General features: G+C 46.7%; 106 protein-coding genes, 1 other RNA gene, 3 pseudogenes and 1 riboswitch. Of the genes and pseudogenes, 56 read left to right on the top strand and 54 right to left on the bottom strand.

The genetic code is table 11. The annotated features are described in order from the left end of the window. The first annotated feature begins 83 nt into the window (after positions 1 to 83). Positions 84 to 1,487, top strand: coding sequence for an ammonia-forming nitrite reductase cytochrome c552 subunit (gene nrfA, locus MJO46_RS09545; RefSeq protein ID WP_253989104.1), 1,404 nt, complete (start codon positions 84 to 86; stop codon positions 1,485 to 1,487). Between the two features lie 88 nt (positions 1,488 to 1,575). Here nrfA and MJO46_RS09540 read toward each other — a convergent pair whose 3' ends face one another. Continuing rightward, the gene (locus MJO46_RS09540) at positions 1,576 to 2,118 is read right to left on the bottom strand and encodes a hydrolase (RefSeq protein WP_253989103.1); all 543 of its coding nucleotides are present in this window, start codon (positions 2,116 to 2,118) and stop codon (positions 1,576 to 1,578) included. A 302-nt stretch (positions 2,119 to 2,420) separates the two neighbouring features. Here MJO46_RS09540 and MJO46_RS09535 point away from each other — a divergent pair, with 302 nt between their 5' ends. The 5 genes from MJO46_RS09535 (at position 2,421) to aroG (ending at position 7,207) form a co-directional block, all read left to right on the top strand. Next, positions 2,421 to 2,759 carry a P-II family nitrogen regulator gene (locus MJO46_RS09535; RefSeq protein ID WP_006080143.1) on the top strand — a complete coding sequence of 113 codons (339 nt, stop codon included), beginning with the start codon at positions 2,421 to 2,423 and terminating at the stop codon, positions 2,757 to 2,759. 10 nt (positions 2,760 to 2,769) lie between these two features. Continuing rightward, entirely contained in the window at positions 2,770 to 4,020 is a 1,251-nt protein-coding gene (locus MJO46_RS09530; protein WP_253989102.1) for an ammonium transporter, read from the top strand. Positions 4,021 to 4,114: 94 nt separating this feature from the next. After that, a complete protein-coding gene (locus MJO46_RS09525; protein WP_253989101.1) occupies positions 4,115 to 4,447 on the top strand; it encodes a hypothetical protein in 333 nt (110 codons plus the stop codon). Between the two features lie 155 nt (positions 4,448 to 4,602). Further along, positions 4,603 to 5,793 (top strand): lipopolysaccharide assembly protein LapB, encoded by a 1,191-nt coding sequence (locus tag MJO46_RS09520; protein ID WP_253989100.1) that lies wholly within the window; start codon positions 4,603 to 4,605, stop codon positions 5,791 to 5,793. A 346-nt stretch (positions 5,794 to 6,139) separates the two neighbouring features. Continuing rightward, entirely contained in the window at positions 6,140 to 7,207 is a 1,068-nt protein-coding gene (gene aroG / locus MJO46_RS09515; RefSeq protein WP_253989099.1) for a 3-deoxy-7-phosphoheptulonate synthase AroG, read from the top strand. A gap of 63 nt (positions 7,208 to 7,270) precedes the next feature. Here the strand turns inward: aroG and MJO46_RS09510 are convergent, their stop codons facing one another. Next, the gene (locus MJO46_RS09510) at positions 7,271 to 7,447 is read right to left on the bottom strand and encodes a hypothetical protein (protein WP_198781065.1); all 177 of its coding nucleotides are present in this window, start codon (positions 7,445 to 7,447) and stop codon (positions 7,271 to 7,273) included. A gap of 437 nt (positions 7,448 to 7,884) precedes the next feature. Between MJO46_RS09510 and MJO46_RS09505 the strand changes: the two genes are divergently transcribed. Continuing rightward, the gene (locus MJO46_RS09505; RefSeq protein ID WP_253989098.1) at positions 7,885 to 9,681 is read left to right on the top strand and encodes an ABC transporter ATP-binding protein/permease; all 1,797 of its coding nucleotides are present in this window, start codon (positions 7,885 to 7,887) and stop codon (positions 9,679 to 9,681) included. A gap of 68 nt (positions 9,682 to 9,749) precedes the next feature. After that, complete coding sequence (locus MJO46_RS09500) at positions 9,750 to 10,007, top strand: hypothetical protein (protein ID WP_253989097.1); 258 nt, start codon at positions 9,750 to 9,752, stop codon at positions 10,005 to 10,007. 58 nt (positions 10,008 to 10,065) lie between these two features. On the opposite strand, the gene MJO46_RS09495 is transcribed toward MJO46_RS09500, so the two are convergent. The 3 genes from MJO46_RS09495 to MJO46_RS09485 all read right to left on the bottom strand — a co-directional run bounded on the left by MJO46_RS09495 (position 10,066) and on the right by MJO46_RS09485 (position 12,523). Further along, a complete protein-coding gene (locus tag MJO46_RS09495; protein WP_233095530.1) occupies positions 10,066 to 10,275 on the bottom strand; it encodes a hypothetical protein in 210 nt (69 codons plus the stop codon). A 149-nt stretch (positions 10,276 to 10,424) separates the two neighbouring features. After that, the gene (locus MJO46_RS09490; protein ID WP_253989096.1) at positions 10,425 to 11,915 is read right to left on the bottom strand and encodes an FMN-binding glutamate synthase family protein; all 1,491 of its coding nucleotides are present in this window, start codon (positions 11,913 to 11,915) and stop codon (positions 10,425 to 10,427) included. 11 nt (positions 11,916 to 11,926) lie between these two features. Next, a complete protein-coding gene (locus MJO46_RS09485) occupies positions 11,927 to 12,523 on the bottom strand; it encodes a phosphoglycerate mutase family protein (RefSeq protein WP_253989095.1) in 597 nt (198 codons plus the stop codon). A 171-nt stretch (positions 12,524 to 12,694) separates the two neighbouring features. On the opposite strand from MJO46_RS09485, the gene MJO46_RS09480 reads away from it, so the two are divergent. The 3 genes from MJO46_RS09480 to MJO46_RS09470 all read left to right on the top strand — a co-directional run bounded on the left by MJO46_RS09480 (position 12,695) and on the right by MJO46_RS09470 (position 14,839). Next, on the top strand, positions 12,695 to 13,321 hold the full coding sequence (locus MJO46_RS09480) for a DUF5610 domain-containing protein (RefSeq protein ID WP_253989094.1): 627 nt from the start codon (positions 12,695 to 12,697) through the stop codon (positions 13,319 to 13,321). Between the two features lie 111 nt (positions 13,322 to 13,432). Beyond that, the gene (locus MJO46_RS09475) at positions 13,433 to 14,182 is read left to right on the top strand and encodes a ferredoxin--NADP reductase (protein WP_253989093.1); all 750 of its coding nucleotides are present in this window, start codon (positions 13,433 to 13,435) and stop codon (positions 14,180 to 14,182) included. A 60-nt stretch (positions 14,183 to 14,242) separates the two neighbouring features. Then, positions 14,243 to 14,839, top strand: coding sequence for a glutathione S-transferase N-terminal domain-containing protein (locus tag MJO46_RS09470; protein ID WP_198781058.1), 597 nt, complete (start codon positions 14,243 to 14,245; stop codon positions 14,837 to 14,839). 15 nt (positions 14,840 to 14,854) lie between these two features. Here the strand turns inward: MJO46_RS09470 and MJO46_RS09465 are convergent, their stop codons facing one another. Further along, a complete protein-coding gene (locus tag MJO46_RS09465; protein ID WP_253989092.1) occupies positions 14,855 to 15,277 on the bottom strand; it encodes a hypothetical protein in 423 nt (140 codons plus the stop codon). A gap of 219 nt (positions 15,278 to 15,496) precedes the next feature. Between MJO46_RS09465 and MJO46_RS09460 the strand changes: the two genes are divergently transcribed. From MJO46_RS09460 to MJO46_RS09440, 5 genes are all read left to right on the top strand, one after another. Beyond that, complete coding sequence (locus MJO46_RS09460) at positions 15,497 to 16,504, top strand: Fe(3+) ABC transporter substrate-binding protein (RefSeq protein ID WP_253989091.1); 1,008 nt, start codon at positions 15,497 to 15,499, stop codon at positions 16,502 to 16,504. A gap of 85 nt (positions 16,505 to 16,589) precedes the next feature. Next, entirely contained in the window at positions 16,590 to 18,221 is a 1,632-nt protein-coding gene (locus MJO46_RS09455; protein ID WP_253989090.1) for an iron ABC transporter permease, read from the top strand. Then, positions 18,221 to 19,270: an ABC transporter ATP-binding protein gene (locus tag MJO46_RS09450; protein ID WP_253989089.1), complete on the top strand. Its 1,050-nt coding sequence runs from the start codon at positions 18,221 to 18,223 to the stop codon at positions 19,268 to 19,270. The genes MJO46_RS09455 and MJO46_RS09450 overlap by 1 nt, the downstream gene beginning before the upstream one ends. 131 nt (positions 19,271 to 19,401) lie before the next feature. After that, positions 19,402 to 21,114: a gamma-glutamyltransferase gene (gene ggt, locus MJO46_RS09445; protein WP_253989088.1), complete on the top strand. Its 1,713-nt coding sequence runs from the start codon at positions 19,402 to 19,404 to the stop codon at positions 21,112 to 21,114. A gap of 218 nt (positions 21,115 to 21,332) precedes the next feature. Continuing rightward, positions 21,333 to 22,268: a Dyp-type peroxidase gene (locus MJO46_RS09440; RefSeq protein WP_253989087.1), complete on the top strand. Its 936-nt coding sequence runs from the start codon at positions 21,333 to 21,335 to the stop codon at positions 22,266 to 22,268. A 77-nt stretch (positions 22,269 to 22,345) separates the two neighbouring features. Here MJO46_RS09440 and MJO46_RS09435 read toward each other — a convergent pair whose 3' ends face one another. Further along, complete coding sequence (locus MJO46_RS09435) at positions 22,346 to 23,248, bottom strand: LysR family transcriptional regulator (protein ID WP_253989086.1); 903 nt, start codon at positions 23,246 to 23,248, stop codon at positions 22,346 to 22,348. Between the two features lie 105 nt (positions 23,249 to 23,353). On the opposite strand from MJO46_RS09435, the gene MJO46_RS09430 reads away from it, so the two are divergent. Then, positions 23,354 to 23,986, top strand: a complete 633-nt coding sequence (locus tag MJO46_RS09430; RefSeq protein ID WP_253989085.1) for an NAD(P)-dependent oxidoreductase — start codon at positions 23,354 to 23,356, stop codon at positions 23,984 to 23,986. A 129-nt stretch (positions 23,987 to 24,115) separates the two neighbouring features. Here the strand turns inward: MJO46_RS09430 and argR are convergent, their stop codons facing one another. Next, positions 24,116 to 24,586, bottom strand: a complete 471-nt coding sequence (gene argR, locus MJO46_RS09425; RefSeq protein ID WP_006080175.1) for a transcriptional regulator ArgR — start codon at positions 24,584 to 24,586, stop codon at positions 24,116 to 24,118. Between the two features lie 294 nt (positions 24,587 to 24,880). Between argR and mdh the strand changes: the two genes are divergently transcribed. After that, a complete protein-coding gene (mdh, locus tag MJO46_RS09420; RefSeq protein WP_253989084.1) occupies positions 24,881 to 25,816 on the top strand; it encodes a malate dehydrogenase in 936 nt (311 codons plus the stop codon). A 94-nt stretch (positions 25,817 to 25,910) separates the two neighbouring features. Here the strand turns inward: mdh and MJO46_RS09415 are convergent, their stop codons facing one another. Beyond that, on the bottom strand, positions 25,911 to 26,309 hold the full coding sequence (locus MJO46_RS09415) for a thiol-disulfide oxidoreductase DCC family protein (protein ID WP_253989083.1): 399 nt from the start codon (positions 26,307 to 26,309) through the stop codon (positions 25,911 to 25,913). Positions 26,310 to 26,579: 270 nt separating this feature from the next. Between MJO46_RS09415 and folM the strand changes: the two genes are divergently transcribed. Then, positions 26,580 to 27,299 carry a dihydromonapterin reductase gene (folM, locus tag MJO46_RS09410; protein ID WP_253989082.1) on the top strand — a complete coding sequence of 240 codons (720 nt, stop codon included), beginning with the start codon at positions 26,580 to 26,582 and terminating at the stop codon, positions 27,297 to 27,299. A 143-nt stretch (positions 27,300 to 27,442) separates the two neighbouring features. Here the strand turns inward: folM and MJO46_RS09405 are convergent, their stop codons facing one another. The 3 genes from MJO46_RS09405 to MJO46_RS09395 all read right to left on the bottom strand — a co-directional run bounded on the left by MJO46_RS09405 (position 27,443) and on the right by MJO46_RS09395 (position 28,700). After that, a complete protein-coding gene (locus MJO46_RS09405; protein WP_253989081.1) occupies positions 27,443 to 28,090 on the bottom strand; it encodes a 5-formyltetrahydrofolate cyclo-ligase in 648 nt (215 codons plus the stop codon). A 9-nt stretch (positions 28,091 to 28,099) separates the two neighbouring features. Then, positions 28,100 to 28,280, bottom strand: a non-coding RNA gene (gene ssrS / locus MJO46_RS09400) — 6S RNA. Positions 28,281 to 28,397: 117 nt separating this feature from the next. Further along, positions 28,398 to 28,700, bottom strand: a complete 303-nt coding sequence (locus MJO46_RS09395; protein ID WP_253989080.1) for a cell division protein ZapA — start codon at positions 28,698 to 28,700, stop codon at positions 28,398 to 28,400. Between the two features lie 225 nt (positions 28,701 to 28,925). Here MJO46_RS09395 and MJO46_RS09390 point away from each other — a divergent pair, with 225 nt between their 5' ends. The 6 genes from MJO46_RS09390 to gcvP all read left to right on the top strand — a co-directional run bounded on the left by MJO46_RS09390 (position 28,926) and on the right by gcvP (position 36,883). After that, complete coding sequence (locus MJO46_RS09390) at positions 28,926 to 29,501, top strand: UPF0149 family protein (RefSeq protein WP_253989079.1); 576 nt, start codon at positions 28,926 to 28,928, stop codon at positions 29,499 to 29,501. A 115-nt stretch (positions 29,502 to 29,616) separates the two neighbouring features. Beyond that, positions 29,617 to 30,840, top strand: a complete 1,224-nt coding sequence (gene ubiH, locus MJO46_RS09385) for a 2-octaprenyl-6-methoxyphenyl hydroxylase (RefSeq protein WP_253989078.1) — start codon at positions 29,617 to 29,619, stop codon at positions 30,838 to 30,840. Positions 30,841 to 30,884: 44 nt separating this feature from the next. After that, the gene (locus MJO46_RS09380) at positions 30,885 to 32,108 is read left to right on the top strand and encodes an FAD-dependent monooxygenase (RefSeq protein WP_253989077.1); all 1,224 of its coding nucleotides are present in this window, start codon (positions 30,885 to 30,887) and stop codon (positions 32,106 to 32,108) included. A 254-nt stretch (positions 32,109 to 32,362) separates the two neighbouring features. After that, on the top strand, positions 32,363 to 33,457 hold the full coding sequence (gcvT, locus tag MJO46_RS09375; protein ID WP_253989076.1) for a glycine cleavage system aminomethyltransferase GcvT: 1,095 nt from the start codon (positions 32,363 to 32,365) through the stop codon (positions 33,455 to 33,457). 25 nt (positions 33,458 to 33,482) lie between these two features. Continuing rightward, on the top strand, positions 33,483 to 33,872 hold the full coding sequence (gene gcvH, locus MJO46_RS09370; RefSeq protein WP_198781041.1) for a glycine cleavage system protein GcvH: 390 nt from the start codon (positions 33,483 to 33,485) through the stop codon (positions 33,870 to 33,872). 122 nt (positions 33,873 to 33,994) lie between these two features. Beyond that, on the top strand, positions 33,995 to 36,883 hold the full coding sequence (gene gcvP / locus MJO46_RS09365) for an aminomethyl-transferring glycine dehydrogenase (RefSeq protein WP_253989075.1): 2,889 nt from the start codon (positions 33,995 to 33,997) through the stop codon (positions 36,881 to 36,883). A 440-nt stretch (positions 36,884 to 37,323) separates the two neighbouring features. Here the strand turns inward: gcvP and MJO46_RS09360 are convergent, their stop codons facing one another. The 5 genes from MJO46_RS09360 to MJO46_RS09335 all read right to left on the bottom strand — a co-directional run bounded on the left by MJO46_RS09360 (position 37,324) and on the right by MJO46_RS09335 (position 43,003). Further along, a complete protein-coding gene (locus tag MJO46_RS09360) occupies positions 37,324 to 38,349 on the bottom strand; it encodes a hypothetical protein (RefSeq protein ID WP_253989074.1) in 1,026 nt (341 codons plus the stop codon). Then, positions 38,349 to 40,304 carry a DUF3696 domain-containing protein gene (locus MJO46_RS09355; RefSeq protein ID WP_253989073.1) on the bottom strand — a complete coding sequence of 652 codons (1,956 nt, stop codon included), beginning with the start codon at positions 40,302 to 40,304 and terminating at the stop codon, positions 38,349 to 38,351. Before MJO46_RS09355 ends, MJO46_RS09360 begins: the two co-directional genes overlap by 1 nt. A 311-nt stretch (positions 40,305 to 40,615) precedes the next feature. Then, positions 40,616 to 41,281, bottom strand: coding sequence for a DedA family protein (locus MJO46_RS09350; RefSeq protein ID WP_253989072.1), 666 nt, complete (start codon positions 41,279 to 41,281; stop codon positions 40,616 to 40,618). 557 nt (positions 41,282 to 41,838) lie between these two features. Further along, entirely contained in the window at positions 41,839 to 42,369 is a 531-nt protein-coding gene (locus MJO46_RS09340) for an SMI1/KNR4 family protein (RefSeq protein ID WP_253989071.1), read from the bottom strand. Positions 42,370 to 42,757: 388 nt separating this feature from the next. Next, positions 42,758 to 43,003, bottom strand: a complete 246-nt coding sequence (locus tag MJO46_RS09335; RefSeq protein WP_253989070.1) for a DUF3297 family protein — start codon at positions 43,001 to 43,003, stop codon at positions 42,758 to 42,760. Positions 43,004 to 43,267: 264 nt separating this feature from the next. Between MJO46_RS09335 and MJO46_RS09330 the strand changes: the two genes are divergently transcribed. Continuing rightward, complete coding sequence (locus MJO46_RS09330) at positions 43,268 to 43,669, top strand: ribosome recycling factor family protein (RefSeq protein ID WP_253989069.1); 402 nt, start codon at positions 43,268 to 43,270, stop codon at positions 43,667 to 43,669. A gap of 30 nt (positions 43,670 to 43,699) precedes the next feature. Here MJO46_RS09330 and MJO46_RS09325 read toward each other — a convergent pair whose 3' ends face one another. Further along, on the bottom strand, positions 43,700 to 43,879 hold the full coding sequence (locus MJO46_RS09325; protein WP_011919945.1) for a DUF6435 family protein: 180 nt from the start codon (positions 43,877 to 43,879) through the stop codon (positions 43,700 to 43,702). A 198-nt stretch (positions 43,880 to 44,077) separates the two neighbouring features. Further along, positions 44,078 to 45,742, bottom strand: a complete 1,665-nt coding sequence (locus MJO46_RS09320; protein WP_253989068.1) for a methyl-accepting chemotaxis protein — start codon at positions 45,740 to 45,742, stop codon at positions 44,078 to 44,080. 290 nt (positions 45,743 to 46,032) lie between these two features. Between MJO46_RS09320 and MJO46_RS09315 the strand changes: the two genes are divergently transcribed. Then, complete coding sequence (locus tag MJO46_RS09315; protein ID WP_253989067.1) at positions 46,033 to 48,219, top strand: OsmC domain/YcaO domain-containing protein; 2,187 nt, start codon at positions 46,033 to 46,035, stop codon at positions 48,217 to 48,219. An 85-nt stretch (positions 48,220 to 48,304) separates the two neighbouring features. On the opposite strand, the gene MJO46_RS09310 is transcribed toward MJO46_RS09315, so the two are convergent. Continuing rightward, a complete protein-coding gene (locus MJO46_RS09310) occupies positions 48,305 to 49,213 on the bottom strand; it encodes a GGDEF domain-containing protein (protein ID WP_253989287.1) in 909 nt (302 codons plus the stop codon). Between the two features lie 307 nt (positions 49,214 to 49,520). Here MJO46_RS09310 and MJO46_RS09305 point away from each other — a divergent pair, with 307 nt between their 5' ends. Together MJO46_RS09305 and lgt are read left to right on the top strand one after the other, a co-directional pair. After that, positions 49,521 to 50,003, top strand: coding sequence for a cupin domain-containing protein (locus MJO46_RS09305; RefSeq protein WP_253989066.1), 483 nt, complete (start codon positions 49,521 to 49,523; stop codon positions 50,001 to 50,003). A gap of 156 nt (positions 50,004 to 50,159) precedes the next feature. Further along, complete coding sequence (gene lgt, locus MJO46_RS09300) at positions 50,160 to 50,939, top strand: prolipoprotein diacylglyceryl transferase (RefSeq protein WP_253989065.1); 780 nt, start codon at positions 50,160 to 50,162, stop codon at positions 50,937 to 50,939. A 122-nt stretch (positions 50,940 to 51,061) separates the two neighbouring features. Here the strand turns inward: lgt and MJO46_RS09295 are convergent, their stop codons facing one another. After that, a complete protein-coding gene (locus tag MJO46_RS09295; protein ID WP_253989064.1) occupies positions 51,062 to 51,979 on the bottom strand; it encodes an alpha/beta hydrolase in 918 nt (305 codons plus the stop codon). A 312-nt stretch (positions 51,980 to 52,291) separates the two neighbouring features. Here MJO46_RS09295 and MJO46_RS09290 point away from each other — a divergent pair, with 312 nt between their 5' ends. After that, complete coding sequence (locus MJO46_RS09290; protein WP_253989063.1) at positions 52,292 to 53,653, top strand: MATE family efflux transporter; 1,362 nt, start codon at positions 52,292 to 52,294, stop codon at positions 53,651 to 53,653. A 27-nt stretch (positions 53,654 to 53,680) separates the two neighbouring features. On the opposite strand, the gene MJO46_RS09285 is transcribed toward MJO46_RS09290, so the two are convergent. Then, entirely contained in the window at positions 53,681 to 54,286 is a 606-nt protein-coding gene (locus MJO46_RS09285; protein WP_253989062.1) for a DUF4274 domain-containing protein, read from the bottom strand. Between the two features lie 83 nt (positions 54,287 to 54,369). Continuing rightward, positions 54,370 to 54,795 carry an HPP family protein gene (locus tag MJO46_RS09280; protein ID WP_253989286.1) on the bottom strand — a complete coding sequence of 142 codons (426 nt, stop codon included), beginning with the start codon at positions 54,793 to 54,795 and terminating at the stop codon, positions 54,370 to 54,372. Between the two features lie 281 nt (positions 54,796 to 55,076). On the opposite strand from MJO46_RS09280, the gene MJO46_RS09275 reads away from it, so the two are divergent. From MJO46_RS09275 to MJO46_RS09265, 3 genes are all read left to right on the top strand, one after another. Further along, positions 55,077 to 56,843 carry an alkaline phosphatase gene (locus MJO46_RS09275; RefSeq protein WP_253989061.1) on the top strand — a complete coding sequence of 589 codons (1,767 nt, stop codon included), beginning with the start codon at positions 55,077 to 55,079 and terminating at the stop codon, positions 56,841 to 56,843. Between the two features lie 288 nt (positions 56,844 to 57,131). Then, positions 57,132 to 57,698 carry a phosphoribosyltransferase gene (locus tag MJO46_RS09270; protein WP_028759331.1) on the top strand — a complete coding sequence of 189 codons (567 nt, stop codon included), beginning with the start codon at positions 57,132 to 57,134 and terminating at the stop codon, positions 57,696 to 57,698. A gap of 146 nt (positions 57,699 to 57,844) precedes the next feature. After that, a complete protein-coding gene (locus tag MJO46_RS09265; protein ID WP_198781008.1) occupies positions 57,845 to 58,150 on the top strand; it encodes a DUF3622 domain-containing protein in 306 nt (101 codons plus the stop codon). Positions 58,151 to 58,260: 110 nt separating this feature from the next. Here MJO46_RS09265 and azu read toward each other — a convergent pair whose 3' ends face one another. From azu to rihA, 3 genes are all read right to left on the bottom strand, one after another. Next, positions 58,261 to 58,737: an azurin gene (gene azu / locus MJO46_RS09260; RefSeq protein ID WP_198781007.1), complete on the bottom strand. Its 477-nt coding sequence runs from the start codon at positions 58,735 to 58,737 to the stop codon at positions 58,261 to 58,263. Positions 58,738 to 58,906: 169 nt separating this feature from the next. Then, positions 58,907 to 59,818, bottom strand: coding sequence for a ribokinase (rbsK, locus tag MJO46_RS09255; protein ID WP_253989060.1), 912 nt, complete (start codon positions 59,816 to 59,818; stop codon positions 58,907 to 58,909). 19 nt (positions 59,819 to 59,837) lie between these two features. Continuing rightward, a complete protein-coding gene (gene rihA / locus MJO46_RS09250; RefSeq protein WP_253989059.1) occupies positions 59,838 to 60,794 on the bottom strand; it encodes a pyrimidine-specific ribonucleoside hydrolase RihA in 957 nt (318 codons plus the stop codon). Between the two features lie 217 nt (positions 60,795 to 61,011). On the opposite strand from rihA, the gene MJO46_RS09245 reads away from it, so the two are divergent. From MJO46_RS09245 to MJO46_RS09230, 4 genes are all read left to right on the top strand, one after another. After that, positions 61,012 to 62,469 carry a hypothetical protein gene (locus tag MJO46_RS09245; RefSeq protein ID WP_253989058.1) on the top strand — a complete coding sequence of 486 codons (1,458 nt, stop codon included), beginning with the start codon at positions 61,012 to 61,014 and terminating at the stop codon, positions 62,467 to 62,469. A gap of 208 nt (positions 62,470 to 62,677) precedes the next feature. Beyond that, a complete protein-coding gene (locus MJO46_RS09240) occupies positions 62,678 to 63,346 on the top strand; it encodes a hypothetical protein (protein ID WP_253989057.1) in 669 nt (222 codons plus the stop codon). A 150-nt stretch (positions 63,347 to 63,496) separates the two neighbouring features. Further along, positions 63,497 to 63,732, top strand: a riboswitch (cobalamin riboswitch). A gap of 105 nt (positions 63,733 to 63,837) precedes the next feature. Continuing rightward, entirely contained in the window at positions 63,838 to 65,799 is a 1,962-nt protein-coding gene (locus MJO46_RS09235; protein WP_253989056.1) for a TonB-dependent receptor, read from the top strand. Positions 65,800 to 66,074: 275 nt separating this feature from the next. Next, positions 66,075 to 66,803 (top strand): HDOD domain-containing protein, encoded by a 729-nt coding sequence (locus tag MJO46_RS09230; protein ID WP_253989055.1) that lies wholly within the window; start codon positions 66,075 to 66,077, stop codon positions 66,801 to 66,803. A 59-nt stretch (positions 66,804 to 66,862) separates the two neighbouring features. Here the strand turns inward: MJO46_RS09230 and MJO46_RS09225 are convergent, their stop codons facing one another. Next, positions 66,863 to 67,768, bottom strand: coding sequence for a LysR family transcriptional regulator (locus tag MJO46_RS09225; protein WP_253989054.1), 906 nt, complete (start codon positions 67,766 to 67,768; stop codon positions 66,863 to 66,865). Between the two features lie 200 nt (positions 67,769 to 67,968). On the opposite strand from MJO46_RS09225, the gene metE reads away from it, so the two are divergent. Continuing rightward, positions 67,969 to 70,239 (top strand): 5-methyltetrahydropteroyltriglutamate--homocysteine S-methyltransferase, encoded by a 2,271-nt coding sequence (metE, locus tag MJO46_RS09220; protein ID WP_253989053.1) that lies wholly within the window; start codon positions 67,969 to 67,971, stop codon positions 70,237 to 70,239. 150 nt (positions 70,240 to 70,389) lie between these two features. Here the strand turns inward: metE and queG are convergent, their stop codons facing one another. Further along, on the bottom strand, positions 70,390 to 71,592 hold the full coding sequence (queG, locus tag MJO46_RS09215) for a tRNA epoxyqueuosine(34) reductase QueG (protein ID WP_253989052.1): 1,203 nt from the start codon (positions 71,590 to 71,592) through the stop codon (positions 70,390 to 70,392). Between the two features lie 154 nt (positions 71,593 to 71,746). Here queG and MJO46_RS09210 point away from each other — a divergent pair, with 154 nt between their 5' ends. After that, the gene (locus tag MJO46_RS09210) at positions 71,747 to 72,544 is read left to right on the top strand and encodes an ABC transporter substrate-binding protein (RefSeq protein ID WP_253989051.1); all 798 of its coding nucleotides are present in this window, start codon (positions 71,747 to 71,749) and stop codon (positions 72,542 to 72,544) included. A 3-nt stretch (positions 72,545 to 72,547) separates the two neighbouring features. On the opposite strand, the gene MJO46_RS09205 is transcribed toward MJO46_RS09210, so the two are convergent. After that, the gene (locus tag MJO46_RS09205) at positions 72,548 to 74,473 is read right to left on the bottom strand and encodes a GGDEF domain-containing protein (protein ID WP_253989050.1); all 1,926 of its coding nucleotides are present in this window, start codon (positions 74,471 to 74,473) and stop codon (positions 72,548 to 72,550) included. 156 nt (positions 74,474 to 74,629) lie between these two features. Here MJO46_RS09205 and MJO46_RS09200 point away from each other — a divergent pair, with 156 nt between their 5' ends. Then, positions 74,630 to 75,154: a phosphatase PAP2 family protein gene (locus MJO46_RS09200; protein ID WP_198780996.1), complete on the top strand. Its 525-nt coding sequence runs from the start codon at positions 74,630 to 74,632 to the stop codon at positions 75,152 to 75,154. A 32-nt stretch (positions 75,155 to 75,186) separates the two neighbouring features. After that, positions 75,187 to 75,621: a DUF3069 domain-containing protein gene (locus MJO46_RS09195; protein ID WP_253989049.1), complete on the top strand. Its 435-nt coding sequence runs from the start codon at positions 75,187 to 75,189 to the stop codon at positions 75,619 to 75,621. A 75-nt stretch (positions 75,622 to 75,696) separates the two neighbouring features. On the opposite strand, the gene MJO46_RS09190 is transcribed toward MJO46_RS09195, so the two are convergent. From MJO46_RS09190 to MJO46_RS09175, 4 genes are all read right to left on the bottom strand, one after another. Next, positions 75,697 to 77,385: an NAD-dependent malic enzyme gene (locus tag MJO46_RS09190; RefSeq protein WP_253989048.1), complete on the bottom strand. Its 1,689-nt coding sequence runs from the start codon at positions 77,383 to 77,385 to the stop codon at positions 75,697 to 75,699. A 260-nt stretch (positions 77,386 to 77,645) separates the two neighbouring features. Next, the gene (locus MJO46_RS09185) at positions 77,646 to 78,110 is read right to left on the bottom strand and encodes a DUF1456 family protein (RefSeq protein WP_253989047.1); all 465 of its coding nucleotides are present in this window, start codon (positions 78,108 to 78,110) and stop codon (positions 77,646 to 77,648) included. Between the two features lie 148 nt (positions 78,111 to 78,258). Continuing rightward, entirely contained in the window at positions 78,259 to 79,545 is a 1,287-nt protein-coding gene (locus MJO46_RS09180; protein ID WP_253989046.1) for an Nramp family divalent metal transporter, read from the bottom strand. A gap of 90 nt (positions 79,546 to 79,635) precedes the next feature. After that, a complete protein-coding gene (locus tag MJO46_RS09175) occupies positions 79,636 to 80,175 on the bottom strand; it encodes a PH domain-containing protein (RefSeq protein WP_253989045.1) in 540 nt (179 codons plus the stop codon). Between the two features lie 206 nt (positions 80,176 to 80,381). Between MJO46_RS09175 and MJO46_RS09170 the strand changes: the two genes are divergently transcribed. Beyond that, positions 80,382 to 82,967 (top strand): TonB-dependent siderophore receptor, encoded by a 2,586-nt coding sequence (locus tag MJO46_RS09170; RefSeq protein ID WP_253989044.1) that lies wholly within the window; start codon positions 80,382 to 80,384, stop codon positions 82,965 to 82,967. 112 nt (positions 82,968 to 83,079) lie between these two features. Here MJO46_RS09170 and MJO46_RS09165 read toward each other — a convergent pair whose 3' ends face one another. The 5 genes and pseudogenes from MJO46_RS09165 to MJO46_RS09145 all read right to left on the bottom strand — a co-directional run. Then, complete coding sequence (locus MJO46_RS09165) at positions 83,080 to 83,580, bottom strand: DUF4447 family protein (protein WP_198780989.1); 501 nt, start codon at positions 83,578 to 83,580, stop codon at positions 83,080 to 83,082. A 31-nt stretch (positions 83,581 to 83,611) separates the two neighbouring features. Further along, complete coding sequence (locus tag MJO46_RS09160) at positions 83,612 to 84,019, bottom strand: SMI1/KNR4 family protein (protein WP_007645391.1); 408 nt, start codon at positions 84,017 to 84,019, stop codon at positions 83,612 to 83,614. A gap of 241 nt (positions 84,020 to 84,260) precedes the next feature. Next, positions 84,261 to 85,046, bottom strand: a complete 786-nt coding sequence (locus MJO46_RS09155) for a RelA/SpoT domain-containing protein (protein WP_253989043.1) — start codon at positions 85,044 to 85,046, stop codon at positions 84,261 to 84,263. Between the two features lie 212 nt (positions 85,047 to 85,258). After that, on the bottom strand, positions 85,259 to 87,349 hold the full coding sequence (locus tag MJO46_RS09150; RefSeq protein ID WP_253989042.1) for a M13 family metallopeptidase: 2,091 nt from the start codon (positions 87,347 to 87,349) through the stop codon (positions 85,259 to 85,261). 264 nt (positions 87,350 to 87,613) lie between these two features. After that, positions 87,614 to 87,805, bottom strand: a pseudogene (locus tag MJO46_RS09145) (sugar O-acetyltransferase); the annotation flags it as partial. 68 nt (positions 87,806 to 87,873) lie between these two features. Here MJO46_RS09145 and rsuA point away from each other — a divergent pair. Beyond that, a complete protein-coding gene (gene rsuA, locus MJO46_RS09140) occupies positions 87,874 to 88,614 on the top strand; it encodes a 16S rRNA pseudouridine(516) synthase RsuA (RefSeq protein WP_253989285.1) in 741 nt (246 codons plus the stop codon). Between the two features lie 76 nt (positions 88,615 to 88,690). On the opposite strand, the gene MJO46_RS09135 is transcribed toward rsuA, so the two are convergent. From MJO46_RS09135 to MJO46_RS09125, 3 genes are read right to left on the bottom strand one after another with little or no spacing between them, the layout of a single operon-like run. After that, the gene (locus tag MJO46_RS09135) at positions 88,691 to 89,647 is read right to left on the bottom strand and encodes a DUF4097 family beta strand repeat-containing protein (RefSeq protein ID WP_253989041.1); all 957 of its coding nucleotides are present in this window, start codon (positions 89,645 to 89,647) and stop codon (positions 88,691 to 88,693) included. After that, positions 89,644 to 90,219, bottom strand: a complete 576-nt coding sequence (locus MJO46_RS09130) for an anti-sigma factor (RefSeq protein WP_253989040.1) — start codon at positions 90,217 to 90,219, stop codon at positions 89,644 to 89,646. Before MJO46_RS09130 ends, MJO46_RS09135 begins: the two co-directional genes overlap by 4 nt. Next, positions 90,219 to 90,752: an RNA polymerase sigma factor gene (locus MJO46_RS09125; RefSeq protein WP_253989039.1), complete on the bottom strand. Its 534-nt coding sequence runs from the start codon at positions 90,750 to 90,752 to the stop codon at positions 90,219 to 90,221. Before MJO46_RS09125 ends, MJO46_RS09130 begins: the two co-directional genes overlap by 1 nt. A 426-nt stretch (positions 90,753 to 91,178) precedes the next feature. Between MJO46_RS09125 and MJO46_RS09120 the strand changes: the two genes are divergently transcribed. Next, positions 91,179 to 93,041 (top strand): methyl-accepting chemotaxis protein, encoded by a 1,863-nt coding sequence (locus MJO46_RS09120; protein WP_253989038.1) that lies wholly within the window; start codon positions 91,179 to 91,181, stop codon positions 93,039 to 93,041. An 84-nt stretch (positions 93,042 to 93,125) separates the two neighbouring features. Here the strand turns inward: MJO46_RS09120 and MJO46_RS09115 are convergent, their stop codons facing one another. From MJO46_RS09115 to lolB, 3 genes are all read right to left on the bottom strand, one after another. Next, complete coding sequence (locus MJO46_RS09115; protein ID WP_011623915.1) at positions 93,126 to 94,073, bottom strand: ribose-phosphate pyrophosphokinase; 948 nt, start codon at positions 94,071 to 94,073, stop codon at positions 93,126 to 93,128. Between the two features lie 111 nt (positions 94,074 to 94,184). Further along, complete coding sequence (gene ispE / locus MJO46_RS09110; RefSeq protein ID WP_253989037.1) at positions 94,185 to 95,039, bottom strand: 4-(cytidine 5'-diphospho)-2-C-methyl-D-erythritol kinase; 855 nt, start codon at positions 95,037 to 95,039, stop codon at positions 94,185 to 94,187. A 1-nt stretch (position 95,040) separates the two neighbouring features. Continuing rightward, positions 95,041 to 95,685: a lipoprotein insertase outer membrane protein LolB gene (gene lolB / locus MJO46_RS09105; RefSeq protein ID WP_253989036.1), complete on the bottom strand. Its 645-nt coding sequence runs from the start codon at positions 95,683 to 95,685 to the stop codon at positions 95,041 to 95,043. A 252-nt stretch (positions 95,686 to 95,937) separates the two neighbouring features. Here lolB and hemA point away from each other — a divergent pair, with 252 nt between their 5' ends. Genes hemA through prmC form a run of 3 tightly spaced genes read left to right on the top strand, consistent with a single transcriptional unit; the run spans position 95,938 to position 99,145 of the window. Next, the gene (gene hemA / locus MJO46_RS09100; RefSeq protein ID WP_253989035.1) at positions 95,938 to 97,188 is read left to right on the top strand and encodes a glutamyl-tRNA reductase; all 1,251 of its coding nucleotides are present in this window, start codon (positions 95,938 to 95,940) and stop codon (positions 97,186 to 97,188) included. Between the two features lie 14 nt (positions 97,189 to 97,202). Continuing rightward, positions 97,203 to 98,294 (top strand): peptide chain release factor 1, encoded by a 1,092-nt coding sequence (gene prfA / locus MJO46_RS09095; RefSeq protein ID WP_253989034.1) that lies wholly within the window; start codon positions 97,203 to 97,205, stop codon positions 98,292 to 98,294. Between the two features lie 2 nt (positions 98,295 to 98,296). Next, entirely contained in the window at positions 98,297 to 99,145 is an 849-nt protein-coding gene (prmC, locus tag MJO46_RS09090) for a peptide chain release factor N(5)-glutamine methyltransferase (protein WP_198780977.1), read from the top strand. Positions 99,146 to 99,399: 254 nt separating this feature from the next. Here prmC and MJO46_RS09085 read toward each other — a convergent pair whose 3' ends face one another. Then, the gene (locus tag MJO46_RS09085; RefSeq protein ID WP_253989033.1) at positions 99,400 to 101,478 is read right to left on the bottom strand and encodes an amidohydrolase; all 2,079 of its coding nucleotides are present in this window, start codon (positions 101,476 to 101,478) and stop codon (positions 99,400 to 99,402) included. A 193-nt stretch (positions 101,479 to 101,671) separates the two neighbouring features. Here MJO46_RS09085 and MJO46_RS09080 point away from each other — a divergent pair, with 193 nt between their 5' ends. After that, on the top strand, positions 101,672 to 102,307 hold the full coding sequence (locus MJO46_RS09080) for a TetR/AcrR family transcriptional regulator (RefSeq protein WP_253989032.1): 636 nt from the start codon (positions 101,672 to 101,674) through the stop codon (positions 102,305 to 102,307). Between the two features lie 143 nt (positions 102,308 to 102,450). Here MJO46_RS09080 and MJO46_RS09075 read toward each other — a convergent pair. Beyond that, a pseudogene (locus MJO46_RS09075) lies at positions 102,451 to 102,864 on the bottom strand (GNAT family N-acetyltransferase). Between the two features lie 118 nt (positions 102,865 to 102,982). Here MJO46_RS09075 and MJO46_RS09070 point away from each other — a divergent pair. From MJO46_RS09070 to MJO46_RS09050, 5 genes are all read left to right on the top strand, one after another. Continuing rightward, on the top strand, positions 102,983 to 103,378 hold the full coding sequence (locus MJO46_RS09070) for a SirB2 family protein (RefSeq protein ID WP_253989031.1): 396 nt from the start codon (positions 102,983 to 102,985) through the stop codon (positions 103,376 to 103,378). Continuing rightward, on the top strand, positions 103,378 to 104,166 hold the full coding sequence (locus MJO46_RS09065; protein ID WP_253989030.1) for a tetratricopeptide repeat protein: 789 nt from the start codon (positions 103,378 to 103,380) through the stop codon (positions 104,164 to 104,166). Before MJO46_RS09070 ends, MJO46_RS09065 begins: the two co-directional genes overlap by 1 nt. Before the next feature lie 146 nt (positions 104,167 to 104,312). After that, positions 104,313 to 105,560, top strand: coding sequence for a DUF819 domain-containing protein (locus MJO46_RS09060; protein ID WP_253989029.1), 1,248 nt, complete (start codon positions 104,313 to 104,315; stop codon positions 105,558 to 105,560). Positions 105,561 to 105,617: 57 nt separating this feature from the next. Next, positions 105,618 to 106,466, top strand: a complete 849-nt coding sequence (kdsA, locus tag MJO46_RS09055) for a 3-deoxy-8-phosphooctulonate synthase (RefSeq protein ID WP_253989028.1) — start codon at positions 105,618 to 105,620, stop codon at positions 106,464 to 106,466. 262 nt (positions 106,467 to 106,728) lie between these two features. Then, the gene (locus tag MJO46_RS09050; RefSeq protein ID WP_253989027.1) at positions 106,729 to 108,249 is read left to right on the top strand and encodes an EAL domain-containing protein; all 1,521 of its coding nucleotides are present in this window, start codon (positions 106,729 to 106,731) and stop codon (positions 108,247 to 108,249) included. A gap of 50 nt (positions 108,250 to 108,299) precedes the next feature. Here the strand turns inward: MJO46_RS09050 and MJO46_RS09045 are convergent. The 4 genes and pseudogenes from MJO46_RS09045 to MJO46_RS09030 form a co-directional block, all read right to left on the bottom strand. Next, a pseudogene (locus MJO46_RS09045) lies at positions 108,300 to 108,461 on the bottom strand (ammonia channel protein); the annotation flags it as partial. After that, positions 108,460 to 108,798 carry a P-II family nitrogen regulator gene (locus MJO46_RS09040; RefSeq protein ID WP_253989025.1) on the bottom strand — a complete coding sequence of 113 codons (339 nt, stop codon included), beginning with the start codon at positions 108,796 to 108,798 and terminating at the stop codon, positions 108,460 to 108,462. The gene MJO46_RS09040 and the pseudogene MJO46_RS09045, both read right to left, overlap by 2 nt. Before the next feature lie 316 nt (positions 108,799 to 109,114). Continuing rightward, positions 109,115 to 110,092, bottom strand: coding sequence for a ketopantoate reductase family protein (locus MJO46_RS09035; protein WP_253989024.1), 978 nt, complete (start codon positions 110,090 to 110,092; stop codon positions 109,115 to 109,117). An 83-nt stretch (positions 110,093 to 110,175) separates the two neighbouring features. After that, positions 110,176 to 110,538, bottom strand: a complete 363-nt coding sequence (locus tag MJO46_RS09030) for a VanZ family protein (protein WP_253989284.1) — start codon at positions 110,536 to 110,538, stop codon at positions 110,176 to 110,178. 163 nt (positions 110,539 to 110,701) lie between these two features. Between MJO46_RS09030 and MJO46_RS09025 the strand changes: the two genes are divergently transcribed. Then, entirely contained in the window at positions 110,702 to 111,187 is a 486-nt protein-coding gene (locus MJO46_RS09025) for a YajQ family cyclic di-GMP-binding protein (RefSeq protein ID WP_007645453.1), read from the top strand. A gap of 91 nt (positions 111,188 to 111,278) precedes the next feature. Here MJO46_RS09025 and MJO46_RS09020 read toward each other — a convergent pair whose 3' ends face one another. The 4 genes from MJO46_RS09020 to MJO46_RS09005 all read right to left on the bottom strand — a co-directional run bounded on the left by MJO46_RS09020 (position 111,279) and on the right by MJO46_RS09005 (position 114,454). Continuing rightward, complete coding sequence (locus MJO46_RS09020; RefSeq protein ID WP_253989023.1) at positions 111,279 to 112,694, bottom strand: MFS transporter; 1,416 nt, start codon at positions 112,692 to 112,694, stop codon at positions 111,279 to 111,281. 185 nt (positions 112,695 to 112,879) lie between these two features. Next, positions 112,880 to 113,200 carry a hypothetical protein gene (locus tag MJO46_RS09015; protein WP_253989022.1) on the bottom strand — a complete coding sequence of 107 codons (321 nt, stop codon included), beginning with the start codon at positions 113,198 to 113,200 and terminating at the stop codon, positions 112,880 to 112,882. A gap of 69 nt (positions 113,201 to 113,269) precedes the next feature. Continuing rightward, positions 113,270 to 113,854 (bottom strand): peptidylprolyl isomerase, encoded by a 585-nt coding sequence (locus MJO46_RS09010; RefSeq protein ID WP_253989021.1) that lies wholly within the window; start codon positions 113,852 to 113,854, stop codon positions 113,270 to 113,272. A gap of 27 nt (positions 113,855 to 113,881) precedes the next feature. After that, on the bottom strand, positions 113,882 to 114,454 hold the full coding sequence (locus MJO46_RS09005) for a YajG family lipoprotein (protein WP_253989020.1): 573 nt from the start codon (positions 114,452 to 114,454) through the stop codon (positions 113,882 to 113,884). Positions 114,455 to 114,608: 154 nt separating this feature from the next. Here MJO46_RS09005 and MJO46_RS09000 point away from each other — a divergent pair, with 154 nt between their 5' ends. Next, positions 114,609 to 115,172: a porin family protein gene (locus tag MJO46_RS09000; RefSeq protein WP_253989019.1), complete on the top strand. Its 564-nt coding sequence runs from the start codon at positions 114,609 to 114,611 to the stop codon at positions 115,170 to 115,172. 82 nt (positions 115,173 to 115,254) lie between these two features. Further along, positions 115,255 to 115,343 (top strand): valyl-tRNA synthetase (locus tag MJO46_RS08995; RefSeq protein ID WP_253989283.1); only part of this gene is annotated, 89 nt, incomplete at its 3' end.

Here is a 115,343-nt window from a genome sequence, read left to right as displayed (position 1 = left end):
GGTATATTTTTGGAGGTATTAAGCCACTAACTTTGGCGTTGGAGATGTCGTGATTCACTACAATAATGTAACACGGAGATGAGATGATGAAGAAGATGACAGGTAAGTCCCTTGCACTGAGTGCATTGGTTGCCGCCAGCTTCATGGCGGCGGGCGCGATGGCGAGTGATAAAACCGAACCCCGTAATGAAGTTTATAAAGACAAATTTAAAAATCAATATAATAGCTGGCATGATACCGCTAAAAGCGAAGAGCTTGTCGATGCGATTGGCCAGGATCCTAATATGGTGATCCTGTGGGCTGGCTATGCATTCGCAAAAGATTACAACGCTCCTCGCGGCCATATGTATGCCGTGACCGATGTGCGTAATACCCTGCGTACTGGTGCGCCTAAAAATGCGGAAGATGGTCCATTGCCTATGGCATGTTGGAGCTGTAAGAGCCCTGACGTACCTCGCTTAATTGAAGAGCAAGGTGAAGATGGCTACTTCAAAGGTAAATGGGCTAAGGGTGGCCCTGAAGTGACCAACACTATTGGCTGTGGTGATTGCCATGAAAAAGGCTCGCCAAAGTTACGTATTTCTCGTCCTTATGTAGACCGCGCAATGGATGCTCTCGGTACGCCATTTGCTAATGCATCGAAGAAAGACAAGCAATCTATGGTGTGCGGCCAGTGCCACGTTGAATACTATTTTGAGAAAAAAGAAGACAAAAAAGGTTTCGTCAAATTCCCTTGGGATATGGGTATAACCGTTGACCAGATGGAAGTTTACTACGACGGTATCGAGTTCTCCGATTGGACTCATGCGCTGTCTAAAACACCCATGTTAAAAGCGCAACATCCAGAGTATGAAACTTGGAAACTGGGTATTCATGGTAAAAATAATGTCAGTTGTGTTGACTGCCATATGCCAAAAGTGACTAGCCCTGAAGGTAAGAAGTTTACCGATCATAAAGTGGGTAATCCATTTGACCGTTTCGAAGAAACCTGTGCAACTTGCCATAGCCAAACGAAAGAATTCTTAGTTGGCGTCACTAATGAGCGTAAAGCTAAAGTTAAAGAAATGAAACTGAAAGCGGAAGAGCAATTAGTGAAAGCGCACTTCGAAGCTGCTAAAGCGTGGGAATTGGGTGCAACTGAAGCTGAAATGAAGCCTATCCTGACCGATATCCGTCATGCTCAATGGCGCTGGGATTTAGCGATTGCCTCCCATGGTGTTGCGGCTCATGCTCCTGAAGAAGCCCTACGTGTTTTAGGTACTTCAGTGAATAAAGCGGCCGATGCCCGGGTTAAGTTAGCACAGTTATTAGCGAAGAAAGGCGTTACAGATCCTGTCGCTATTCCTGATATCTCTACCAAAGCTAAGGCACAAGCAGCATTAGGTATGGATATGGATAAGATGAATGCAGAGAAAGAAGCATTCAAGAAAGACATGTTACCTAAGTGGGATGAAGAAGCGAAAAAACGCGAAGCCACTTATAAATAAGGTGTGAGATTCACCCTATGAGCTAACTCCTCATATAAATAAAAGCCCCCGCAGAGTTAAAATGCGGGGGCTTTTTTTATATCACAGGTTATTTAATCAGTTTAATCAGCGCCCTAAAGCGTTCGCCTTGGGCTTGATGTTGTAATTCAAATAACAGCGATTCCACATTGGTTAATAGGGCGCCTCTGGCCATCATCATCTGAATACCCAGTTGTTTATTATCGGCACTGCGTGACGAGACGCCATCTGCGACTAAATGCACCGAATATTGTTGTGCGATAAGGTCACAACAGGTTTGGTATACACACACATGGGTTTCAATGCCCGCCAGTATGACGTGTTTGCGATTGGTTTTAGTTAATGCTTGGGCAAACTCGTCGCAGTGCCAGCCACTAAAATGCTGTTTCGCTATCGGCGTAGTGGTGTTTTCAAGCAAATTTTTCAGTTCAGGACTGGTTGCACCGAGTTTATCGGGCAGTTGCTCCAACCATAAAATAGGGATTTCAAATAGCTGTGCGCCTTGGATTAAGGTCTGCAACTGTTGGTGCAGCTTTTCAGTGCTGTCCATGATTTGAGCAAGCTTTCCCTGCACATCGACGATAACAAGCACACATTCTTCGGGTTTTAACATCGGGCATTCCTTCTGCGCTGGATTGTATGGTGACATCCACATTTTTTGAGGCCATGGCCATGTCAGTAAACCCCAAATCAGTGCGGTTACCAATAGGCATAAGGTCGAATAAAAGTTGCACTTAAATTGCTCACTAAAAGGGTGCGTTGCCCTGTGGTATGCACAAGTGTGGTGCATTTTTGAGCGCGGCATTGTGGTTTTTTTTATTAAAACTTTTATAAATCAACTGATTGAATTTTTGGCCCAATGATTGAATTACCTTTGATACAAGTTAATAACAATCGTGTTTTTTGGAGGTCAGGATGAAACTAGTCAGCGCTATCATCAAGCCATTTAAATTGGATGATGTCCGTGAAGCTATTGCCGGAATTGGTATTGAGGGTATGACGGTGACCGAAGTTAAAGGTTTTGGCCGTCAGAAAGGGCACACAGAGTTGTACCGTGGCGCTGAATATCAGGTGGATTTTTTGCCAAAAGTAAAACTCGAAATTGCCACTAAAGCTGAGAATCTCGACATGCTGATTGAAGCGATTACGACGGCGGCTCATACGGGAAAAATTGGCGACGGCAAGATCTTCGTCGTCGACTTAGAACAGGCTATCCGTATTCGTACGGGTGAACTCGATACTGAAGCGCTATAAGGGGCTGATGATGGAAGAATTAACAAAATTAGGTGTGACAGTTTCTGAGCTGCGCTTTGCACTCGATACCTTCTACTTTTTGATCTCAGGCGCATTGGTGATGTGGATGGCGGCGGGGTTTGCCATGCTCGAGGCGGGCCTTGTTCGCTCAAAAAATACCACTGAAATTTTAACTAAAAACGTGGTTCTTTATGCGATTGCCTGTGTGATGTATTTGCTCGTCGGCTACAACATTATGTACGTCGATAATACCGAGGGCGGTTGGTTGCCTTCTATCGGGACTCTCATAGGCTCACAAGCCTCGGATGCGAGCCATGCACTGGAGTCGGATTTCTTCTTCCAAGTGGTGTTTGTCGCAACGGCGATGTCCATTGTTTCTGGCGCGGTGGCGGAACGGATGAAGCTCTGGGCTTTCCTGTTTTTCTCGGTTGTGATGACAGCGGTTATCTACCCTGTGGAAGGTTATTGGACCTGGGGCCAAGGTTTTATCGCTAAACTCGGTTTTGTGGACTTTGCAGGCAGTGGCATAGTGCATATGACAGGGGCTGCAGCGGCCATCGCAGGCGTGTTATTGCTCGGCGCTCGTAAGGGAAAATATGGCCCGAATGGTCAAGTCAATCCTATTCCTGGTTCTAACTTGCCTATGGCGACATTAGGGATGTTTATTCTGTGGATGGGTTGGTTTGGTTTTAACGGTGGCTCGCAACTTATGGTATCCGATGCGGCTAACGCAAGTTCGGTAGCTAAAGTGTTTGTGAACACGAATACTGCGGCGGCATTTGGCGCTATCTCAGCACTTATCGTCTGTAAGATGATTTGGGGCAAAGCGGATCTCACTATGATCCTCAACGGCATCCTCGCGGGCTTAGTGGCGATTACCGCCGATCCTCTCTCTCCTTCGTTGTTGATGGCGGGCGTGATAGGTGTGGTTGCTGGTGGCTTAGTGGTGTTTTCTATCGTGGGCTTAGATCGGATAAAGATCGATGATCCAGTGGGCGCGATTTCGGTGCACGGTGTGGCGGGTTTCCTCGGGTTAATGTGCGTGCCACTATCGAATGCCGATGCGACTATCACGGCTCAGCTAACTGGCGCAGCGATTATCTTTGCTTGGGTATTCAGTGCATCATTCGCGGTATGGTTTGTGATCAAAATGACAATGGGCATCCGTGTCTCTGAGGAAGAAGAATATAACGGTATGGATGCGTCTGACTGTGGTATCGACGCTTACCCAGAGTTTGTGACCGTAAAAAGTGCGGGCTAACTCGCGCTGATATACTTGATGCCTCTAAGGGATAAGAGGATAGTAAAGCAGAGCCAAGTGCTCTGCTTTTTTGTTATCCCTGAAGGAGTGACCTATGGGCTTATTTACAGGCAAAGTGCGTCAATTGGGACTCTCGGTCGCTATTGGCGGTTGTTTTTGCATACCAGTATTGGCCGGTGAAGTGGTGGTAACACGTTCTAGCGAACATTTCGATGCCTTTGCCGTGCGCGATCAAGTGCTGAAGGATTTTGAGTGGCAGGAGTCACTTAGAAGGCAGGAACAAATTCAAATCCTGCAGGCGCTGCCCATAGGCTGTATACCGCAGATGCGGCCTTATCGTTATTACACCTGTGGTGAAAACAGCTATCGTCCCTATGATTACCAGCAGCGTGAAGTCTATATTAAGGTCGATAATCCTCAAAAATAGCGGAGTTTAAACAGTCAAACTGGGGGAGATTAGACTCTGAATTCGACTGTTTGCCGTACGGTTTTTAAGGATGTTCACTTTTTGTAACCATTTTACAACGCCTTTCTCGCCATATGTAATAAGCTCAATAAAGAGCGTATGGTCTGGGAGGATATATGTCGACACTATTCCGAGCCGTCTATTCGAGTGCCATTTATGGCCTATTGCTTTGCCAATTGTGGGCATGTAGCTCAAGCCCTGTCGTGCCCAAGGCCGATGAAGTCGAATCTTTGTTCGCCGATAGCCTTTTTGCGCCAGTGACGGACATTCCTTCAGCCGAGGACATTTTTTATTTACCACCGGATGCCGTGACTGAAGTGAGGGGGGCATTCGAACGATATAGCCTATCCCACTCTAACACTTTGTCCGCGCATGAATGGTTGGCCAACTATATTAATGCCAATCAAACCAGTACCCAGCGTGATTTCCGATATCAAGATAACCTGACACAAGTCGCCAGTGAAACCTACGCTCAGCGGGCGGGTAACTGCATGTCGCTGGTGGTGATGACCTCGGCCTTGGCGGATATTTTTAATATTGAGACTGAGTTTCAAGATATTGCCATTGAGCCCGTGTGGGATAAGCAAGGGGATTTTTATCTGATCAATGGCCATGTGAATTTACGTTTACTGCCACCGGCAAATACGCACACTGTGTATGTCTCATCCCGTGCCATACTCGTTGATTTTATGCCGGAACGGGCTTTGCGGGGATACGATAAAACCCAAATTAATCGGCAGACGTTAATTACCATGTTTTACAATAACATGGCTGCAGAAGCCCTCGTGAGTGGTGATTTAGACCGAGCCTACGCTCTGATTAAAGTCGGTTTAAAAGAGGGGCAATTTGTTCCAGCATTCAATACGTTGGCGGTTATTTATCGGCATAGAGGGGATGAAAAGCGCGCCGAGCAAGTGTATCGCTACGCGCTAAAATTCGATGCGAATAATATGACAACACTCTATAACTTAGCGGTAATTTTAGGGAATCAAGGTCGCTTAGATGAATGGGCTGAAGTCCATAAAGTGCTTGAGTTGGCGCGAATTCGCAATCCCTATTACTACTATGATATGGCGCAGCAAGCCTTTGATGAGCATCAATATGATGAAGCCTTGGCTTGGTATCAAAGGGCGCTTGCACGGGCGGATTATCGCCATGAGTTTTTCTTTGGCCTTTCCCAAACATACTGGGCGTTAGGGGATGAGAAACGCGCTAAGCTCAATATGGAAAAAGCCATGGCATTGAGCGCTGATGAGACAGATAAACACCGCTATCAGGCAAAATTACAGGCAATGAAACGGCATTAACCGCTGTAGCTTTATGTTTCGTTGAACGAGACTTACCGCAAAAAATCGCTCTAGTGCATTTTGTGGCTAGAGCTGATGTTATTCACTTGAGTAGACATTCCCGCCGATGATTTTTAACCCGCCATATTCGATTTTATTCAATAAGACTGTGAATACCGTCGTATATTTGAATTTATGATTTTTAAAAATATATTAAAACAATAAGTTATATTTGATTTATTGAAATAGAGACAACTTGGTTGCATTAACGGGGCAGACTGGATAAATTGAACTCAGTATTGCAGTTGAGATCCAATATAGCAGCGATAAAAAATAGCCTAAAATACCAGAGTTGGAGCAGTAAATTATGTATTACCAAAACGATGACGTTCGCATTAAAGAAGTAAAAGAGTTACTTCCACCGATTGCGATTCTAGAACGATTTCCTGCTTCCGAAAAAGCCTCTGCAACTGTGTTTAACGCGCGTCAAAGCATACATAATATTCTTGCTAAACAGGATGATCGCCTCTTAGTTGTCATTGGGCCTTGCTCCATTCACGATCCTAAAGCCGCACTGGAATATGGCCAGCGCCTCGTCGCACTGCGGGAGCGTTATCAAGATCAACTAGAAATCGTGATGCGAGTGTATTTTGAAAAGCCAAGAACGACAGTCGGTTGGAAAGGATTAATTAATGATCCCTATATGGATAACAGCTTTAAACTCAACGATGGCTTACGCACCGCCCGAAAATTATTAGTCGATTTAAACGACTGTGGTATGCCTACCGCCGGTGAGTTTCTCGATATGATCACGCCGCAATACGTGGCAGATCTGATGTGTTGGGGAGCCATAGGTGCGCGCACGACTGAGTCTCAAGTACACCGTGAATTAGCCTCTGGGCTTTCCTGCCCAGTGGGCTTTAAGAATGGTACGGACGGTACGATAAAAGTGGCGATCGATGCGATCGGAGCCGCTAATGCACCACATCATTTTCTGTCAGTCACTAAGTTTGGCCATTCTGCCATCGTCTCGACTAAGGGCAATCCCGATTGCCACATTATTTTGCGTGGCGGCCGGGAGCCTAACTATAGTGCTCCGCATGTCGCTCAGATCAGCGAACAACTGCAAAGAGCTAAGCTTGCCGACAACGTAATGATCGATTTTAGCCATGCCAATAGCAGTAAGCAGTATCAGCGCCAAATGGTGGTGGCACAGGATGTTGCCGAACAAGTCGGTGCAGGCAATCGAGCGATTTTTGGGGTAATGGTTGAAAGCCACCTAGTGGAAGGACGCCAGGACCTAGTTGAAGGCCAAGCGTTATGCTATGGCCAGAGCATTACCGATGCCTGTATCGGTTGGGAAGACACAGAGCGCCTTCTTGCCGTGTTAAATCAGAGCATTGTGGAGCGCCGTCGCGGTAAGTCATTGGACTGAGCTAAGTGTTTTATCGCTTAGCGGCACAAAAGCAAAGGCGCTATTTTAGCGCCTTTATTTTTATTATTTATTGCTCATTTCGGCTAAATATTCGTTAGCTTTGGCTAAGCTGCCAAAGGCAGCAATCAGGTTATTTCGACCTTTATCCTGAATCTCTGGATTACCTGATTCTATCATCATCCACACCCAAGTTTGGATGAGTGGTAATGGTGGGTATTGAACTTTAGCGGAATCCAACATAAAGCTTCCTTTGACCTTGATTTAATTGAATAATCTTAATGTTATTTTGGGATAGATGTTTACAGATTTTTCATCACACTAACTAATATTCAGAGCCTCGCCAATGCTGCAATTTTACATCTCTTTTCCCTAGGGCATTTTGGGTAAAACAGAAAAAATAATCAACTCTAGAAACCCCAATGTTACGAGCTATTTTAACGTGTCTCATACCGATAAAATGTCCCTCAACCCTGTATTTTCATTTACGAGAGTAGGATTGGGATTATAAGTCATAAGCATGACATTTTTATCACTGTTGAAGGTAAATTTTACCTAATGGGGAGTCCTAGGTCTGTCAGATTAATCTGATTGATTTTATTCAAACTTTGCTTAATTGACTTCGCTTAATATCGCCGTCTGCTGTTACAATTGCCCTAACTCAGTAAAGGTTAAGACATATGCGCCCCACATTATACTTTGAAGGTCCGGTCGATAAACTCAACTGGCATGTGCTCAAGTTGCTTTGGCCCTATTTACTTGAATACAAAGGTCGCATCATCCTCGCTATGTCCTGTCTTGTGGTCGCAAAACTGGCCAGTGTTGGACTTCCCTTCATTCTTAAAAATTTAGTCGATACCTTAGATGCGGATAAAACGGCGCAGGCTCTAAGTGTGCCCGTTGGTTTAGTCTTAGCCTATGGCGCAGTGCGATTATTGACCGCTATTACGGGGGAAATCCGTGACACTTTATTTGGCCGTGTTACGGAGCGCGCAATTCGACGTTTAGGTCTTGCCGTATTCGATCACTTGCACCGACTCGATTTGGATTTTCATCTGGAACGTAAAACCGGCGGTTTATCCCGAGATATCGAGCGCGGCACTAGTGGTGTGAGCTTTTTGATGCGTTTTATGGTGTTCAATATAGTGCCAACGTTATTGGAGATTGCCATGGTCATCGGCATCTTCTTTTATAATTACGGCATTGCCTTTGCGGCGATCACTTTCTTCTCTGTATTGGCTTACATCTTGTTTTCTATTATCGCAACCGAGTGGCGCACTGAATATGTGCGCGATGCGGCCAAAGCCGATTCGCTGTCTAATACCCGTGCCATCGACAGTTTGCTGAACTATGAAACCGTAAAGTATTTCAATAATGAGCAGTATGAATCGTCTCGATACGATCAAGCGCTAGAACAGTGGGAGGTCGCTAAGCGTAAAAACCGTTTATCTTTATTTGCGCTCAACGGCGGACAGGCGTTGATTATTGCGTTGGCGATGACGGCTATGATGGCATTGGCAGCCTATAAAGTGACCTATGGCGAAATGACCTTAGGGGATTTTGTGCTGATCAATGCCTTTATGATGCAGCTCTTTATCCCTTTGAACTTCTTAGGTTTTGTCTATCGTGAAATTCGTGGCGCCTTAGCTAATATTGAGCGAATGTTTGGTTTGTTGGATAAACATCCTAGCATTGTTGATTCGACGGACGCCTTAGATTTTCAACCCTCTAAGGGCGAGCTTTGCTTCGAAAATGTTAACTTTAGCTATGATGACAGACAAATTTTGCGGGATGTCAGCTTCAAAGTGGCAGCAGGTAAAAAAGTCGCCGTAGTGGGAGACAGCGGTGCCGGAAAGTCGACGCTGATTAAGTTGTTGTTCCGATTTTACGATGTGGATAGGGGAGCTATTAGGATCGACGGCCAGGATATTCGTCATCTTACCCAGGATGCATTGCGCCGCGCCATCGCCATAGTGCCGCAGGACACTGTGCTATTTAATGATTCACTGGTTGAAAATATTCGCTATGGCCGCCCAAGCGCAAGCGATGAAGAAGTGCGCAATGCCATTAAACTTGCCCATTTAGAGCAGTTTGTCGCATCACTTTCCCAGGGGTGGGATACCAAGGTGGGCGAGCGTGGCTTAAAGCTTTCGGGTGGGGAAAAACAGCGGGTTGCCATTGCGCGGGCGATTTTAAAAGGCTCGCCCGTGCTGGTGTTTGATGAGGCCACATCATCCCTCGATAGCCGTTCCGAGCAGGCTATCTTGTCGGCATTGCGGGAAGTCGCCAAGGGCCACACCAGTCTGGTTGTTGCCCATCGACTCTCGACTATCATAGATGCGGATCAGATTGTTGTCTTGAGTCAGGGAGAGATAGTCGAGCAGGGAAACCACACAGCGCTATTGGCGAAGGATGGCTTATATGCCAAATTGTGGCGGATACAAAATGAGCAGTCCGAAACGCCTTTAGACCATTAATAGTTCAGTCTTTATTCAGCTTCGGTTCTCTATACTCAAATAACTAACAATTATAAGAGGTGCATTGCATGGAGAATATGACGTTAAGAGTCAATATTGAAGGCAAAGAGGAAAAGGTCGACACAGATTGGTTTGCTATTATGGCGACCTTAAAAAAACGCGGTGTTGACTATGACTCCCTTCTGCGAATTCACGCAGAGCTCAATGCGGGATTGAAGGTGACGACTCGGCGTCTCACCTTGGCCAAATTCAATCAAGACATGAATTTGGGTGGCATAATTCGTGAGGCGGGTGCTTATCAGGGCAATGCTCAAGGAATATGTTAGCGTGGGGACAAATTTAACGTATAAGTTATTGGTACGCAGAATGAAAGGGAATATTGGTTCACCATATTCCCTTTATTTTGTTCGCCTTCCAACCCTCGCACAACAAATTTAATTTTGCTGTCGATTCCTCGATGAGTGTGAGCCGAATAATTTGGCCTTCACGAAAACACACCAGCTCGCCTTCGATTTCGGTCAAGCGATTACAGCTCTTACAGCTCGTGCTTACAGTTTTACTGACTGGCAGTTGGCCTACATAGCTTGAATTCAAAAGTGTTTCCTTAAATTTCTGTACCGTTAAGACATTCGATTAATGCTTACTTCACAGATCTTACCTCTTTTGTGATATGCATTCAAATATACCTTACCTCAGTCAGTATAGACAAAAGTAGTAGCAGCCCGCTAGTGCGGGCCTTAGCGCTATTGATTTATGTGTGAATAGTATTTGTCGAGGGAGAGTGACATGCCGCTATCGAGCACGATTCGTACATGGGTGGGCTTAAGTTGTCTTGGTTCGCTGACGCCACAGGAATGAGCGATCAACGCCAAGTCGTGGTGTAAATTATGATTATAATTGGCGACTCGGGTTGACTTATCCCTAGGATCTAATCCCTGTTGGAGTTTCTTATTGTGGGTGGTAATACCCGTTGGGCAGGTATCTTTATTACACTGTAAGGCTTGGATGCAGCCGAGGGCAAACATATTACCACGGGCCGATGCGATAAAATCGGCACCTAATGCTAACGCCCAAGCCACCCGTGAAGGTACGATAAGCTTACCGGAGGCTATGACTTTAATACGTTTACGCAATCCTCGTTGGATCAAAATGTTAACCAGAATCGGTAGACTTTCCTTCAGCGGTAAACCAACATAATCCATCAGCGGTTGCGGCGCGGCTCCGGTGCCGCCATCGGCACTGTCTAAGGTAAAAAAGTCGGGGGCAGAATTCTCCCCACGGCGCTCGATTTCATCGCACAAATCTTCGAGCCATTGCACGTCGCCGAGTACGGCTTTGATGCCAGTCGGTTTACCTGTGACCTCCCGTACTCTGGCTATCATGTCCAGAATATCCCCTACATTTTTAAATTCGATGTGGCCATTGGGGCTGATAGAGTCCTGCCCTTGGGGAATGCCACGAATGTGGGCGATTTCTTCGGTCACTTTAAGGCCGGGTAATATGCCTCCTTTACCGGGTTTAGCCCCTTGGCTCATTTTAATTTCGAACATTTTGACTTCGGGATGTGCCGCTATGGTCTTCAGTTTTTCATCGTCTAAATGGCCGTGTTCGTTACGTACGCCGTATTTGGCCGTGCCAATTTGAAAGACCAGATCGCAGCCACCCTTCAGATGATAGGGGCTCAAGCCGCCTTCACCCGTGTTAAGCCAACAACCCGCCTGCGCCGCGCCATGGGAAAGGGCGGTGATTGCTGGGCGTGATAGTGCGCCAAAGCTCATCGCTGAAATATGGCAGATGGCCTGTGTGGTGTAGGGGTGGCGACAGTGGCTACCAATCGTGAGTGGGTGAATGGGCGTGATATCTTCATCTTGGGTAGGGAAGGCGGTATTCATAAACATAATAGTGCCGGCACTATCCAAGGGACGTGTCGAGCCAAAGGCGATGGTTCTATCTACATTTTTCGCTGCGCGGTACACCCAACTTCGTTCGGCGCGGTTAAATGGCAGTTCCTCCCTGTCCTGGGCGAAAAAGTATTGTCTAAAAAATTCACCTTGTTTTTCGAATAGATATCTAAAACGACCTATCACGGGATAGTTGTGTCTCACCGCTTGTTTCGTTTGCATCTTATCGGCAATGTACATGTACACAATGGCGAGTACACCGCATCCAATGAGGATCAAAAAGAGTCCAGAGAATAGATCTAGCCCCCACATAAACCAATTGAGTTCGTTCATCTTGTTATCCTTTATTCTTGGCCGTAGCGAGTCGAAATAAGGCTCGCAGGCTGTCCTTCATTGAGGGAGAGTAAAAATAGTTGGCTGTAATCATCTTCGCCTATCGCAGGGATTTCAGGGCCCCCAAGGGCTTTGATAATAAGGGGAACCGTATTGGAATGCCCAGCGATGAGAGTATTGCCTTTGACCGCATGCACTTGTTCGGTGATTTGCTGCACGTGTTCTGCTATCGCTTTGGTTGCTGGCACAACAGTGACAGGCAAATGGCGGGCTTGGGCTATTGGCGTTAGTGTTTGTTGTGTTCGTTGATATTGTGTCGCAATAAGTTGGGATATGGGGGTGCGATTGAGGGCACTAATGAGGGCGGTAGCGCGTATTTCCCCCGCGGGAGATAATGTCGGGTCCGCCGCTGGCGAGTCGGCTTTTTCGGCATGTCTGACTAAAATAATCAGCCTACTGTCTGCAATAGCTTGATTAATCGGGGTTAAACCAAGGCTGATAAATACCACCAGGCTGGCCAATAGCAGCGCAGGTGATATGGGAAAGCGCCTAAGGGTGCCAGCCAAGGCGTGAAAGTGGAAAAAGTGTAAACTGTGGTCTGCTACCATTGTGTTACATCCTTTTAGATAGGCTAATGCAATGGGTTAAGGGAGAATGATCTTATAATCCCTTTTCTACCATAGCGTTGCGGCATGATGGTACTGTAAATCTAAAAATTACTAAAGTTGGTTAATTTTTGGTCGATAATTAAGTCGACCCAAATTGAATGGATGACCATCATGGAAATCAACAAAGCCCCGCATATGCCGCACACACCTGCGTCACAAAGAAAGTATGCAGAAAATATGGCGGTAAAGGGGGATGAAGCAAGCGATTCAAAAAATGCAAAAGCCGTTGAAGCGACTTCCGCACAAACCGCACAGCAAACCAGTAAACAGCTGATGAACCAAGCGATTCTATCGGCGCAGCAGGATGTGAATATCAAGGCTGGCGATGAGTCTATGACCTTACTCTATCGCGCCGCAATCGAAGCGATCAACAAAGAATTAGCGCCGTCCATGGGCGATAACGCGATTCAAACCGCCTACGACAATGGTGTCGATACCTCCCCAGAGGCCACAGCCGACCGCATAGTGAGTTTTGCAACTCAGTTCTTTAGCATTCATCAACAGCAGAATTCGGGGATGGATTTTGATGAGCAGCTCGAGAGTTTTATGGGCATTATTGGTGGCGCTATCGATAACGGTTTTAAGGAAGCGAGGGATATTTTGTCGGGCCTTAAGGTATTGCAGGGAGACATTGCCGATGGCGTAGATAAAACCTACAGCCTAGTGCAAGAGGGTCTGCAAGCCTTTAGGGATAGCTTTAATAAAAAGCCAGATGAGACACAATCTACAGCATCTTAGCTCCGCCATTGCTCGGTTGGTAAACTTAAGCCCCTTTTGATAAGGGGTTTTTGTTATGCCGATAAAAGTCTATGCTAGAAACCTATTTAACGTTTCACTTGGGGACAAGTTATGTGGACTAGGGGACGAGTTATTGAACGTATTGATTGGAGTGATAAGTTATTTTCGCTGCGGATTGCCGCCGACCTTGCACCTTTTATTCCCGGCCAGTTTATCAAACTCAGTCAAGTGCGTGATGATAAACGCGTTGCCAGAGCCTACTCCCTCGTTAATTCCCCCGATAAAGCCTACGCCGAAGTGCTCGCGATTGCGGTAGAGGATGGGCAATTATCTCCGCAATTACAAAACCTTGTTATTGGCGATGAAATTGATATAACCCCAACTGCAACGGGTTTTATGACCTTAGATGAAATCCCCAAGGGTGAGTTACAAGGGCGGCATTTGTGGTTTTTAGCCACAGGTACTGCGGTGGGGCCGTTCTTATCTATGCTCGATACCGATGAACCTTGGCAACGCTTTGATAAAATCGTATTAGTGTATGGTGTGAGGGAGGCGAAGGATCTGGCCTACCTCGATAAACTGCGAGCCTATGAGCAACAATATCCCAATCAGTTTATTTTGTGTTTGAGCGTGACCCGTGAACCCTTTGAAGGGGCGTTGCAGTGCCGCATTCCCGATGGTTTAGCCTCTGGGGAGATTGAGCGAAAAGTCGGGTTAACCCTGTGCGCGGCGGACTCTCAAGTCATGATTTGCGGTAATCCCGGCATGATAAATGGTGCTCAGGCGGCATTGGTGGATAAAGGTCTCACTAAAAATTTACGCCGTGCCCCAGGGCAGATAACAGTCGAAAAATATTGGTAAACCTTACGGTTTTTATTAGCTAATTAGTACTGAAATTAAAACAAGTAAAAGGAATGATTAATGAAATTGCTCTGTTCCCAAGCATCACCCTATGCCCGCTGCGTTAGAAGCCTGATCCGCTATTTAGACATTAAAGATATTGAAGAAGTGACAGTGAATCCCTTTGAAAACACGGCTGAATTACTTGATGCAAATCCACTGGGTCAAATCCCCTGTCTTATTACTAACGACGGTGTCCCACTGTTTGATAGTGAAGTGATTATGCGCTATCTAGATGCTGAGTTAGGTGAGCTGCAGATGTTTGGCGGTCATAGGGATAATTGGGTATTACAGTGTCATTTTTCTATGATAAAAGGGCTTATCGATAGCGCGGTAAAATTACGCCAGGAGCAAATGCGTGAGGAAGAGGGGGTGAGATCGGCCTTTTGGACTTCGCGGTTTGAGCAGGCGCTACTGCGCGGTTTGATGCAAATGGAACACCTCAAGGTGATCACGCAAGCCACGATTCAAGCGCCACAATTGGCCTTAATTTGCTTATTGGATTACGTGGATTTTAGGCATCCAGAGTTAGATTGGCGAAAAGTGGCTCCAGCTACCGCGCTCTGGTTTAGTGAGATGCGTGAACTCCCCGCATTTATTGAAACTCGTCCACAATAATCCACTAGAGGCGCATCAATAGTCCGTTGTGCGCCTTCCCTTTGATCTATTTCGTTGATTTTGCTCACCAAAAATTCCAAAAAGCTCCCGGGTAACGCCATAGTCGACTCTGCGTTCATTGCTTGACTGGCGTCTGTCTTCAAAGTGTTGATACCGACACTCGCAGTGTGGCATGGTGCATTCTTCCATGGGAAGCGCCGGCGCTTCTTTTGATAAAAAACGCTTACCAGTGAGGGCGTTGACTTGCTCGCAGCAATCGCCTTTATTCACTATGCTGACGCAGTGAAAGCGATGCTCTTGAGCAGTCGGGTTGGTAGCATCGCGACCATTGGAACTTAGGGTTTTCAAATGATGTTTACGTCTTTTTTTGCCCTTGCTTAGTTTGGCTAGCGCAAATATCGTAAGAGCGGCTACGATAACCAATAGCACAGTTAACATAACGCCTCCCCATCGCCATTTTATGCAAATTAAGGTTCAGTTTAGTTTGATTTGAGATAATCACCAGTTTTGAATTTAATTGCTTTAAAAACAAAAAGTTAAATTCCATGTTGCCCTCGTCTTATCTATCAATTACTCTTACATAACTGATAACTATTATCATTAGTAGGCTTGGTTAATTCGGGCGAGTAATGTCATATCCTTGGGGAGAAATCGGTAATGAAATGGGTAACTTGTGCTGTTTTTGTTGGGTTAATGTCCGCTGCACACTCTGCGAGTGCACAGGATAAGTTAACGGTTTATTCTTACCGTCAAGCCTTCTTAGTCGAGCCGATCTTGACTCGCTTTACCGAAGAAACGGGCATTAGGGTCGATGTGGTCTTTGCGAAAGATGGCATTGCCGAGCGGCTTGTCCGGGAAGGTCGATTGTCTCCCGCGGATTTAGTATTGACTTCAGATTTCTCACGTCTAGTTGAATTGGTTGATAAAGATCTCACCTCTCCGGTAAAAAGCACCCAGTTAGACACTAACATTCCAGCACAATACCGTGATCCTGAAGGCCAATGGTATGCCTTGACGATGCGGGTCCGAAATCTTTACACGGCGAAGGATCGTTTAGGGCCGCAGCAAATCACCTATGAAGAACTTGCCGATCCTAAATACAAAGGCAAAATCTGTACCCGCAGTGGTAAACATCCCTACAATGTCGCACTGGTTGCTTCTATGATTGCCCACCACGGCGAAGCTGAGGCTAAAACCTGGTTGCAGGGCGTTAAGGATAACTTGGCCCGTAATCCCCAGGGGAACGATAGGGGGCAAATTGCAGCGGTGAAAGAAGGGGTGTGTGATATCGCCTTAGGCAACAGTTATTACTATGGCAATATGTTGCAGGACCCAGAGCAAAAAGCGGTGGCAGAGGCGGTAGTGATTAATTTCCCGAATCAAGCCGATCGCGGCGCCCACGTGAATGTGTCCGGTATGGTGTTGACCCGCCATGCACCTAATAAGGCAAATGCTATCAAATTGATGGAGTTTTTATCGGCGGATGTTGCTCAAAAAGCCTATGCCGAAGTCAACATGGAATATCCGGTAAAGGCGAATGTGCCGCCGTCACCCTTAGTGGCCTCATGGGGCGAGTTTAAGTCAGACCAATTGCCTATCTTTAAATTGGCCGAATATCATCAGGCTGCGGTTAAGTTGTTGGATGAAGTGCAGTTCGACCTCTAATTATGTTTTTGCTAAACACATAAACTTAGGCCGAATTGCAGAGTATTAGTGCGCCATTCATTGGCGCCATTTTTTAAGGATTGACATGATTTTAGGATTAGCCAGGAGCTGGTCGCTTGCTGGTTATGCCATGGGTGCATTATTTGTGTTGCCTTTATTTGCGCTGATATTTCAGGCGCTACAGCCCGATGAAGCTGTATTTGGGCATTTAATGGCAACTGTGTTACCCACCTATATCATCAACAGTTTATTGCTGATTTTTTGGGTGAGTGTAGGGGCGCTTTTGCTCGCGCTGCCCTGCGCTTGGCTGGTAGCGCGTTGTGAATTTTGGGGGCGGCATTATTTACAGTGGGCACTGCTACTGCCACTGGCCATGCCCGGATATATTGTCGCCTACGTTTACACCGATTTACTCGATTATGCGGGACCTGTGCAGCGCGGTCTGCGTTCATTGTTTGGTTGGAACTCGCCGCAGGATTATTCCTTCCCCGATATTCGCACCCTAGGCGGCGCGGCCTGTATTTTGTCGCTGGTGTTATTCCCCTATATTTATTTGCTGGCACGTACTGCGTTTGCCGAACAATCCTTAAGCTTGGCCCATGCTTCGCGCATCATGGGATGCTCACCTTGGCAGAGTTTTTGGCGGCTTTCTTTGCCTATGGCAAGGCCAGCGATCGCCGTTGGTATTGCCTTAGTTGCCATGGAGACCGCCGCTGATTTTGCCACTGTGAGTTATTTTGCTGTGCCCACTTTAACGACGGCCGTGTACGATACTTGGCTTGGCTACGGAAACTTAACCGCCGCCGCTAAGTTATCGGCGATTATTCTGCTGGTGGTGTTTAGCTTGATTGGGTTTGAGCGTTTTGCCCGCCGTAAACAGCAGCTCTTTCAAAAACAGTCGCACATTCGAGTCAGTGATTTATATCGACTTTCGACAGGGCAAACCCTGCTGGCACTTAGCTTCTGCGGTCTACTCTTGCTGTTAGCTTTTGCTCTGCCCTTTGGTATTTTATTAGCCTATGCGATTGGTTATTTTGAACAAAGTTGGGACCCTCGCTTCTGGCTCTTGAGTTTTAATAGTTTAAGTCTTGCGCTGATCACTAGCTTAATTTGCTGTTTAGTGGCGTTATTACTGATGTTTATTCGCCGTATTAGCCCTAGGGGGAGCGATGCCTTACCCTCACGCTTAGCTTCGACGGGTTATGCGCTACCGGGCACAGTGCTCGCCATTGGCGTGCTGGTGCCTTTAACTATGCTCGACTTTGCGATTAATGATTTGGCGGATCTTTTTGGGGTAAAAGGACCTGGGTTGTTATTCACTGGGAGTGTTATGGCGCTGATCTTTGCCTTTTGCGTACGTTTTGTCGCTATCGCCATTGGTAGCGTTGAGAGCAGTTATAAACGCATCTCGCCATCGCTAGACATGGTGAGTTTGACTATGGGGCAAACTCCTAGGCAACTTTTGCGGCGGGTGCATTTGCCTTTACTTGCTAAGGGATTATTTGCGGGGGCTTTACTGGTGTTTATCGAAAGCATGAAGGAACTGCCCGCCGCCCTATTACTGCGTCCCGTCGGGTTTGAGAACCTAGCAACCTATGTCTTTCAGTTTGTGTCCGATGAAAAACTCGAGCACGGCGCCTTAGCTGCGATAGTGATTGTACTCGTAGGCCTAGTGCCACTCCTTTATTTAAACCGTTCTTTGGAGCACCACAGCTGATGTCAAACACGCTCAAGCTTAGGCAAGTTCATAGTGATTATCAGGGGCAACAGGTGCTCAAAGGCTTGAGTTTAGACCTAGCCCAAGGGGAGATCCTCGCGCTGCTCGGCCCGAGTGGTTGTGGTAAAACAACCCTGTTACGGGCGATTGCCGGATTACAGGCGATTAGCCAAGGCGAAATCCAGATAAATGGCCGTGTTGTGAGTGCTGATAAGCAGTTTGTGCCCAGCGAGCAGCGCGGTATCGGCATGATTTTTCAAGACTATGCGCTTTTTCCCCACTTAACCGTGGCGGAAAATATTCTCTTTGGCGTGGCTAAGTTGTCAGCGGCGCAGCGCCAAGCGCGTTTAGATGACATGCTAGCTTTAGTCAAACTAGAAGGCTTGGCAAAGCGTTATCCCCATGAGTTATCTGGTGGTCAACAGCAGCGCGTCTCGATTGCGCGGGCACTTGCCTATGAACCGCAGTTACTCTTACTCGATGAGCCTTTTTCGAATATCGATGCCCAAGTGCGTTACGAGATGATGGCGGAAATCCGCAGCATTCTAAAACAGCGCAATGTCAGCGCGATATTTGTGACCCATAGTAAGGACGAAGCCTTTGTATTTGCTGATACTTTAGCCATTTTTAACCAAGGCATAATAGTGCAGCACGGCAGTGCCGAAGCCTTGTATGCGGCGCCAAATAGCCGCTATGTGGCAGATTTTTTAGGCAGCGGTAATTACTTGCCCGCCGCAGTCATAGATGGACATAGGGTTAGTACACCGATAGGCCATTTAACCAGTCTCACGCCGTTGGTTTTGCCGCTTGAGTTCAGCGGAACAGTATTTTTGCGTCCCCAGCAATTAGCACTCAGCGCCGATGAACAGGGTGTCGGCACTATTACCGAGCGGCGTTTTCTCGGTGCTTTTTGCCATTACTGGGTCAAAATTGAAGCCGCCTCCCATGCCCATTATGTGGAAGTGCGTAGCCAAATGATGCAGCTCAGCGTGGGTCAAAAAGTGGAGTTAACGGCTGAGCCACATTCCCTAGTGTTATTTGAATCCTAGGCTTACTTACCTCAGCTATCGCCAACTAAAGTATGACATTTTTGCTTACGTTTAACTTAAGCAAAAGCCGTTTGGCTTGGTGATATTTTCGGCTGTCCTTGGTACCTTAATCCTTCAGATTTGGAGGAATTATGATAAAAACAATAAAATCAATTTGCACCTTAGTGACAGTGGCAACGCTAATGTCGTCATCGGGAGTGTTAGCCATGGATAGGATCACAGGTAAAGCCTTTGCAACTCGCTCGGAAGTCTATGCCACCCATGGAATGGCGGCGACTAGCCAACCTTTAGCTACCCAGGTCGCTATCGATATACTCAAACAGGGCGGCAGTGCGGTCGATGCGGCCATTGCCGCTAATGCCATGCTAGGGTTGGTTGAACCTACAGGCTCGGGTGTCGGTGGCGATTTATTTGCTATCGTCTGGAGCGCCAAAGATAAACGCCTCTATGGGCTTAATGCCTCGGGTCGTAGTCCCAAATCCTTAAGTTTAGAAAAACTTAAATCCCTAGGTCTCGATTATCTTCCGCCACTTGGGCCTCTGCCTGTTTCCGTGCCCGGTGCCGTTGATGGCTGGTTCGAGCTGCACAATAAGTTCGGCAAATTGCCTATGGCCGATAATTTAGCGCCAGCGATTGATTACGCTCGTGATGGGTTCCCTGTGTCAGAACTGATTGCCTATTACCTAGAGGGCAGCGGTAAAAAACTCTCTAAATTCCCCGGATTTAAAGAAACCTATATACCTAATGGTAAGATGCCCGCCGTGGGTGAAATCTTTAAAAATCCTGCGCTGGCTAACACCTACGATAAAATTGCCAAGGGCGGCCGCGATGCCTTTTACAAAGGGGATATTGCTAAAAGTATCGATAAATACATCAAGGCCCAAGGTGGCTACCTAAGTTATGACGACTTAGCCAGCCATACTAGTGAATGGATAGATCCGGTTTCGGTCAATTACCGTGGCTATGATGTGTGGGAATTACCGCCCAATGGTCAAGGGATTGCGGCGCTGCAAATCCTAAAAACCATGGAACCCTTCGACGTTGCCGCCATGGGCTTTAATAGCCCAGAATATGTGCATTTATTTGTTGAAGCGAAGAAACTCGCCTTTGCCGACAGGGCTAAGTTCTATGCCGATATGGCTTTTAATAAAGTCCCGGTCACAGAGCTTATCTCGCAGCAATATAACTATGATCGCGCTAAGTTAATCGATCTCAATAAGGCCGCTAAGAGTGTCGATGCGGGTAATCCGGCGCTGCAACACGGCGATACTGTGTATCTCACGACGGCGGATAAAGACGGCAATATGGTGTCGCTTATCCAGAGTAACTACCGTGGCATGGGCTCGGGAATGACACCGCCGGATCTGGGCTTTGTGCTGCAGGACCGTGGGCAGATGTTCGATTTAACCGAAGGGCGATTTAATACCTATGCTCCAGGTAAGCGTCCATTCCATACTATTATTCCCGCCTTTGTGACCAAAGAGGGGAAACCTTGGCTGAGTTTTGGGGTGATGGGCGGCGCAACTCAGCCACAGATGCACGCGCAAATTATTGTCAATCTGATTGATTTTAAAATGAACTTGCAAGAAGCGGGCGATGCCCCCAGAATTTTGCATATGGGTTCAACCGAGCCAACGGGGGAAGTGATGACAGATGGCGGCTACGTTAGTCTGGAATCGGGCTTCCCGGTGGAAACCCGCCGCGAGCTTATCAAGAAGGGTCATGTGCTGCGTGATGGCCTAGGGGATTTTGGTGGTTATCAAGCCATTGGCTTTAATGCCGAAACTGGCGTTTACCGTGGTGCCTCTGAGAGTCGTAAAGATGGCTATGCTGCGGGATATTAAGGCATCGTTTGCTGCCGTTTGACTGAAGCCAAAGGCTAAGTAAACCAAAATTGACGAGGTGTGATTGCCTCGTCAATTTTTATATTTCAGTATATAGCGGTTTAAATCGCCGCCTTTACATGGCAAAGACGGATAAACTGTGCGTTAGTTAATGTCATTTTCAGGTAAAGTTGCGGATAATATTGCCGAAAATGAGTCTAGAAAAAGGTAATAACCAAATGGATATTCAAAATATGCCGCGTGAACAGTTGGGTGTGTGTGCAGAGGGAAACTTACATAGTGTCTATTTGATGTTTAACGCCAATGACAATGTTGAGTCGCAATTACGTCCCTGTATTGCCAACGTAGCGCAGTATATTTATGAGCTGACGGACCAGTATTCCGATAGCGCATTCAATGGTTTTGTCGCAATTGGCGCAAATTATTGGGATAGCTTGTATCCCGATTCTCGCCCCGAAATGCTTAAACCTTTCCCTGCTATGCAAGTGGGTAGCCGTGAAGCCCCTGCAATTGAATATGATTTATTCGTGCATATCCGCTGCGATCGCTACGATATCTTGCATTTAGTCGCCAACGAAATCAGCCAGATGTTTGAAGACTTAGTCGAACTAGTCGAAGAAGAACGTGGTTTTAGATTTATGGATAGCCGCGATCTGACCGGATTTGTTGACGGCACCGAAAACCCTAAGGGTCGTCACCGTCAAGAGGTGGCTTTAGTGGGGGATGAAGATCCAGAGTTTAAGGGGGGCAGCTATATCCATGTACAAAAATATGCCCACAATCTGAGTAAGTGGCATAGATTACCTCTTAAAAAGCAAGAAGATATCATCGGTCGCACTAAGCAAGATAACATTGAGTATGCGTCGGAAGATAAGCCGCTTACTAGCCATATTAAACGTGTGAATCTTAAGGATGCCGATGGCAACTCGATTGAGATTTTGCGCCAAAGCATGCCCTATGGCTCGCTTAAAGAGCAGGGACTGATGTTTATCTCTAACTGCCGTACACCGGATCATTTTGAGCAGATGCTGCACAGCATGATGTTTGGCGATGGCGAAGGGAATCATGATCATTTGATGCATTTTACTAAGGCGATGACGGGCTCATCCTTCTTTGCTCCCGCCTTGGATTTTATGCTGCAATTTGACGAATAAGCCAAATTTTAATCAGTTTTTATATGAGAATGACGCACTTAGGCTACTCTGGCTAAGTGCGTTTTTTGTGGATAACGCTAAGTGGCATGGGTCCATTTTTTGATGTCGAACTGCCATTGCTGGGCGGTAAAATCAATAAAGCTTCTGACTAAAATCTGTTGATAGCTGCGGGATAAATATACGGCCCACAGTGCTTGGCCGGGCGCGGTAAACTCAGGTAATACTTCAATAAGTTGGCCACTGGCAAGGTATTGGTTGGCTAAGTCGCAGGGCAGGCGGGCAATCCCGTGTCCTCTGAGGGTCGCACTCAATAACACGCCCATATCGTTTGCTTTTAGATTCCCCCTAGGCTTAATCAACTCAGTCTGCTGCTCATTCAGAAAATGCCAACTTTGCTGTGACGAATGGATAAGGCAATTATGTTCGAGTAGATCTATGGGGGCCGATAGCGGTGTGACCGCCGCGAGGTAATTGGGGGAGGCGCACAGCACTTCGTCTATGGTCATCAGCCGCCGCGCAATAAGACTATCATCGGGTCTTTCGGTATAACGTAATGCTACATCGACCCTTTCATCCACCAATTGCGCCATGCTGTCGGACATTACCAATTGAATAGTTACTTTAGGGTGCAACTTAATAAAGCGGTCGACGACATCGAACAGGCTGTGCTGACCAAGGCCAATGGGCGTGGCGATGCGAATACTGCCAACCAGCTCAGTATTATGGCTATGGGCCCGGCTCTCCATGGCGGCGACTTCGCTTAAGACGCGCTGACAATAATGAAATGCTTCCTCTCCCTGCAGGGTTAGGCTCACACTGCGGGTGGTGCGGTGCAATAAACGCAGATTAAGCCACTGTTCGACTTCTTGAATATGGCGGGACACCTGCAGGCGGCTGAGGTCTAAATGTTCTGCTGCTTTGGTAAAGCTACCGCAGTTTGCCACTTCGACAAAGCTACGTATTGCCGCAATTTTATCCATATTAGTATCTCAAACTGAAACAATATTGCTCATTTATTGATATTTATCACGTGAAGTGTCGCAAGTAAACTGAGCTCAATATAAATCAGTAGAGAGACTTATCAGATGAAAATTGCAATATTAGGTGCAACAGGTTGGATTGGTGGTGCAATTTTAAAAGAAGCACTAAGCCGAGGACATGAAGTCACAGCACTTGTTCGTGATCCAAGTAAATTACCAACAACGAATGTTGCAGTGCGCACAGTAGATTTAAATCAGCCACTTGTTGCTGATAGCTTTACCAATCAGGATGTCGTGATCGCCGCAATCGGTGGTCGTGCCGCACAAAATCACGAAATAGTGGCGGGAACGGCCACCCATTTATTAGCGATATTACCTAAGGCCAAAGTGCCGCGTTTATTATGGGTGGGTGGAGCAGGGAGTTTAGAGGTAGCGCCAGGTGTGACTTTAGTGTCAAGCCCTGACTTTCCCGAAGCTTACAAGAGCGAAGCATTAGCGGCGGTTGAAGCATTAAAGGTGTTTAGAGAAGCCAATACAACGGTGAACTGGACCTTTGTGAGCCCTGCCGCTGAGATTTATCCTGGCGAGAGTGAAGGCCCATATCGTTTTGGTGGCGATAGCTTCTTTACCGACGCCAATGGTCAAAGCCGCATATCAGTCACCGACTACGCTAAAGCCATGCTCGATGAAGCCGAAAAGGGTACGCATCCCAATCAAAGGATCAGTGTGGCCTACTAAGGTACGCAATCAGGTAATATTGAGATGAAAGCTGTAACGTAAACGGGACAGTCATCCGAAAACCGTCAATATACTGGACCGTGCAGTGTACAGCTAAAATAGAACAGGTCAGCGAGCTGACCTGTTTTTTTATTCTGCGTAATTGAATAAAGATTTGATGGTTTCTAAGGTATCGGCGATATCTTGGATGCTCGATGGGCAAATAAAGATAGTGTCATCACCGGCAATCGTCCCCAAAATCCCTTCGGGTTTACCAATGGAGTCCAATAAACGGGCAATTAATTGGGCGGCGCCAGGGCTGGTGCGCACAACAATCATCGCTTGGTTATGGTCAACATCGAGCACCAAATTCTTTAATGGGCTGCCCGCGGTGGGCACACCTAATTCGGCCGGTAAGCAATACACCATTTCTTGCTTAGCGTTGCGCGTCCGCACAGCACCGAACTTGCTGAGCATGCGCGATACTTTCGATTGGTTAATATTACCAAAGCCTTCTGCTTGCAAGGCGGTGACGATTTCACTCTGAGAGCCAAAGCGCTCTTCTTTTAAAATCGACTTAAAAATTCTAACAAGGTCATCCTGATTCTTGGTCGTTTGCATAATATTATTATTCGTTATTCAAAAAAACAGGCCCATTTTGAATATTTTTAGAAAAATTGTCAACAAATAACCAGATTGGTTGAATAAAAATTCACTAACCCCCTATGGTTAAGCGTTTATTGGGGGCGTAAAAATATCAATTTGAGTAATTGTTCTACATTGCTTCTAAGTTATTCCGGAATTCTTTTGTCCCACGACTAAGGGATAATTGAAATTAGCGTGACATTCCAGTAATGTGACGCCAACGCAAATTAGATCCATGTCACACATATCCGAGAAATAACGGAGATAACTATGAAAGTTGCTGTACTTGGTGCTGCTGGTGGTATCGGCCAGGCTCTTGCCCTACTGTTAAAAACTCAACTGCCTGCGGGTTCACAATTGTCTCTATACGATATCGCACCGGTAACTCCGGGTGTTGCGGTTGACTTGAGCCACATCCCAACTGCTGTTGAAATCAAAGGTTTTGCTGGCGAAGATCCAACACCTGCACTGGTTGGTGCTGATGTTGTATTGATCTCTGCTGGTGTTGCACGTAAGCCCGGTATGGATCGCTCAGATCTGTTCAATATCAACGCAGGTATCGTACGTAACCTGATTGAGAAAGTGGCTGCGACTTGCCCTAAAGCTTTGGTTGGTATTATCACTAACCCAGTAAACACAACTGTTGCTATCGCAGCAGAAGTGATGAAAAAAGCCGGCGTTTACGACAAAAACCGTTTATTCGGTGTGACTACCCTTGACGTTATCCGTTCAGAAACCTTTATTGCTGAATTAAAAGGTTTAAACGTTGCTGACGTTAAAGTAAACGTGATTGGCGGCCACAGTGGCGTGACCATTCTGCCATTACTGTCTCAAGTTGAAGGCGTGACTTTCACTGATGAAGAAGTAGCAGCAATGACAACTCGCATTCAAAACGCGGGTACTGAAGTGGTTGAAGCTAAAGCCGGTGGCGGAAGCGCGACTCTGTCTATGGGTCAAGCAGCTTGCCGTTTCGGTCTGTCTTTGGTTCGTGGTCTGCAAGGCGAAGCTAACATCGTTGAATGCGCCTATGTTGACGGCGGCAGCGAGCACGCAGAATTCTTCGCACAACCTGTGCTGTTAGGCAAAAATGGTATTGAAAAAGTACTGCCTTACGGTGAAGTGAGTGCATTTGAAGCTAACGCCCGTGATGCTATGTTAGATACGCTGAAAGGCGATATCAAACTAGGCGTTGATTTCGTTAAATAATCTTTCAGATAATCTGTCTAGGTTATGACGTATTAAAAACGGAGCCATTAAGCTCCGTTTTTTTATGCCTGCATTTTACGCTTTCAGTGCCCATTCAGCGACGCTGAGTGGGCAGTTGGCAGTTATCATTGCAGCGGGCTTTGCCCGTCAGTAAATAAGAGATGCGATACCTGTGTTTTGCGAATCTGAGATAACACCAATCGGCAATGGGTTTAATCACAGGCAAACGTAATAGCTGTACCCAAGAGCGGGTGCCAGTTAGCGCCCACGCTTTGCAGGTGACATCTAACCCGAGTAACACTTCACCCGTTGCGGTTTCGCCGTGGAGAATCGTATTGGCGTAGTCTCTATCTATATGGCTGAAACGCTCGCTAAAGCCGGGTGCATTTAAGTCCTCTAGCACAATCAAGTTTTTGGGATCGCGCGCTTTCAGTTGACGCATTTCGGCGCTACATAATGGACAGTTACCATCGTAAAAAATCCGCAGTTCCATCGGGTTCACCTTTGATGACTTGATTACATACTTAGTTAAAGCACTTGGCTTGGTCACTAAACTTGGTTTTCTCTTACCCTATACGCAGTGCCAAAGGTTTTAGATCTCAGCTGATTTTAGATTGGTTCGGCATCTTATTTGGCTTTTTGCTAGGTTAAATTCAAATGAGTGCAGTAATATCTTGGTTATTCATCAGTTTAACCTGATTGCCTATTGTTAAGTGAGCGGCTTACCACAGAGTAAGTCACTGACTAAAAATAAAGGATAGCTATGACATCTCCCATTATTATCACTGGCGTGGGTAAGCGTATAGGCTACGCCCTTGCTAAACACTTTCTCGCCCAAGGTCAGCAGGTGATTGGCACCTATCGCAGCCATTATCCCAGCATTGATGAGCTACAAGCCCTTGGTGCGACCTTAATCCAAGGTGATTTCTACGATAATGCTCAGGTACAAACCCTAATTGAACAATTAAGCCAGTACCCAAAGTTTCGCGCCATTATCCATAACGCATCGGACTGGCTGGCGGATAACAGCCCATCCCTCGCTGCCCATGAGGTGTTGCAGCGAATGATGCAGGTGCATGTAAGCGTGCCCTATCAGTTGAATCTAGCCTTAGAGTCGCAGTTACGAGCGGGGGCCGAAGGCGAGATAGGTGCAAGTGATGTGATTCATATTACGGACTACGTGGCCGAAAAGGGCAGTGCCAAACACATTGCCTACGCCGCCAGCAAAGCCGCTTTGCACAATATGACGCTATCCTTTGCCGCCAAATTTGCACCCGAAGTAAAAGTCAATTCGATCGCGCCGGCGATGATCCTATTTAACCCAAGTGATGATGCAGCCTATCGGCAAAAGACTTTAACTAAGGCGATTCTGCCAAAGGAAGCGGGCAATCAGGAAATTATCGCTTTAGTCCAATATCTGCTCGATAGTCGCTATATCACGGGGCGCAGCCATAATGTCGATGGTGGCCGGCATTTAAGGTAAAGAAAAATCTAGAACGGCCTGCGGCCTTTATAACGCCATTGCATGGCTCTAGAATCTAGATTCAAGAAGAAGTCGTTATGGAGCGACGCTCTGCTTTTTCTAGCAGCGAAGCGCTCTAGCTTCTAGTTTCTTGCCCCTTCTTTTTAAAACCTCAGCACCCGGCTTGGGGTGATGATAAAGGGCAAAGGCACATCCCAATGCTCGCAGGGTAAACGGGGCACTTGCTGGCAATCGTGGGCATAACCCATAGGCAAAGGTTTTCCCTTATCTTGCCAGTTCGCGAGTGTCCTATCGTAATAGCCGCCGCCCATCCCCATGCGATTGCCTTTTAAATCAAAGGCAACGAGCGGCGTGATCACCACATCGAGGCGTTCTATCGGCATAATGGCGCGCACATCAAGCTTAGGTTCTAAGATCCCAAATTGATTGGGCTGCATGGGGGTGTTTGCGCTGTAATGGAGAAACACTAATTGCCCCGCATTGAAGGGATGCAATCTTGGCAGATAAGTTTGAATGCCGAGCTGCCAAAGCGCTTCAATCAGCGGCGGTGTGGCGAGTTCGCCATCGTGGGTGAGATACAGGGCGACATGCTTAACTTTTTTAGCTTTTAACGCATCGAGCATACGTTGGCAGGCGTTTATGCTTGCTTGGCTTTGCTCTGTTACTGATAGGGATTTACGGGCACTGCGGATGGTTTTTCTTAATTGGTCTCGACTCACCTTATCCACTGTGGGCAGGCTTGTGTTTGCAGTCGAAGGACAAAAGTCAGAAGTTTTGGCAGAAATAACCATAGTAATAAGATGCTCCCCAGAATGCCGCTACCGGTGTAGCCCTTGAACCGTAGGTTCAAGGCGGGTAAATGATTACCTCCTAAGGCTTCTCGGTACGAGCCGAGCATGCTCAATGTCGGTAAAGCATTCACCCTGAGATCAAAATTATCGGCACAGGGACATTACCAGTTGGCCTGCACCCCAGGGAGCAAAAACGGTATTGAATCACTAAAGCATTGGCTATAAAAGTATAGGCCAGTTTAGTCATTCTCTGTGCAACGCTTGTTCGAAAACGAGTGGCTAAATTGCCGAGTTGCCCAGTTTAAATCTATTTGGTTGAACGCTCAACTAAGGCGCTTTCTAGGGTTGACTGCAACAGACTGATGCGGTCATCCATTTGTTTCATATAATGTTTATTTTTCTGCTTTTCTTGGTACAGCTCGTGTCCAATATTCAGCGCCGCCATAATGGCAATTTCTTCACGGCTCAAACTATTGGTGCGGATTTTCACCGAAGTGAGTTGTTGTTCAACCCCTTGGGCGACAGTACGCAAGGCATCCTCTTGACCTTTCGGGCAAGCGATAGAGTAGGTGCGCCCGAGTAGGGTAATTTCAACAGCACTGTTACTCATTCGCGGAAGATCCTTTTGTTGGCAGCGATAGGGCGGACTATATAGGGCTGATATTAAAAGTGCAAGGTAAGCCGCAATCGGATTGACTATCCAGCGTTTTGTTTGCTGCTTGTGTGAGCAGTTGTGGGAATTTTTATCTTAGGGGGCGAGAATCGGGATTCAGTGTTGGTTCAAGTCTCTATCTCTGCTAGCATTGCTGCTGGAAAATTCTTATTGGGATCTGATATGGCAACCCCTCCTTCGTTACGTATCGACAGCTTAAAACTCGCCTTAGATGCGGCTGAAATCGGCCAACATCCCGTGGAAGTTCACGGCGCCTTAGTGGGTTTAATCTGTGGCGGTGTAGAGCAAACTGGTGATATCTGGATAAAACCTTTATTTGATCTGATGAATGATGGCCAAGCATTACCTGAGCCTTTGCATCAGCTGGTGTGTGATTTATTCCAAGATTCTGTGGCCCGATTAGTGGACTTCGAATTTGGCTTTATGCCGTTATTACCCGAAGAAGAAGAGCCGCTCAGCAGGCGTGTTGAGGCTTTGTCCCTATGGACTCAAAGCTTCCTAACGGGAATTGCAATTATTCAACCTAAACTCAACCAAGCTTCGGTTGAGGTGCGCGAAGTGATCAAAGATCTCGCCGAAATCGCCCAAGTTGAATTTGATGTCGCCGACGATGAAGAATCGGAAACCGCCTACATCGAATTACTCGAGTTTGTGCGCATCGCCGCGATTATGTGCTATTCGGAATTTGGCCCAGAGATCCCCCTCGGTGAGCAGGAAGATGCGGCGGTAGTTCACTGATCACCGCGATGTTATGAAATGGACTTAAAAGGCGGGCTTAATGTCAGCCTTTGTAACTTACATTATTTATGGCGTTACGCACTTAATCGCCATGCCATAGCTTGAATGAGACCCCATGACGGCCATAAATCACATGGATACTTCAGTTCAAAACGTCGACATTGCCATTGTAGGCGGTGCCATGGCGGGGGCGACCTTAGCATTAGCGCTCGCCCGTCTTTCCCAAACATCTGCCTCAGTCTCTGTGGCGCTCATCGAGGCCCAGGTTCCCGATAAAAGCCACCCCGGATTCGATGCCCGCTCTATTGCTATTGCCCACGGTTCTATCTTCGAATTATCCCGTTTAGGTTTATGGCAAAAGCTCGCCCATTTGGGCACGGCGATTGAAAACATCCATGTGTCGGACCGCGGCCACTTTGGCATGACAGAGTTAAATGCGGCGCAGTTCCATTTAGATGCCCTAGGCCAAGTGGTTGAGCTTGAGCGGGTCGGCCAAGTGCTGTTTAACGAGTTGCATAAGAGTCATGTCAAACTCTATTGCCCCGCTAAACTTGCCCAAGTAGAAGCGGGTATCGAAGGTCACACCTTAGTGCTCGACACGGGCGAGCGTATTCAAGCCAAACTGGTGGTCGCCGCCGATGGTTTGCAATCTAAAGTGCGCAGCAGTTTTAATTTGCCTGTGACCCAAGTGGCCTTCGAGCAAACCGCGATTATCGCCAATATTCAAACCGACAAGCCGCATCAGCACTGGGCCTACGAAAGATTTACTGAAACGGGCCCCTTAGCCTTATTACCTATGGGCGATAGCCAAGGGCAACCTCGCTTATCCCTAGTCTGGGCACTCGATGATGCGCAGGCTAAACAGATGCAAGCCGCGCCTAAGGCCGAGTTTTTAGCGGCGCTGCAGCAGGCCTTTGGTTACCGTGCCGGCACGTTTATCGATGTGAGCGAGCGCCATGCGTATCCGCTGAACTTGTCCTATATGCCAAGGCCAATCCACCACAGATGTGTGTTTATCGGCAATGCGGCGCAGACACTGCACCCAATTGCGGGGCAGGGCTTTAACCTAGGGCTTAGGGATGTAGTCAGTTTGCTCGAGGTGCTTAACACTGCACTCGCGCAGGGTGAGGATATCGGCTCCGCCGCCGTGACCCATGCGTACCTTAATGCCCGCGAGCAGGACAGAAACAGCACTATCCGTAATATCGAATTTTTAGTCCGTGGCTTCTCTAACCAATACTGGCCCTTGGCCCTTGGGCGTAATCTCGGATTACGTTTACTGTCTTGGTTTCCGCCACTGAAAACCCCCGTCGCTCGAAGGGCGATGGGCTGGAAATAACCCGCTTTTCATTACTGGTATCGCAACGCGAAAAGGATGTACCCATGTTAAGTTCACAAGCCTATGACATCGCCATTGTGGGTGGCGGCATGGTGGGGCTCGCCACCGCGATTGGGTTGGCTCAAGCCAATTTGAATGTGGTGGTTATCGATGCGGGCCATACCGAGGCCGTTGTCGGCGAGCCGCGCCTGCGGGTGAGCGCCATCAATAAGGCGAGCCAGCGTTTGTTGGAGCACTTAGGGGCATGGAGTTATCTAGATACTTCCCGCGCCACACCCTATCAAAAAATGGCTGTGTGGGATAAAGACGGTTTCGGCAAAATTGCTTTTGATGCCAACAGTATCGGCGAAACCAGCCTAGGCGCGATTATCGAAAACGATGCCATTAGCTTTGCGCTGGCGAAACGCGCCAGTGAGTTTGACAATATCACCCATATCCAAAACCAACGCCTAGAACGCATCGCCTTTGGTGAGCGCGAAGCCTGGTTGACCCTTGCCAATGGCGCCGATGCTGAAATAGAAAGCGTTAGTGCCGCGCTGGTGATTGCCGCCGATGGCGCGAACTCTTGGATGCGCGAGCAATGTAAGATCCCGTTAACCTTTTGGGATTACGGCCACCATGCGATAGTCGCGACTATCCGCACCGAAATGCCGCACCTTGCCACCGCCCGCCAAGTGTTTTTGCAGGATGGCCCCTTAGCATTTTTACCTTTGTATGAAGACAATCTCTGCTCCATCGTCTGGTCGGTACCGCCCGAGCGCGCCACTGAATTACTGGCGATGGATAAAGTGCAATTCGAGCGCAACTTAACCGCCGCTTTCGACGGTCGCTTGGGAATTTGTAAGCTGGAAAGCGAGCGCCAAGCCTTCCCATTACGGATGCGTTACGCCCGCCATTTTGCCCGCCACCGTTTAGTGTTAGCTGGCGATGCGGCCCATACGATTCATCCATTAGCTGGCCAAGGGGTGAACCTCGGCTTTTTAGATGCGGCCAGTATTATCCAAGTGGTCAGCGAGTTACAGCAAGCGGGCAAGGACATTGGCGATTATGCACAGCTGCGCGCGTTAGAGCGTTGGCGCAAGGCCGATGCGATGGAGATGATCGCGGCGATGGAGGGCTTCAAACGCCTATTCGAGGGTTCAAACCCAGTTAAAAAAGCGCTGCGCGATCTCGGATTAAACCTAGTCGATAATGTCGCTGGGCTGAAAACAGTGTTCATGCAACAGGCCATGGGTAATAAGCCGACGTTGCCTAAGTTATGCCGTTAGCCTAGGTTGCGCTAATGTGACCAGAATTGCCGCTAATATCAGCATATTGGCGGTAAGCTGAACAAATCTGGCCTTTGTATGTAAAAAAATTACATGTTAAAGATAAGAAAATCTAATGACACAAACTTCGGATTAGAAAAATCTCCTGTATACAAATTTGTGACGCAAGGTATAATTTCGCCGCATTTTAGACCCTAGTATCTACACCCTACACTAGGCAGAGACCTGAAAAAGGCCGCACAAAAGGGATAACAATGGCTAATAAAACTATTCTGTTTAACAAGCACTTAGAATCAAACGCTAAGATGGTCGACTTCCACGGCTGGGATATGCCCCTCAACTATGGCTCACAAATCGAAGAACACCACGCAGTACGTCAAGATGCGGGTATGTTCGACGTTTCCCACATGACTGTGGTTGATGTGACGGGTAGCGACGCTTGTACATTTTTACGTAAGCTGCTGGCAAACGATGTGGCTAGACTTAAAGTGCCAGGTAAAGCCTTATACAGCGGCATGTTAGATGATAATGCCGGCATCATCGACGACCTTATTACTTACTACCTCACCGACACTTTCTACCGCGTTGTGGTTAACTCCGCGACCCGCGAAAAAGACTTAGCTTGGATTGCCAAGCAAGCCCAAGGTTTTGATGTCACTGTAACCGAGCGTCCTGAGCTGGCGATGATCGCCGTTCAAGGTCCTAATGCTAAGACCAAAGCCGCCGCTGTATTCAGCGCCGAGCAAAACGCCGCCATCGAAGGCATGAAGCCCTTCTTCGGTAAGCAAGCTGGCTCACTGTTTATCGCCACGACAGGTTACACGGGTGAAGCGGGCTACGAGATTATCGTTCCAGAAGAAGAAGCCCAAGCTCTGTGGCAAGCCCTATTAGATCAAGGTGTTAAACCCTGTGGTTTAGGCGCTCGCGATACATTACGTCTCGAAGCCGGTATGAACCTCTACGGCCTAGATATGGACGAAACCATCAACCCACTGGCCGCCAACATGGGCTGGACCATTGCATGGGAACCGACAGACCGTGACTTTATCGGCCGTAAGGCGCTTGAAGCACTGCGCGATGCGGGCACCGACAAATTAGTCGGCCTAGTGATGGAAGAAAAGGGCGTGTTACGCCATGATATGCCAGTATTTTTCACCGACGCAGCCGGCACAGAACACCAAGGCGTGATTACCAGCGGTACTTTCTCGCCAACATTGGGCTATTCTATTGCGATGGCGCGTGTTCCTAACGCTATTGGGGATACGGCGGAAGTCGAAATGCGTAAAAAGCGTGTGGCTGTTAGAGTAGTAGCGCCAAACTTTGTGCGCAACGGTAAACAAGCATTTTAAAAAAACGGAACAAGGAACAAGAACAATGAGCAATATTCCGACAGAACTGAAGTACGCCTCTTCACACGAATGGATCCGCAAGGAAGAAGACGGTAGCTACACAGTAGGTATCACAGAACACGCCCAAGAATTACTGGGTGACATGGTTTTCGTTGAGCTTCCAGAAGTTGGCGACACTGTCACTGCGGGTGATGACTGTGCCGTTGCTGAATCAGTAAAAGCGGCCTCTGATATTTATTCTCCTATTTCTGGCGAAGTGATTGCCGTGAACGAAGCACTGGAAGATTCTCCAGAACTCGTTAACAGCGACGCTTACGGCGAAGGCTGGTTCTTCCGCGTGATGCCTTCTGACGAAGCAGAAGTCGACGCTCTGCTGGATGCCGAAGGCTACCAAGCTGTAATCGACGAAGAATAATCGTCGACGCTAACAAAGCCCCGAGGGGCTTTGTTTGTTTTAGCGCAAGATTGACATAACAACAGCCCGTTAATCAGTACCCTACAGTTCTGAGTTACGGCAAATCTGGAACAAGGTTTATCATGACCAAGCAAACCCTCACTCAGTTAGAACAGCACGATCTATTCCTACGTCGTCATATCGGCCCAGATAGCAGCCAGCAGCAAGCCATGCTGAACTATGTTGGTGCCGAGTCTCTGGACGATTTAACCGCGCAAATCGTGCCTGAGTCGATCCGTTTAAACCAAGAGTTGAGTATTGGTGATTCCTGCGGCGAAGCCGAAGGTCTGGCTTATATTCGTGGTTTAGCACAGCAAAACCAAGTATTTAAGAGCTACATTGGTATGGGTTACTACGGCACACAAGTGCCAAACGTGATCCTGCGTAACGTATTGGAAAACCCAGGTTGGTACACGGCTTACACGCCCTATCAGCCAGAAATCGCCCAAGGCCGTTTAGAAGCCATTCTAAACTTCCAACAAGTGTCGATGGATTTAACGGGTTTAGACTTAGCTTCTGCTTCACTGCTGGACGAAGCGACTGCCGCTGCCGAAGCCATGGCGCTGGCCAAGCGCGTTTCTAAAGCGAAAAAAGCCAATACCTTCTTCGTTGCCGATGATGTGTTCCCACAAACCTTAGACGTAGTGAAAACCCGCGCTGAGTGTTTTGGTTTTGACGTCGTGGTTGGCCCTGCATCTGAAGCCGTTAACCATGAGCTGTTTGGTGCCCTGTTCCAATATTCAAACCGTTTTGGTCAAGTTACTGACTTCACCGAACTATTCGCCACACTGCGCGCTAAAAACGTGGTAGTGACCGTTGCTGCCGACATTATGGCATTAGTGTTACTGAAATCACCCGGTGCCATGGGTGCCGATGTGGTCTTCGGTAGCGCCCAGCGTTTTGGCGTGCCAATGGGCTTTGGTGGCCCACACGCGGCCTTCTTCGTTGCCCGTGACGAGCACAAACGTTCAATGCCTGGCCGCATTATCGGTGTATCGAAAGACGCCCGTGGTAACCGCGCACTGCGTATGGCGATGCAAACTCGCGAGCAACATATCCGCCGCGAAAAAGCCAACTCAAACATTTGTACCGCACAAATTCTGTTAGCGAATATGGCGTCTTTCTACGCCGTATTCCACGGCCCTGATGGCCTGAAAACTATCGCTTCACGCATTCACCGTTTCGCCGATATTTTAGCGGCAGGCTTACAAGCCAAGGGCGTGAGTTTAGTCAACAGCACTTGGTTTGATACCATCAGCATCAAAGGCTTAGATGTTGCAGCAGTGAATGCCCGCGCACTGGCCGCTGAAATGAACCTACGCTTCGATGCCGATGGCACTGTGGGCGTGAGCTTAGATGAAACCACTATCCGCGCCGATATCGAAGCCCTGTTCGAGGTGATTTTAGGTGCGGGTCATGGCTTAGATGTTGCCGCGTTAGATGCGCAAATCGTTGCGCAAGGTAGCCAATCGATTCCTGCCGCACTCGTGCGCCAAGATGCGATTTTAAGCCACCCAACCTTTAATCGCTACCAAAGCGAAACCGAGATGATGCGTTATATCAAGCGTCTCGAAAGCAAAGACTTAGCACTGAACTACTCAATGATTTCATTGGGTTCATGCACCATGAAGTTAAACGCTGCTGTTGAAATGATCCCCGTCAGCTGGCCAGAATTTGCCAACATGCACCCATTCTGCCCGCTGGATCAAGCCAAGGGTTACACTCAGCTAATTGAAGAACTGTCTTCATGGCTGGTGAATGTAACGGGTTACGATGCCGTGTGTATCCAGCCTAACTCAGGCGCTCAAGGTGAATACGCTGGCTTGTTAGCCATCAAGAAATACCATGAGTCACGCGGTGACGCCCACAGAAATATCTGTCTAATCCCGCAATCTGCCCACGGTACTAACCCTGCATCGGCGCAATTAGCCGGTATGCAAGTGGTGGTGACGGCTTGCGATAAGCAAGGTAACGTCGATTTAGAAGATCTGAAGACGAAAGCCGCCGAAGTGGCTGAAAACCTGTCTTGCATCATGATCACTTACCCATCGACCCACGGTGTGTATGAAGAATCTATCCGCGAAATCTGCAACATAGTGCACCAGCATGGTGGTCAAGTGTACTTGGACGGCGCCAACATGAACGCCCAAGTTGGCTTAACCTCACCAGGCTTTATCGGTGCCGACGTATCGCACCTTAACCTGCACAAAACCTTCGCGATTCCACACGGCGGCGGTGGTCCAGGTATGGGCCCAATCGGCGTGAAAGCCCACTTAGCGCCGTTCGTAGCCGGTCACGTTGTGGTGAAACCGGGCCGTGAAAGCGACAATAACGGCGCCGTATCAGCAGCGCCATACGGCAGCGCTGGCATTCTGCCAATTAGCTGGATGTACATTAAGCTGCTAGGTTCAAAGGGCCTGAAAAAGTCGACCCAAACCGCGCTGTTAAACGCTAACTACGTGATGAAAAAGCTGTCAGAACACTACCCAGTACTGTTCCGTGGCCGTAATGATCGCGTAGCGCACGAATGTATTATCGACCTACGTCCACTGAAAGAAGCCTCAGGCGTGACCGAAATGGATATCGCTAAGCGTTTGAATGACTATGGTTTCCACGCGCCAACCATGAGCTTCCCAGTTGCGGGAACCCTGATGATTGAGCCAACCGAATCTGAGTCTAAGGTTGAACTGGACCGCTTTATCGATGCAATGGTGTCAATCCGCGCCGAAATCGCCAAGGTGGAATCGGGCGAATGGCCAGCGGATAACAACCCGCTGCACAACGCACCGCACACTATGGCCGATATCATGGACCCAGAGTTCGATACGCGTCCATACAGCCGCGAAGTGGCCGTGTTCCCAAGTGCAGCAGTGCGTACTAACAAGTTCTGGCCAACCGTAAATCGTATTGACGATGTTTACGGCGACCGCAACTTGATGTGTAGTTGTGCACCATTATCAGACTACGAATAATTGCTGCTTAGGCTCGCTACTGCGGCGTTGAATCTCAGCTTTCGTGCTCATTGACAGGAGTCAACTCCGCGCGAAAGCTTTCAATCCGCCTTGCATTAGCTTCGCCAGCAACGCAATTATGGACATACAAAAGCGACCGAAAGGTCGCTTTTTTGTTGCCTGCCGCAGGCTTTTGCATTCTCTTATATTAGTTATACCAGTGACTCGCCGCCCATGATTTAAACATTAGTCGTCCCTGTAGGCTCTACTAAAACATCCTGTTTTAGAAGGTCACTGGTTCAACAATGCCAGTTCTGGTGTAACCATTGAGTGAAGAGTTATGCCTGTCCTGACACTCATTTAAGCAATTTTAGTCAGTGCAGACGTAGGCAAGCCAAAAGTAGGTATGTTATTTATTATGGATGGCCTTTTGTTTTGTTTTTCATTATAAAATCATTCCTTTACTTTATTTCTAAGTCTTGTTTGTTTCCTACATTTGCTAATTCAATTCCCCCGGATTTACATTTCCAATACATAAGTCTTAGGCCTTCTTTTGATTTAGTAATATGCGTTCGATATGCTAATAAATCTCCTTTTGTTTTCTGTTTAGCTGTTTTTTCTTTCCCTACTCTGAAAGGAGATTCTTCATTTTTTGGATTCCCAGCTAATAGTTTCGATACAGTTTCTAAAAAGACATCAGAAAATTTAGCATCAGGATTACATTGACAGTCATATAATGAGTTAAAAAAATGTTCGCCAATTACAAAGCTATCTAAGTCAATGCTTTGAATGTCACCTCCAATCTCGTTTATAGCTTGTAATGTCCTGAAGAAAAGAACTAAATGTAAGTTATCCTTATTCTTTACATGAGAGTAAAGTTTTGAAATATCGAGCTTTAGTATTTTCTGTCTAATGCAGGAGTTTACCTCAATATCTTCATTGATGAGTTGTTTTTTTATCTCTATATTATTTATGAAAATCGTTGGATTCTTAATTTCAATGTTTATTGTATTTGGGAGGTTTGAATTTATTATAGAGTGGCTTTTTTTGTTTATATTTTTTATTGCAGCTAAATTTTTGATAGTGTCTCTATAGCAATAATCTATGGCGCTACCATTGGCAGTGTTTAGCTCAGGAGTGAATTTAATATCTTCGTCATTATTTATTACACCTGTAATGTTATTGTCTTCGCATATGTCATTAGTGCGATCTAGTATATTTAGTAAGGCTGTCACTAAGTCCTTAATTGCAAAGGAATCATCAAGTCCTGATTCTTTTATTTGTTTTTTAAATATTTTATCCGTCGGGTAAAATCCTTTTTTTTCTATGTGATACATAATATCTTCGCACAAAGATATAGATAGGAAGTCAATGCCTTGCTGTATTATTTTGTTTAGTAAAATAATATCGGAGATCGCGATTTCAACATCGAGAGTTTCACATAATGCAGGCCTGACACAGAAGTCTGGTGAGATTACTATGCTCATTAAATACTGGACCCCATTTTCATCATCTTCTTTTTATGCGAAGCAACCCTTAATATTTTACTTACCTCATCTTGGGTTTGGTCAAAAAAATCATCAGGCCATTCTTTAATCGCACCAAAATTTGATATTTTTATTTCTTCAAATTGTGATACAGAGTTTATTTTATTAACAAAATATAATGACAACATATCGTTTATATGATTGTTGGTTGAGCATGCAACTCTATATCTTAGTCGGTTTATCATGTATTCACTATGGGTTTCAACAATGCATTGTCTACCAATAGAGCTCATTGCAATGAAAAAATCAGCTAATCTGGCTTGCACTTTAGGGTGCAGGTGAAGTTCGGGTTGTTCAAATATTAATGTCTCATTAACCTTTGACAGTAGACACATTAAAACAATAGGAAGTACTTGACTTACACCGACCCCGACATGTGTTAAATCTTGAAATGAGTCAGATTCATTTGTTTTTACTTGTAACTCGTACCCTAACTTCCCCTTGTCTAGTGTTGAAATGTTACTAACGACACCCATATAGGATAGCCAGCTAATACAAGCATCTGCAATTGTTACCTGCTTAGAGGGGATTAAAGAAAAATCTACACCGTAGAAATCATTTTCATTAAAAAACTCAGGTAAAGGACATTGTACTTTTCTTGATTTATTAATGTGTAAAACTGCGGCTACATTTTCTCCTTTTAGTCCAACGTCATCTGGGTCAAATAAACCACTAATTGGGTAAACTGCCATAGGTTCGTTGCGTAATGGCCCTAAGAACTTTATACCATTTGATAATTGAATACCTAACTGTCGTGCTATAGCTGAAAACTCTTCTACTCTATATAATTGATATCTAAAGTCTTTCGATTCTGAAAGGCTAAGTATTTCATAAAATTCATCAATATTTTCAGTTATAATGCTTTTTAACTTAAGTTGATGTTTGCTGTCGATTTTTTTATATAATGTTAACCAGTCCTTAACTAGAATATTTTTATCATCCTCTATTATATCTTTTATAAAGTTAAGGTCATCGCCAATACCAATTCCTTTTAATGAATCCTGAGCTATTTTTCTTACTTCATCCGTGGAAAAGCTTATGCTTCTGCCTTCCATGATATTCTCTTTGAGAAAGTTTATAAATGATTCTCGTTCTTTATTTAAAGAGCTATATATTTTCTTAAAGATGTTAATAGGTATTGTTGACTCTAGTAATGAGTTTTCTAATTGGTTTTTGAAAGATAGATTTTTATTACCATCTGATAGCAGACTTATAATAAGAGATATAGACTTTATTGAATGGTCATATTTTATTAGTAACGCAGTGGGGATAAAATTTGTAAGCTTGCATCCGATTATTTCACAGTTAGGGTATTCTTTTTCTATTTTTCTTGAGATTATTTTATCAATATAATCTATTTTATAGTCAAGGATATCGGAACCATATACTTTCTCTAAAAATGGATGCACTCTATTTGGTTCTTCAATCTTACTCACTGATATATTAATGTTCTTTTCTTCATCGCCAAACAGAGTTTGATTGAATGATGAACTTACACTAACTCTTGTTAGTGGAGGGTCTAAACGATCAACGGTTAGTTTTGATATGTTATTTTTAAATCCAAAACTAAAGTTGACATTAATGCTTTTTATATTTTCTATTCTATCATTACTATTATTGTCTTCAATACAAAAATGTACTGAAACCTCATCAGATTCGTCTGAATACTTTCCTTTTATATCGTCAAACTCACCTAATTTTACTAAGTGACCATTCAGTGCAACGGCTTTATGTGAAAAACGAGCACTGTAAGTTTGCGAAAGCATCATGAGAGATTGGAGTAATGAACTTTTACCACTACTATTTGCGCCACATAATACAGTTAGTAAACTCAAAGGTAAGGGGGATTGAAGATTAATAGACTTGAAGTTACTTAAACCTATTTTTGATAGCATTGTATATCCCTATGTAGAAGCAATTGATATTATAATGTAACAATTGTTTTTATTCTGTCGAGGAAAGCTAAAGTTTGATGTGCTTTTATTTTTGGTCCTAGCACACTTTTATTTCTCCTAAATAGCGTGCTCGATAATCGAGTTGGCTCTGTTTTTTCCTTAAGTGGTCACACTTTTTACTTAGTGGTCACACTTTAACCTGCGTTATGCGGTTTAATCAATGCGTTTTATCACAAAACTGATTTTAAAGAATGACTTGTGACTATGTTGCTCTGACCTAGGTATTTCACGGTTGGGCATTGCGCTAGGGATCAATCCCGCGGCTGCGCGGCCTTGCGTTTGCTTATCCAGCGCCACACTAGTGCCACCATGCCGCCCACAAGTAATACCACTGGCAGATAGATAATGACATTGAGGAACTGGGACTGGTATTCGGCCGCCAGTTTGGTGTGGCTCAGGTAGTAGCCGATGCCGACCAGCGGGCAGATCCACATGATGGAGCTGATCAGGTTGACTATGAGGAAGCGCCCCTGCGGCAGCTCGGTGGCGCCGACGATATAGGGATAGGCGGTGCGCACGAAGGCGATATAACGGGCGGTGATCAGGGTCAGGATGCCGTACTTGTCCAGCAGGTAGTAGACCTTCTCCTTGTGCCTGTCTTCAACATGGGACATCAGCCGGTGATACATCTGGGTATGGCCGAGGAAGCGCCCCTGCATGTAGCCGAGCCAAGTGCCGATAAAGGTGGCCATGATCAGCAGCGGGATCACCCCGAGGGATAATACATCTTGATAAATGAGTACGCCGGTAAGGATCAGCAGGCTGTCGCCGGGCAGAAAGGCGGTTGGAATGAATCCGTTTTCCAGTACCAGAAACGTCAAAATCACACCGCAGATCATAAAAGCCATCTTGGGATCGGAAAGAGTGTTCAGATCGTGATTCATAAAGGCGTGAGCCAGTTGGTAAAACTGTTCCATACTTGCAAACTCCGCAGATTAGCCGGGTCGAACGGTCAAGTGCATGGCGAGCAGCTTGTCGGTGCGACGCCATCCATGTCAGCAATTTTCTGTTGTCACTGTTTCTAGTCACCAGATTTCGGTTTGTAGAACACGACCAAGGAGCAGCATGATAAGCCCTCCGAGGGGGTGATAGTGATATTTTTCTTCTTCAATAGGTGAAAAAGTAAATCAGTGGGATCGGAGTACACTTTTTAAGAGGATCTATTTTCTTCTTCCCTAAATGGTGTGCTTGATGATTGAGTTCGAGTTTGCTCTGCTTTTTCCTTTGGGTCACTCCTTAACTTGCGTTATACGGTTTAATCAACGCGTTTTATCACAAAACTGATTTTAAAGAAAAGTTGACCAAACAAAAACGGCCAATCAGATTGGCCGTTTTTATGATCCCGCTCTTTGCGCTAAGGCTTAATGGCTAGCGACTTAACGATAGAACGCTTCAACTGTGCCTTTTATTGTGAGCAGCAGTGGTTGGCCGAAACAGTCCAATGATTTATTGCGGATGACCATTTATTTTTTGTTTAAATTTTTTCAAAGGTAATATTTTCAGGAGGGAAACTATTAGGTAATGATCCTGATCTTATTTTTCTTAACAATAAACCAGACAATAGAGAGGTTATATTTTCATCAAAATATTCTACATCTGGCGATCTAGATGCGATTATTGCAGTGCCCCATGTATCACTGTCTTTTAGATCGGAAACAACCCAAAATATGCAATCACCATTATCCGTTACGCCTATTGGTAAAAGGCCATTAATTTTTGGATAGAGGTTATATTTAAAATACTCTGGGTCTTCATTATTAAGGTAATTGAAGTCTTCAATGATTGATTTCTTCTGTTCAAAAAAATCAAGGTCATAATTTTTAGTAAATGGATTGAATATCGCAATAAAATCGGCAATTCTTCCTGTGCCATAACGATTAATAAACGCAATGTAATCCCTAGGAAAACTAAGACCTTCATCTATAGAAGGCCAAACGTTATCAATCCCAGATTCATTAGGGAAGTTAGGGGGAACTAAAATGCTATTTAATACAGATAGGGTCATGATCTACATTCCATGAGGATTAAGAAGAGTAATGTTTTCAAAGAAATCACCACTATCTTGAGCGTTTACTGTTATACCTGCCGGTATTCTGGAAGGACCTTTATATATTGGAGCTACCGAGACATCAACTATTTCTCCTCACCCTAACGCTTTTCTCTAGTAAATCCACAGATAAACTTGATGATATTCAAGTAATTAGACATACGCAATGCTGTTTGATTTAATCCATCTCGCCAAAAACTGACTGGATAGCTGTTCCGAATTTAACGGCACTCGTGCAGTTTCAGCAAGTAGTATTGAATTAGTACCATTTGCTGCTGGGCAAACAAAAACGGCCAATTAGATTGGCCGTTGTTATGATCCTGCTATTACGCTAAGGCTTAACGGCTTAACGATAAAACGCTTCAACTGTGCCTTTTATTGTGAGCAGCAGTGGTTGGCCGCGACGATCTAAGGATTTAGAGGGGACTTTTACCCAACCTTCACTGATGCAATATTCTTCGACATCAAAACGCTCTTTGCCGTTGAGCTTAATACCGATATCGTGCTCGAAAATTTCTGCCACATGGTGTGGGCTGCGTGGGTTAACGGAAAGGCGATCCGGTAAAGCGGGTAATGATGTTGTGTCGGTCATGGTCGTGATCTGTCATTGTCTATAGTGAAAAAGCGTGCGCTATTGTAGGCAATCCCAGCGCAACGCTCAAGACTTTAACTGTGACTGATTGCGCAGCATGGGATAAGTATGGGCAGCATTTGTTAGAGAACCTTATTATCCTGCGAGGATACAGTGCTACACTTTCGCGCTAGGTATTTTATGGCGCTTGAATGTTAAGTCGAGACGACCTTACCCAATTGCCATGAAAGTATTCGATAAACCAACAGTTATTAATCACGCATTATGAACGACGACATTACTATCTCGCTGCCCTCGCTTATTCATCGAATTGGGCGGGAGGCGGTTAAACATGCTCAAGGGATTGCAACTCAATATAATTGTGAGCTTAAGCGTGTGCGGCGTTCACGGAACTGGTGCATTGTTGGCGCAGCGGTCAAGATCCAATCCTGCACCGTCCATTTACAAGCCGAGCAGCGACTGATGGCTGATGGTGCATTTCGTTATCTTATTCAAAAGCTTGAGTCAGCTTTGCTACAGTATGCAGACAAACTTGAACCATTAGACGCTAAGCTGATCCGGCTTATCACAGACAATCCTGCTATTACCTTAGGTGAGTTGATGCAATTGACTCAATGCAGTGTCACAGAGGCCAGATTGGTACGTTTTCAAGCTGACTCTTGGTAGTTTTTCCGCTGAGTTTTTTGCTTTGAAGGTTTATTTATGGCTTGTTGTTTCTAACACTTTTATTTGATTTTCGATTTGTTCGGCTTCTGCGGTCAGCATTGAGTAGGATCTAATATCGCCTTTTCGCTGGGCATGCATCGCTTCTTCCAGTTTAGCGTTATATTGCTGTGTTAATTTTTTTAAGGGATCTTTTTTAAAAATTGAAAACATGGCTATTTCTAATGGGTGGGGTATTTGGGTTTATATACGTAGGCAATGGGAATTAAGTTTTACTTTTTGAAAATAAAAGCAGTACTCAGCAATTATTATCCGCAGGCATTGGCCTCTGTAAGGCTGAGTCTTTGCATTTTAAGTAAACCAATGGGTTGCTACTTTTCATTCTGATTTCGCAACCCATTGGATATAGCTTTAAATTTTAAACTGACCGACGAGCTTACCTAAGTTTGTTCCTTCCTGTGATACGGTTTGGCTCACTCTGGCGGCATCTTCGCTAGAGTGGAGTAACTCATTCACAATCTCTTGGATGGCGTACACATTACGGTTAATTTCTTCGGTGACAGAGCTTTGCTCCGTTGCTGCGGTGGCAATTTGGGTACTCATATCGTTGATTGCTGTGACTGCCGATGTGACTGAGCCAAGGCTTTCAGATATTGCGCGAGAAGAGTCTACCGAGCGCACGCAGCTTTGCTGACTTTCTTCCATCGTTTTTACTGCTTGTGCGACAAGTTTGTGCAGTTCAGAGAGCATTTCATTGATTTCTAATGTGCTTGATTGGGTGCGGCTCGCTAAATTACGTACTTCATCGGCCACCACGGCAAAGCCGCGACCTTGCTCACCCGCGCGAGCCGCTTCGATAGCAGCATTTAATGCTAATAGGTTTGTTTGCTCGGCAATGCCACCAATCACGGATAGCACGTTGTTGATTTTTTTAGACTGTTCGCTTAAGGATTGAATGCTACCAGCGGCATTATTGATTTGCTCCATCAAGCCTGCAATTTCCTCTAATGAGGCATCGACACAACGCTGTGCGTTGGCGACATCACCTGTTGCGGCTTGGGTTGCTTCGGCCACTTGGGTGGTATTTTGTGCCACTTCGCTTGCTGTGGATGACATTTCAGTTATGGCCGTTACCACTTGGTCGGTTTCATTGTTATGGCTGATAAGTTGGCTCGACATGACTTTGGTTTGGTCATGAATCGCATTCGCTGCCGATTTCACTTTAGCCGTAGCACTGGCGACATCGCCCATGATGGTTTGAAGTTTATCGACAAACAGGTTAAACGATTGACCGAGTTGAGCGATTTCATCTTCTCCTTTGACGGTAAGGCGCTTGGTTAAATCGCCTTCGCCTTTGGCGATATCGTTTAGGTTATCGGCCATATTTTTAATCGGTGTGACCATACGATGGGTTGTGATCATGATGATAAAAGCGGTGATGCCAGCAAGGACAAGCGCAATCAACAGAATTGCAAAGGATTTACTCATCATTTGCTCCGTTGCGCTGGCGCGATAATCCTCAACGACTGCGTCGATATCATCAATATAGGCTCCAGTGCCTAACATCCAGTCAGTGCCTGGGATCATCATGGAGTAACCAAGTTTTTCTATTTGCTCCTTGGTGTTAGGTTTTTCAAAATAAAACGAGAAGTTGCCATCGCCATTTTTAGCGGCATCGAGTAAGCCGACAATAATTTTTGTGCCGCGAGGATCTGTCATATCGATTTTATTTTGCCCTTCGAGGTTGGGCATCACGGCGTGGAAGAGGTTCTTGCCTTGGGAATCATAGATGAAAAAGTAGCCTGCACTACCAAAGCGAATATCACGCAGTGCTTGATTTACGTTGCCATTTTCCTTTAACGACAGTTGGTATTGTATTATCCCGGCGGCAATTTCGGTTGCTTCTTTGATTTGTGCTTTACGTTCACCAATCAGTTTCGTTCTAAATATAGTGACTTCATCGGCGAGGGCGTCTTGCTCGACATAGTAAGTGACACTCATTAGGACACATAAAGTAAAGAGCAGGGGGAACAGCGATAATAATAGTAATTTATTACGTAGACTAAAATGAGGCATATCTGAATACTCCAAGATGAACATCGCTTTACTGCGGGGAGTATAGCTAATATTCCCCCTTTCTTAGTGCTTAAGTTAACAAAATTGCCATACTCCGAATAAAAGCCTGCTTTTAGCTTACCTTGATGACAGGTTTACCCCTGTAAATCCCTCGTCGGATTTTTTTAACATAATTAACCCAAGACTAATGGGCGAAAAACACCGATAATTCACCATTCTCACTCATGATCAATCCCGCAGGTTGGTCGATGGGCTGCACAGACTCGCATATTTAGTGGAAATTATATTCAATGGAAATCAAAGTTAATTTTCTCGACAATCTTAGACTTGAAGCCAAGTTTGATGATTTTACCGTCACCGCCGATCAGCCGATCCGTTATAAAGGTGATGGTTCAGCCCCTGGTCCCTTTGATTATTTCTTAGCGTCGTCAGCCCTTTGCGCGGCCTATTTCGTCAAGGTGTATTGCAACGCCCGTGATATTCCAACGGATAATATTCGCCTGTCGCAGAATAATATTGTCGATCCTGAGGATCGCTATAACCAGATTTTCCAGATCAATGTTGAGTTGCCTAGCGATATTTCGGACAAGGACCGTGAAGGTATTTTGCGCTCGATTGACCGCTGCACAGTGAAAAAAGTGGTACAAACTGGGCCAGAATTTAAGATCCAAATCGTTGAAAACCTCGATTCAGATGCTAATGCCATGCTGATGGGGCATCCCGCGGGTGAGAGCAACACCTATATCTTGGGTAAAGATTTACCGCTCGAGCAAACCATTGCCAATATGACGGCCATGCTCGCCGATCTGGGCATGAAGATTGAAATCTCATCCTGGCGCAATATAGTGCCGAACGTATGGTCACTGCATATCCGCGATGCCGCTTCACCCATGTGTTTTACCAATGGTAAAGGCGCCACCAAAGAGAGCGCACTGTGCTCGGCACTTGGCGAGTTTATCGAGCGGTTAAACAACAACTTCTTCTATAACGATCAGTTCTTTGGTGTTGAAATCGCCAATAGCGAATTTGTGCATTACCCCAATGAAAAATGGTTTGCCCTAGAAGAAGACGATTCGCTGCCTGCGGGTCTGTTAGATGACTATTGCCTAGAGATTTATAACCCTGACGAGGAGCTTTGCGGCTCGCACTTGATCGATACTAACTCGGGTAATATCAAGCGCGGTATTTGTGCGATTCCTTATACCCGCAAATCCGATGGTGAGACTGTGTACTTTCCATCGAACCTGATTGAAAACCTGTTCTTAAGCAATGGTATGAGCGCGGGTAACAACCTGAAAGAAGCCGAAGTACAGTGTCTATCTGAAATTTTTGAACGTGCCGTTAAACGCCAAATTATCGAGCAGGAAATTGTGCTGCCAGACGTGCCTATGTCGGTATTGGAAAAATATCCAAGCATTCTTGCTGGCATTAAGGGCTTAGAGGAACAGGGTTTCCCTGTGGTAGTGAAAGATGCCTCACTCGGCGGTCAGTTCCCTGTGATGTGCGTAACCCTAATGAACCCGAAAACCGGCGGAGTATTTGCCTCATTCGGCGCCCACCCAAGCTTTGAAGTGGCGTTAGAACGCAGCTTAACCGAGCTGCTCCAGGGCCGTAGTTTTGAAGGGTTAAACGATGTGCCAAAACCGACCTTTAACAGTATGGCGGTGACTGAGCCTGAAAACTTTGTCGAGCACTTTATCGACTCAACGGGCGTGATCTCCTGGCGCTTCTTTAGCAGCAAGCATGACTATGAGTTCTGCGAGTGGGACTTCTCCGGCACCAATGAAGAAGAAGCTGCTCGCTTATTCGGCATTTTAGAAGATCTCGGTAAAGAGGTGTATGTCGCCGAATTTACCGAATTAGGCGCATCGGCTTGCCGTATTTTAGTGCCTGATTATTCTGAAATTTATCCAGTTGATGACTTGATTTGGGATAACACTAATAAGGCGCTGGCTTACCGTGAAGATATCTTAAATCTGCATTCCTTAAGCACTAAGCAATTGGTCAACCTAGTCAATCGCTTAGAAGAAAGCCAGCTCGATAACTACACTGACATTCGTACCCTGATTGGCATAGTCTTCGATGAAAATACCGTGTGGGGCAAGTTAACCATTATCGAACTTAAGATCCTGATTTATCTTGCACTTGGCGAGCATGAAGAGGCGCTCGAACTGGTCGGTGAGTTCCTGCAATTTAACGACAACACGGTTAAACGTGGTTTGTTCTACCAGGCGATGAATGCCGTGTTAGAAGTGACACTCGATGAAGATCTCGAACTCGATGATTTTATGCATAACTTCACCCGTATGTTTGGTGAGGAAGTGATGGAGCAAGTCGTTGGTTCTGTTACGGGTAAAGTCCGCTTTAGCGGTTTAACTAAGACCAGCATGCAGCTCGAAGGGATTGAGCCGCACCTGCGTTTAATCGAGAGCTATAAGAAACTTCACGCCGCTCGTAAGGCCAGCGCGGCTAAGTAAAATCGAGTGCTAGTAGCTTGATCCAGAATAAAAAAGCGAACTTAGGTTCGCTTTTTTATTGCCTATTTGTCACGGATATAAAGCATTAAGCACTATTGGCGATAACGCGATTTTTACCATCCCGCTTGGCTTGATATAGGGCGGCATCGGCGCGTTTTAAGGTGTCTTCGTAGGAGGTATCGTCCGCTTCAATCGTGGCGACACCAATACTGACGGTGGCAAAGAGTCCTTTTACCGCATGTTGTTGTAATGCTTTAAAGCAGCAATCACAGAGATGTTCTGCAAACACTATGGCTTGGTCATATTCAACACCGGGCAGGGCGATCACAAATTCATCGCCACCAAAACGATAGGCGCTGTCGGTTTTTCTAAATTGTTGTCTGCAGGTATCGGCGACAGCCATGATGACCTTATCACCCACATGGTGCCCAAGTTGATCGTTGATCAATTTTAGATGATCCAGATCTAGCACTAAGATCGAGGCGGGAATGCGGTGGCGACTGAAGGTATCGAAGAGGTGGTTTAAGTCACGCTCAAGTCTGCGGCGATTGTAAAGCCCAGTAAGCTGATCGGTATCGCTTAATTGCCGCAGTTGCATTTCCAGTTCATGGCGTTTGGAGATATTACTGGCGACCCACAGTACCACGGGTTCGTCATCGACGAGAAAATCTAATGCCTGAATACGCCCCTCAAACCAGATAGGTTCGGAAGGGCCTTGGTCGGATAAGCCTTTGACATCCTTATTACTGAGCTCATATTCTTCGATCAGCAGTCTACGACTCGTGATGGCTTGGTTTATGATGCCGAGGTAATAATTGCACTTTTCCTCATTGAGTACATCGCTAAGGTACAGACCCACTAATCCGCTACCATCGTGGTAATAACGATCATCTTTACCGCCAAACACGGCAATATAACGGCCACTTTGGGAAAGGATAAAAGCTGGATCGGGTAGGGCGTCCAGCACTAAAGCGATTTGCTCAACATTGATCATCAAATAAACCCCCTACACCATTTTATATGTTTGATATTCACTATGATGGGGCTGCGAACATAAAGATATCAACATTCAATTTATGGTATGAATTTAGCTGTTTTTAGGTGGAAAACAAACCTTATCCGTATGGGCTGTTGTGATTTTAGTGTTGTGATTTTAGTGTTGTGATTTTAGTGATGTGATTAAGTTTAACTCGCAGTACGGCTTTTTTGAGGCTAAATCCTTCATTTAGCATGTGTAGGATTAATTCAAGCAAACTTAGGGTGTAGACTTCGGTTCGAGTTAATTTGAATGAGGCAGGTTTATGCACACAGCAGATGATTTTATTAAGTTTTTGGAGTTAGAGCAGCATATCGAAGGGGGTTATTATCGGTCTTCCTACCGCTCCGCTATGCAATACGACTCGACTCGAGCCCTCTGGAGCAGCATTTATTTTCTACTGCGAACGGGCGAAGTGTCGCACTTTCATCGACTCACGGCCGACGAGATGTGGTATTTCCACGGGGGACAATCACTGACCATTTATATGATTTCCCCCGAGGGTGAGCTAACAACGGCGCAATTAGGCTTGGACTTAGCCGCGGGGGAAAGGCCACAGTTTTTAGTGCCTAAGGGCTGCATTTTTGGCTCGGCGATGAATCAAGCTGGATTCTCTCTGGTGGGTTGCATGGTATCACCCGGTTTTACCTTCGATGACTTTGAGTTATTCAGCCAAGAAAGTTTGTTAGCGCAATATCCGCAGCATAGGGATATTATTCTGCGCCTGAGTAAAAGTGAGTGTGATTGAACTCAATGCAAGTGCGTTAACATTCACTCGGCGCAGTTGAATGATTAGGCACACTTTGACAGCGCGGCTAAATGGGGCTTGTCTATTGGCGTTTAACCACGTAAAACAGGCCTTTTAGTGTACCTCTATGTACCAAGTGTTATGGAGTAATTGAATTTGGAACACTTAGTGTGGGAACTCGATCCAGTATTAGTCTCGTTTATGGGGCTCAAAATACATTGGTATGGAGTCTTGTTTGCCGTAGCGATCACCATGGGTTTTCAGGTGATGAAGCGGATTTATATCAAGGAGGGGCTCGACCTTGAATCCCTTGATAATTTACTGATTTACTGTGTGGTTGGTATCATAGTTGGCGCCAGATTGGCCCATTGTATTTTTTACGATCCCGCTTATTACTTCGCCCATCCGCTTAAGATTTTGGCGATTTGGGAAGGCGGACTCGCCAGCCATGGTGGTGGTTTAGGGGCGATTTTGGCTCTTTACTACTATCAGCGCAAAGTGAAGCTCCCTTTCCTATTTCTATTGGATCGATTGGCGATTGCCACGGCCATTTTTGGCTTTTTTGTGCGTATGGCAAACTTTGCTAATTCGGAAATTTTAGGTGAGCCAACCACCATGCCGTGGGGAATTATCTTTGCCCGTGTTGATATGCTGCCAAGGCATCCGGCGCAGCTCTATGAGGCTTTTGCCTATTTAGCTATCTTTATTGGCCTGTACGCTATTTATCGTTTTACCCAAGTCAAACAACGGCATGGGGCGATTTTTGGCCTATTTCTGGTATTGGTATTTAGTGCGCGCATGGCGATTGAATCGATTAAAGTTAGCCAAGCGGCTTATGCTGAAACCGTCTTAAGTGCAGGGCAACTTCTCAGCCTACCTTTCCTAGCCGTAGGGATAGTGTTGTTATTTTTAGCCTATCGAAACAAACGCGCCTAAGTCTGATGTTAGTTTAAATGCGATTGGTGTAAGAATTAGGTGTTAAAAAAGGCTTTCTATTTGAATAGAAAGCCTTTTTTATTTATACCAATAGTATTAAACGTAAGCCATCAAAGATAGCGCTAAGGTGTTTTTACAATATTGGCTACTTGCACCATGGCATCCCGAGCGGAGCGGCTTACTCCAGCGAGTTGGAAGAAACCGTGAATAACGCCTAAATAGCGGCGGCAGTGGGCATTTACACCTACATCTAACAGATTGCGAAACAGCTGCTCACCTTCATCGACGAGTGGATCAAATTCCGCCGTAATGATATGGGTTTCAGGTAAACCTGCTAAGTCATGGCTACGCAGCGGACTGGCTTCGACATCGGTTCTGGGGTGCCAATCGAGGTACATATCAAACCCCGTGAGCAGAGTATCGCGGGTGATGATAAATTTCTCGCCATTGTCGTTATAGCTTTGGCTCTTGGCGGTCGCATCCAGCATGGGATAGATAAGTACTTGTTTTTGAGGCAGCCATTGTCCTTTGGCTTTTAAACGCAGGCAAGTGACTAGGGCTAAATGGCCGCCAGCACTGTCGCCCATTAGGGTGATATTGGCGTTATCACCGCCCCATTGGTGGCAATGTTGATGCACCACATTGGCGGCATGGAAGGCGTCATCATGGGCGGCGGGATAAACGTGTTCGGGCGCGAGGCGATAGCGCACCGCAATCACTAATGCGCCCGCCTCATTCGCGAGTTTTCGCAGCTGTTGATTGTGGGTCTCAACGCCGCCACTGACAAAACAGCCGCCATGGTAGTAAATCACTACGGGTAAATCCTTGGCCGTCGAGGGTTTGAAGAGCGTCAATTCTGCGCCATCGATTGAAACCGGGCGAACTTCAAACACTTCTTCAATCTCGCCTGCTAATATCGTGCTGTTGATATATCCTTGGCGCCGTTCTTCTATGGTCTGTTCCCGCACCGATGGGCATCCAGCAGCGATAAACTCGCTGACCAACTGTTTAATTCCGTCTTCTAAATAAAGTTGGGCCATTTTTCCCCCTAAGATCAATGAGTACTGCCAAGCTAGGCTATATAGCGTGAGTAGCCGGAGTGTAGCTAGCATAGGATCAAATGGATAGCGGCTCGGGTAGAAAATGTTTCTTAGGTCATAATGCCGTGGGCGTTATGGCATTAAATGGCTTGGGGCGCAGTGCATGGCCGCCTTACCAAGGCATAGGAACGCAATGAATACGGTTGCAATAAATGATTTGTCGATTGAGCTAAATCGCGAAAGGTAACAAAATAATCGCTTAGAACGATAGCCTGGCAGCATCGTTTCTCTCTTCCCTAAGGTAGGATTTTCGTGGCCAAAGTTCCTAAAACATTACAACAACGCATGGGCATAGTGGCCCTCACTTGGCCGATTTTTATCGAAACTTTGCTGCAGTCCTTACTGGGGATCAGCGATATTTTTATGCTCAGCCATTATTCCGATAATGCGGTCGCGGCGGTGGGGCTCACCACTCAGTTGATGTTCTTCATGATGGTCATGTCCATGATGGTGAGCACGGGCGCGAGCATTTTGATCAGCCAGAACAATGGCGCGGGTAAAGTGCAGCTGGCAACCGATGTCGGGGTGGCGAGTGTTGTTCTGAGTTTGGCCCTTGCCCTGCTAATGGGGCTGTCGATGTTTTTTGGCGCGAAGGGCATTATTCAGTTATTTGCCCTCGAGTCCCATGTGGCGGGTTTTGCCTACGATTACCTAGTGATTTGTGGCAGCTTGAGCATAGGTTTAGTGATGAACATTGCCTTTGCCGCCATTTTGCGTAGCTATGGTTTTACCCGCTCGGCCATGTTAGTCACCTCTAGCACTGGGTTGATGAATGTAATAGGCAACTATATCGCCCTGTTTTCTCCCTTTGGTTTGCCCGTTTATGGTGTCACTGGGGTGGCGATATCGACTGTGACTAGCCAGATTATTGGAGCCTTGATTATGCTGGCGGTGATCCGCAGTAAACAGGTCCCACTGCCGATGCAACGGCTTAAGCTCTTACCGCGCAGCACCTATTGGAGCGTGATGCGCATTGGCCTACTCAATGCTGGCGAGATGCTGTCCTACAATCTGGCGCAGATGACCATCATCTACTTTATCAGCCAGATGGGCACTTTATCGCTCACGGCCTACACCTATGGCTTAAATATCAGCCGCTTTATTTACTGTTTTGCGGTGGCGCTTGGGCAGGCGTCGCAAATTCAAACCGGATATTATGTGGGTAAACAATGGTTCGATGAGATAACTGTGCGGGTGCAAAAGTATTGCCTTGTGGGCTTTATCGCCTCCCTTGTCATAGTGTTAGCCTTTTATTGGCAGCGCTTTACCATAGTGGGCTGGCTGAGTGAAAATCCAGAGGTCATTCAACTTACCGCACTCCTGCTATTGGGTTCCATTGCCCTTGAAACCGGGCGAGTGTTTAATCTGGTGATTATCTCGGCGCTAAAGGGCGCGGGTGATGTGGCTTTCCCCGTGCGGGTTGGTCTGTTTAGCATGTGGGGAATAGGAGTCTTTTTTGCTTGGTTATTTGGTTTGCACTTAGGCTACGGAGTGCTCGCCGCTTGGCTGGCGGTCGCCGCCGATGAGTGGATCCGCGGATTGATTATGGTGCACCGCTGGCGCTCGGGTCGCTGGCAGCGTTTTACGCGTATACCGCCAGTAACCCCGGTTTAAACGGTTCAGATAACAAAAGGTCAGCGCTTATTGATTGCCCCATTTGCCCGATTTCAGCAGTTCATTTTTAAATTGTAGATACCTTGGGTGCCCGGCATCAGTTTCGATTTCCATAGTGTTGTAGGGGGCAAAAAGCGCACCGGGAATTTGGTATCCTCGAGTAAGAACGTCTTCTAATGAGGGCATAAAACATTCTTTAATCGGGTCAAAATGGATTTTATAACTGGCATAGCCACGCGCAATAAATCTATCGGTTATGGTTTTGAATAGCTGTCCAAAAGGCGTGTCGAGCGTCTCCGGCGTGGAGTAATGAAAACCTTGCCCGTACCAGTAAAGTAATAAGGCTGTACCCGCGTCACACAGTGGGTGTTCGATAATCGCCCTGACCATGTCTGGGTCATCATCGTCCCAATTCAAGTTCCCCGCGACAAAATGCAATTCCTCCATACTTTGTAAGTCACTGATACAGGTGATTTGCGTCGCCGCTTTGCCAAAGTAGGCGCTGTATTCATGTAAAGCGTCATAATCGGGATCGGCGAGCAATTTGGCGAGTTGTTGTTGATTGGCAATGCAGCCTAATTCGGCGCATTCATAGGCGCGGATAAATTGTTCTTGGGATAATAACTTGGCCACGGGTGTCCTTCGGATTTTTAAATAACTCCTCTCGCTAGCCCAGATAACTGAAGGCTAGCGAGAAAGAGGGAAGATGTTAGGCGTTAAGCTTGCTGTTGCAGCAGGGTACGGCACAGCTTAATAAAGTCCGATGATGTGACGATACCGAGCACTTTTTTATCGGCATCGACGACGGGTAAGCAGCCGAGTTTGTTTTCAATAAAATATTCCACCACAACAGTTAAAGGCTCATCGGCGGTTAAGTGTTGAAACTCCTTGTCCATTACCGTGGCAATGGGGGTGTAACGTTCCTTGCGGTCGAGCGCTCCTTGGCCATATTTGTTCAGCATAGATAAGACGCTGGCGATCATTTTTTTATGGGTGAGTACGCCAACCAGAGTGCCATCGGTTTCGGATATCACGGGTAAGTGGCGAACACCTCGGGTTTGCATTAGATGGTGGGCATCTTTCAAGCTGGCGCCATCGCTAATGCAAATCACGCTCGGGCTCATAATATCGCTGACTTTCATCATATAAATTCCTTTCTTGCATCGCTCATCTGTTGGCTAGATTACCGCAATATGGGCAGAACTATTTGAGTCGTCCTTCACCTTTTCGATGGTAGCAGTTTCCGCTGTAACTGCGCCAGTTCTGGATAAATAAAGTACGTTGTTCAGTATAAGTTTTTGAATTAAAAGAAATCATAAAAGGCTGACAAAGATGTCACAAATATGTAACAGTGATGTCTCACAATCGGGGCCTCATTAGACCTCATACCAGTGAAGCGAAATCTAACAAGGGAATAATAATAATGAATCGTACTGTGACTCGTCGTGATTTTTTGGCTATGTCGGCCAAAGGTGTTGGTGTTGCTGTGATCTCCTACGGCCTAATGGGCTGTAGCGACAGTAATGATGTGCAATCTGTACCAGCGCAATTTTTGCATGGTATTGCCAGTGGCGATCCCGCTTCTGATGCGGTGATCCTCTGGACTCGTGTTACGCCTGAATCCGAGGGCGATGTGAAGGTGAGTTGGCAAGTGGCAACGGATGCGGCCTTTGCACAATTAGTGACCACTGGGGAGATGGTCACTAACGCAAATCGTGATTATACGGTCAAGATTGATGCCCGTGGTTTACGTGCGGGGAAAAACTATTTCTACCGCTTTATGACGGGCGGTAAAACCTCCGAAGTGGGCAAAACTTGCACATTACCTGAGGGGGAGGTGAGTTCTGTGAAATTGGCCGTGATGTCCTGTGCTAACTTCCCAGCCGGTTATTTTAACGCCTACGAGTTAGCGGCGGCCCAGGATGACTTAGATGCCGTGGTACATCTTGGGGATTACATCTATGAATATGCCCGCGGCGGTTATGCCAGTGAGCACGCCGCCGAATTGGGGCGCGAAGTGTTACCCGCCAATGAACTGCTGTCATTGAGTGATTACCGTACCCGTTATGGGCAATATCGTACAGACACCAGCTTGCAAAAATTGCATGCTAAAGTGCCCTTTATTACCGTATGGGATGATCACGAAGTAGCCAACGATACCTGGCGTGATGGCGCCGAGAACCATAACGAAGGTGAAGGGGATTTCGCCGCCCGTAAAGAAGCGGCACTGCAGGCATACTTTGAGTGGCTGCCGATCCGTCCATGGCGCGAGGGTAACCATGAAGAGATTTACCGCAGCTTCAGTTACGGTAATCTGGTCGATTTGCATATGCTCGATACCCGCGTATTGGCCCGCGATAAGCCCCTCGATTATGCCGATTATATGGATGCCACCACAGGGGCATTCGATGGCGAGCGTTTCCGCACCGATGTGACTTCAACCTCGCGTACTTTGCTCGGTTTGACTCAGCTATTATGGCTGCAGGGCACCCTGTTACAGGCTACGGGGAAATGGCAGGTACTAGGCCAACAAATTTTAATGGGTAAGATGTCCTTACCTGCGGCCATTGCGACCCAGCAGATGAGCATTCCCCAATTTGCCATGTTAGGAGGATTAGCTAAGTTGGCCGCGCGCGCGGCGGCGGGGGACCCAACCCTTACCGCCCAAGAGCTGCAATACCTGCAAGCCAATCAAGCCCTGTTAACACCCGAGGTAATAGCCCTACTGCAATTACCTTCAATCCCATACAATTTAGATGCTTGGGATGGTTACGCCTATGAACGTGAGGTGATTTTAGGCACGGCCAAATCGAAGAATCACAATCTCGTAGTGATTGCGGGTGATACCCATAATGCCTGGGCAAATGAACTTAATGATGTCAATGGCGACACAGTAGGGGTGGAGTTTGCGACCAGTTCAGTCTCTTCACCTGGGCTTGAATATCACTTAAACCTGCCGGCGGAGCAAATTCCGGCGACAGAAGCCGCGATTGTGGAGTTAGTCGCCGATCTTAAGTATGCCAACCTTAAGGATCGCGGCTTTATGACGCTTACTTTCACCGCCGATGCCGTGCGCAGCGATTGGCATTATGTGGATACGATTTTATCTAAGGATTTCCAAGCCGCCACGGCCCGTAGTTATAGCGCTATGACCAAAGCGGGCGAGCATAAAATTACGCCTATCGTCTAATTTCTACTTTGTCTTGCTCCTTCTTGGCCACCTTAGGGTGGCCTTTTTTGTTGATTTTGCCCTTAAAATGCAAAATAAACGGTTGTTACCCCGCAAGTTGTTACTATTACTGCAGCACTGTGGTTTTTTTTGGTATAAAATTCGCTCCCAAAATTCGGCGGCTGCCTACACTTGCTAGGGCTCTTGTGAAGAGCATGCTGTTCTCGTGTTTTGGGCGCCGAACAGATCTATTAGGTAAAGCATTCGCTTTAGTCACCTAAAAATAACTATCACGATGGGGACGGTGTCATGTCAGAAAAGTATTTTGTTACCGCACAGCAACTGCTGGAAGATTCATTTTTATTAGCTTCGCAGGTGTATGAGAGTGGTTTTCGTCCGCAGTTTATCGTCGGCATTTGGCGTGGCGGCGCTCCAATCGGGATCGCAGTTCAAGAGTTTTTCGATTTTAAACAGGTTGAAACCGACCATATTGCCGTGCGCACTTCTTCCTACTACGGTATTGGCACCGACAAACAAAGCAAAGAAATAAAAGTGCATGGTTTGCATTATATCGTTGAAAATGCAAACGCGAGCGATGGTTTATTGATTGTGGATGACGTGTTTGACTCTGGCCGTAGTATCCATGCATTAAAAGAAAAACTCAGCCAACTGATGCGCCTGAATATGCCAACCGATATTCGTATCGCTTGCCCTTATTACAAGCCAAAAAATACCGCAGTGCCTTTAAAGCCTGATTACTATATCCACGCCTCTGAAGATTGGTTAGTGTTCCCCCATGAAGTGACGGGCTTAACCCCCGAAGAAATTGCCGAAGGTAAAGGCGATTTAAAAAATATTCAGCACTTGTTTAAATAGCTCGCCGCGGCAAGCTTAGAATATTTTCATTTGGGCGATCTTTCTGGGCCGAAATCAAGTACACTGCGCTCCTTTTGTTTTATGATGAGCGTTTGGTTCGCTTGATAAGACAAACGTGACAAGCATCATTTAGGAAATAGAGCAGAATGAGCAAGGGCAAAAAATACGATTTTCGCGTGGCACAGGGCGACAACGGTTGGAAAACTGAAATTACCCGTCGCATGACCTCGACCAAAACGGTTGTGTCTAAAAGCCATGATGGTTTTGCAACTGAAGCCGAAGCACAAGCTTGGGGTCAGGCCGAGTTACAAGTGTTTTTAGGCACGCTGGCCGAGCGCAATAAGCGTCGCTCAGAAAAACAAGCTAAGGCAAAATTAGCGGCGGCATTAGCGGCTGAAGCCGCAACCGATGCCGATGATTTTGATGACGAAGACGATATCGACGAAGAATAGTCGTGAGCTGTCACTAATTATCAAACAGAAAAGCCTATCAAACAAAAAAACCTCCATTGGAGGTTTTTTGTTTTTGGTCTTAAAACGGAATCTTTACCCTAATAATCCCATTAGGCCTTTAGCTTAAAACTGCCCTGCATAATTGCCCAATGGCCAGGGAAACTGCAGAAAAATTGGTAAGCTTCCGTCGCGCTCATACCCGCAGTGCTAAACGTCACTGAGGTTGATTCGCCGCCACCCACTAAGGATGTGTGAGCGATAACGCGACTATCATCGGCCTTTACATAGGCAGCATCGGCGCCCGCACTCATACCATCGGTAGCAACGGCAGACATATCAGCGGCTTTGGTTAATACCCAGTTGTGGCCCATGGCGGCTTTTGGCAGGGTGCCTGTGTGGGTTAGCGTGAGTGTCACTTCTTTACAGGTCGCAGGAACAGACAGCTCTTTAGTGTCAAATTGCATAGCGTCTGTCGCGGCAATCTTGAGTTCACATTCGTTAGCACTCGCCTGACTGGCGACGAATAATCCTAGGCCGAGTAGGCTAGCGCTAGTCATATTACGGAAAGTGGTGCTTTTCGCTTTCATCTGATACTTCCTTATTTTGAACAAGGGTAGCCGAACCATTCTGGTTCGACCGTGCGCTTACCAGCATAGGTAATCTTTATTAAATGGGAATGAATTCGGTATGTAAATTATGTATATGCAACTTTCGGATGAAATAGTCAGGGTGCGACAATCTGCCGCACCCATGGTATTAATGCGGAACTTCGCTGCGATAGGGAATGGCACGCTGGGCGCCTTCGCGGGTGACGGTAATTGCGGAGGCGGCGTTGGCGAAGCCGACTGCGGCAGTAATTGACATTCCTTCACTTAAGCCGACAACGAGCGCGCCGTTGAAGGTATCCCCCGCCGCGACTGTATCTATGGCTTGAACGTCAAGGGCAGGGATAAGCCCGGTAAAGCCTGGGCTGCTGATATAGGCACCCCTAGAACCTAAGGTGATCACTACAATACCGACACCTTGCTGGTGGAGTAGCTGCGCGGCTAATTGCGCATCATCGAGGTGGTTGATCTCCACGCCCGTTAAAGCTTCGGCCTCGGTCTCATTGGGGGTGATAATATCAACCCACTTAAGACAATCTTGATGCAATACTGTGGCAGGGGCTGGGTTGAGTATGGTCGTCACCCCAAGTTTTTTCGCCATTTGCAAAGCTTTGACAACAGTGGAGGCTGGGGTTTCTAGTTGCGTGAGCAGGAATTGAGCATTGGCAAACAGAGCATAATGTTGTTCTAAATCATCGGGTAACAGGCTGGCATTGGCTCCAGCGGCAACGCCTATGGTATTTTCACCATTGTCACCGATAAAAATCATGGCAGTGCCTGTGCCCATCGCTGCCTTTTGAGTGATGCCATCGCTCTTTATGCCATCTTGTACCCAGCTTTGACGCATGTCGTTCCCCACGCTGTCTTGGCCTAAATGGCAGATAAAATCGATTTGTGAATGGGGTTGGCTTAAACGTGCACAGGCCACGGCTTGATTGGCTCCTTTGCCACCGTGTTCTAGCCGATACTCGCGGCACATCAAGGTTTGCCCCGGCGCGGGAAGGTATTCAAATTTCATCACATGGTCGGCATTAGCACTGCCGATAACAAGTATCTGGCTCATAGAAGACTCACTGTGGTTTTCATCTGCGATTGAGATAAGTTGCATCATAGACACCTAAACTGTCCACCAGTAAATCGACAAAGCCTTGTCTATCGAGTCCAAATAGCACTGTAGCATTGGCGGCTTTACCCGTGAGCTGATAGCGATCGACCACTGTCATGCCCAGCGTTAACTCGCTTTGGGTTTCAATTCCAACCCAGCAATCTTGGGCTTCAAACAGTTCAGGTTTGAGTAGCCAAGCAATAGTGCAAGGGTCGTGCAATGGTGCGCCAACAAAGCCCCATTTGGGATCCCTGTGGTAAATCATAAAGAAATCCAGCAATTCGGCGACACACTGAGCAATAGGGTTGGGAATGGCGCGAATACGTTCGATATCTTCATCCATGATTTGCGCCTGATGGGTGACATCCAGCCCGCACATGGTAATAGGGATCCCCGATTTAAACACGATATCGGCGGCCTCGGGGTCGACAAAAATATTAAACTCGGCGGCAGGCGTCCAATTGCCCACACCGGTGGCGCCGCCCATTAGCACTATTCGCTCAATCTTGGCGTGCAATTCGTGGTGGCTGGCCAGCAATAGCGCAATATTGGTCAGTGGCCCCGTGGGAATGAGTGTCACAGGCTTTTCACTTTGGCGGATCTTCTGCGCCATCAACTCGACGGCATTGAGTGCTTGCGGCTCAAAACTCTGTGCTGGCAGTGCTGGCCCATCGAGCCCGGTTTCACCGTGTACATTATCTGCAATCATTAATTCCCGGGTTAAGGGTTTAACCGCGCCGCCCGCTACAGGAATATCGCTGCGGTTTAATAGGGTTAAGATCCGCAGTGCATTATTGAGGGTTTTATCCGGTGTTTGATTGCCCGCACTGGTGGTCACGGCCAGAGGTACAAGCTCTGGGTGGGCTAGGGCTAAGATCAGGGCGATAGCATCGTCATGGCCGGGATCGCAATCCAGAATAATATGGCGAGTCATACAGTTACTCCTTTAAACCGTTGGAATGGAGGCTTAGAATAGCACGCTGGCTATCGGCTGCTAGCCTACGCTTGGTTTTTGGGGCAAAGTGTGAGCTTTTTCCGATTTTTATCAATAGGCTGCTACAATAGCCCCGCTTAAATTGTTGCTAAGATAAGTGTTTAGCAACGACAGTTTCCAACAATTATCATTTTCAGCAACGACAGGGAAATAAGTTATGCAGTCTTATCCAATTCCTCGCCCTTTGGCACCCATTTCTCGCCCTTTGGCATTAGTAGCGGCCTTAATCGCCCTGCAATTAACCGCTTGTAGTCAGCCTAAACCCTTAACGGTATTCGAAAATGATAAGGAAGCCTTATTGCAGTTTGATAACGGCAAACTGATCCAATTTAAGGAGAATCCGAGTCCACAGTATCGACATATTCCCTGTGATTTACCCGCCATCGAGACTGTGGTCACCAACAGTTCGGCCTTTGCGGCGTTAACCCAATCCGGTGAGGTGATCACTTGGGGTGATAGCTATGCTGGCGGTGATAGCCGCGAGGTGATGGAGCAGCTTAAGCAAGTTAAGCAAATCGTCCCAGTGAAGGACGGGTTTGCCGCGCTGCGTCAAGATGGCACTGTGGTGTACTGGGGCAATGCTGGGAAATTCAGCCTAGATAAAGCGCTGCAAAACCGCATGACCAATATTACCAAGTTGTTCGCCAATCAAGAGGCCATTGCCGCCCTCGATGCTAACGGCAAAGTACACACTTGGGGTTATGGCCCTTACGGTGGCAATAGCTTACATGTGCAGGATCAATTAGTTGATGTAGTCGATATCTTTGCTAAGGGACGCAGTTTTATTGCTCTCAAAAAAGAAGGTAGTGCTGTGATTTGGGGGCAGGTTGAAGAGTCGACCAATATGAAAAAACTGCTCCCGCAGCTTACTGATGTGGCGAAGATCGAATATTTTCAAAGCACCTATGCCGCCTTAAAAAAGGATGGCTCTGTGGTGAGTTGGGGCTGGCGCAGTGATACCTATCCTATTCGCAGCGCCTTAAAGGATGTGGCGAGTATCACGGCAAACAATTGTGCCTTTGCGATTTTAAGTCCTACGGGGGATGCACATTTTTGGGGTGATGGGATTAACTGTGGTGTCGATTGGATTAAAAAAACCGATATCACAGGGGTAAAAGAGATTATCAGCATCGGCTCAGGCTTTTTATTACTGCGGGATAAGGCCGTGCCGCAAATAGTGGCCGACGATACTGACTACGCTTATATGTTTGGCTTTCACTATGCCCAAGAGATTCTTGATAAATATTGGCAGGAAGGCAGCGTAATTACCCAAGGGCCAGCCTCCTTTGTGTTTACGCGTCCCGATGGCAAAGTGGTACCCGTTGGTTATCGCGCAAACCGTGAAAATGTGGAGAAGTTGATTGCACGTATTCCGCGCCTGACTTGGTTAGGCCGAGGAAATGAGGGTTATGTCGGCATCAGTGAAAAGGGCGAATGGGTATCTTGGTCGATGAATCTGGCAATGTTCGACAAATCGCCCGTACAACCTGCGGACTCCTTAGTGATTAAGCCGCTGGATTTATCCCCCGCTGCCCAGTGTGAAACTCCAGAGCAACGTCAGGCGATTTTGAGCAAGGAAAGGCCGCAGCGTAAAGTGACTTGGTCATTTGATTAAAGCATATTTTAGCTGGGTAAATTTACCGTCACTTCGCTGGTAAATGGCATGTTTCACTGTTATTGTCGGTTTTGCGGTGATTCTTGCTGTTAAAGTTGTATTTAATCTGTGTTTTAACTGTTTTCCCGTTAAATTCTTGGCTAGAATGCAGGATGTTTTCTATTCAATTTCATAATTCGCTCAGGTTAGCGATACAAGGATGATAAATATGAAATTAGCATTGAGTGCTCGGGTGGGTGTAATTCAAGGCATAAGTGTATTGCAGCTCTGTGGTTTAATGGGATCTGAGTCCGCACAAGCGACCTTAGATAAGCCCAGAGGCGAGGATTATGCCTCCCATAGCCACGTATTGCCGGTATTTGGTCAGCAGTTAGGATTTAATCTCCCCAGTGGTTGGAAGCAAGCCCACCATGAAGAGCGTGACGGCGTGTTTATGGCAGAGTTTGTGCCTGAGCTCGAAGCGCTCAACCAATGGAGCACGCTGTTTTGTGTGCAGGGCTTTAAGGGCATGGCCGAAAGCGCCAGCCCCAAGCAGTTTTTAGATGCGATGGCCGAGGCTTACCAAGCCGCCTGTGACGGTGAAGTGGTTTATCAAAAACTGGGTGCTACTCAAGTGGATGGTCACGAAGGCTTTCAGGCCATTCTCGGGTGTACCACAATGCCGCATGTCCATGGCGCGACCCAGTTTAATCCGAGTACCTTTACCTCAAATCCCCAGGGTGAAATTGGTTATTACACTGTGGTAAGTGGTAAAAAAGATTTGTATTTACTGCATAAATCGATGCGTGGCGATGTTTTTTCTGCGGATAAACCACCGCTGCAGGCAGCCAATAGTGCAGACTTTATCTCCGCCCTCGGGCCCTTTTCATTGAAGTAGCTGATACCCCTAGTGCGAGAGTCATAGACTTTCATCCGTATAGACGTCTATAATGCGCGCGCTCAGTGCCTAATGGTGCTGAGCAACACCGCTCTTCAAAGTATGTTTACCTAGCTTGATTGGTAGCTTGATTTGAGAGTGGAAGCAGATTTTTAGTCAACCTTCTGAGGTGCTTGCGTGCTAAGGCCGCGAGATAATCGGGAAGCCAGTGGAATTCTGGCACTGCCCCCGCAACGGTAAATGGTGAGAAACGGCCGCATTGGATAGCGATGTTCAAGATGAACCCTATCGGCTCAATGTGTAAAGGTTGGTTTCGCGTTAGTCCTTCTATTGATTGGATTAATATAGCCTAAGTCCGGAGACCGGCCCTGAAGGTGTTTTTGAGATTTCGGTGGGCAGATCTCAAAATGCGATAGTAGTGTCCGTATTTATACTGGAGCAACGGTATCGTGGCGCCAATGCCCCGTTTTCCTTCTGGAGTTAAAGGTAAAATGGGAACACATCCAACAAAAATCGCGCTGCTGATCGGCAGCCTTTGCAGTTTTTCTGTTATCGCGCCCGCCGTGGCTGCCGATGAAACCAACACAGCCAAAGTCGATGAACATATTGTGGTGATTGGTCGTGCTGATAAGACCCCTTTAAATATTGCCGCCAATGTGAATGTGATTGACGCCGCAGCGATTGAAATGAGTGGCGCCACCAGTGTGACCGATGTTTTACGTGGCCAAAGTGGGATCCAAATTTCCGATAATAATATCGGTACTAGTTTTGCGATGCGTGGTTTTAGTGCGAGCACTGCCGTTAATAACACTTTGATTTTGCTCGATGGTCGCCGCCTAAATAATATCGATATCGCCGCCCCTAGCTTAAATGCAATTCCCCTAAATCTTGTTGAACGGATTGAAATTTTATCCGGCAGTGCGGGTGTGCTCTACGGCGATCAGGCCGTGGGTGGGGTGATCAACATTGTCACTAAATCACCTGAAAATACCGGCGGCAGCGTGCAATTATCCGGCGGTAGCTTTAATACCTACGAAGGCCGCGGCGATGTGTCCGGCGCGATCAACAAGGATTGGCGCTATTTTCTAACCGGTAGCTACAACCAAGGTGACAACTATCGTCAGCATAATGCCAACGAAACCGGCTCGATCCTTGGCCGCATTCAATATAAAACCGCTACCGATTCTTTCTTCGTTGAAACCAGCTATTACGACGATGACCGCGAAAATCCAGGGGCATTGACAGTCGAACAATTCAAATACGACCCACGCCAGTCTTCCAATAAAAGCGAATATGTTCATGAGATGACCACTGCGGCGCGCAGCGGCTATCAGCATCAGCTTAACCAGAACTGGGCGTTCGCGGCAGATCTGGATTACAGCGATACCTTAGTCAGCTCCGTCAATTGGGGCGCGGGTAGCCATAACACCCGATCGCTGTTGGTGTTTAGCCCCAAAGCTTTAGCTAACTACAACACTCGTCAAGGCGAGCTAAACCTAGTGACAGGCTTAGATATCAGCCGTGGTAAGGCCGATTACGATTCTATGGCGCGTAGCAATGTGCAGGACATGCAAAGTGCTTACCTGCAAGCCACTGTGCCATTAAGCCATACCTTAAGTTATGTGGTGGGCGGACGTTATGCGCGGGTGACCGACGAGTTAGTCGATGGCAATGTCTATCCAAATGGCATCGATTTAGATGAAGATGCGACCGCATTCGAGTTGGGGTTAAACTATCGCCCGAGCGCGGAGCACAGATTGTATCTACGCGGTGATGAAAACTTTCGTTTCGCTAAGGTCGATGAGCAAGCCTACACCCCGAAAGATGTGTATGGCCTAAAGCCGCAGACGGGCCGCTCCTATGAGGCGGGTTGGGATTGGACTCTTGCTAGCCAAAGCCTACGCGTCAGCTTATATCGTCTCGATTTAGAAGATGAAATTGTCTTCGATCCGAGCGCCGAAAAGCCTGATGGTGGTAGCTTCCAGGGGGCGAACGTCAATGCCGATGCTTCACGCCGTTATGGCGTGAGTGCCGATTGGGATTGGCAGGTGACTCAAGCGTTGCAGTTAGGGCTGGAATATAACTATATTGATGCCGAATTTACCGACGGCGTGAATGAGGGCAAAGCCCTGTCTTGGGTGGCGGAGCACTCGGGACGCGGTTATCTCAGTATGGATTTTGCCGAGCATTTTCAAGCATTTGCCGAGGCGATTTACACGGGCGAGCGCTTTGTTGAAGGGGATAATGCTAATGAAGGCGATAAACTTGCCAGTTATGTGCTCGGCAATTTAGCCCTTAACTACACCCGTGACGCTTGGTTAGCCAACCTGCGTATCGATAACCTATTTGATAAAGACTATGTCAGTGCTGGCTATTATGCTGGTGGAACATATGATGGCTATTACGCTGGCCGAGGCCGAGATATTCGTTTTACGGTAGGTTACCGTTTCTAAGCGTAAAACTGATATGTACCCTTTTAAAGCCAGACTGAGTCTGGCTTTGTTATTTCTGGTGCCTGCCACAGAGAAAAATCAACATTCAGGGTGTATTCTTTGTCACTTAACCCTATATTTATGAGGGGAAAGCTGCAGCTTGCGTTGTGGATCCACCACTCTTAAGGATTGTCACAATTATTCTGCGACTTAGGGCTGAAATTCTTTGTAGTTTGGGTATGATGTGAGCGGTATTCGAATCATCTTATAGCTAATTAACAGGTGTAAAGTGTCTTATGACAGATCTTGAGCAACAGGTTTTTACTCAAGTGAGAGCCATCATAGCGAATGAAGAGCAAGTGATTGGCCGCCGAGGAATTCTTATTCCGCTCAAAAAGGCGATCCTTGCCGAAGGCGATATTCGTAATGTGATCGATATTATTTCGAGCGATCCGGCATTGTCGGCGCATATGTTGATGCGTAGTAATTCGGCGCAGGCTTCTGGCGTAGTGAATCCTAAATCACGTTCCTTAAAAGATGCCCTAATCCGTTTAGGCCAAGTGAATATCTACCGCTATGCCTTCACGTTTTATTTGAAAGAACGCCTCGATGAATTGCCACAACCCTATAAGAAGTTAGTGCAAGGTTATTGGAAATTAACCGAAAATATCGCCACCGATGCGGTTGATAGTTTAGCCGAAATGAAGGGGATCGATGTCGATCCCGATGAAGTGCAAACCCTAGCGTTATTTAGTGTATTTGGCCAAATTATTGCACTCACCGCCTTTGCCTATTTGAATGCCAGTTCGGAGGAGTCTTTCCCGTTAAGCGTGATTAAGTCTTTGATTGATAACCAGCAGCAAACCTTGACTATCGAAGCTTTTGAGGCCTTAGATCTCGACCAAGATCTGCGCCAAGAGTTTATGATCGCCCATAATTTGCGCCAGACCCGTAATCCAAATTCGCCGGGGTTAATTCTGCGCCGAGTATTGTCAATGCGCGGTTTATTGCTTAATCCGCTGTAAGTTCTTCTGATAATAACAAAGCCTGCAATAGCAGGCTTTTTTGTTATCGATTTCAAAGCTTAATTGGTTTTTTGCTGGCGAGCTAACCCTTCACTTGCCACCAGTTGCAGCCAGTTTTGCACTAAGGCCGAGTTCGCGCTGTGGCGGCGGTAGGCGCCAAATAGTGGGCGTTTTAAGCCTTCTTGCCCCAGTTTGACGGAGGCGAGGCTTAAACCATGCCCTTCGTTGATTGACCAATTGGGCAGGGCGGCGATACCGTCCTTACAGGCGATGCGTTGCAATAACATCATGGTCAAGTCACAGGTCTTTTGCTCACCCGCTTCTACACCTGCGGGTTCTAAGAAGTGGCGGTAAATATCTAAACGCGCCAGTGGTACTGGATAACTGATAATAGGCAAACGCGCTAACTGCTTTGGCGTGACATAGGCTTCTTTCGCTAAGGGATGATCCTTGGCAACTACTAACTTCACTTCAAAATCAAATAAATGCTGATAGGCGAGTGAATGTCCTGGCACGGGATCCGAGGTGAGCACTATATCGAGTTCACCCATTTCTAGGGCATTGAGCGAGTCGAATAGATGGCGGCTGGAAAGATCTAACTCGGCCTGCGGATGATCTCGCCTAAATTGCTCCATCACTGGCATTAACCAGCGAAAACAGCTGTGACATTCAATTCCCACTCTTAGCTGATTGGTTTCGGTCTCCAGCCCATTTTTCAGATCGGTTTCCGTCTCCAACACCTTAGGCAGGATCTCCTCGGCGAGGTGCAACAGGCGTGCGCCTTCTTGGGTAAAGGAGAGGGGTTTACTTTTACGCACAAAAATAGGCGAGTTAATTCGTTGCTCTAACTCCTTAATTTGATGGGAGAGAGCCGATTGGGTGACAAAACGTTTTTTGGCTGCGCCCGCCAAGCTGCCACTTTCCTTCAGGGCCATTAAGGTTCGCAGATGTCTTAGTTCGATCATGATCACTCCAAGTGAATTTCGCTCATGTTGTGCTTGAAATCAATTCGATTGCTGGCATAGAGACTATCACAATAAACTTCTAGACGTCCAGACGCCCATTGTGATTTATCTAGGCTTAAATGCGAAAAGTTGCCAAGAAAACACCATCGACTGGGTGCAAGTGCCGAATATGGCTTATCTCAAATAAAGGAAGATATGGTATGCAATTAAACAGTCTTGGGTTTCCCCGTATCGGGCGTCGTCGTGAACTGAAGTTTGCCCTCGAAAAATACTGGCGCGGTGAGAGCACTCAAGCCGAGCTGCATGAAGTGGCTAAGGAGTTGCGCCGCACCCATTGGCAATGGCAAGTGGCTGCGGGGATTGAGCAAGTACCAGTGGGTGATTTTGCCTTTTACGATCAAGTGTTAACCCTGAGTGCGACCCTTAACGCCATTCCTGATCGCCACCGCGGTGAAGGTGCTATCGATCTCGATACCTTATTCCGCGTTGCCCGTGGCCGTGCGCCAAGTGGCGCCGATGCGCCAGCCTCGGAAATGACTAAGTATTTCAACACTAACTATCACTACTTAGTGCCAGAGCTTAAGCAAGACCAAGAGTTCTCTATCGCCTATGAGCAGTTTTTTGATGAAGTGGCCGAGGCACAGGCACTGGGTTATCAGGCCAAGCCCGTGTTATTAGGCCCCGTGAGTTACTTGTATCTGGCGAAAACCGTTGGCCAAGATTTCGATAAACTGAGTTTATTGCCTAATTTATTAAAGACTTATACCGACATTCTTGCGCGTTTTGCTGCGCAGGGCGTGACTTGGGTGCAACTTGAAGAGCCAATCCTCGCACTCGAATTGACTAATGAGTGGCAAGCGGCGATTAGCCAAGCCTATCAAGCGCTTAAAACGGCTCAAGTGAAGATTTTACTCACGAGTTACTATGGCTGCATTAGCCATCATCAGGCTTTGGTATCCGCGCTGCCTGTTGCCGGTCTGCACTTAGATTTAGTGACTGCGCCTGAGCAATTGACCTTGTTTGCCAATGCCTTAAGACCAGATCAAATTCTGTCTGTTGGTGTAATCAATGGCCGCAATGTGTGGGCGGCAGAGGTTGATCAGATTGTCGAGCGCATAGGCAGTGTTGCCAGAGACTTAGGCCAGCGTTTATGGATTGGCACCTCCTGTTCACTCCTTCACAGCCCTGTGGATTTAGAGGTGGAGACAACGCTCGCCCCGATGCTACGTCAGCAGCTCGCGTTTGCTAAGCAAAAGCTGTTGGAATTGGCTAATGTGCGCCAATTGTTGCAGGCCCCTGAGTCTCTCGCGGCCAAAGAGATAGTGAACACCTGTTTGGCACGCCGTGAGGCCAAGGCGCAGGCGGCGGATGCTAAAGTGATCGCCCGTGTTGCGGCACTCACTCAAGCCGATTATGAGCGTGTGAGTGAGTTTAGTGAGCGCCAAGCGGTGCAGCAGCGTAAGTATCGTTTGCCATTGTTGCCAACGACTACCATCGGCTCATTCCCACAAACACCGGCAATCCGCGGACTACGTAGCCGCTGGCGCAAGGGTGAGCTAAGCGATGCCCAATATACCGAGCAGTTGCAGCAAGTGACCCGAGATACTATTGATCGCCAGCTTAAACTTGGTATCGATGTGCTAGTGCACGGTGAGGCCGAGCGCAATGATATGGTGGAATACTTCGGTGAGCAGCTCGAAGGTGTGGGCTTTACCAAAAATGGTTGGGTGCAGAGCTATGGTTCTCGCTGTGTTAAGCCACCATTGATTTATGGTGATGTGAGTCGCCCTAAGGCCATGACGGTTGATTGGGCTGAGTTTGCCCAGAGTCTTACCGACAAGCCTGTCAAAGGCATGTTAACGGGTCCGGTGACGATTCTGCATTGGTCGTTTGCCCGTGAAGATATCGGCCGCGATACCATAGCCACCCAATTGGCGCTGGCGATTCGTGATGAAGTGGTGGATTTACAAAATGCGGGCATTGGCATTATTCAAATTGATGAGCCCGCCTTCCGTGAAGGGTTGCCATTAAAACAAAGCGAGTGGCAGGCTTACTTAGATTGGGCGGTCAATGCCTTTAAACTGAGTGCGGCGGGTGTGGTGGATGAAACCCAAATCCACACTCACATGTGCTACAGCGAGTTTAATGACACTATTGCCGCGATTGCCGCCATGGATGCGGACGTGATCACCATAGAGACTTCGCGCTCACGCATGGAGCTGCTCAACGCCTTTGAAGATTTTGAATATCCAAATGAAATTGGCCCAGGCGTTTACGATATCCACTCGCCCAATACCCCAAGTGTTGAGGCCATGGTGCAGCTTATCGAAAAAGCTGCGCAAAAAGTGCCTGTGCGCCAACTTTGGGTTAACCCCGACTGCGGCCTTAAGACCCGCACTTGGGCTGAGGTAGAACCTGCGCTGAAGAACATGGTCGATGCGACCCGCGAATTGCGTCGCCGCCTTGGCTAAGGGTGTAGTTTTAGGAATTAGGCATTATCCATATAAAGCCAGATATTGATATATCTGGTTTTTTACTGCCATTTTAGATGGCTAGGAAAATTGAGCCTGAACTTGAACTTGAACTTGAACCTGAACCTGAACCTGAACCTGAACCTGAACTTAGGCATCCCGTGGTAAACCTTTCTCGATAATTCGCACTATGCGATCGGTTTTACGGCGGGCTTTTTGTTGGGCTGTTGCCTCGCTTTCAGCTAGGCGCAATAGCTGGGCTTTAAGTGCCCATTCGATATGCTCACGCACTATCTCATCGATATCTTCGCCGTCATTGCGGGCCTTAAGTGCGGTAATGATGTCGGGGGTTGTCGGAGCATTACCTAGCGCAACGGCGATATTTCTTAGCCAGCGTTTATGGCCGATGCGGCGAATAGCACTGCCCTCCGTGTATTTAAGAAACTCTGCTTCACTCCATGCAAAAAGGCTGAGAAGGTCGGGCTGTTTTAGTTGTGGACGAATATGGAAGTCGGTTTCTTCCGTAAGCGGCGCCTGGCGATTGATGGGGCAAACGAGTTGGCAATCATCACAACCGTAGATGCGATTGCCCATCAGTGGCCGTAATTCCTCTGGGATAGCACCCTGCAGTTCTATGGTGAGATAGGAAATACAACGTCGACCGTCGACCACATAGGGCTCGACAATCGCTCCCGTGGGGCAGGAGGTTATGCAGGCGACGCAAGTATTGCAGCCTTCGGCAATGGGGATATCCACAGGTAGGGGGAGATTGATCAGTAGTTCTCCTAAAAAGAACCAACTGCCCGCGTCATGGTTGAGTATGAGTGAGTGCTTACCCGTCCAGCCGATGCCAGCTTTTTTGGCTAAGGGCCGCTCGAGTATCGGAGCCGAATCGACAAAGGGGCGAAAATCGGCGGCATCGAAACCGAGATTAATTAATTCGGCGCTGATCTGATCCCCTAGCTTTTTAAGTCGAGCGCGGATCAATTTATGATAGTCGCGTCCTCCGGCATAGCGGGAAATATAACCTAGATTGGGGTCGGTAAGATTCGTGGCAAAGCCCGCTTCTGGGGGCAAATAATCCATACGTACCGTTATCACCCTCACAGTGCCTGGGTGCAATTCCTGTGGGCGCGCGCGCATCATTCCATGGTTTGCCATATAGGCCATTTCGCCGTGATAGCCCTTATCCAACCAAGCTTGAAGCTGGCTTTCCTGTGCTGTAAGGTCGGTGTCACAAATACCCACCTGTGCAAATCCGAGTGCTTTGCCCCATGTCTTTATCTGCAGTGCGAGCCTAGCGAGTTCGCGGGCATTGGGTGGGTTGGAGTTGCTATGGGTAACAATGGACATGAATGAAAAAAATGCGCTAGGTTTGATGGCGCTATGATAACAGTTTTCCTCCGTTGAGCACGATTTTCATCTGTCACAGTGAAGATAGGCGCTCCCTTGCAATGGGCATAGGTATATCTATGATTAGAGTAATTTCTGCCATTTTGGTAACCCTATGTTGAGTGTGTCGTTCTCAAGGCTCGGCTTGTTGGTGATGGGTCTGCTGCTCTTGTTGCCTAGCGATGGATCTGTGGCTGCGGAAAAATTGAAATTGGTCACCGAAGTGTGGCCGCCCATGAGCTATGAGCAAAATGGTATTCCCCAAGGGTTTGGCGTGGAGTTGGTTAATCTGCTACAGGCCAGATTAGGCCAGCAAGAGAAAATTGATGTGCTCCCTTGGGCTCGGGCTTATTCGATTGCCAGTTCCTCGGCCAATGTATTGCTGTTTGCGACCTCTATAGGGGATGAGCGTGAGAGCTTATTTGATTTTATTGGACCAATAGCAACCAGTAAGATCGCTTTATATGCCAGAGCTGACGATCCGATAACGATTAATCATTTAGCCGAGGTCAAAACTGCGGGCTTGGTGGGAGTTTACCGTGAGTCCGCAGGTGCCCAGTTATTAGCGTTATCTGGCGTTAATAACCTGCTCGTCGCCAGTTTTCCCCAGCAGTCTGCCAAACAATTATTATTTTCTCGGGTGCGTTTTTGGTGTCAGGCTGATCTTGCCGTCAAACATCTATTGGAGGAAATTGGGGCTAAGGAAGCAGATGTACAGCAAGTGTATGTGGTTTCGGAAATCAAACTGTATCTCGCCTTTTCGAAAGGGACTGCCGCCGAACTGGTGTTAAGTTGGCAGGCGGAGCTTGAAAAAATGAAGAATTCTGGCGAGTTTAGCCGTTTATATCAACATTGGTTTGGGGATTTACCACCGCCGTTAGAACATCAGATTTTTTGGCATAAAAATACTTAAGCCTTAAGCACAGGCATTGTCTGAGTCATCGTCCGGCTTATCATCTAAGCCATCGGCTAATTTTACGCAGTTTCTTCCCGCATGTTTAGCGGCATAGAGTGCCTTGTCTGCCCGCTTTAATAAGCTGGCAAAATCTTTATCTGGCGATTCTTTCCCTAGGGTGGCGACCCCGGCGCTCACTGTTAATGTCAGTTCATGGGGTAATTCTTGATGGCTGAATTCAGTGATTTTGTTTTGCAGTTGATGGGCAAGTTCCTTGGCACGCTGAGCATCGGTATTGGGCAGTAGGATCAAAAATTCTTCACCACCGATACGGCCTAGATGGTCTTTATTTCCCGTAAGGGCTTGGCCCGCATTGGCGATAGTGATCAGTGCCCGATCGCCAATTTCATGGCCAAAGTTATCGTTGATTTGCTTGAAATGATCCGCATCGAAAATAATCACCGAGAATGGGTGTTGCTGCTTTAACGCTTGCTGGAAATACTTGGCTGCTTGGGCATAAATATGCCGCCGATTCGGCAGTTGGGTCAGATAATCGGTTAGGGCAATGGCTTGCAGCTGGCGATTTCGATGTACTTGTTTATAGGCGAAAAGAGAGACTATAACGAGTATGCAGACAGTTAGCAGTAAGATGATGTATTGCAATGACTTATTCTGCTCAAGTAGGGCAAGTTCCTGCTCTTTAAGTGTTTGGTTTTCAATGAGCCTTTCATTTTCTAATGTTATGCGGCTGGTATCGAATTTAACTTTTAATTCAGTGGTTTGTAGGTCGAGTGAGTTGCCATCCACTTTTTTGGTGATAACCATAAATTCCTGTAATGCGCCATAGGCTGCGGGTAAATTATCCATGGCGGCATACACTTCACTCTTTAACTGCAGGAGCTGAACCAATCCCCGATCATTTTGCAGGGAACGAAAGGCTTCTTCTCCTTCTGTTAGCTCGATAAGGGCCTCGGCATAGTGACCCCGTTTAAATTGGATCTCCCCCATAAACAGTTTCATAAAACTGTAGGCTGTAGGTTCATTTTCGGTGATAACCGCCGCAGCTTCGGCCAAATAACGCTCGGCTTCGTCGAGGCGATTGAGTTGAATTAAGCTGTATGCAATATTCGTCGCGGCAATGGCGGCGGCAACCGTCTTTTGATGTTCCTTATAGTAACGGTAACTTATCAGAAATTGTTCTATCGCTTGTTGGTGCTCACCGAGTTCATCTAAGGCTAAGCCAATATCTGAGATGACTAAGATTGCTTGGTCTTGGTTGTTGTTTTTTAAATAAACATCTTTAAGTTTATTGTAATAACGAATGGCGCTCTGGGGATCGCCGTAGCGTCTAAAGCTGGTGGCTACATCGGCAAGGTTGAAATTGGCCCAGCCCGTTAAATTCAATGATTCGTACAGATCCTGCGCTGTCACTAGATCTTCTAATGCCGAAGAAAAATCACCAATATAAGAATGTAGGGCGCCACGAAGGCTGCGCGAGTCGGCGATAAGCTTTAGATCTTCATACTCATAGGCGCGTTTCACGCTCAGATCGTAGCCTTTCATCGCGCCCTTTATATCGCCGCTTAACTGCAAATACCAAGCATGGCAGAGGGTTAAGTCTGTGACATAGTGAGGGCTGGCGCTTGAGGGGATATTGGCAAGGGCGTGGGTCGTATAGGCAAGCGCTGAATTCACCTCCTGCTCAGTTGCCGCGGCCTGATTCCAGCATTTTAACAACTGCAATTTTTCGGTTCGAATCACATCATCGGCGGGGATCAGTTTGCTTAGCTGCGCAATATCTTCTTTGACTGCCTCAGGTGTCATGGTTTCGCCGCGGTCATGCTTTGCAAATATTTTATCAACCAGTGTTTTTTCTTCGGCCATGGCAAAGGGTTGCGTAAAGAGTAGCAACAAAAGGAGTGATAAATAGCGCACTGGATGTGACAAAGTGAATAATTCCTATCCGCGTTGAAATCAATAGCTAATCATCATCTTAGCATAGTCTTTTTCATCACAGCTGATATAAAACAAGTACAATTTTGCATTCCCGTGACTATCAAGGTATAAACGTCGCCTTGGAATTTACCCGAAAAGGAATCATCGGTGAAAAAGTTATTTTGTGTACTGTTAGTCATTCTCAGTGGCACCAGTTGGGCCAGCTCAGATTTAGAAACTTCGGGCGATGTACTGCATTTAATGCTGCCAGCTACGGCGATGGGTGCCACCTTATTCTATGAGGACGGCTACGATGGCAGTTGGCAATTAATACAGGCGGCGGTATCGAGCCGTTTAGTGGTCGAAGGCCTAAAATATGGGGTGAGTAAGGACAGGCCCGATGGCAGTGGCGATGACTCTTTTCCATCGGGCCACACCTCGGATAGCTTTATGGCGGCGACCTTTATCCAGCAGCGTTATGGTTGGCAATATGGTTTACCCGCCTATATCGTCGCCTCCTACGTAGGTTACACTCGAGTCGCGAGTGATCAACATTATTTAGAAGATGTGCTCGCGGGTGCCGCCATTGGGGCATTAGCGGGTTGGTATTTTACTGACCCCTATAAAGGGATTACAGTGACGCCCTTAGCGGGTAATGGGATTTACGGCGTGTATATTAGTGGCCGGTTTTAGCCACTGTCATTAGTCAAGATTAGAGAGTGTTTATGAGCGAATTATCAGCCGCTTATCGTGAAACTGCCGAGCAGATTTCCCACAATGTTGCCAATAAAGTGTTACCTATGGCGAAATTGCCCGAGAGCCTATTAGCGGCCTATCAAGGTTTATGTGCCGAGCTGTTAGAAGACAGAGAAGCTAAATTTAGCCAAGCTTGGGATGCGTTGCCCGCCAGTGCGCGTAATCTCATGTCACAGGCAGAGTTCCACGGTTTTTATATTGCCAACGCTTGGTTGCAATTAAGCCGAGTCGCGCAGGAAATTTCTGAGCAGGCGGATACGGACGAAGCGATTAACGAGAAGGAATACAACGGGATATTTATCCGTTTGGCCGATGAGTCGCTCAAGGAAAGCCTGCGTAAGTTGAAAAAGGCCCGCACCGATCGTTCTATGCTCAATAGCTTTAAACAGGTGATGGCGCCTTAAGGCGGAAATATCCCGAGCAAGATAGCAAAAGCCCGTCATTTGACGGGCTTTTTACTTAGCGTTGAAGCTCAACTGTTAGAACGAGGTACGCTTATAGCGGCGGTATTCTGGTTTCCAGAAATTACCTTCAATTGACTGCTGCAAAATCTCATCGCTCATTGGCAGTGTAAGGCCTTGTTCTACCGCCACTTTACCGACGGCAAAGGCAATATGCTTACTGACGGCATGAATATCTTCAAGTTTTGGCAGTAATGGACCGTTGCCATTAATGGCCAAAGGTGAGCATTCGGCGAGGGCGCGGCTCGAGGCCATTAGCATGGCGTCCGATACATGGCGTGCCCCAGAGGCTAGTACACCTAAACCAATACCAGGGAAGATAAAGCTATTGTTACACTGGGCTATCTCATAGGTTTCACCCTCGACAACCACTGGCTCAAATGGGCTACCTGTGGCGACTAAGGCTTGACCTGAAGTCCAATGTAAAATGTCTTTTGGTGTCGCTTCGACGCGGCTTGTTGGGTTAGACAGCGGGAAAATAATCGGCCGAGCACAGTGACTGTGCATAGCGCGGATAATTTCCTCGGTGAAAAGTCCCGGTGCACCAGACACTCCAATCAGCACTGTGGGTTTAGCGTTATTTACGACATCGAGCAGTGAAATATTGTCGCTAAAGTTGTTCCAGTTGCTGATGTTGGCACATTTCTGTGCCAGTTTTTGCTGGAAGGGCAACAGGTTAGGCATGTTGTCCAGCAGCAGTCCCCAGCGGTCAACCATACAGACTTGGCTGCGTGCTTGCTCGTCGCTTATTCCCTCGGACACCATCTGGGCAACGATAGCTTCGGCAATACCACAGCCCGCGCTACCCGCGCCTAAGAAGGCAATGCGCTGTTGATTCAGTTCAGTCCCCGCGGCTTTACAGGCGGCGAGTAAGGAGCCGACAGTGACAGCTGCAGTGCCTTGAATATCATCGTTAAAGCAGCAGTAACGATCCTTATAACGCTCAAGGATTGGCATCGCATTCTTTTGGGCGAAGTCTTCAAATTGGATCAGGGTATCTGGCCAGCGTACATGTACGGCTTGCATAAAGGCTTCGATAAACTCGGCATATTCTTCGCCGCCAATACGGGGATGGCGCCAACCCATGTACATAGGATCTTCCAACAATTGTGGATTGTCAGTGCCTACGTCTAAGGTGATGGGCAGGGTATATGCGGGGCTTATCCCACCACAGCTAGTGTAGAGCGACAACTTACCAATAGGGATCCCCATGCCGCCAATGCCCTGATCGCCTAAACCTAAGATACGTTCACCGTCGGTCACAACGATGATCTTCACTTTTTGGCGCGTCGAGTTGTTGAGGATGTCGTCGATTCTGTCTTTATTCGGGTAAGAGATGAACAGACCGCGGTTACGGCGATAGTTTTTCGAGAAGCGCTCACAGGCCAAACCTACCGTCGGGGTGTAGATGATTGGCATCATTTCACTGATGTGATTTTGCACTAAACGATAAAACAGCGTCTCGTTGGTGTCTTGGATATTGCGTAGATAAATATGCTTATCGAGATCGTTATTGAAACTTCTGAACTGATCGTAGGCGCGCGACGCCTGTTCTTCAATCGTTTCAATGGCGTAGGGGACTAAGCCTTCGAGGTTAAAGAAAATTCGCTCTTCTTCAGAAAATGCACTGCCCTTGTTAATCAATGGGGCTTCAAGAATGGCAGGTCCTGCAAACGGAAGATAGAGGGGGCGTTTATTATCGTCCATGGGTAACCTTTTAGTTATTGTGTAAGTGGTTCGATACGTGCTGTAAGTCACGTAAGGTTATCATGAAATGTGATCTTTGTTGCCCGTGTCGTGAGGTATTTGTGGTTTTTTTTGCACCACCGCCAAGTACCCTTGTTTAAAACGAGATGTTGTAAAGCGATTGGCGGTGAATTTTTATGGTTTTAGGCCGTTTATGGGCAGAGGACATAAACAAAAAACGCAGCCTAGGCTGCGTTTGATTTTATCGACAAAACTGCGCGTTATGCGCCGCGATACTTGAGGGATAAACCCCGGATAAAGTTACGCAGAATTTGATCGCCACACTCTTTGAAGTTCTTATGATCTGGGTTTCTAAAGAGGGCACTCAGTTCTGATTTTGACATTTGCACTTCGGCGAGTGCGAGAGTTGCCACTATATCTTCTTCACGCATTTCGAGGGCGACTCTGAGCTTTTTGAAGATTAAGTTGTTATTTAAGCGTGACACAGGCTTTGGTATTTCAGCCCCTTCACGTAAACCACGTTTCTCTATGATAAGACCATCTAAAAACTGACATAGTGTCGTGTCGTTGCAAGCCTTATAACCTTCTTCCTCTTCTTTACGCAGAAGATTAATCATCTCTTCGACGGGCACTTCTTTTCCGGCTTTGGCAAAAATTTTAATCATTTTGGCATTGCTGAAATCAAGCACGAAGCGCAAACGGCGCAAAATATCATTGTTAATCATGGTCATCTCTTGGCGCGGCTGCGCTGTCTGGTTTAAGAGCCGACATTATATACTTAAAGTAACAGAAAAGCAGGAAAGTCTAGTGCGGATGATTTTGCGGCTGTGCGGCATGAACCCTAGTCGATGGCTCATGCTTCAGTTTGTCAAACTACACTTTAACCGCTAGGTACCAGTAAATAAAAAGCACAGCAAAAATAAGTAAATAGCTTAAACCAAACCAAGATAGCAGCTTCATTTTAAGGCCGTATCTGTCATTCTCTGGGAGTTGTGTGCTGGTCATTAAGCGGTAGTTTAGCCACGCAAAAACGACCGTGGTCATAAAGGCTAAAATCATTACAAATTCGAGCAGGGGCAGTAATGCCCCCTTAAAGAACAGGATCAGTAATAAACCTAGGGCGCTCACGGCAAGCATTATTCCTGTGAGCGCTCGGTCGTTACTTTTATCGAGGGATGCGGGGCGAGCCAATAAGCGCCAGCCCATATCTAAGGTGCGACTGTAGCCATCGATAACGGTAACAGTTGTGCTGAATATGCATAAAAAGGCTACTATACCAATAAGATAGCGACTATCTTCACCCATGGCTTGGCTATATAAATTAATCAACTGCTGGGCAAATTGCGCACCAGAATCAGAGAACCGCTCACCACTGCCGTGCATCACCAATGCGCCAAGTGCGAGGAATACGATGGCGAGGAGCGCGGTGACTATATAGCCCAGATTGAAATCCAGTAGGGCTTGGGATTTAGTGACTTGTTCGGTTTTTTGTTTTTCGAGTAGCCAGAGTGAGTTCCAGGCGCTGACCTCAATGGGAGCCGGCATCCATCCCATCATAGCGACAAGAAAACCCACATAGGCCCATTGCCAAGGTGAGGGAGAAACAAAATTGCTCGCTAATGGCTGAGCATGATCCCACGCTAATGTGGCGGCAATTAATGTGGTGAGCGTCAGGGCGAACATAATGATTTTAGTCAGTTTATCTAGCAGTCGATAGTGACCAAGAATAAGTAAAATCAATGAACTGATTAACACTAACAGGGCCAACCAATCAATCGGTAGTGGGATAAATTGCGTCAGCATGGCAGCCGTTAGCATGCAAACGCCCGCCGTACTGGCGATGGCGGCAATTACATTGAGTCCCGTAAACAACCAGAGGTAACCACGGCCTTGTTTTAAGTAACCGTGCAGTAAACTTTCTCCCGTGGCGGCTGTGTAACGTGCTCCAGCTGCAAAGAAGGGGTATTTCAATAAATTCACCCCTAAAATAACCCAAGCGAGTTGCCAGCCAAATTCGGCCCCTGCACGGGTTGAGGCAACTAAGTGGGATGCACCAATGGCTGCCGCGGCCATCAAGACGCCGGGGCCCATGGCCTTGATGCCGAGGGCCAGTCGGGTGGACCAATTGGTTACGGGAGCGGTTATTGCAGATTGAGTCATGTCGTTATCTAATATTGCCTATTTGATGGGGTGCCATTCGATATATTTTTTATCAATTGGTTATTAATCAATTTTGTAGAAAACCCTGGGCTAACCACCGAGTTTTTGGCTTAGTAGGGCTTCAATCCGTTTTAAGCTCGCCGTGATTTCTGCCACATTATGAATAAGCGGATCATGGGGCGCTAAGGTGGAATTAGCCTGGGAAGCTTGGGGGCTCAGCCGTTCTTTCTGTGTTAGTACTAAGGTCCTAAACTTTGGTGCATCGACCACGCCAACTAAGCTAATCAAGGCCCCCGAACCCGATTGGCCTGCCGTCTCAACGGTTAATTTATACAGGCCCATAAGTCGCATTATCGGGCCTTGGATCAGTGCCATATCGGTAATTTTATCTAAGGGAACCGTGTTTTCGGTGCGGGTTAATATGCCCCTGCATACGATAAGCTTATTGTTCGTTAAGCGTGCGCTCATATTGCTAATATAACGACGTGTTCCCCATAATCCAATTGGAAACCATAGTAATAACAAAGGAATGCCTATAATGCTTAGGCTGAAATAGGCCGCCCCAGAGAGTAGCCAATACCAGCCTAAATTATCCTCAAATTCTGCTTCATAAATGATCTTGTCTTCCATAGGTGTCTCTTCAGTCCTGTATGCGCGCATCGCTATCTTGGAATATCTTGCTGGAAAAATACATCATTTTAATATGTAACAAAAGTTTAACTTTTTTCAGTCCCCCATTGACTTTGGCTTGTAACCCATTACCTTGTAATTGTTAAATTTAGGTTTCAATTAAGTAAATATAATTTTAATAAAAACAATATTACTAGGGAATGTATATGAAAAGACCTCAAATTCTACCCAGTGCTTGCGCAATTGCGATTGCCATGGCATTTGCCCCAACTGTTGCCCATGCCGCTGATAACGGTGCAGAAAAAGTTGAACGTATTGAAGTAACAGGCTCTCGTATTAAGCGAACGGATATCGAAGGGCCTTCACCCATTCAGTCGATCAGTAAAGATGATATCGCCAATATGGGCTTTGATAACCTGCAGCAATTACTCGAACGTATGCCTGCAAACGGCGCCGGTGCCTTTTCAACCCGTGGTAACAGCCAAGATTCTACCGCCAACGGTGGCGCGTCTATCAGTTTGCGCGGCTTAGGCCCAGATGCAACACTGGTGCTCATTAACGGTCGCCGTGTGGCGGCGAGTGCTTTTGCCGAAGGTATTACTAATTCCTTCGTCGATATTAACAATATCCCCGTTTCCGCCATTGAACGTATCGATATTCTTAAGGATGGTGCTTCGGCGATTTATGGCTCCGATGCGATAGCGGGTGTGGTGAACATAGTTCTGAAGAAAGATATTGAGGGTATTGAGGTTAACGTCGGTTACGGTGAGACCTCGGGTACAGGTTATGATGAAACCACGGCCAATTTAGTTTGGGGTATAAAGGCCGATAAGGGCAGTGCCTCGGTTATTCTCGATTACTTTAAAAACGATACGCTTTCAGCGACGGACTTAGGGCGTTTTGGCGTTGCCAATCAAACGCCTTACGGCGGTGAAGATTTCCGTTCTTCTCGCGGTTTTCCTGGCTACTTTTATGTTGATGGCGTGAAAACCATCGATCCTGCTTGTCCTGCAGATAGTGCAACCGCAAGCGGCAGCTGTCTATTTGAATATGGTCCATACAATCTGATTGCACCCGCGGCGGAACGTATCGGCGCTATTGGCCAATTTGACTATCACTTTAACGATGATTTAACCGCTTTCCTCGAACTTGCTGCACAGCACAATACTTCGATTGCGGGCGGGGCACCAACGCCACTCGATGAGGATGCAGGCTTAACGGTTCCTGGTACACATCCTGACAACCCTTGGGGCAAAGATATCGAAATTGGTCGTTTCCGTACCGTGGATGCGGGAGCCCGCCGTTGGGATATTGAATCCGATACTCTACGCATAGTGGCGGGTTTACGTGGCACAGTAAAAGAATGGGATTGGGAGGCCACAGTACAACGTGGGCGCAGCGAATCAACCCAAACGGGCGATCGTAGCCAAGGTTGGGTGAGGACCGATTATCTTCAGGCTGAAATCGATGCGGGCCGTTACAACCCATTCGGTGGCACTATGAATTCCCAGGAAGTGATCGATGCCATTACCACTAGCCTAGTGCGTCAAGGTTTATCCACTATGACCTCCTATGCAGCCAATATCACTGGCCAAGCCTTCACGCTGGCCGACCGCGATATCATGATGGCGGCGGGTGTTGAATACCGTGAAGAAAGCGTGAGTGATATCCCCGATGAGCAATTCCAACGTGGATTGATTTTCGGTACTGAAGCCGTATCTGCCGCCGCATCTCGCGATCAGTATGCGGGTTATGTGGAGTTTTCTATTCCGGTTACCGAGAGTTTCGAATTACAACTCGCTGGCCGATATGACCACTATAGCGATTTCGGCTCAACGACGAATCCTAAGGTTGCTTTCCAATGGGGGATTACCGATGAACTCACTACCCGTGGTTCTTGGTCTACGGGGTTCCGCGCTCCGTCATTGGCACAAATCGGTTTAGGCCCTTCACGTGAAAGTAGTTTCTTTATCGATACTTACCGCTGCGCTGCCGATGGTGTTGATTGTGAAGCATTGGATTACAACACTGAGTTCCAAGGTAACTCTGACTTAGATGCTGAAGAATCAGAGACTTGGAACGTCGGCATGATCTGGGCACCTAGCCAGCAGTTCGATATAGGTTTTGATATCTTCAGTATCACTCAGGATAATAAGATTGATAAGCAGCCATTGGGCGATATTTATACTGCGAACTGTAATGACCAAAGCAGCACAGTGTGTGAGCGTTTAACACCACAGGCGGGTCAAACCTTAGGTCCTATCAGTATTATCCACTCCAGCTTTATCAACTTAAGCTCACAGGATGTGCAAGGCGCGGATATTTCAACCCACTACGGACTCGAATTGGATTCTTTTGGTGATTTGAAATTTGGCCTAGAGTACAGCTACTTACATAATTTCGAGAAAGATGGCCTCGAGTACACTGGCGAGTACAAGTTCCCTCAACACCGTTGGTTGCTGACCAACAATTGGACTATGGATAACTTTGCTGCCAACGTGAACGTAAGTTATATCGGTGAATTTGAAGATACACCCGATATTGACTTTGATGGCGTGCTTGACTTTGAAAGCAATACATCACGTACGATTGATGCGCAGATATTAGTTGATATGTCAGGATCTTATCGCTTTAATGAGATGTTCAAACTGACTTTAGGTGTGAACAACGTATTCGATGAAGAGCCACCCTTCGCCATCGGTGACGGTGATACCGACCTCTATGGTTATGTGATTTCTGTGCACAACCCAATGGGACGTTATATCTACACCAAACTGACGATGAATTTCTAATCTAAGGTTAACTTAGCTCATGCTATGCAGTGTTAGCTAAGAGTGTTGCGGGATAAAAAACGGCGCCTAGTGCGCCGTTTTTTTATGGATGCTCCTAGCCGTACATTGGGTATTAGAGCTGAGTGGCTGCCCATTTAGCGCGGCTTTCACGGCTTTCGCTTAAGCCATTTTGCTCACGGTAAGCCTTATAGGCTTCCACATCTAAGGCAATTAGGCTGACATCCACTTCGAGTACTAGCTTACATTCCTTTTTGATCCGCCAAGCGGCAGTGTTATATAACTCGGTCAGCGGCAGTGAGCTTAAAAATTCCGGATTATATTGGGTGTAAATCCCTTGGGTAGGATAGACCACAAAGGCGAGTCGACGTTTAGGTTCTTTCTTAAACAAGGCTTCGATACCATCGCTGGTATTGAGCACTTGCATCTCGATAATGTCATCAATTTCTAATAGTTTCTTCTGGGCCAGTTCCGGCACGGGCGACTCGCCGTTTTCCCAGGACAATACGTCGGCTTCGCTGTGATTGGTGAGTTGGCCTACCTGCGCCACACTAAGGCTAAGTGATTGGCGTAGGTAGCTCATTTCGATGGCATTCAAGCCAATATTTTTAGACATAATGCGGTTCTCAAGTTCGATATAAATAAGTTTAGTATTTAATTTTTAACCAAATATCTTCGACCCACTCCCAGAAGGATTCCCAATAGATATCGGCAAAGTCGCCATCCTTCCAAAAATGCACTTGGCCATCTTGGTCGATGCAGTAAAAATCGTCACCCAGCTGGCAGATGGCAATCATGTCCCTTGGCATACCGATTGACCAAGCATAGCAGGTCACTTCGGGTAAATAGGTGTGAGAATAGGGATCGGCCACAGTGACGGGTTCTATGGCGCCATAAATAACATCACTGGCATAGAGCAAGTATTCCTTTAACTCCCGCGGCAGCGAGATCAAAATTTGCTCTTCCACTTCGACCAATTGCTCGAATGTGGGCAATTCGAGCGGCACGGGCACGGTTTCACTGCGTTCTTGGAGCTGCTCAATAATATCGTGCATGGCGTTTCCTGACTGTGGCATTGGGCTGTGACTGGGACTATGGCGCGGGATTATATACCCAAGCCCCCCTTAGATGCGAATTTCAGAATACCTGGGGTATTAGATTCAAGATATGTTAATGGCTAAATGTTGGCCCGCATTTCAATGGACTCGAAATGACTCGGGATGGATTGTGAAAGTCTTAGCTAAAAAAAGCGCTGGTATCTTTGCAGATAACCAGCGCAAGAGTGGAAGCGGTTGCTTAAGCCACGGCGGCTCTTAATAAACTGGCTTTATCGACCCGTTTATAGTTAAGCCACGTCCTATGGTAGAGCTTATGTGATTCTTGGCGTAATTGGGCGATTTGCGCTAATTCAAACTCGCTTAAGGGGCGTTGTTGTTTGATGGCGTTGGCTTCAATTAATTGCACTTTTTCATAAACCTGATGCTCTGGACCACTTTTGATCTGGGCAATGTCCTTAAGGTGTAACTGGACTTCGGCAATCATACCTGTGCTGGGTAAACGCACCAGCAAGTTTAAGTCGCGGTAACCTGAGGCCTTAGGTTCGGCAAAACGGTTTTTCTGTTTAACGACTTGGGTATGTTCTGTGAGTATATGGTAAGCCTGCACCAGTTCTTGGATGCTATCAGTGACAATGCTGGCTCTGGCAAGATCGGTGAGTTGGCTGGCATCTCCATTAAATTTTGTCGCTACTTTTTCGGCGGCGCGTGGGTAACTTTTAACCGGGGGAATAATGACCTGTGAGCCTGACTGCACGGCGATGTTTTGCAGTAATTGGCCTAATTCCGCTTGGGCATAGTGGGCGTTGGCATATAAGCTTGCTAAGTCACTCGTGGCTTGGTGTGGTGTGTCGAAGGTTTGACTGCTAATGGCATAAAGACCTTCTAAATCGTGGCTATATGTCTGTCTTGCAGTGTAATTGCCACGTTCAGCGTCTGTATCATTGATATCGAGGGGATTGGCTACTGCGGCGCGGGTCGATAATAAGAGTAGAAAAATAAAAAAGGTACGAAATAACTTATTCATAACGGCCTACTTCCTTATTGAAGTGATACACATCACAGTGACCACCTTAGGCTGCTATGGCTTAATTAGAGCTGAATCAATGATGAAGCTTTATTCATCTTTATCTTCAGCTTATCCCTTTCGGCCGAGCCAATAAAAATGGCGCCACCCATTACAGGTCGCGCCATTTTGTGGCTCTGCCAAGAGGTGGCAGAGTGATCACTTAATTTGGCTTACCAAATTTTTACGCGTTTTTCTGGGGCGATATACATAGCATCACCGGGTTTTACATCATAGGTAGTGTAAAACTCTGGCATGTTGGATAACGCACCTAAGGCGCGGAATTCTGCAGGTGAGTGTGGATCGGTCGCTACACGGTTACGCAGTGCTTCTTCCTTGGCTTTGGCACGCCAAATTTGAGTGAAGCCGATGAAGAAACGTTGATCGCCAGTCAAACCGTCGATAACCGGTGCTTCTTTACCGTTCAGAGACTTCTTGTATGCGCGGTAAGCGATAGTCACACCCGATAAGTCACCGATGTTTTCGCCTAAGGTTAAACTGCCATTGACATGCAGATCGTCAAATACTGCGTAACCGTCGTACTGGGCGATCAGTGCTTTACCACGGGCTGAGAACTCTTCTAAGTCTTTCGCTGTCCACCAGTCGCGCATATTACCTTCGCCATCGAACTTAGCACCTTGGTCGTCGAAACCATGGCCCATTTCGTGACCGATAACCGCACCGATACCACCGTAGTTCACCGCATCGTCCGCTTCCATGTTGAAGAAAGGCGGTTGCAGAATAGCCGCAGGGAACACGATTTCATTCATGGTTGGGTTGTAGTAAGCATTAACCGTTTGTGGTGTCATGTGCCATTCATCTTTATCGATTGGCGCACCGAGTTTAGCCAGTGACTTAGCGTGTTCAACTTCGCTTGCACGTACCGCGTTACCGATTAAGTCATCGGCTTTGATGGTCAGCTTGCTGTAATCTTCCCATTTGTTGGGGTAACCAATTTTAGGGTTAAATTTGGCTAACTTATCCGCCGCAGCCACTTTAGTGCTCTCGCTCATCCAAGTCAGATCTTTGATGCTGTCGCCGTAAGCGCCACGCAGATTTTCAACTAGGGCTTGCATGCGGTCTTTGGCTTCAGGCGTAAAATGACGTTTTACATACACTTTACCGACGACTTCACCAAGAACAGCGTTAACAGCGGCTACACCGCGCTTCCAACGAGGCTCTTGTTCTTCTTGACCATTGAGGATTTTAGAGAAGAAGGCAAAGTTCTCGTTATCGAGTTCTTCACTTAAGTTGCTGGCGGCGTGGGTTAATACCTGCCATTGCATGTAGGTTTTCCAAGTAGCGAGATCCGTTGTTTTGAGGATTTCGTTTAGGCCTTGGATATAGCTAGGTTGATTAACGATAATATCGGTTTGCTTATCGGCACCTAAAGCGGCTAAGTAACCCGTCCAATCGATATCCGGCGCTAAGCTTGGTAGATCTTTGACTTGATACAGGTTATAGGATTTAGTGCTATCGCGGGTTTCAACCACATCCCAATGTTTAGCTGCAATGGCGGTTTCAAGTGCCAGGATGGCTTCTGCGCTAGCCTTAGGATTAGCAAGGCCTGCTAGGGTAAACATTTTTTCGATGTGGGCGACATAAGCCTTACGAATATTAACGAAACGCTCTGATTCGTTAAAGTAGTAGTCTTTTTCTGGCAGGCTTAGGCCGTATTGATACAGGTGAGTCGCGTAACGGCTAGAATTTTTCGCATCGATATCGATGTAGAAAGCCATTGGCGTACCCGCACCCATGATTTGGCTATGGGCGAAGTATTTAACCAGTTCGTTTTTATCTTTTAAGGCATTGATGGCATCAAATTCACCTTGGATTGGTGTCACGCCCAGTTTGTTGAGTGTGGCGGTATCCATAAATGAGCGATATAAATCGGCCACTTTTTGCTCGTCTGTACCCGCGGCTAAATTTGGTGTCGCAGCCACTTCTTCGATAATGGCTTTTACGTCATCACGGGATTTTTCACGTAGATCGTAAAAGGCGCCAATACTCGTGCGATCCCCTGGGATCTCTGTGTTTTTTAACCAAGTACCATTTACATATTTGTAGAAATCGTCCTGTGGACGAACCGCTTTATCAAAATGAGCAAATTCAATACCTGAGCCTAAGGCTTTTGTTACGGCGGCGGCAGTCGCGGATTTATTGATTTCTGCTTCTGGGGTTTTCACATCAGCGGTTTTGTCATTACAGGCAGTCAGTCCTGCAATAAGTGAGGCACATAGTCCCCCAATGAGTACTTTTCTCATGTCGTTTCCTTCGAGTTTATTATAGTGCCCATAATTGGGGCTTTTGATTGGCAAAAACTGGGATTGCTTCAGGCGCAATGAAACCTATGTTAATGCTTTAAGGGGAAGCTAAACAAGGTGATTACAGTTTTAATCGCGGATTTATCTTCAGTCATATGTAACTAAAGATTACCAGTTGTCGTATTCGCCTCTTCAACGCCAAAGTTACCGTATGCAAGCCTTTTCAGGTAAGCGAGCACTTAGTTTTATCTTTTATTAATGAGCTTAAATGAGTTGCCTGATGGGCTTTACTGGATTACCTGCGACCACGGTTTTGGTTGCCACATTTTTTGTAACTAGGGCTCCTGCGCCTATGATAGCGCCGCCACCAATCCATACCCGTTTACCGACCTTAATGGTTTTGGCGGTTTCTAACCCAGAGCAACGTAGCTCGGCATCGAGTGGATGACTCGAAGTTGCTGTCAATGCCTAAGGGCTAAATAGGAACACATCTCGCGTTCTGCAGCAATTCTTTGCCCTTTGTTATGCTCGGCCCCATAATACGGCAGTTTTCATTTATTAAGTTGAGTAATAACGTGCGTTTAGACAAATTTATCTGTGAAAGTACCTCGCTGACTCGAACACTGGCCAAAAAAGCTTTACACCGTGGCGATGTGAGTTGCGATGGCGTTATTGTCAAAGACTCGGGTTTTAAGGTGACCGAGGGCATGCAGATTTGCCTCGAAGGTGAGCCTATAACCTTAGTGGGCGAGCGCTATTTGATGCTGAATAAACCCGTCGATACCATTTGCTCAACCATAGATGAAGCCTATCCCTCTGTCTTGAGCCTGTTGGATCTGGCAAAACCTGAAACACTGCATATTGCCGGTCGTTTAGATGCCGATACCACAGGGCTAGTGTTGATCACGAGTGATGGCCAGTGGTCACACCGGATCACCTCTCCGAAAAAAGACTGCGGTAAGCGCTATTTAGTGCAATTAGCCGAACCCGTCGATGCGAGCTTAATCGAGGTTTTTGCTGCCGGTGTTGAACTTAGAAATGAAGAGGGACTGACCAAACCTGCGGTGCTTGAGATCATTGAACCTCAATGTGTACGCTTAACCATCACCGAAGGCAAATATCACCAAGTGAAGCGCATGTTCGCCGCGGTGGGAAACCATGTCGTAGGTTTACACCGTGAGAGTATTGGACAAATCGAGTTGGACCCGGATTTAGCCCCAGGGGAGTGGCGTTACTTAACCGCCGAAGAGATAGCTTCAATCTGAAAAGATTCCATAAACGGAAGCACTTCATAAAAAATGCCGCCTAAGTTTGGGCGGCATTTTTGTTACTAAGCCGTGATTAACCTTGCTTGAGACTCAGGTTACCACTGATGGTATTCATCCTGACATCCGCACTGCCTGTGCCTGTTTGGAAGCTGAGGGATTCATTTGATACGTATTTTTGTTTTTGTGGTACATCTTGGCTTAGACCATTTTTAATTTTGCCACCTGGACCACCGTTTAAATCAAAACTGGCATCGGGCATGGCCGCGAAGGTGACGGTAATATCACCACTGACGCTTTCTAGGCTTGCTCTATCGAAGGTTTTTGCCAGTGATACTTGGCTGTCGCCGCTCACGGTTCTGAGTGTGATATCTTTTGTGGTGCTAAAGTTGGCGGTCACTTCACCCGACACTTGTTCTACGTTGACCTTTTCGGCTAGGGTTTGGCTGTTAAGATCGCCACTCACGAGGCGGTACTTGATTTCACCTTTGCTTTCAGTGTCATTAATTTCACCGGATACAGTGTTTAGCAGGATTTTGCCATCTAATCCTTTGGTGGTGATATCCCCGGATACAGAGTTCAGCGATGGATTACCGCTAAGACCATCGGCGCTGATGTTGCCACTGACGGTATTTAACTCTAGGTCTCCTTGCGTCTGGGTTATCTGCAGATTTGCCGAGATAGTGTCGGCACTGAGTTTGACTGTTTTGGGGACCATAATCGTCAGTTTTGAGCCGTTATTATCGCTGCCGTTGTAATGTTGTGGCATTTTATCCTCGATATTCAGGTTATTACCTTTTTGCTCGAAGATAAAACCTTCGCTCAGTTCATCGAGGGTGCCGGTCACGCTCACCTCATTTTTATCCCAACTTTGGATCTGTACTTCACCACGCTGGATCTTGATTTGCAGTTGAGTCCCACTGCTAATACTCAATTGTTTGTCCACACTCTGGGCGGCAAACACTGTGCCCATTAAACCGAGGTAGAAAGTTGACACTAATAGACTGGTCTTGGTCAGGTTCATGTTGCTCATAGGGTGTTTCCTTGTGTTGAGTTTTTAATGGGCAGTTTTTGGCCTTGCTGTAGCAGTTCGAGTTCACGCTGCTGCACCCAAAGCCAGAGTTGCCATAGTTGTTTATCGGTTGGATTCGCTTGTAATGCTTGGTAAATCTGTTCACCTGCCCGTCTAAGCTCTTCTAATCCTTGTTCCAACGGAGTACTTAAATGACGGGTCTGCCATATAAGCGCATTGGGCGTGTGTTCGAGTGAATCGACTTGTCCTTGGTGCATAGTGGCTATTTGCGTCAATAGGGTTTGCAAAGCCTTATCGCTGTCCTTTGGCGACTGTTGCGCTGTGATGGGGGCAGTGGGTGTTATCCCTTGGTATTGGTAGCCGAAAAATATCGCCAACAATATCGTCGCCGCCATCGCCCACTGCGGCCATAATGTCTGGCCGTGTTTAGGGGGATAGGCTTTGGGGCTCAATGGTTTATCCATACGTTTTTCGATCGCCGACCAAAGGTCTCGCTCTGGGGCTAAGCCTCTAGGCGCCTTTGCGATCAATTGCTTGAGTTGTTCTTCACGGGAAAGCGGCGTTAACGTCATTACAGCATCTCCTGTAGTAATTGCTTGGCTCTGTGGTATTGCGTCTTACTGGTGCCGATGGCAATGCCGAGTAAGTCGGCTATTTCCTCGTGTTGATAGCCTTCTATGGCACAAAGGACGAACACGATGCGAGCTCGTTCTGGTAGCCTAAGGATCAATTTATCTAACCCTTGATAGTCCTCATCTGTGCCAGGGAACTCATTGTCGTTTTCCAGCGGTATAAAACGCGCCCAAAAGGATTTTTGCTTGCGAATACTGCTTAGAGCCTGATTCACACAAATACTGTGTAACCAAGTTGAAAATTGGCTCTCTCCCCGAAACTGCGGCAACTTTTGCCACACAAGAATAAAACACTCTTGGGTGACTTCTTCGGCCTGGGCCGCTTGGCCACACAAACGTAGAGAGAGCGCATAAATACGTTGATGATGGTTTAAGTACAGTTGCTTAAATGCTGAGCGATCGCCTTGTCCTGCTAAGGTAACAAGATCAAAGTCCGACGCTGTGCTACTGAGTGGGAGTATCCCTGCCGTCACTGTACTTTCCTGTCGTTATGGTTATTGGTTGTAGTTTTGACGCTATGGAAAGGTCAAAAGGTTTGGACCATTTTAAAAAATATTTATGTTGCACATTTTAGAGCATGTTGGCGTTTCAAGAATGTAGTAGAATTTATCAAAAATAAGAGTGCTAAGTTTATGAAGTAAAATGTTTTATACCGAATGCTATCGTGAATAATACGCCCCAAAATGTTCAATGTTATATAGTAACTCAATCAAATCGAAATAAATGAATTGGGCGTGCTATGCGGGGCGATATATGGGCTGGGAATGTTGATTAGGGGAATAAATCGGCAAGGATTATTGTATAAAAATGAACTTTTGATGTACTGGGAAACTTTTACTGCTAAAGGCCAAACTCCCAGCTATCTTTTTAAGAGACATGATATTTATTAGGGACTTTCTATGTTAATCCGCTCTAAGCTGTTACTCAGTGCAGCTGTATCCATCACTGCATTAATTGGGATGTTTGGGCTGCAGCTCCATTCCAATTCGGTGAGTTCGGAACTCGCTAATGCGGCCCAAAACGTGCTTGCGTTAGAGCGAGACGTTTTGATGTTGCGTAAAAATGAGAAGGATTTCTTTGCCCGTAAAGATTTACAGTATGTTGAAAAGCATAAGGAAGTACATTCCCAAATTAATAAAATCATCTCTGAATTAGATCAAACCTTTAATAAATATGCCGTCGCTACCAGTTCGCTTGAAAATTTTGACCGTAATTTAAACCAGTACCAATCGGCTTTTAATGAAGTGGCTCAATTACAGCAAGAAATAGGATTAACGCCTAAAACTGGGTTATATGGCACCCTTAGAACCGCAGTACATAATGTCGAAACGCTGTTGAAGGAGTACGACCAACTATCTTTACAGGTCGCAATGTTGCAATTAAGGCGTAACGAAAAGGATTTTATGCTGCGTAGAGAGCTCAGTTATGCTGATACCTTCGATGCTAATATTGCCATGTTTAATAGCAGGTTACAGGCATCGAGCCTCGATAGCGCTACCCAAGCTAAAATAGCCACCCTGATAAACCAATATCAAAAGGACTTCAAAAGTTTAGTGAGCAAGGAGCAGCAGTTTGGGCTCAGTGAAAAAGAGGGCACTATGGCACAACTGATAGCGGCCAACAGGTTAACCGAATCGAGTGCGATTGAGCTGCATACCCTTGCACTTAAAGCCATAGATGAGGCTGAGAGTGACAGTGTGAATATCGGCATTATGGTGTTTATCCTGATAGCCGTGCTGCTTAGCGTCATAACCTATTTTATTATTCGTAGCATTATCGCCCCCGTTGAACGTATCACTCAGGTGATTTCCCGTATTGAGGCCAGCAAAGATCTTACCCTAAGATGCGATACTTCTACTCAGGATGAGTTGGGGGAAATTGCACAGCACTTCAATAGTATGGTCGGTAGTTTTCAGCAGCTTATAGAGCAAGTTATCGAGTCGGTCGCCACGATTAATATTTCCTGCAAACGTGTCTCAGAAAATGCAGTCCAAGCATCCCAAGGGGTAACGCAGCAGCTCAATGAAACCGATATGGTGGCAACGGCGATTACCGAAATGGGCGCGACTATCGATGAAATTGCCAAGACCACAGAGCTTGCCGCCCTCAAGGCAGGTAAAACCCATGACAATGCCCAAATGGGGCAAAATGAGGTTATGCAAACCATTCAGAAAATTGAGCAATTGGCGCAGCAAATTAATGATAGTGCGTCTGTGGTAGATGAACTCGAGCGCGACAGTGAGACTATCGGTAGCGTGCTCGATGTTATCCGTGGCATTGCCGAGCAAACTAATCTCCTAGCGCTTAATGCGGCGATTGAGGCAGCGCGTGCTGGCGAGCAAGGCCGTGGTTTTGCCGTGGTGGCCGATGAAGTGCGTAGTCTTGCGATGCGAACTCAATCATCGACTCAGGAGATTGCCAATATTATCCAAACACTCCAGAGCCGTACTCGCTCAATCGTACAATTGATGGATGCGAGTCAAAAACAAGGTGCCGAGAGTGCCGAACAGGCCGCCGCCGCGGGTGCGTTACTGAAGCTTATCAATACCGATGTGCGTAATATTATGGATATGAGTACACAGATCGCCGCCGCCATTGAGGAGCAGAGCATGGTCGCTGCCGAGGTGAATAAGAATGTGGTGGTGATTCGGGATATTGCCCAGGAATCATCCCAAGCGGCGGATGCTAACGCATCGGCATCGGATGAGCTTAAGGCCCAGGCTGAGTATTTGCACCGAGCTGTCAGTAATTTTAAAATTTAAGCTCTTAAAATCTAAGCCGCCTTTGGCACAAATAAAAAACGCACTCAATCGAGTGCGTTTTTTTACCACCGCGAGCTAAGCCAATTAGTGGCTAAACATCGCAGAGATAGACTCTTCGTTGCTGACACGGCGAATCGCTTCAGCCAGTACCGCAGACATAGTTAACTGAGTCACTTTAGCCACTTTCAGCATTTCTGGGCTTAAAGGCACAGTATCTGTGACTATCACTTCATCGATCACTGAGTTTTCGATATTTTCAGCCGCTTTGCCAGAGAACACTGGGTGAGTCGCGTAGGCAAATACGCGGTTTGCACCATGTTCTTTTAGGGCTTCAGCCGCTTTACACAGAGTGCCGCCTGTGTCGATCATATCGTCAACGATAATGCAGTCACGGCCTTGAACATCACCGATAATATGCATAACTTGGGCAACGTTCGCCTGTGGGCGACGTTTATCGATAATGGCCAGATCAGAATCATCTAATAGTTTTGCGACTGCGCGAGCGCGAACAACACCGCCGATATCCGGTGAAACTACCACAGGATTATCGAGTTTCTTGGCTAACATATCTTCCAGTAGCACTGGGCTACCAAATACGTTATCCACAGGAACATCGAAGAAACCTTGGATTTGCTCAGCATGCAGGTCACAGGTCAGAACACGGTCAACACCGACGCTTGACAGGAAATCGGCAACCACTTTGGCGGTAATAGGTACACGGGCGCTACGAACGCGACGGTCTTGACGTGCATAACCAAAGTAAGGGATCACTGCGGTGATACGACCCGCAGATGCACGGCGCAGAGCATCAACCATCACGATGAGTTCCATCAGATTGTCGTTGGTCGGCGCACAGGTGGATTGGATGATGAACACATCGGCTCCACGTACATTTTCGTTAATTTGGACACTGATTTCACCATCGCTGAAACGACCAACCACTGCGTCTCCGAGTTTGCAAAATAGACGATCGGCTATCTTCTTAGCGAGACTGGGGGTGGCGTTCCCAGCAAAGAGCTTGATGTCGGGCACTGTATGAACCTCAGGCGTTTGCTTTATATTTTAGTGGCTAGGGTAACGACGATATAGGGACGGGAGGACCCGAGGCGTTATCGTATTTAAGCTACCCTAGAAGAATGTAGTTTATGGATGATTGAGTCGCGTGATGAGCGGCGAAATATTCATCCCTTTTGCAACAAATCCTTGCATATCAGACGGTAATTTCGCCAAGGCTGCGAGAGCTTGTTGCTGTTGTGTAAATTCCCCAAACACGCATGCGCCTGTTCCGGTCATTCTCGACGGCGCATATTCTAGCAGCCAGCCTAAGGCCTTGGCAACTTGAGGGTATTTAGATACGACCAGTTTTTGACAATCATTTGCCCAGGGTTGGCCTAGTAAAGTGTCTATGGCCAGTTTAGGGGTATTACGCGGCAACTGGGGATCTTGGAAGACGGCTGCGGTAGACACGTGGGCGTCGGGTGCGATAACTAAATACCAAGGCTCATTCGGATTTACCGCTTGTAATTGTTCACCTACGCCTTCGGCAAAAGCGGCGAAACCATGAATAAAAACAGGAATATCGGCACCAAGTTTGAGTCCAATTGTCGCTAAATCTTCCGTCGATAATTGGGTGTTCCACAGTTTGTTTAAGGCCACTAAGGTGGTCGCAGCATCGGAGGAACCGCCCCCTAAACCACCGCCCATAGGCAGACGCTTATCGAGCCAGATCTCCGCTCCGCCCTTAAAGCCTGTTACTTGTTGGAGTGATTTTGCGGCTCGCAGAATTAAGTTATCGCTATCTGCGACAACAGCCGACATATTGGAGTGCAAAATCAGTTCATCGCTATCGGTCACCTTGAAATCCAACATGTCGCAGCAATCGATAAATTGAAACAAGGTCTGCAATTCATGGTAGCCGTCGCTACGGCGGCCGGTGATATGTAAAAACAAGTTAAGCTTGGCTGGCGCGGGCCAATGACGGGAAATGGCGTCTGACATGCTAAGGTTTTTCTCCTATCATCACAGTGGATTTTCCGAGTGCTTGCCATTGATTCAGTTGTAGTTTTAGTTGTAAATCACCGCGTTCAAGCTTGAGTTGATGGGGGACAGTCGTCCCACTTTGGGATTGCCAACGTAAAAATGTGACCTGCCAAGGTGGTGGGGTTTGGGTATTGGTCAGCAGTTTAGGTTTGCCTTGGTTATCGCGTTCGATGACCTGATCATCTGAGCCAATTTGGCCTGTTATCCATAAAGGTAAATCGGCTAAGGGAATTGACCAACCGCTAACCCGTTCAAGTAATGCTTGGGCGTTATTGTCTTTAAAATCTTTGCCATCGATATGCAAATGGGCCGCGTCTGGGGTAGCCTCTAGGGTTAACACTGTGGTGCCTAACATGGTGGTGAGGGTTAACTTGTCGTGGGTTTCGGTATGACGCCAATAAAGGTTGGCGCTGAGCTTATCTTCGGGGGTTTTTATGGCAAGCTTGCCCTGTAATTCCCATGCTTTTGCTTGGTTGGGATTACTGACTGTGATTGGCGTTAAGTCGTCTGCAGGAGGCAGCGTTTGGCAACCACCCAAAAAGAGCAGGGTGCTCAAGGCAATACAAGAGAAAATGGATTCTGTGAAGCGCTTCAAATTATTCATCTATGACTGATATACCAAAGTCCTTATGATACGAGGGCTTGGGAATAATACCAATGCCAATCGTAAAATTTCCATCGGCGGTCACTTAGGATTCGCTTCTTAGAGCCAATCCATGTTTACCTAGATTGATAGAAAATTTAGGTAACAAGTTAGACCTTTATTCGGTTTTGTTAAGCGTATTCTGTTTTTAGTTGGGCCAATTCAGTAGAATGCCCTTATTAAGATAGACGCCAAGAATCTAGAAAGAGTCAGATGAGCCTTGTAGCAATCGGTATTAACCATAAAACAGCCACGGTAGACCTGCGTGAGAAAGTCGCCTTCTCTCCGGACAAAATTCATGATGCCATGAAGAGTCTGGCCAGTCGTACACGCTCGGGTGAAGCCGTTATTGTCTCGACCTGTAATCGCACTGAGTTGTATTGCAACAATGGCGATGAGGCCGATATCATCGAGTGGCTTGAACAATATCATGGCCTAGATCATGAGGATGTGGCGCCTTGCCTCTACAATTACCACGGCCAAACCGCGGTCAAGCATTTGATGCGCGTCGCCTCTGGGCTCGACTCGTTGATTTTAGGTGAGCCGCAAATTTTGGGGCAGGTGAAGCAAGCCTTCGCGAAAGCCAAAGAAGCCGGTACGGTCGCCTTAACCATAGATCGCTTATTCCAAAATACCTTTTCGGTGGCTAAAAAAGTGCGCACCGAAACGGAAATTGGCGCCGCCGCTGTATCTGTGGCCTTTGCCGCCGTCAGCATGGCGAAACATATCTTCTCATCACTGTCGACCACTAAGGTATTGCTTATCGGTGCGGGTGAAACCATTGAGCTGGTGGCCAAACATTTAAAAGACAATGGTGTGGCCTCCATGGTGGTGGCAAACCGAACTCTAGAACGCGCTCAAGGTATGTGCGAAGAATTTGGCGCCACAGCAATTACACTGGCACAGATACCAGATTTTCTCCCTAAAGCCGATATCGTGATATCCTCTACCGCCAGCCCCTTGCCTATCCTAGGTAAAGGCATGGTCGAAAAAGCGCTAAAGCAGCGTCGCCATCAACCTATGTTATTGGTTGATATAGCAGTTCCCCGGGATATTGAACCGGAAGTCGCCGATTTGGATGACGCGTTTCTGTATACAGTGGACGACCTGCATAGCATTATTGAACAGAATATGGCTTCTCGAAAAGAAGCCGCCGAGCAAGCTGAATTAATTACTGAAGAACAATCTTACCTGTTTATGGATTGGGTGCGTTCTTTAGAGTCGGTCGACAGTATTCGTGAGTATCGCAATCAGAGCATGGCGATAAAAGATGAGTTAGTGGAACGCGCCCTGAATAAATTAGCCCAGGGGGGCGACACTGAACAGGTATTGATTGAACTAGCCAATCGCCTGACCAATAAACTTATCCACGCACCCACCCAAGCCCTCACGGCGGCGAGCCGTCAGGGGGATTTGAATACACTAGGTCAGTTAAGAACAGCGCTTGGATTAGATAAAAACTAAGGTTAGCGAGTTAAATGAAGGAATCCGTTATCCGCAAGCTGGAAGGCTTGCTCGAGCGCAATGAAGAAGTATTGGCTTTGCTTGGTGATGCGTCGGTTATCGCAGATCAAGACAGGTTTCGCGCATTATCCAAAGAATATTCTCAACTAGAAGAAGTGGTTGCAGGTTTTAAAGCCTATCAGCAAGCACAGGTCGATCTCGACTCCGCAAAGGAAATGTTGGAAGAAGATGACGCCGAAATGCGCGAGATGGCCCAAGAAGAAATGAAAGCCGCAAAAGCACAGCTTGAGCGACTCGAAGCTGAGTTGCAGATCCTGTTGCTGCCAAAGGATCCCAACGATGACACTAACGCCTTTATCGAAATCCGCGCCGGTGCGGGTGGCGATGAAGCGGCGATTTTTGCGGGCGATTTGTTCCGTATGTATAGCCGTTATGCCGAAGCCAATCGTTGGCAATTAGAAATCATGAGCAGCAACGAAGGCGAACACGGTGGCTTTAAAGAAATCATCGTTAAAGTCAGTGGTGAAGGTGCTTACGGTAAGCTCAAATTTGAATCCGGCGGCCACCGCGTGCAACGTGTGCCAGAAACCGAATCCCAAGGCCGCGTGCATACCTCGGCGGTGACTGTGGTTGTCATGCATGAAGTGCCTGAAGCAGAAGCGATTTCCATTAACCCTGCGGATCTGAAGGTCGATACCTTCCGTTCATCGGGCGCCGGTGGTCAGCACGTTAACAAAACCGACTCGGCGATTCGTATTACCCATATTCCGACTGGGATTGTGGTGGAATGCCAAGATCAACGTTCGCAACATAAAAACCGCGCCCAGGCCATGAGCGTTCTGGCCGCCCGAATTCAAGCGGTTGAAGACGAAAAACGCCGTAGCGCCGAAGAATCGACCCGCCGTAGCCTTGTCGCCAGCGGCGATCGCTCCGAGCGCGTGCGTACCTACAACTTCCCCCAAGGCCGGGTGAGTGAACATCGTATCAACTTAACTTTGTATCGCTTAAATGAAGTGATGGAAGGGGATTTAGACGCGATTCTTGCTCCCTTGATGCAAGAGCATCAGGCCGATCTGTTGGCCGCACTGGCTGACGAGCAGGGGTAATTTTGTCACAACAATCTAGCATCGCCGAAGCCCTACAATGGGCTTATGTGCAGTTAGCGCCAACCTCTGAATCCGCCCATTTGGATGCAGAGGTTTTACTCTTGTATAGCCTCAATAAAAGTCGCGCTTATTTATATACTTGGCCGGAAAAAGCCTTGACGGTTGAGCAGTGGAAACGCTTCGTTCAAATGGTGCAAAAACGCCAGAAAGGCGTACCAGTTGCACATATTGTCGGGGAGCGAGAGTTTTGGTCACTGCCCTTTATCGTGAATGACACGACCTTGATCCCACGGCCAGACACTGAAATCTTGGTTGAAACCGCACTAAATTTACCGCTGTCTACCTATGCTAAAGTGCTCGATTTAGGCACAGGCACCGGCGCTATTGCATTGGCGCTGGCGTCTGAACGTGAGTCATGGGAAATCACCGCGGTCGATAAAGTTGATGATGCCGTGGCGCTGGCGATCGCCAACCGCGAAAACTTAAAGCTGCCTCAGGTTGAAATCCTCCAGAGCGATTGGTTTAGTGCGGTAAAGTCGCGGGATTTTGACTTAATCGTCTCAAACCCGCCCTATATCGATGAAGCGGATGAGCATTTGCACCAAGGCGATGTGCGCTTCGAACCACAGAGTGCATTAACCGCCGCCGAGGAAGGCTTTGCCGATCTCTACTATATCGCCAAAACCGCCCGGGATTATTTAAAACCTAACGGTTATATCCTACTCGAACACGGTTTTGAACAGGCGGTCAAACTTAGGGCAAAGCTTATCGAGTTAGGCTATGAGAATGTCGCTACAGTGCGGGATTTTGGTAGCAACGATAGATGCACTATGGGTAAATGGGCGGAGTAATTCGCCCTTGCTTTGAGTGACTATGGCCGCACCATGATCTGTGATTAACCTAGTCTGAATTTTCAATACTTAAAAGCTGTACCCCGAATTCGACTCCTAAGTGCGACGAATCGAGATTCGTTTATCTAGCGAACATAGGCTCTTATGTTTATTGAGCCTATATTTATCCACTATATTTATCTGTCTATTTCCAGCTGCAACGGGTAAGTTGCAGCTGTGTTTTATGAACTGTCGCTGTCAGCTATACCGCTCCGCTACTGAGCTATGGGGGCTTGGTACACTGGCTTGCCATCAAAAATTGTGGTTAATACTTGGGTCTCTGACACATCGTAAACCTTAGTCGGATCGTCGCTTTCAGCCAATTCGACAATGTTGCGGTCGAGAATAATTAAATCGGCTCGCTTGCCCACTTCTATTGAACCGACAATATCATCCTGACGCATAGCCTTGGCACCATTGATGGTATAGGCTGCAATCAACTCATGGACGCTTAAGGTCTGATTGGCATTTAAGGCAAAAACATCCTCCCCAACCAGATTATTACGGGTCATGCCTGTGGCTATGTGTGAAAAAGGCACGGGTTCTCTGGTATCAACGGGGGCATCACTGCCTGCGATCAATACCGCCCCGGCATTTTTGGCCGTTTTTGTCGGATAGGTTGCCTGAATATAGTAATTATCCTCCTTGTATAGGGTTTCAGGTTCAAGATTGGGCAGTTCCTCCACGAAGGGGATCACACTGAGATCATAGAAATAATCGGGAATCGCCCAACCATAAGTAAAGGCTAAGTAGATCCCAAGTTCACCTAGGCGCTGTTGATCATCTGGATGAACCACTTGCATATGGGCGATGGTATGGGGTAGTGAACTATTTTTATTGGTCTTTTTTGCAATTTCAATGGCATCAATTGCCGATCTAACCGCTCCATCGCCAACGGCATGCATATGCACAACAAAGCCTGCGCTATCTAACTTAGTCACAAAGTTATTCAAAAATTCAACCGCCGATACGCCCTCTTGATCTAAGGTTAGGGTATCGCCATTGGCGGCGAGTAGATCGCCTTGCTTCATAAGGCACTGGGAAGGATGGTAATTATGGGTGGCCATAAAGGCATTGATCTCATCTTGCTCATCATAATTGTTTGACTGTTCCCGCACCATTTGGCAAAGCTGGCCTTGTAAATCCACGTATCCGTTGAGGGTGATGAGCCCTTCATCCAGCGCCGACAGATCCACAATAGGCTGTTTAAAGTGATCGACCATTACTGATGTCGGTAGTGTGGGAGGCACTTCAATAAGACTACCTTCCTGTACCCCATCAATCATAATTTTGACTGCATCCGCTTTCATATAGGGATAATCCCGTAAGCTGTCTCGAGTGGCTTCCGCCTTGGCGATTAATGCGGAATAATTGACTTGCCCCCCTTGTACATACCCCTCGGCGCTGTAAGCCTGAGCCGCTGTTAATCTGAAGCTCATTTGGCCGCTATTGGCCAATGTTTTATATAACGTTAATTCATCATCGCCAACCCAAGCATCTTGCACCGAAGTGATGCCGTATTTATTGAGTTTTTGGGCTATTTTGGGCAACTCTTGCGGATTTTGCTGCAGTGGATAGAGAAAATTAGGCACGCCGACTAAGTGAACCGCTGACTCGGTCAGGTTCCCATTAGGATTTCCTTCGGCATCAACCCCTACAAAGGGTTTAAATTGGCTAAACTCATTCGCGAGTGTGGTTTTATTGAGGCCGACGACTTTTCCTTGGGCATCTTTCACTTGGGCAAAGGCATAGGAATTGGCCGCGGCTGAATGACCGTCTGGCCCCGCTAGGTAAACGGGTTGAGTCGTTGAAATTGCATCTAACGCCTTAATTAGACTTGAATAGTTTGCTGTCGGTTCATTGCCAACATAGGAGTTCCACTGGAGAGCGAAAATGATCTCTTTGTCATCGTATTGATATTTAACCTGGCAGGCGGTCAATGCGGCGACAAGCTTATCGAGATCCATAGATTCAACGCCTAAATCACATACATCGACATCGACAATGCCAGTGGGGTGAATATGTGAATCGTGTAGCCCGGGTAACATCATTTTTCTTTCTAAATCGTGTACTTTTGTATTTTCGCCGATAAACTTTTTCGCCCCTTGGGTATTACCAACGTAAATAATTTCACCCGCTTTGATTGCCACCGCTTCGGCAACGGATTGATGGCTATCAACTGTGTAGATATAGCCATTCTGATACACATCATCAGCAGCGATTTCTTTGTCATCGTCACACGCCGTCAATAAACCTAAGATTGCAACAGCCATGACACTGGTTATTTTTTTCATCCTTGCTTCTCCGTGTTTTTTCAGTAATTACTGAAATAACCTACAAGGTTTTGAATGTTTTTCAAGCTATTTGTTGTCAATATTTTACATTTTTAACACGATCGCTTTATTTCGTTCGATTTTATACACAGGGAAATGACATCAAATCTTCAAATAAAATATGATAGAGTGGGTTTTTCTTGGAGGGGTTATCTTGATCGAATTAGCAGTTCCAGTGCATTTGCAATTACGCAAGCAACCTAAGCAAAAACGCACCCAAGCGTTAATAGAACACATAAAAATCTGCACTGAGACCTTAGTGCAAGAGCTGGGTTATCAAGCGGTTAACACTAATGCCATTGCTCAGCTTGCAAATATTAATGTCAAATCCCTCTATGAGTTTTTCCCCAATAAAGAATCGATTTTGTATCACATTGCCGATCAGTGGCTATTGTCGCTACGCAAACTGTGTGTCGAATATGAATCGGAAAAATACATGGCCTTAGATTGGCGCAGTTATTTTTTTCAACTCCATAATGCCTGTCGGGCGGATGGCAATTACGAAAAAAATTACAACTCATTGCAGGGCTTATGGGATCTTATGCCTGAATTCATTGCACTAGATGAATTTCATCGCCAGTTCCTGATTGATTTCCACATAAGGCAATTTCGCCGCTTTGGCGCGCATCAGTCAGATGAAGTGTTAACGACTTTATGCCATTTCTTGATGGGGATAGAAGATGGACTCGGACTTATTTTGGCCCATGTGAGCGAGGAACAGGTGTCGCAATTGTCGCAATTACATTTCGATACTATTTGCTTCCATCTTGATAAAATTCTAGAAAATTAAATGGCTTAACAAAAGCCTAGGCCGTATTCGTACTTAAGTTAGACAACGTTTGGGTATCCATTGAGTGTGGAATGATTCTTAGTGTGGAATGGTTCGCGTGGGCGGTAACGAGGCGGAGTCGAAGCACTGGATTGGGGAATGCATCATAACACTTTGACCATAAAGAATTTACTGCCGGTTTCAGGGTAGGCTTGTTGTATCCATTGCACATGGTAGCCGTGGCGTTCGTAGAAGGGTTTGGCTTGAAAATCTAAGGTGTCGAGTAGGGCAAATTGGCAGCCACGTGCCTTGGCCTTGAGTTCTGCTTCCAATAATAACCGCGAACCGATTTTTTGCTGCCTTAGGGATTCATCGACCCAGAGATAATCAATCAAAAACCAGTTGCCGAAGGTTTTTCCGCTAATGCCCGCTAACAGTTTGCCCTCTGAGTCCTGCTATTTCAGCCCGAGGTTTTTACGGCTAAGCCCTTGCCATTGTACTTGATTAAAGGCAACGATTTTTTGTCTTACCGCTTCGGTAAAGTCGGTCGATTCATCGTCAATTAGCGTTAAATTCATTATTATTTCCCATCAATTTATGAATTGAATTGAGTGCGTTAATCTACAGTCTTAGGCATTGGTCTGGCGTAACGATTAGGGTAAACTAGCGCCTTTGTCACTGACCATAAGTATCAAAATGGAAACTTTTTACAGTCTATATCCTGCGGTTAAGCATCTGCATTTAACCTTAATTGCCCTAAGTGTGCTGTTTTTTATCGTTCGTTTTGTGCTGCATTTACGTCAGTCTGCACTGATGGATAAGAAATTGGTCAAGGTCGCTCCCCATGTGATCGACACTTTCTTACTGCTTTCGGGCTTAACCTTGTGTTTTATGATCAAGCAATATCCCTTTGTCGATCCTTGGTTGACCGAGAAAATTGGTGCAGTTGTGGCTTATATTGCCCTAGGTGTGATCGCGATAAAAGCGAATAGAAACAAACTTTTCAAAGTATTCGCCTTCCTCGGTGCTTTAGGTTGGTTAGTTTACGCGGCTAAATTGGCGCATTTTAAACAAGCGGTATTATTGGGTTAATGGGTAAATACACTCTGCAAGATGGCATTTCATTGCCCGAGTCGGCATTGGATTTAGGTGCTCACCTTGGCTTTTCAAACCTTAAGGCGGCGAAGTGGGCTTGGTTTGAATTGGCGGGAGCCGTATTAAGTCATTATTTGGTTGATCAGCAGCAGCGGCTAAATGCACTGCTGCATTGGTTTTATCAAGATCTCGGTTTTTGCGTTCGAGACAATTACTTCAGTGTTGAGGCGGCGGACTTAGGCACTTGTCTTATCAGCAAGCAAGGTAATAGCACCACGCTTTCTATGGTATTGATGTTATTGGCAAAAAAGTTAGATCTAGAACTTGAGCCGCTGTTATTACCGGGTAATACAGTGCTAAGAAGTAAGATTGCGGGGGAGGTGCGCTATCTCGATCCTTTAACGGGTAATGAGCTGACAAAACACCAATTACATGTGTTAGTCCGCGGTGAGTTAGGTAACGCAGCCGAGTTAAAGCCGAGTTATTTAAAGGCTGCATCGGTCAAAAAGCTGATATCCCGCATGTTGCATGAGCTTAAGGCGGGTTGCATCGTTTCCCATCAATTTGAGGCGGCGATGGAATGTTGTAGCTTGTTATTGCAGTGGCATCCCGATGATGTGCACCTTAATCGTGAGCGCGCTTTTATTGCCCAGCAACTTGGTTGTATTAATGTGGCTGCCGCCGATTTACAGCATTTTGTCGATAACAGCCCGCACGATCCGGTAATCGAAATTGTAAAAATGCAGCTCAAAGAGTTAAACGAGCACGCTGAGATCTATCACTAAAAGCAGAGCCTTTCGGGGCTCTTTCTTATTTATTATTGAATTCAATACAAAAATAACACTGGGCAGATGGGAAGTTTGACTCAGGGCTGCAACATGCAGTTATAACCATAAATACAATAAACTGTACCAAACAGGGAGACATTAGCATGACAGGCACAGCATTAGTTACTAATGACGCGGTGGCGCTCGGGATACTCGCCACAATATTAGGTTTTGTTTTTTATACCAGTAGTAGTCATCATCCGTTCTGGCAAAAATTTTACCGTTTTATTCCAGCATTATTATTGTGTTATTTCCTGCCGTCACTGTTAAATACCTTTGGGGTGATAGATGGTGATGCATCGCAGTTGTACTTTGTCGCGTCCCGCTATCTCTTGCCTGCTTGTCTAGTTTTGCTGATTTTAAGCGTTGATTTAAAAGCTATTTTAGGTCTTGGCCCTAAGGCCGTGATCATGTTTTTAACGGGAACCGTAGGAATAGTTATCGGTGGGCCCGTTTCGCTGTTGCTGGTGTCAATAATTGAACCTTCTCTTATTGGCGTCGATGGCCCAGATGCGGTGTGGCGCGGCATGACAACCCTCGCGGGAAGTTGGATTGGCGGCGGCGCAAACCAAGCTGCGATGAAAGAAATTTATGAAGTGGGCGGCAATATTTTCTCAGTAATGGTGACAGTCGATGTGATTGTGGCCAATATTTGGATGGCGGTATTGCTGTTTATGGCATCGAAAGCCAAAGAGATAGACGCAAAAACTGGCGCCGATACTTCAGCTATCGAGACCTTAAAAAACAAAGTTGAAAAATATCATGCTGAAAATGCGCGTATTCCTAACCTACGGGATTTGATGCTCATTGTCGCTGTGGGTTTTGGTATTACGGGTGTCGCCCATATTGCCGCGGATTTTCTGGGGCCATTTTTCGAGGCCAACTATCCTTGGACTGAGGATTACAGTTTTACCTCTAAGTTCTTCTGGTTAGTGGTCATAGTGACAACCATAGGGTTAGCCATGTCCTTCAGCCCAGTGCGCCACTTAGAAGCGGCTGGGGCATCTAAGGTTGCATCGGCCTTTCTCTATATCCTAGTGGCAACCATAGGTTTGCATATGGATGTCAGTAAAGTGCTCGATACTCCGCTGTACTTTTTGGTGGGCATTATTTGGATGATAGTGCATGCGGGCTTTATGTTCTTTGTGGCTAAACTGATTAAGGCTCCTTTGTTTTATATGGCGGTGGGCAGCCAAGCCAACGTCGGTGGCGCGGCATCGGCACCTGTCGTTGCGGCGGCATTTCATCCCGCATTAGCCCCTGTGGGGGTATTGTTAGCCGTATTTGGTTATGTGCTAGGCACTTATATGGCGTGGATTTGTGGTCAAATTTTACAGTTAGTTGCGGTATAGCCGCCTTAGCTCCTATTCACCGCTGGCAAGGTTCCAGCATTTTAGAGAGAAGTTGCGATGAGTAATAAAATCATAAGCTTAGGTTCAATCGAAATTGCAAACGATAAACCTTTTGTGTTGTTTGGCGGCATGAACGTGCTTGAGTCTCGCGATCTCGCTATGTCGATTGCTGAAACCTACGCCGAAGTGACCCAAAAATTGGGGATCTCCTATGTCTTTAAGGCATCCTTCGATAAGGCGAATCGCTCTTCTATTAACTCTTACCGTGGTCCAGGCATGGAGGAAGGATTAAAGATTTTTGAAGAAATCAAGAAAACCTTCAACCTGCCACTGATCACCGATGTGCATGAAACCTACCAGTGTGCCCCTGTTGCCGAAGTGGTTGATATCATTCAGTTGCCAGCCTTCCTTGCCCGTCAAACGGATCTGGTTGTGGCTATGGCGAAGACTGGCGCCATCATTAACGTGAAAAAGCCACAGTTTTTAGCGCCCCACGAGATGCGCCATATCATTACTAAATTTAACGAAGCGGGTAACGACGAAATCATCCTCTGCGAACGTGGCTCATGTTTTGGCTACAACAACTTAGTCGTTGATATGCTAGGTATGGATGAGATGAAGCAATCTGGCTACCCAGTGATTTTCGACGCGACCCATGCGCTGCAACGCCCCGGTGGGCGTACCGATTCCGCTGGCGGACGTCGTGCACAGGCGACAGAATTAGCCCGCAGTGGTATGGCACTTGGCCTAGCGGGTCTGTTTATTGAAGCCCACCCCGATCCCGATAATGCAAAATGCGATGGCCCATGTGCCTTGCCTTTACATCAGTTAGAAAATTATCTGAAGCAGATGAAAGCGATGGATGATCTGGTTAAATCCTTCGAGCCTATTGATACTAGTAAGTGATCCTAAGCTTGTACTTAATTCCCAAGCCTCGACTCGTTCGGGGCTTTTTTTAGATTAGTCTGTAATACTATCGTCACTGTTTTGGTGACGGGGGAAGATATTAAAACTATGACCTGCTTTTTAAACTAGAATAAAACTCAATTTAGTCAGATCACACCAAGCTGATATGGACTGAGATACAAATATATACATAACGAGAGCCTTAGTTTTGATACCTTTTTGAATAAGGGGCAGTGCGAGTTAAGGAAGGTTATAGGGAACTATGCGCAAAAAAATAGCAAAATTAAATCTGCCATTATGGCAATGGCTGGCAGTGATACTGCTTCCTATTGGAGTTGCTGTTGTAGCAAGCTATCTCTCTGCACAGTATTTTGTTGAAGATAAAGTCAAAGGTATAGGAGCGATTTATGTCAGTAATATCGACACTTTGCTCTCACATTCCGATAAGATCGGACATTACGCATTGGCGTTGAGTGATACTGAGTGCAAGCATTTATATAATTATATGCTATTTCAACCTTACTTTCGCTCGGCTTTACTATTTGATTCTAAAGGTGTTTATTGTTCATCTAAAACAGGCAATATTGACGTTTCTTTGGGCATAATCAGTACCACTGAAAATCTTGAAATACCTAATCAGTTTATTATTTATGGAACTTATTTTATGCCTGAGGTGCCAGCGATAATGATATCAAACTGGGACCCTATATCCAAGCACGGCGCCGCAGTGATTATTGAAGGGCAATATTTACTAGACTCCTTTGTACAACCCAATGTGTTCCCCAGCGCGGTGATGAGTGTTGCTTTATCTATTAATGGTAAAACGATTCCTGAAACACTCGGATTTCTAGAAAATGAAGTGATGACGCTCGATTCTGAACATCACAATTTTTCACTATTATTAGAGATGTCACCTGCATTTTTCTGGCATTTCTTTTGGATATTTTTGGCAGTTTCAGTACCAGTTAGCATTACCGTGATTACGGGGTCTATCCTATTTGTGCTCTATTCTAGAGTGACTCGCCATTCATTGGCGGACGATATCCGCAGTGGGATAGAAAATGAAGAGTTCTTCTTAGTTTACCAACCCATAATAGGCACTGAGGATGGTAAGGCACAAGGGGTCGAGGCGTTAGTGCGTTGGCAACATCCACAAATGGGTTTAGTGCGACCGGATTTGTTTATTCACATTGCCGAGGAAAGCCAGCTTATTGTTCCTCTTACGAATTATATATTTGAGCGGGCACTAGCAGATTTTGCCAATATGGAAGTGGAAGCCGGGTTTAAAATTGGCTTCAACGTGGCCCCAGAACATTTTACCCAAAGTGATATTGAAGCTAAGTTTATACACCTACGTGATTCACTCGCACGTATTGGTGTTAAGCCCCTGATTGAAATCACCGAGCGGCAGTTGCTGACAGAAGATATTTGTCAACGTATTGAAAGGCTAAGGCAATTGGGTATTCAAGTGGCAATCGATGACTTTGGAACAGGGCAAACCACGTTATCCTTGCTGCAAACCATGTCGATAGATTGCTTAAAAATTGATAAATGTTTTATCGATACCATAGGGCATGAGTCGGTGACTTCCCATGTGCTCGATACCATTATCGAACTCTCCCACAAGATGAATTATGTTGTGGTGGCGGAAGGGGTTGAAACCCAAGAGCAGGCGGATTATTTGGCTTATCGCCAAGTGCATTTTTTACAGGGATATCTCTTTGCTAAGCCAATGAAATTAGAGGATTTAAAACTGTGGTTAGCGGCAGAACGGCTCAGCTAGTGCCACGTTGATCTGCAATAGCTAGGGGCATCTTGGTGCCCCGCATTTTATTATAGGCTATAGCCTGTAATAAAGTGCTCAGATAGATCTAGGCCGTTAACCTCTTGCTCTGTGCTCACCTTTAGCCCTCCCTGCAGTTTACAGGTAATCACAAACAACCGCCAAGTCACTATGTTGGTATAAGTGAAGGTTGGTGCAACCCCGATGATTTCATATTGCATCGGCACCTTCTTCCGAGGTGCGAACGCGGATCACTTGCTCGAGGGCCGTTATAAAAATCTTGCCATCGCCCACTTTCCCCGTATACGCGGCTTTCACAATGGCTTCGAGCACGGCCTCTTCCTGCTCGGCATGAATCGCGATTTCGAGCTTGATCTTAGGTAAAAAGTCGACGGCATATTCGGCGCCGCGATAGAGTTCAGTGTGTCCCTTTTGGCGACCGAAGCCGCGGACTTCGGTGACTGTCATACCATGGACGCCAAGTTGAGTAAGGGCTTCGCGTACGTCGTCTAATTTGAAGGGCTTAATAATAGCGCTGACCAGTTTCAACTTTATTCTCCAGCAGACATTGGGCTCAAGTTGAGCGGTTCAAGCAGGAATTGGGCCATAAGCATAAAGTTTTTATTATCATTGCGTTAACTTTCTATGTACCTAAGTAGTGTGAACTTTTGCTTTAAATGAGTGCAAATGGGAATAAACTTGCCCTGATTTGGTGCAATTTGCAGGTGCTGACTTAGCCCTGTGCATCAGTGGTACCTATGCATGAATATGGGTATGAGTAGCACTTAAGTGATTGGGAAATTGAGAGGCGTTATTTTTAAAAATATAGTTAATAGTCATTTATAAACAATAAATTGGCCGCAATTCATTCTTGGCGGTGTTTTGCCTCTAGCTGTTTCACTAATTCCCATAGTTGTGCATTGACTGGTGCACTTAAATTGTGTGCTTGCGCTCGTTCACAGATATAGCCATTGATTTGATCTATCTCTGTTCGCCTTTGATGTGCAATATCTTGGTGCATAGAAGAATAGTTTGCCGCCGTGAGTTCGATAACGCGATAAACCCTTTCCAGTAAATAGTGTTTATCTAGGCTGATGCCATCATGGGCTGCGACATTCACTAGCTCATCGAGTATGTTGCTAATAGTGCCGCAAAACTCGGGTTGGGCAAGTGTGCCATTATTGCAGTTATGGATGGCGGTCAAGGGATTGATGGCGGCATTGACAGCGAGTTTTTGCCATAGGCAAGGAATGATAGCGTCCACCCATTCACTGCCGGGAATGGCATGTAACAGGGCGTGACGGTAATGCTCGTCGAGGGGAGGCCCCGCAAAATGACCAAACTGAGTGAGCCCTTGTCCGGTTTGTTTAATCTGCCAAGGGGCTTGGCGTAACACCCCTTGGGAAGTTGTTCCTAGGCTTAATCCTTTGCCACCCGCTTGTCCATCAATTAGCGGTGCCAAGGCTAAGTGGGGACCCATACCATTATGTAGCAGTAAAATATGGCATTGGCTGGGCAGATGCTTGAGTACGGGTGAGAGCGCATCGAGCACTTGGTAGGCTTTAACGCACACAATCAGCAGGCGAATGTTGTCGAGTGCATCGGCCGCTAAGATAGGCACCGAATAATGAATGGCTTGGGCCTGCTGCTGATCGCTATGTTGATTGCCATTTTGATAGTCATTGGCTGACACTAATGGGCTGAAGCTGAGTAGCTGCTCACTAGAGCCAAGGGCATTGCGGCCAATAAAGCCGACATTTATGCCCGCAGCCACCAGTTGGCGACAAATCAGTTGCCCAACGGCACCCGCGCCTAAAATAGCAATATCCACAGCCGGGTTCATATTCACTGCTCCATCTTCACTGTAATGATCATATTCTCGCGGCCTTTAGGTTTTGGCATTAGTGCCAGTATGAGGCGTTTGGATTAATCTTCCCGCAACTGCGCGGCGCGGAAATATTTTCCATAGGCCCAAAGGCTAAAGTAAAACAATGCGATACCCGTAAAATCCGCGAGCACATCACCGATGGATGCACTGCGATAGGGTAAGCGGGCTTGCACTAATTCAATCAGAATGGCATAACCGGCAAGCACTGAGGATAACCAATACCAGCGAGGGCGAAAGGCCAGATAGGTGAGGTAAGACAGGCAAAAGAAGCTGCCAAGATGGCCAATCTTATCGAGATTAGGGATGCTTTGCGAATAGCTCGGTCTGGAAAACACCAGATAACTGATCACAACAACGGCTACGGCTAATGCCAGTTTAAATAGGGTGTTTTTAGTTATCACAAATACGGTTTTATTATCTTCGAGTGGGGCAATAATAGGAAAATGCGCAGTCAAAGTCACCCATAAGCCGAGTTTTATCTTGCTGAGGGTGAAGTTAACCTTCAACTTGTAGTGGGGAGTCGGTAAACTATCGGCATTTATCATCACCTAAGGGGCGGCAACCATGCCTTCATTTGATATTGTGTCCGAAGTGGACGAAGTTGAGTTACGTAATGCGGTCGATAATTCTCGCCGTGAGCTCAGTAGCCGATTTGATTTTCGCGGTAAAGATGCCAGCATCGAATATAAAGACCATGTGGTAACGCTAACGGCGGAAGACGACTTTCAATGCAAACAGCTAGTGGATATTTTGCGTACCCAGCTGAGTAAGCGAAATGTCGAACCCTCTGCGATGGACGTGGATGAAAAGTCTGTCCATAGTGGTAAAACCTTCTCCCTGAAGGTGCGTTTTAAGCAGGGTATTGAAACCGATATCGCTAAAAAAGTCGTTAAGATGATTAAAGACAGCAAGCTTAAAGTACAGTCCTCTATCCAAGGTGACACTGTACGGGTAACGGGTAAGGCCCGTGATGATTTGCAAGCGGTAATGGCCTTGATGCGTCAGTCAGAATTGGGGCAACCTTTTCAATTCAATAACTTCCGTGATTAACTCTGCTTGATGCAGGCTTAACTCTGGCATAAAAATAAAGCCCCCAATGCTTAGCATTGGGGGCTTTTTGTTAGGGGGCGTGAATGACGGGCTAAGTCTCTGATTTATTGATGTTGCCCTCAGCGTCATCCATTAACGATGTGCTTGGGTGCGGTGCATATTTATTGACTAAGGCAATCAAAAACAACACGGGAAACCCGATCACACTGGCGGCGACAAAGAAGTTCACATAGCCAAAAGCATCGACATAGGCGCCAGAGAAGCCTGCAATAAACTTAGGGAATAACAGCATGATAGATGAAAGTAGCGCATATTGGGTCGCGCTGTAACCATTACTCGTTAGGCTAGATAGGTAGGCAATAAATGCCGCCGTGGCTATCCCTGCGCTAAAGTTGTCGACCGAAATCGCAAAGGTTAAGAAGGGCACGTCATAGCCAATCACCGCCTGCCAGGCGAATAACAGATTGGTGACGGCTACCAGTAAAGCGCCGAGGAAGAGGATCTTCATAGTACCAAAGCGGGCTAGCAATACACCGCCAAAAGCGGCGCCGACTAAGGTCATGATCAAACCGTAGATTTTACTGAGATAGGCAATCTCTTCCTTAGTGAATCCCATATCGACATAGAAGACGTTCGCCATAATCCCCATCACAATATCCGAGATCCGGTAGCAGGAAATCAGCAGTAAAATAAGGATTGCACTGCGGCCATAGCGTTTAAAAAAATCGATAAAGGGCAGCACACTGGCGGTATATATCCATGAAATACTGGCGGCAACAGGTTTAGGGTAACTGGCGCTTAGACGTTGTTTTAATGCGAGTTCGGTTGCATCGGCGGCGCGGGTGTCAACCTTGGGCTCGCGGCTAAAGAGGGTGGTTAATATCCCAATCGACATTAAGCCCGCCATCACTAGGTAGGATGTTTGCCATGCCACTAAGTTGTATGCCGTGTTACCGGGTTCAACCCAAGCGGCTATGGTGAGCGCTCCTGCGGTGGCGACTATCATGGCGCTGCGATAACCCACTTGATAGGCGGCGGCTAATGCGGCTTGCATCTTTTCCGGCGCGGATTCAATCCTAAAGGCATCGATCACTATATCTTGGGTGGCCGATGCAAAGGCAACCATAAGTGCGAAAACGGCGAGGCGTTCGAGATCTTTTAAGGGATCGCTGAACGACATACCGAGAATAGCGACAACCAATAGCAGCTGGGCAAACAACATCCAACTACGCCGCCGTCCCAAGAAGCGGGTAAGCAAAGGTAGAGAAAGCCTGTCAACTAAGGGAGACCAAGCCCACTTAAAGGCATAGGCTAAGGCTATCCAACTGAAATAGCCGATAGACGTTCGGTCGACACCCGCCTCCCGTAACCAAAAGGACAAGGTTGAAAACACGAGCATTAAAGGCAGGCCTGCGGAAAAACCAAGCAATAGCAAGATCAACACGCGCTTATGGTTGTAAACGCTTAAAGCATTGAGAGTACGTTGAATAAAACCTGGTGCGGACATAAGCATAAGCCGAAGAATCGAATCCGCCTAGCTTACGGGCAAGGTGCTATTGGGTTCAAGGACTAACTTTGGGCACTGATGGTCTGCGTCCATATTTGTAGGGGCGGATCTCGCCTGTGTTGTGCCACTTTGCATAAAAAAAGACTCAGCAAGCTGAGTCTTTTTAGGGCGATGTGATTTGAACACTAAGGTCGAATACCGATACAACCCGCTGGCATTCGGCCCCCTAAGCTGAGGAAATCACAGCAGTCATCAATGTGTTTACGCAGATAATGATTGCCGCGGATCATCCAGTCTGGCCACTTGTTAAAACTGTGGAGCACATGCCAAAACACTTTTTCTGTTTCCGTTTGCGCTTCGCCTGTCGGAATTAGCTGTTGCCATTCCTCAAGGGTATCCCAAAGATAGAGCTGGACTTCATGGAAATCGAGTTCGTCGCTCAAAAACGCTTTTCCATACAGCGCAAGTTGGGGCGCTTTATTATCGATGAATTCTACCACCGTCATCGTTGCCTCCTTTCTATTGCCCCCTGAGTATAGGTGTTGAATTAGCGCTTTTGCTCGAATTTTTTGGGATTATTTTTTCGGGAGTAATTTTGCTGTTTTTAAAATAATGGGAGTGACAGGGACATCGGGCCAATTGAGTTTGGCGTTGGTCGTTGTTTCGACCACGGCCATTGCCTCTAATACGGTTTTTCCTTCGATGATTTCGCCAAACACCGCATAACCCCAGCGGCGTTTCGAGGGGTCGAGTTTAGTGTTGTCTGCCACGTTAAAATAAAACTGGCGAGTCGCCGAATGGGGTTCATTATCCCGAGCCATGGCAATAGTGCCCATGCTGTTGGTTAAACCATTGCCCGACTCGTTAACAATTGGCTTGCCGGCAGGTAGCTCTTCTAACTTAGGGTTAAGTCCGCCCCCTTGCACCACAAAGTCACTGATCACGCGGTGGAAAATGGTGTTGTCGTATTCGCCTTTGACAACGTAAGTTAAAAAGTTATCGACGGTAATGGGCGCACGGGTTCTATCTAGCTCGACCACTATTTTGCCTAAACTGGTATCAAACTCGACTTGGGGATAGAGAGTGTCGGGCTGAATGTCGATAGCCCAGCTACAGTGACTGGCGCCTAGGAGTAAGAGTGCAGATATCCAACGAAGCATTTTGATTTCCTTATTAATTGCTGAGCATTACTGTTGTTGCTGCAAAAATTGGTTGAGTTCAGGATCGTTTAAAATTTCCCCGGTGAGCTGACCAAGAAGCTTATTCATATCCAGTTCTAGGGTGGCAAAATCGGGCGTAAGTGGCCCCTTTAGCGTGCCCTTAGCCTTGTAGTTTTTGATCAGTTCTTGGGTTGCGTTACGAGCCTGCACCGAAATTAAGATGCTGTGCTTTGCTTCATAGCCAAAAGTTTTTTTAGTCACATCCATCTGCAACTCTGCTAATTGAATTTGGACAGAATGGGCGGCACTGGGATCGATTTGGTAGCCTGCCTGTGTAAACCCATTGCGAAACACTTCATCGAGTTGCAACTTAGGCGGTTCGCTCGGGCCTACTAAGCGTGTCTTAGTGCCTTCTTCGATAAAGCGGGCCACATAGTCGACATTACGAGTATCAATAGTGTCGAGTGAAATCGAAATAGGTCTAGGTGTTTGTTGGCTGACATCGGGCACTTGGGGACTGAAAGCCATATGGGTTGGGTTTTGGCTTGCGCAGCCCACGAATAGCAGGGGAAAAGTTAAGGTCAGTAATAGCCGTTTCATGGGATCTCTCGTGCAAATATAAAGTGGCTACAGCATACCAGAAATCACTTTTGATGCCACGGAGCACTTTTTTAAGGGCGCTTAGGTTCAGTTGCGATACAGGATGGAGGAGTATGATGAACGCTTTTAGAGCTGTAGATAGGAAAGCCGAAAGATGAAAAAATGCTACTTAATATTGGGAGTTTTAGCCCTAGGCATGAATGTAGGTATGTTTAGCCTTAATGCCAATGCTAACGAGTCCTCACACATTTTGGGCGGGAGTTTAGGTTACGGTAGCCAAGAGCTTAAAGCGAAAAGTGGTGATTATGACGCGGGTGATAGTTTTACCAGTGATCTTTATTATCGCTATATGCTCAATGAACATTTTGGCATTGAAGCGGGCTATTTTGCGGGGACGGGCGGGGTTGTTAGCGCGTTTAGCGAGGCGATAGGCGACATTAAAAACCTAAGTTATCAAGGTGTTCGTGGTGCTGTGTACGGTGAATATGCACTGTCTAGCGGTAACAGTCTGTATGCTAAAGTCGGTACTGGTTATAGCAAAGTGAGTTATGAAGTCGGGCAGCAGGATAAAGACTCAAATGACATGGGCTTTTATGGTGCTGCGGGATGGCAATACCGCTTTAAATCCGGTTTAGGTCTTAATCTAGAATATCAATATGTGCCGATGGACGAGTTGCAAGTGCAGGGCGTCAGTTTGGGTATGAGCTATCGTTTCTAAGATGAGTGTTAAGCGCCTTTAAGGCGCTTTTTTTTGCTTATTGTCCCGTCCTGAAATACGTTGACATAAAGAGGACTTCTTTATGACAACATCAATTAACTCAAGCCGTAAGCGCACACAACGAGATTACACCTTAGCCTTTAAATTAGGCGTTGTAGAGCGTGTTGAAAA

The sequence above is a fragment of the Shewanella sp. KJ2020 genome (assembly GCF_024197625.1).
Taxonomy (GTDB): domain Bacteria; phylum Pseudomonadota; class Gammaproteobacteria; order Enterobacterales; family Shewanellaceae; genus Shewanella.
This window is presented reverse-complemented; position numbering and strand designations above follow the sequence as displayed.

Excerpts from the sequence above, each read along its gene's own strand:
- nrfA (WP_253989104.1), top strand. The coding sequence starts at position 84 with ATGATGAAGAAGATGACAGGTAAGTCCCTTGCACTGAGTGCATTGGTT.
- MJO46_RS09540 (WP_253989103.1), bottom strand. The coding sequence starts at position 2,118 with ATGTTAAAACCCGAAGAATGTGTGCTTGTTATCGTCGATGTGCAGGGA.
- MJO46_RS09535 (WP_006080143.1), top strand. The coding sequence starts at position 2,421 with ATGAAACTAGTCAGCGCTATCATCAAGCCATTTAAATTGGATGATGTC.
- MJO46_RS09530 (WP_253989102.1), top strand. The coding sequence starts at position 2,770 with ATGGAAGAATTAACAAAATTAGGTGTGACAGTTTCTGAGCTGCGCTTT.
- MJO46_RS09525 (WP_253989101.1), top strand. The coding sequence starts at position 4,115 with ATGGGCTTATTTACAGGCAAAGTGCGTCAATTGGGACTCTCGGTCGCT.
- MJO46_RS09520 (WP_253989100.1), top strand. The coding sequence starts at position 4,603 with ATGTCGACACTATTCCGAGCCGTCTATTCGAGTGCCATTTATGGCCTA.
- aroG (WP_253989099.1), top strand. The coding sequence starts at position 6,140 with ATGTATTACCAAAACGATGACGTTCGCATTAAAGAAGTAAAAGAGTTA.
- MJO46_RS09510 (WP_198781065.1), bottom strand. The coding sequence starts at position 7,447 with ATGTTGGATTCCGCTAAAGTTCAATACCCACCATTACCACTCATCCAA.
- MJO46_RS09505 (WP_253989098.1), top strand. The coding sequence starts at position 7,885 with ATGCGCCCCACATTATACTTTGAAGGTCCGGTCGATAAACTCAACTGG.
- MJO46_RS09500 (WP_253989097.1), top strand. The coding sequence starts at position 9,750 with ATGGAGAATATGACGTTAAGAGTCAATATTGAAGGCAAAGAGGAAAAG.
- MJO46_RS09490 (WP_253989096.1), bottom strand. The coding sequence starts at position 11,915 with ATGAACGAACTCAATTGGTTTATGTGGGGGCTAGATCTATTCTCTGGA.
- MJO46_RS09485 (WP_253989095.1), bottom strand. The coding sequence starts at position 12,523 with ATGGTAGCAGACCACAGTTTACACTTTTTCCACTTTCACGCCTTGGCT.
- MJO46_RS09480 (WP_253989094.1), top strand. The coding sequence starts at position 12,695 with ATGGAAATCAACAAAGCCCCGCATATGCCGCACACACCTGCGTCACAA.
- MJO46_RS09475 (WP_253989093.1), top strand. The coding sequence starts at position 13,433 with ATGTGGACTAGGGGACGAGTTATTGAACGTATTGATTGGAGTGATAAG.
- MJO46_RS09470 (WP_198781058.1), top strand. The coding sequence starts at position 14,243 with ATGAAATTGCTCTGTTCCCAAGCATCACCCTATGCCCGCTGCGTTAGA.
- MJO46_RS09465 (WP_253989092.1), bottom strand. The coding sequence starts at position 15,277 with ATGTTAACTGTGCTATTGGTTATCGTAGCCGCTCTTACGATATTTGCG.
- MJO46_RS09460 (WP_253989091.1), top strand. The coding sequence starts at position 15,497 with ATGAAATGGGTAACTTGTGCTGTTTTTGTTGGGTTAATGTCCGCTGCA.
- MJO46_RS09455 (WP_253989090.1), top strand. The coding sequence starts at position 16,590 with ATGATTTTAGGATTAGCCAGGAGCTGGTCGCTTGCTGGTTATGCCATG.
- MJO46_RS09450 (WP_253989089.1), top strand. The coding sequence starts at position 18,221 with ATGTCAAACACGCTCAAGCTTAGGCAAGTTCATAGTGATTATCAGGGG.
- ggt (WP_253989088.1), top strand. The coding sequence starts at position 19,402 with ATGATAAAAACAATAAAATCAATTTGCACCTTAGTGACAGTGGCAACG.
- MJO46_RS09440 (WP_253989087.1), top strand. The coding sequence starts at position 21,333 with ATGGATATTCAAAATATGCCGCGTGAACAGTTGGGTGTGTGTGCAGAG.
- MJO46_RS09435 (WP_253989086.1), bottom strand. The coding sequence starts at position 23,248 with ATGGATAAAATTGCGGCAATACGTAGCTTTGTCGAAGTGGCAAACTGC.
- MJO46_RS09430 (WP_253989085.1), top strand. The coding sequence starts at position 23,354 with ATGAAAATTGCAATATTAGGTGCAACAGGTTGGATTGGTGGTGCAATT.
- argR (WP_006080175.1), bottom strand. The coding sequence starts at position 24,586 with ATGCAAACGACCAAGAATCAGGATGACCTTGTTAGAATTTTTAAGTCG.
- mdh (WP_253989084.1), top strand. The coding sequence starts at position 24,881 with ATGAAAGTTGCTGTACTTGGTGCTGCTGGTGGTATCGGCCAGGCTCTT.
- MJO46_RS09415 (WP_253989083.1), bottom strand. The coding sequence starts at position 26,309 with ATGGAACTGCGGATTTTTTACGATGGTAACTGTCCATTATGTAGCGCC.
- folM (WP_253989082.1), top strand. The coding sequence starts at position 26,580 with ATGACATCTCCCATTATTATCACTGGCGTGGGTAAGCGTATAGGCTAC.
- MJO46_RS09405 (WP_253989081.1), bottom strand. The coding sequence starts at position 28,090 with ATGGTTATTTCTGCCAAAACTTCTGACTTTTGTCCTTCGACTGCAAAC.
- MJO46_RS09395 (WP_253989080.1), bottom strand. The coding sequence starts at position 28,700 with ATGAGTAACAGTGCTGTTGAAATTACCCTACTCGGGCGCACCTACTCT.
- MJO46_RS09390 (WP_253989079.1), top strand. The coding sequence starts at position 28,926 with ATGGCAACCCCTCCTTCGTTACGTATCGACAGCTTAAAACTCGCCTTA.
- ubiH (WP_253989078.1), top strand. The coding sequence starts at position 29,617 with ATGACGGCCATAAATCACATGGATACTTCAGTTCAAAACGTCGACATT.
- MJO46_RS09380 (WP_253989077.1), top strand. The coding sequence starts at position 30,885 with ATGTTAAGTTCACAAGCCTATGACATCGCCATTGTGGGTGGCGGCATG.
- gcvT (WP_253989076.1), top strand. The coding sequence starts at position 32,363 with ATGGCTAATAAAACTATTCTGTTTAACAAGCACTTAGAATCAAACGCT.
- gcvH (WP_198781041.1), top strand. The coding sequence starts at position 33,483 with ATGAGCAATATTCCGACAGAACTGAAGTACGCCTCTTCACACGAATGG.
- gcvP (WP_253989075.1), top strand. The coding sequence starts at position 33,995 with ATGACCAAGCAAACCCTCACTCAGTTAGAACAGCACGATCTATTCCTA.
- MJO46_RS09360 (WP_253989074.1), bottom strand. The coding sequence starts at position 38,349 with ATGAGCATAGTAATCTCACCAGACTTCTGTGTCAGGCCTGCATTATGT.
- MJO46_RS09355 (WP_253989073.1), bottom strand. The coding sequence starts at position 40,304 with ATGCTATCAAAAATAGGTTTAAGTAACTTCAAGTCTATTAATCTTCAA.
- MJO46_RS09350 (WP_253989072.1), bottom strand. The coding sequence starts at position 41,281 with ATGGAACAGTTTTACCAACTGGCTCACGCCTTTATGAATCACGATCTG.
- MJO46_RS09340 (WP_253989071.1), bottom strand. The coding sequence starts at position 42,369 with ATGACCCTATCTGTATTAAATAGCATTTTAGTTCCCCCTAACTTCCCT.
- MJO46_RS09335 (WP_253989070.1), bottom strand. The coding sequence starts at position 43,003 with ATGACCGACACAACATCATTACCCGCTTTACCGGATCGCCTTTCCGTT.
- MJO46_RS09330 (WP_253989069.1), top strand. The coding sequence starts at position 43,268 with ATGAACGACGACATTACTATCTCGCTGCCCTCGCTTATTCATCGAATT.
- MJO46_RS09325 (WP_011919945.1), bottom strand. The coding sequence starts at position 43,879 with ATGTTTTCAATTTTTAAAAAAGATCCCTTAAAAAAATTAACACAGCAA.
- MJO46_RS09320 (WP_253989068.1), bottom strand. The coding sequence starts at position 45,742 with ATGCCTCATTTTAGTCTACGTAATAAATTACTATTATTATCGCTGTTC.
- MJO46_RS09315 (WP_253989067.1), top strand. The coding sequence starts at position 46,033 with ATGGAAATCAAAGTTAATTTTCTCGACAATCTTAGACTTGAAGCCAAG.
- MJO46_RS09310 (WP_253989287.1), bottom strand. The coding sequence starts at position 49,213 with ATGATCAATGTTGAGCAAATCGCTTTAGTGCTGGACGCCCTACCCGAT.
- MJO46_RS09305 (WP_253989066.1), top strand. The coding sequence starts at position 49,521 with ATGCACACAGCAGATGATTTTATTAAGTTTTTGGAGTTAGAGCAGCAT.
- MJO46_RS09295 (WP_253989064.1), bottom strand. The coding sequence starts at position 51,979 with ATGGCCCAACTTTATTTAGAAGACGGAATTAAACAGTTGGTCAGCGAG.
- MJO46_RS09280 (WP_253989286.1), bottom strand. The coding sequence starts at position 54,795 with ATGAAAGTCAGCGATATTATGAGCCCGAGCGTGATTTGCATTAGCGAT.
- MJO46_RS09275 (WP_253989061.1), top strand. The coding sequence starts at position 55,077 with ATGAATCGTACTGTGACTCGTCGTGATTTTTTGGCTATGTCGGCCAAA.
- MJO46_RS09270 (WP_028759331.1), top strand. The coding sequence starts at position 57,132 with ATGTCAGAAAAGTATTTTGTTACCGCACAGCAACTGCTGGAAGATTCA.
- MJO46_RS09265 (WP_198781008.1), top strand. The coding sequence starts at position 57,845 with ATGAGCAAGGGCAAAAAATACGATTTTCGCGTGGCACAGGGCGACAAC.
- azu (WP_198781007.1), bottom strand. The coding sequence starts at position 58,737 with ATGAAAGCGAAAAGCACCACTTTCCGTAATATGACTAGCGCTAGCCTA.
- rbsK (WP_253989060.1), bottom strand. The coding sequence starts at position 59,818 with ATGAGCCAGATACTTGTTATCGGCAGTGCTAATGCCGACCATGTGATG.
- rihA (WP_253989059.1), bottom strand. The coding sequence starts at position 60,794 with ATGACTCGCCATATTATTCTGGATTGCGATCCCGGCCATGACGATGCT.
- MJO46_RS09245 (WP_253989058.1), top strand. The coding sequence starts at position 61,012 with ATGCAGTCTTATCCAATTCCTCGCCCTTTGGCACCCATTTCTCGCCCT.
- MJO46_RS09240 (WP_253989057.1), top strand. The coding sequence starts at position 62,678 with ATGAAATTAGCATTGAGTGCTCGGGTGGGTGTAATTCAAGGCATAAGT.
- MJO46_RS09235 (WP_253989056.1), top strand. The coding sequence starts at position 63,838 with ATGGGAACACATCCAACAAAAATCGCGCTGCTGATCGGCAGCCTTTGC.
- MJO46_RS09230 (WP_253989055.1), top strand. The coding sequence starts at position 66,075 with ATGACAGATCTTGAGCAACAGGTTTTTACTCAAGTGAGAGCCATCATA.
- MJO46_RS09225 (WP_253989054.1), bottom strand. The coding sequence starts at position 67,768 with ATGATCGAACTAAGACATCTGCGAACCTTAATGGCCCTGAAGGAAAGT.
- metE (WP_253989053.1), top strand. The coding sequence starts at position 67,969 with ATGCAATTAAACAGTCTTGGGTTTCCCCGTATCGGGCGTCGTCGTGAA.
- queG (WP_253989052.1), bottom strand. The coding sequence starts at position 71,592 with ATGTCCATTGTTACCCATAGCAACTCCAACCCACCCAATGCCCGCGAA.
- MJO46_RS09210 (WP_253989051.1), top strand. The coding sequence starts at position 71,747 with ATGTTGAGTGTGTCGTTCTCAAGGCTCGGCTTGTTGGTGATGGGTCTG.
- MJO46_RS09195 (WP_253989049.1), top strand. The coding sequence starts at position 75,187 with ATGAGCGAATTATCAGCCGCTTATCGTGAAACTGCCGAGCAGATTTCC.
- MJO46_RS09190 (WP_253989048.1), bottom strand. The coding sequence starts at position 77,385 with ATGGACGATAATAAACGCCCCCTCTATCTTCCGTTTGCAGGACCTGCC.
- MJO46_RS09185 (WP_253989047.1), bottom strand. The coding sequence starts at position 78,110 with ATGATTAACAATGATATTTTGCGCCGTTTGCGCTTCGTGCTTGATTTC.
- MJO46_RS09180 (WP_253989046.1), bottom strand. The coding sequence starts at position 79,545 with ATGACTCAATCTGCAATAACCGCTCCCGTAACCAATTGGTCCACCCGA.
- MJO46_RS09175 (WP_253989045.1), bottom strand. The coding sequence starts at position 80,175 with ATGGAAGACAAGATCATTTATGAAGCAGAATTTGAGGATAATTTAGGC.
- MJO46_RS09170 (WP_253989044.1), top strand. The coding sequence starts at position 80,382 with ATGAAAAGACCTCAAATTCTACCCAGTGCTTGCGCAATTGCGATTGCC.
- MJO46_RS09165 (WP_198780989.1), bottom strand. The coding sequence starts at position 83,580 with ATGTCTAAAAATATTGGCTTGAATGCCATCGAAATGAGCTACCTACGC.
- MJO46_RS09160 (WP_007645391.1), bottom strand. The coding sequence starts at position 84,019 with ATGCACGATATTATTGAGCAGCTCCAAGAACGCAGTGAAACCGTGCCC.
- MJO46_RS09155 (WP_253989043.1), bottom strand. The coding sequence starts at position 85,046 with ATGAATAAGTTATTTCGTACCTTTTTTATTTTTCTACTCTTATTATCG.
- MJO46_RS09150 (WP_253989042.1), bottom strand. The coding sequence starts at position 87,349 with ATGAGAAAAGTACTCATTGGGGGACTATGTGCCTCACTTATTGCAGGA.
- rsuA (WP_253989285.1), top strand. The coding sequence starts at position 87,874 with ATGCTCGGCCCCATAATACGGCAGTTTTCATTTATTAAGTTGAGTAAT.
- MJO46_RS09135 (WP_253989041.1), bottom strand. The coding sequence starts at position 89,647 with ATGAGCAACATGAACCTGACCAAGACCAGTCTATTAGTGTCAACTTTC.
- MJO46_RS09130 (WP_253989040.1), bottom strand. The coding sequence starts at position 90,219 with ATGACGTTAACGCCGCTTTCCCGTGAAGAACAACTCAAGCAATTGATC.
- MJO46_RS09120 (WP_253989038.1), top strand. The coding sequence starts at position 91,179 with ATGTTAATCCGCTCTAAGCTGTTACTCAGTGCAGCTGTATCCATCACT.
- ispE (WP_253989037.1), bottom strand. The coding sequence starts at position 95,039 with ATGTCAGACGCCATTTCCCGTCATTGGCCCGCGCCAGCCAAGCTTAAC.
- lolB (WP_253989036.1), bottom strand. The coding sequence starts at position 95,685 with ATGAATAATTTGAAGCGCTTCACAGAATCCATTTTCTCTTGTATTGCC.
- hemA (WP_253989035.1), top strand. The coding sequence starts at position 95,938 with ATGAGCCTTGTAGCAATCGGTATTAACCATAAAACAGCCACGGTAGAC.
- prfA (WP_253989034.1), top strand. The coding sequence starts at position 97,203 with ATGAAGGAATCCGTTATCCGCAAGCTGGAAGGCTTGCTCGAGCGCAAT.
- MJO46_RS09085 (WP_253989033.1), bottom strand. The coding sequence starts at position 101,478 with ATGAAAAAAATAACCAGTGTCATGGCTGTTGCAATCTTAGGTTTATTG.
- MJO46_RS09070 (WP_253989031.1), top strand. The coding sequence starts at position 102,983 with ATGGAAACTTTTTACAGTCTATATCCTGCGGTTAAGCATCTGCATTTA.
- MJO46_RS09065 (WP_253989030.1), top strand. The coding sequence starts at position 103,378 with ATGGGTAAATACACTCTGCAAGATGGCATTTCATTGCCCGAGTCGGCA.
- MJO46_RS09060 (WP_253989029.1), top strand. The coding sequence starts at position 104,313 with ATGACAGGCACAGCATTAGTTACTAATGACGCGGTGGCGCTCGGGATA.
- kdsA (WP_253989028.1), top strand. The coding sequence starts at position 105,618 with ATGAGTAATAAAATCATAAGCTTAGGTTCAATCGAAATTGCAAACGAT.
- MJO46_RS09050 (WP_253989027.1), top strand. The coding sequence starts at position 106,729 with ATGCGCAAAAAAATAGCAAAATTAAATCTGCCATTATGGCAATGGCTG.
- MJO46_RS09035 (WP_253989024.1), bottom strand. The coding sequence starts at position 110,092 with ATGAACCCGGCTGTGGATATTGCTATTTTAGGCGCGGGTGCCGTTGGG.
- MJO46_RS09025 (WP_007645453.1), top strand. The coding sequence starts at position 110,702 with ATGCCTTCATTTGATATTGTGTCCGAAGTGGACGAAGTTGAGTTACGT.
- MJO46_RS09020 (WP_253989023.1), bottom strand. The coding sequence starts at position 112,694 with ATGTCCGCACCAGGTTTTATTCAACGTACTCTCAATGCTTTAAGCGTT.
- MJO46_RS09015 (WP_253989022.1), bottom strand. The coding sequence starts at position 113,200 with ATGACGGTGGTAGAATTCATCGATAATAAAGCGCCCCAACTTGCGCTG.
- MJO46_RS09010 (WP_253989021.1), bottom strand. The coding sequence starts at position 113,854 with ATGCTTCGTTGGATATCTGCACTCTTACTCCTAGGCGCCAGTCACTGT.
- MJO46_RS09005 (WP_253989020.1), bottom strand. The coding sequence starts at position 114,454 with ATGAAACGGCTATTACTGACCTTAACTTTTCCCCTGCTATTCGTGGGC.
- MJO46_RS09000 (WP_253989019.1), top strand. The coding sequence starts at position 114,609 with ATGAAAAAATGCTACTTAATATTGGGAGTTTTAGCCCTAGGCATGAAT.